This is a genomic window from Variovorax sp. NFACC27 (genome assembly GCF_048301545.1).
Taxonomy (GTDB): domain Bacteria; phylum Pseudomonadota; class Gammaproteobacteria; order Burkholderiales; family Burkholderiaceae_C; genus Variovorax; species Variovorax gossypii.
The window spans coordinates 6626348-6736584 of sequence record NZ_CP157613.1 but is presented as its reverse complement, the minus strand read 5'-3'; the positions used below and the strand labels follow the sequence as shown (position 1 = coordinate 6736584).

Below are 110237 nucleotides of genomic sequence, written 5' to 3'. Positions count from 1 at the left end.
GCCCCCGATCCAGAAAAGCTGAAAGCGAGACGCAGCCGATGACCACCACTTCCATTCCCGCAACCCTGATCCCCGGCGACGGCATCGGCCCCGAAATCGTCGACGCCACGCTGGCCGCGCTCGATGCGCTGCAGGCTCCCTTCGTCTGGGACACGCAGATCGCCGGCCTGGGCGGCGTCAAGGCTTCGGGCGATCCGCTGCCACAGGCCACGCTCGACAGCATCCGCAAGACCCGGCTGGCCCTGAAGGGGCCGCTGGAGACCCCCTCGGGCGGCGGGTACCGCTCGTCGAACGTTCGGCTGCGCGAGGAATTCCAGCTGTACGCCAACCTGCGCCCCGCGCGCACCATCATTCCCGGCGGCCGATTCGACAAGATCGACCTGGTGGTCGTTCGCGAGAACCTCGAGGGCCTCTACATCGGCCACGAGCACTACGTGCCCATCGACGGCGATCCGCACGCCGTGGCCATGGCTACCGGCATCAACACCCGCCAGGGCAGCCGCCGCCTGCTCGAATACGCCTTCGAAACCGCCATCGCCACCGGCCGCAAGAAGGTCACGCTGGTGCACAAGGCCAACATCATGAAGGCGCTCACCGGCATCTTCCTGGAGACCGGCCTGGACCTCTACGAGAAGAAGTACAAGGGCAAGTTCGAGCTCGACACGGTCATCATCGACGCCTGCGCGATGAAGCTGGTGCTCAACCCCTGGCAGTTCGACATGCTGGTCACCACCAACCTGTTCGGCGACATCCTGTCCGACCTCGTGGCCGGCCTGGTCGGCGGCCTGGGCATGGCGCCCGGCGCCAACATCGGCACCGACGCCGCGATCTTCGAGGCCGTGCACGGCTCCGCGCCCGACATCGCCGGCAAGGGCATCGCCAACCCCACCGCGCTGCTGCTGGCCGCCGCGCTCATGCTCGACCACGTGAAGCTGCCCGAACTGGCCACGCGCCTGCGTACCGCCATCGACGAGACGCTGAACATCGACAAGGTGCGCACCGGCGACCTGGGCGGCACGGCGGGCACCGAGGCGTTCACGAAGGCGCTGGTCAGCCGCATCAACGGCGGCTGAACCCGGCGGGGGCTTGCGGGCGCCGCATGAGAAGAAGGCTTGCGCTGCTCCTGGGAGCCCTGCTGTTCGCGGGCCTGGCTGGTCTTGCCGCGGCCGACCAGCGCTTCACCGTGGTGAAGATCGACCTGCGCAAGGAACGGCTCGAGCTGTTCCTGCGCGACGACGCAGGCGTGCCGTTCAAGCGCTTCGACCGGCTCGATGCCTGGCTGAAGGAGCGTGGCCGCCAGCTGGGCTTCGCGATGAACGCCGGCATGTACCACGAGGACTTCTCCCCGGTCGGCCTGCTGGTGCGCGGCGGCCGCGAGGAGTCGCCGCTCAACCTGGCTGACGGCGCGGGCAACTTCTTCCTCAAGCCTAACGGCGTGTTCCTCGTGTCGGACGCCGGGCCGCGCGTGGTCGAGTCGTCGGAGTACCCGGCGCTGGCGAAGGGCGTGCGCCTTGCGACCCAGTCGGGCCCGCTGCTGCTGCGCCGCGGCGTCGTGCATCCTGCCTTCATTCCACATTCCGATTCGCGCAAGATCCGCAACGGCGTCGGCGTGATCGGCCACACCGCGATCTTCGTCATCAGCGACGTACCGGTGAACTTCCACGAGTTCGCGCTCTACTTCCGCGACGTGCTCCACTGCCGCGACGCGCTCTACCTCGACGGCACGGTGTCGGCGCTGCATTCGCCGTCGCTGCACAGAAGCGATTTCGTGCGGGAGCTGGGGCCTATCCTCGGCGTTGCGTCGCCCTGAGTTTCATCATCGATTTCGAGCCATGTCTTCCACCACCTCGCTGCCCGTCCTGTCCCTTGTCGAAACCCGTGTGCTCGGCGTGCTCGCCGAAAAGCAGCGCACCGTGCCCGACAGTTATCCGCTCACGCTCAATTCGCTGGTGTCGGGCTGCAACCAGAAGACCAGCCGCAACCCCGTGCTCGAGCTCACCGAGTCGCAGGTGCAGGCGGCCATTGACAGCCTCAGGGGCTACAGCCTCGTGGCCGAGACCAGCGGCGGGCGGGCCTTCCGCTACGAGCACAACGTCGATCGCGTGCTGCGCATTCCGTCGCAGTCGGTGATCCTGCTCACTGTGCTGATGCTGCGCGGCCCGCAGACGGCGGGCGAGCTGCGCATCGCCTGCGACCGCATGCACAACTTCGCCGACATCTCGTCGGTCGAGGGCTTTCTCAACGAGCTCGCGGAACGGCCGGCGGGCGCGCTCGTGGTGAAGCTGGCGCGCCTGCCGGGCGCGCGAGAGAGCCGATGGGCGCACCTGCTGAGCGGCGCGCCGGCCGAAGAGGTGGCTGGGCCTGCAGGCGCCTCGTCCGATGCGGCATACACGGCGAGCGACGTGTCGCTCGGCGAGGTCGCGGCGCTCAAGGCCAACGTGGCGCGGCTGGAAGCCGAGGTGGCATCGCTGAAGGCGCTGCTGGGGCGGGTGTGTTCGGAACTGGGGATTTCCGAGGCAGGCTGACCGCCTGACGGCGCCGATGACGATCCCGCTCTCTTTCTTGTTCAAGGCGGTGGCGGCGCTGCTCGTCTTGGGCTTCGTGCTCACGGTGGTGCCGCTGGTCATCGCGGCGGCGCTCCCGCGCGGCAATCGCGTGGCGGATCGCCTCCGGGTGTTTGCCAGCGGCGTGCCGACCGTCTTGTTGTTCTGCATCGCCCGTTTCGAGATACTTCTTGCCATTGTCATCGTCGTCGCGGGGGTGACCATCGCGATGCTTCACGCATGAAGCACATCTGCCCACGCTGCAAGGAGCCCGGCATCGGCGGTCTCGCCAAGCGCTGGTCCAGCCGTGCCGTGCCGGCCGAATGCTCGGCCTGCGGCGGCCTTTCGCATGTGCTGGCCAGCACCAGCAGCGGCATCTGGGTGGGCGGCATCGTGATCTTCATGGTCTCGCTGATCGGCGGGCTCGGGCTGCATTCGGGGCTTTTCTTCGTGAGCGGGCTGGTGCTTGCGGTGGCCTTCAACGTGTGGGCATGGAGGCGCGCGAAGATGTATCCGATCTCCAGGGAAAGCGCGGGCAATGCGGCAAAGGCCGGGTGGCTGGTCGCCGGCATCTACGCCTTCGTCGCGCTCTTCCAGTAGCGGCAGGGCCCGCGCGCCGGCTTCTTCCGTTCACCGCATTTCACACGGGCTTCACGCAGCCCGCACATCCGGTGCCTAACTTCGGTCTCCATTGCGAAAACCACTGGAGCCCCGAATGGACAACGGACACACCGTCGCGTGGCGCGACCACATGCCCTACGACGACATCACGCGGCGCGCACTCGCCTGGCTTGCCGCGCTGGCCGGCATAGCGAGCCTGTATGCCTTCTTCTGGTGGGCCGCCTCGGCCACCGGCTTCTTTCTCTTCGACGGCTGGCGCCACACCTGGCAGAGCCTGGGCACGGCGATCGTGTTCCGCGACATGGACACGGTCTACTACCTGCTGAGCTGGGTCTTCTCCGTCTTCGGCGGCCTGTATGGCTGGGTCGCACTCGTCGGATTCGCCGCCACGCACCGGCGCGGCTGGGAGGCGGTTCCCCCGTGGATCAAGATCGGCTGCGCCTTCGGCGTGGCCGCCGGCCTGGCCTTCGAACCGGGCCGGCTGCTGGCGCTGGTGCCCATCGTCTGCGCGGTGGCGCTGCTGCTGCGCTCGATGCTGATGTCGCCGGCCGAACGGCTCAGTTCCCGGACACCGGCACGTCCAGACTGAGCTTTACCGGGTCCATGGTGACCAGCGTGCGAAAGCGTTTCACGTTGTTGCTCTGGAAGAAGAGCTGCCGCGTGAGCGCCGTGTACTGCGCCATGTCGCGCACCACGAAGACGAGGATGAAGTCCCATTCGCCGGTCACGTAGTAGCACTGCTGCACCTGCGGGCAGTCCCTGAAGCTCTTCTTCATCGCGTCGAGCAGCTCGATCTGCTCGCTTTCGGTTTCCACCTCGGCCACGATGGTCAGCGGATGGCCCAGCGCGGCCGGAGACAGCACGGCGCCGTAGCGCTGGATCACGCCCTCGTCGCGCATGCGCTTGAGCCTGCGGTTCACAGCCGCGGTCGACAGGTGCACGCGCTCGCCCAGTTCGCTCTGGGGCATGCGGCTGTCGGCCTGGATCAGCTCCAGCAGGCGGAGGTCGAGGGTGTCGAGCGGGGTCATGGATGAACGATGGTGCGCGCAAAAACGTTGCGTCGGAGACCTCGATTTTGCGTACCTGTCTCGCGTCATTGTCAATAGCATCCCGCCATGACCCTCCAAGATGCACCCCTGCGCGACACGCTCACCGGCTGGCGCCGCGCCTTGCACGCCATTCCCGAAACCGGCTTCGAGGAGGCGAAGACATCAGCCTTCGTCACCCGCGTGCTGAAGGCGCTGGGCCTGGAGGTGCACACCGGCATTGGCGGCACCGGCCTCGTGGCCAATCTGAAGGTGGGCAGCGGCAAGGGCACGATCGGCCTGCGCGCCGAGATGGACGCGCTCAACATCACCGAGCTGCCCACCGACCGCGCCTACGCCTCGGGCACGCCCGGCAAGATGCACGCCTGCGGCCACGACGGCCACATGTCGATCATCCTCGGCGCGGCGCAGCTGCTGCGCGAGCGCCGCGACTTCGACGGCACCGTGCGCTTCATCTTCCAGCCCGCCGAGGAGCACGGCCGCGGCGCCAAGGCGATGATGGACGACGGCCTGTTCGAGCGCTTCCCGGTCGACGAGATCTACGGCCTGCACAACATGCCGGGCATGCGCGCCGGCACCTTCGCCACGCGCGAGGGGGGCCTCATGGCCAGCGAGGACAACTTCGTGATCCACGTGAAGGGCCGCGGCACGCACGCCGCCCGGCCGCACATGGGCATCGACCCCATCGTGATCGGCGCGCAGATCGTGCTGGCGCTGCAGACCATCGTGTCGCGCACGCTCGATCCGGGCGCGCAGGCGGTGGTGTCGTGCACGGAGTTCATCACCGACGGCATCCGCAACGCGATCCCGTCGAACGTCGTCATCAAGGGCGACACGCGCAGTTACGACCCGCAGGTGCAGCGCATGCTGGCCACGCGCATGCGCGAGATCAGCGAGGGCATCTGCCGCATGCACGGCGCCGGCTGCGAGTTCAGCTACACGCACGAGTTCGCGCCCACCGTGAACTGGGCCGAGTGCGTGCCGGTGGCGGTGGCCGCCGCCACGGCCGTCGTGGGCGCACAGAACGTGGATGCGAACGTGGCGCCGATGATGATCTCGGAAGACTTCGGCGCCTTTCTGCAGGCGGTGCCTGGCGCCTTCGTGTTCCTCGGCAATGGCGCCGAGGGCGAGGCCGGCGGCACGCCGCTGCACAACGGCAGCTACGACTTCAACGACGAGGTGCTCGCCACGGGCGCCCGTTACTTCGCGGAGATCGTCCGCATGCGCCTGCCCGCGCCGGCCGGCGCCACCAACTGATCGATCGAACGGATCCCATGATTTTCAGGAACCCCCAGGCGCGGCACCGCGCATACGACGAATCCCTGCGCGATGTGATGAGCATCGCGCGCGGCAAGGAAAGCCGGCAATGGCTCTCGACATGGAACCGGCTGCAGCCCACGCCCACACCGGCATGGTCGCTGCCGGGGCTCGCGAGTCGGCTCGGCATCGGCGGGCTGACGGTGAAGGACGAGTCGGCGCGCTCGGCGCTCGGCAGCTTCAAGGTGCTCGGCGCGCCCGTGGCGCTGCTGCGGCTGGTGCTTCGCCGCTGGCCTGAAAGCGGCTGGACGCCTGCGGACCTGCTGGCGGGCAGGCACGCTGAAGCACTGCGCGACTTCGTGGTCGTCAGCGCCACCGACGGCAACCACGGCCGCGCACTGGCTGCCGCCGCGCAGAGCATCGGCTGCCGCTGCGTGATCGTGCTGCATGCGCAGGTCAGCGAGGAGCGCGAGGCTCCCATCGCGGCGCTGGGTGCCGAGATCGTGCGCATCGCCGGCAACTACGACGAATCGGTCGAAGAGGCCGCGCGGCTGGCCCGTGCCAATGGCTGGGAGGTGGTTTCCGACACCTCCTACGAGGGCTACGAGGAGGTGCCGCGCGACGTGATGCAGGGCTACGGCATCCTGGCCGACGAACTGCTCGAAGACATTGCCGCCGATGCGCCGTGTCCCTTCACTCACGTCATCGTGCAGGGCGGCGTGGGCGGGCTGGCCGCGGGCGTCGTGAGCCATTTCTGGGAGCGTTATGGCGCAGCACGTCTGAACTTTATCGTCGTCGAGCCCGAACAGGCCGACTGCCTGCTGCAGAGTGCGCGCAACGGCCGTCCGAGCCGTGCGACGGGCTCGGTCGACTCGGTGATGGCGGGGCTGGCCTGCGGCGAGACATCTCCGCTCGCGTGGCGCTTCCTGCAACCCGCCGTCGACCTGTTCATGACGGTGACCGACGCACAGGCCGAACAGGCGATGCGCGTGCTTGCGAGCGGGGAAGCGGGCGATGTGCCGGTGCTCAGCGGCGAATCGGGCGCCGCCGGCCTCGCGGCATTGCAGGCGCTGGCGGCCGACCCTTCTGCCCGCGACGCGGCACGACTGGGCGCCGATGCCCGCGTGCTGCTCATCAGCACCGAAGGCGCGACGGCGCCGGGCGTGTACCGCGCGATCACCGGGCGTTCCGGCGAAGAGGTCGTCGAGGCGCAGGCGCGGTGGCTGGCCGGCAGGCGCGCGTGACCCGGCCCTAAGCCGCGTTCCAGCCGAAGAAGCGCAGCACCTCGTCGCGCTGCTTCATCGTGTCGGCGCGGCCCAGCGCCATCAGGTCGCGCGTGTAGCTCGACTCGAACAGCAAGTAGCTCGCGAGCGCGCCGCCCTTCACGTCGGCCGCGACCTTCGAGCCGCCCAGCAGGTGCCGCACAGCGCCGGGCAGGGCGTCTACGTGGCGCGCCGCGATCACGTCGAGGCGCTCCGAGGGCGAGATCACCAGCAGGTCGAGCGGGCGCAGCGTGCTCTGCGCGCGCGCTTCCTCGGGAATCAGCCCCAGCGTGTGGTTGATGCGGCGCAGGCGTTCGATGTCCACCGCCAGCGCGTCCAGGAAGATGCTGGAGAGCGCATGGCCCGCGATCTGCGCCATCGTCGGATAGCCGCTGTGGGTGTTGGGCGCGGTGGCGTCGCGCGGTTCGTGCATGCGGCCCGCGCCGATCACCACGATGCGCTGCGCGCCGAGGTGGATGGCCGCCGCGATGGGCGCCGACTGGCGCATCGAGCCGTCGCCGAAGTATTCGGTGTGGCCCTGCATCGGCAACGCCGTGGCCGGGAACACGAAGGGAATGGCCGACGAAGCCAGCAGGTGCGCGTGCGTGATGCGGTCGCGCACCGAAAGGCGCTGCGAGCGCACCCACGGCTCCATCGGCACGGCCGCCTCGAAGAAGGTGACGTGCTCGCCCGAGCTGTAGCTCGACGCGGTCACGGCCAGCGCCTGCAGGTGGCCCTTCTGCATGAGCTGCGGCAGCCGGTCCAGCAGCACCATGCGCTGCAGCAGCTCGGCCAGCGGCGAGTTGTCGAGCAGCGACTTCGGCTTGATGCGCATCCAGTTGGCCGCGAAGCGCCCGAACCCGAGCAGCATGCGCCAGCGCGTGCCGCTGCCGATCACCGAGAGCGAATCGGCGCGGTACACCTGCTCGGCGCGGAACCGGCTCCAGACATCGGCGATGTGGCCCACCACATGGTCGAAGTCGTCGCAGCCGCAGGCCAGCGCCGCCGCGTTGATGGCGCCGGCCGAGGTGCCGGTGATGACCTGGAAGGGGTTGCCGGTGCCTGTGACCGCGGCGCCCGCCGCTCGGCGGATCTCGGCGATGGCTTCCAGCACGCCGACCTGGTAGGCGGCCCGGGCGCCGCCCCCGGTGAGCAGGAGACCTGTGACGGGGCTTGTCTCGGGCATTTTTGTTCGTTGTCGGGCTATTGGAGGACCGTGCGGTGCGGGCCTGTGGAGCACCTTAGACTACCGGCCATTCAGGAGTTTGATCAATGGCACTCACCCCAGAAGGGCTCATGGAGGCACTCAAGGCCGTCCAGGACCCTAACACCGGCAAGGCTTTCGCGGCGACCCGGTCGCTCAAAAACCTCCAGGTCTCGGAGGGCGACGTCTCGTTCGACCTCGAGCTCGGCTACCCGGCGAAGAGCCAGCACGCGGCCATCCGCAAGGAGCTGGTGGCGGCCGCCAAGGCGGTGCCGGGCGTGGAGAACGTGTCGGTCAACATCGTCACCAAGGTCATCAGCCATGCCGTGCAGCGCGGCGTGCAGCTGATGCCCAACGTCAGGAACATCATCGCGGTGGCCTCGGGCAAGGGCGGCGTGGGCAAGAGCACCACGGCGGCCAACCTGGCGCTGGCGCTGGCGTCGGAAGGCGCCACGGTCGGCCTGCTCGACGCCGACATCTACGGCCCGAGCCAGCCCATGATGATGGGCATCGAGGGCCGCCCCGACAGCGCCGACGGCAAGACCATGGAGCCCATGGAGCGCCACGGCGTGCAGGTCATGTCGATCGGCTTCCTGGTCGACCAGGATCAGGCCATGATCTGGCGCGGCCCCATGGCCACGCAGGCGCTCGAGCAACTGCTGCGCCAGACCAACTGGAAAGACCTCGACTACCTCATCGTCGACATGCCCCCCGGCACCGGCGACATCCAGCTCACGCTGAGCCAGCGCGTGCCGATGACGGGCGCGGTGATCGTCACCACGCCGCAGGACATCGCGCTGCTCGACGCGAAGAAGGGCATCAAGATGTTCGAGAAGGTCGGCGTGCCGATCCTCGGCATCGTCGAGAACATGGCGGTGCACGTGTGCTCGAACTGCGGCCATGCCGAGCACATCTTCGGCGCCGACGGCGGCAAGAAGATGGCGGCCGAATACCAGATGGAGTACCTCGGCGCGCTGCCGCTGGACATCAACATCCGGCTGCAGGCCGACAGCGGCGCGCCGACCGTGGTGTCCGACCCCGACGGCGAGGCCGCCGGCATCTACAAGGCCGTGGCGCGCCGCGTGGCGGTCGGCATCGCCGAGAAGGCGAAGGACTTCTCGGCGAAGTTCCCGACGATCTCGATCAGCAAGAACACCTAGGGAACGGCCTTTCGATGAACCTGCTCGCCTCGATGCGCTACCTGGTGGCGCTGAACGAGCACAAGCACTTCGGCCGCGCCGCCCAGGCCTGCCACATCACGCAGCCGGCGCTGTCGAACGCGCTGCGCGCGCTGGAGACGGAGTTCGGCGTCGTCATCGTCAAGCGCGCCCGCGTGTACGTCGGCCTCACGCACGAGGGCGAGCGCGTGCTGGCCACGGCGCAGCGCATGCTGCGCGACAACGAAGTGCTGCTGCAGGAGCTGCGCAGCGACATGAACAACCCGCACGGACGCCTGCGCATGGCGGCCGTGCCCACCGCGATCCCGCTGCTGTCGCGCTTCGCGGCCATGCTGCAGGAGCGCCATCCGGGCATCGTGCCGGCCGTGCTCTCGATGAGCTCGCAGGACCTGGAGACGGGCCTCGAGAACCTGTCGGTCGACCTCGCGCTGGGCTACACCGAGCGCATGCACCTGCCGGGCATCAAGCTCACGGCCTGGCCGCAGAGCGTGGAGCACTACTTCCTGCTGCGCCGCGCGAAGAAGGCGTCGGCCGACCAGCTGCGCATCGGCGAGCCGATGTCGTGGGCCGAGGCGGGCAAGCTGCCGCTGTGCCTGCTCACCTCCGACATGCACAACCGCACCATCGTCGACCAGGCGCTGCGCGAGGTGGGCGTGTCGGTGGCGCCGTCCATCGAGACCAATTCGGTGCTGGCGCTCGCGCTGGCGGTGAGCGCGGGCACGATCAACAGCGTGCTGCCCGGCAGCATGGTCGATGCGGTGCGAAGCCATCGCGAACTCGAGGCGCTGCCGCTGGTGGAGCCCGACGTGCGCACGCCCGTCGGCTTCATGACGCAGGACGGCGTGCGCGCCTCGCGCGCACTCGAGGCGGCGTTGGCCTTCCTGCAGACGCCCGAGTGGCAGGCGCAGCTGCAGCAGCACAGCGGCATGCTCGGCGAATGACGGCCGGCCGGCGGCTGCAAACAAAGAGCCACAAAGAGGCACAAATAGGCCTCTTCATTTAGTTATTGAATCAGGCCATGCCCTGATCGAATTTGACGGCGATTAAAGCGTTCGCACACACTCCGCGGCCCGGATTAGCAATAACTTACACGTCCGGCGAACTAGGAGAAATATGGCAGGCTCATCTGCGGGCGTTCTCGAGGGAGATCGCATTGGCGGAAGCGGGGTGCAGCAGCAACCCGGCTTCCTGGAAAAAGAACGCATCATCGCGGGCCCCGGCTTCAATCGCTGGCTGGTGCCGCCGGCCGCACTGGCCATCCACCTGTGCATCGGCATGGCTTACGGCTTCTCGGTGTTCTGGCTGCCGCTGTCGAAGGCGCTGGGCACCGCCGGCACCGGCGCCCAGGCCTGCGCCAAGGACATGAGCTTCTTCGCCGAGCTCTTCGCCACCACCTGCGACTGGCGCGTGGCAACGCTCGGCTGGATGTACACCCTGTTCTTCGTCTTCCTCGGCTGCTCCGCGGCCCTGTGGGGCGGCTGGCTCGAACGCGCGGGCCCGCGCAAGGCCGGCGTGGTGTCGGCGCTGTGCTGGTGCGGCGGCATGCTGCTGTCGGCACTGGGCATCCACCTGCACCAGTTCTGGCTGATGATCCTCGGCTCGGGCGTGATCGGCGGCATCGGCCTCGGCCTCGGCTACATCTCGCCGGTGAGCACGCTGATCAAGTGGTTCCCCGACCGCCGCGGCATGGCCACCGGCATGGCCATCATGGGCTTCGGCGGCGGCGCGATGATCGGCTCGCCGCTGGCGGTCGATCTGATGAAGCGCTTCTCCACCGCCACCGATGTGGGCGTGATGCAGACCTTCGTCGTCATGGCGCTGGGCTACTTCGTCTTCATGATGGCCGGCGCGCTGGGCTACCGCGTGCCGCCCTCGGGCTGGAAGCCCGAAGGCTGGACTCCGCCTCCGGCGCAGACCAGCAACACCATGATCACGCAGCGCCACGTGCACGTGAAGAAGGTCTGGGGCATTCCGCAGTTCTGGCTCGTGTGGCTGGTGCTGTGCATGAACGTGAGCGCGGGCATCGGCGTGATCGGCATGGCATCGCCCATGCTGCAGGAAGTGTTCGGCGGCTCGCTGATCGACCTGCCGGCCAAGTACGGCGAACTCGACAAGACGCAACTGGCGGCCATCGCCGTTGTGGCGGGCGGCTTCACCGCGCTGCTGTCGCTCTTCAACATCGGCGGTCGCTTCGTGTGGGCGAGCCTGTCGGACAAGCTGGGCCGCAAGCTCACCTACACGGTGTTCTTCGTTCTCGGCGGCATCCTGTACGCGAGCATTCCTTCTTCCGCCGGCGCGGGCAGCAAGCTGCTCTTCGTGGGCGCGTGCTGCGTGATCGTGTCGATGTACGGCGGCGGCTTCGCCACCGTGCCGGCCTACCTGGCCGACCTGTTCGGCACGCAGTTCGTGGGTGCCATCCACGGCCGCCTGCTCACGGCGTGGGCCACGGCCGGCATCCTCGGCCCGGTGGTCGTGAACTACATGCGCGAGTACCAGCTGGGCCTGGGCCTGCCGCGCGAGCAGGTCTACAACCAGACCATGTACATCCTCGTGGGCATGCTGGTGATCGGCTTCATCGCCAACCTGCTGGTGCGCCCGGTGGCCGACAAGCACTTCATGAGCGATGAAGAGCTGGCCATCGAGAAGAAGCTGGCGCACGAGAAGGCCTCGGCCGCCGAAGTGGGCAGCGGCTCGGGCCGTGCCGACACGGTGAGCCCGGCGGTCGTCGCGCTGGCCTGGCTGGCTGTGGGCATTCCGCTGGCCTGGGGCGTCTACAAGACGCTGGTCAGCGCCGCCAAGTTCTTCGGCTGATTTCCTTCTCGCAGGATCAGCGGCCCGAGGGCTGCGCGGCGAACACTTCGATCGCCGCCAGCCGGGCCACCGAACGGCCCGGCTTCACGTCTCCGGCCATCACCAGCCGAGCCACGCCGTTGCGACCCAGCGGCGCGCCGTTCAGGCTGTAGGCAACCAGCGCAACGCGGTTGCCGGATTCGGGTGCGATCTCCGCGAGCGAGACCACCGCGCGGTAGCCGTCGCTGCCCACCGCCACCGCATACATCGAGAGCACCGGGTTGCGCACCGCGGTGTCGGGCCTGAGGCCCACCGTCGCATCGTTCAGCAAGGCCCACAGGCTCACGCCGGTGTAGCTGTTGCTGCCGACCGTCACCGTGACGGCGGGCAGGGCCTGCAGTGCGGCGAGGTCGAAGACTGCGCGCTTGCCCACGGCGCCCGAGACGGTGAAGGAGGGCGACGTACCCTCGCCGGGCACGGCGGCCGCAGTGTGCGGAGCCATGCCGTCCGTGCGCGGCGGGCTGCCGGCGCAACCCGCCAGCATCGCCATCGCCGCGACGGCCGTGGCGGCAGCGGCACCGCGGCGCAGCGAGCGCGCGGACATCAGGAACAGGGTGCGGTCTTTCACTGGAACTCCTTGTTTTCCCATGGCGCATGCGCCGTATTCGTTCTTGCATGACGGCTGTCGGTCGCGCCGGCCCGCCGCGGGCGGACAATGGCGGCCCGCATTGGTTTACGCTTGGCGCCCACATGAAATCCAAAGTCCAGTTCCGTCTGCGCGTCTACCGGGACGACACCATCGCCATCGGCCCAGGCAAGATCGCCGTGCTCGAAGCCGTGGCCGAGACCGGCTCGATCTCGGCGGCAGCCCGGCTGCTGGGCATGTCGTACCGCCGGGCCTGGATGCTGATCGACGAGATGAACCAGTCGCTGGCCTCGCCGGCCGTGAACACCGCCGCCGGCGGCTCGCGCGGCGGCGGCACGGCGCTCACGCCGGTGGGCGAGGAAATCGTCAAGCATTACCGGGCCGTCGAGAACGCCGCGCGCCTTGCGGCCGCGGCCGACATCCGCGCGCTGACACGGCTGCTGGCGCCATGAGTTCCGAAGCCGTTGCCGATGTCGTCTGCCGTCCGGTCGGGCTGGTGCGCAGCCGCTTCACCGAGGCCAGCGGCATGCCGATCCAGACCGCCGGAGCGCCCGATGAAACCGGGCGCGTCGAGGTCTTCGCCGAGTTCGCGCCGGGCCTGCGCGAACTCGAGGGCTTCGACTACCTGATCCTCGTCACGCACCTGCACAGGTGCGCGCACGAGCGGCTGGAGGTGGTGCCCTTCCTGGAGCAAGGCAACGCCTCGCACGGCGTCTTCGCCACCCGCGCGCCGGCACGGCCGAACCGGCTGGGCCTGTCGATCGTGCGGCTCACCTCGGTCGAGGGCACGACGCTGCACTTCAGCGGCAACGACATGATGGACGGCACGCCCGTGCTCGACATCAAGCCCTACGTGCCGAAGTTCGACGTGCGCGAAACCGCGCGCATCGGCTGGTTCGGTGACAGGCTCGATCAACTGCCGCGCACCCGGTCCGACGGCAGGATGGACTGACCGGGCTGCTCGGGTCGGCCAGGCTGGCCGGCTTCCTCCTGCCAGCCCTGCCAGCAAGACCACACGCTCTGCGACAGCACCTCGCGCGCCTGCGGCGGCGCCTCGCCGATGCTGCCCATGCTGATGAAGCCCGCGAGATATTCGCCCGGCAGCACGCCCACCTGCCGCGCCAGCGTCTCGTCGAAGCAGCGCTCGCCGCTCAGCACGATCGCGCCATAGCCCAGTTGATGAGCGGCGCTCAGCAGGTTGCCCAGTGCAGCGCCCGCGCTCAGCCACTGCTCGCGCGTCGGGATCTTGCTGCGCTCTCGCGGCGACACCACGAAGCCCAGCAGCAGCGGTGGCCGGGTGGCGTGCTCGCGGGCGCGCCGCAGGTCGGTGGGGCTGGCCAGCGGATCGCGCCGGAGCTTTTCCTGCTCGAAGCACCAGGCCAGCGCTTCGCGGTTCTGCGGGCGGAACTCGATCACCCGCCACGGATGCAGGCCGCCGTGGTCGGGCGCGTGCAGGCCGGCCCTGATGATCGCGTCGAGCTCGTCGGGATTGGGCCCGGGCTGCTCCAGGCGCCGGGGCGATACCGAGCGCCGCGTCAGCAGGACTTCGAGAATGCGTTCCGCACCTGTCATGTGCCGCCACATGCGTGTCGCCGCTCCTTCATTGCTCCTTCATCGCTCCCTGTGGCCGGTCGACCCACACCGCCTGGCGACGCAGCACCTCGCCGATGTCGTCCGCGTCGGCCGTCGCCACGAAGAAGGACTGGCTCGCGCCGTCGGAGCCGGTGATGGACAGCACGAAGCCGTCGGCATCCATGGTGCGCTCGATGCGCCATTCCCGTACCTGCGTCACGTGATGGCGAAGCTCCGGCTGGCCGGAGATCGAGCGGACGACGGTTTCGTGGGCGGAAGGGCGCATGGGGGTGTCTCCAACGCTGTATTCCCCAGTATATGAAGACTCATTGGTTTGCGCATCCCCGTGTGAACCTTAGGGCTCACCCGTGTAACAATCTCGCCGTATTTTCATGAACACGACGAATTCGCTCATCGCTTCGACCGACTGGTTCCCCCTGGTGCTGTCGCTCAAGGTCGCCGCCGTGGCGACCGTGCTGGCGCTGATCGTCGGCGTGGCGCTGGGCTGGGTGTTCGCGCGCAAGAGGTTCTTCGGCAGCAACGTGCTGGAGGCCGCGTTCATGCTGCCGCTGGTGCTGCCGCCCACGGTGATCGGCTACGCGATCCTGGTGGCGGCCGGGCGACGCAGCCCGCTGGGCGCCTGGCTGCGCGAGCATCTCGACTACACCATCATCTTCAGCTGGCATGGTGCGGTGGTGGCTTCGGCCGTGGTGGCGCTGCCGCTGGTGCTCAAGTCGGCCAGCGCGGCGTTCTCGGGCGTCGACCGTTCGCTCGAAGCCGCCGCCAGCACGCTGCGGCAGTCGCCGTTCTCGGTCTTCCTGCGCGTCACGCTGCCGCTGGCCTGGCCCGGCATCCTGGCCGGCACGCTGCTCGCGTTCGCGCGCGCCATGGGCGAGTTCGGTGCCTCGCTGATGGTGGCCGGCTCCATCCCGAAGCAGACCCAGACGCTGTCGATGGCCATATACGACGCGGTGCAGGCGGGGCACGACGACCTCGCGCTGCTGCTGGTCATCGTGACTTCGCTGCTGTCGATCACCGTGCTGGTGCTGTCGAACCGCTTCTTCTCGCTGAAATGAGCACACCCCCAGTCTTCGCGCACTTCGTGTCGCTACGCCAACCCCCTTGCAGGGGCAATACCTGCGGCCCGGCAAAGCCGGTTCCGCGGTGTTCCCCCGAAGGGGACGTAGGTTCTCTTTAGTTCTCAGCTCTCTATTACTTTCCGGAGATCATCATGCGTCCATTCCGTCTCTTGTCCCTCGTCGTCGCGCTCGCACTGCCGCTGGCCGCAGCGGCGCAGCAGATCACCGTGTCCGCCGCCGCCAGCCTGACCGACGCGTTCAAGGAGATCGGACCCAAGTTCGAGGCGGCCAAGGCGGGTGCCTCGGTGCGCTTCAACTTCGCCGCTTCGGGCGTGCTGCTGCAGCAGATCGGCCAGGGCGCGCCGGTGGACGTGTTCGCCAGCGCCGACCAGGAAACCATGAACCGCGGCGTCGAGCAGAAGGCGATCGATGCCGCCACGCGCAAGGACTTCGTCACCAACAGCCTGGTGCTCATCGAGCCCGCCAAGGAGGGCGTGGGCCTGAAGTCGCTGCAGGACCTGGGCGGCGCTGGCGTCAAGAAGATCGCCGTCGGCAAGGTCGCGACCGTGCCGGTCGGTCGCTACACCAAGCAGGTGCTGGACAACGCCAACCTCTGGACTGCGCTCGAGCCCAAGTTCGTGCAGGCCGACAGCGTGCGCCAGGTGCTCGACTACGTGAGCCGCGGCGAGGCCGAGGCCGGCTTCGTCTACCGCACCGATGCGGCCGTGGCCGGCGACAAGGTGAAGATCGCCTTCACGCCCACCGGCCACACGCCCGTGACCTACCCGATCGCCGTGGTCGCCGAAAGCAAGCAGAAGGCGCTGGCCGGCGACTTCATCGCCTTCCTCTCGACGCCCGCCGCGCAGGAAGTGCTCACGCGCTACGGATTCGGCAAGCCATGATCGATGTCGATCTGGAGCTCACGGTGGCCGACGGCCGCCGGCGCTTCGATCTCGCGGTGCGTTTCGCGACGGACGTACCCTTTGCCGCGCTCTACGGCCCGTCGGGCGCGGGCAAGTCGCTCACCCTGCAGGCCATTGCCGGCCTGCTGCATCCCAGTTCGGGCCACGTGCGGCTCGACGGCCGCACGCTCTACGACTCGGCGCAGGGCATCGACGTGCCGGCACCGCAGCGGCGCATCGGCTACCTGTTCCAGGACTACGCGCTGTTCCCGCACCTGAGCGTGTGCGAGAACGTGGCTTTCGGGCTGACCGCCTGGCACCGCCGCAAGCCCGCCGCGAAGGATGCCGAGCGCGTGCAGGCCCTGCTGGAGAGCTTCGGCCTCGCCACGCTCGCCGACAGCCGCCCGCAGAACCTCTCCGGCGGCCAGAGACAGCGCGTTGCGCTCGCGCGAGCCCTTGCCTGCGAACCGCAGGTGCTGCTGCTCGACGAGCCCTTCGCCGCGCTCAACCCCATGCTGCGCGCCGAGCTGCGCAACGAACTCGCGCAGGTGCGCAAGCAATGGGGCATTCCGGTGCTGATGATCACGCACGACATCGAGGACGTGCTCGCGCTGGCCGACGTGGCCTTCGTCTACAGCGAGGGCAGGGTGGTGCGCGAGATCGACCTGCACAATGCCGAAAGCCGCGACTTCGCGCTGCGCGACGTTGCCGGCGTGCAGCACGTGGAAGACACGCCGTTGAGGCGCAAGCTGCGCGGGCTGCTGATGCAGGACGTGCGCAACTGACGTCTTGCATCGCATAAGCGATACACTTTGGCGATGAAAACCGCCACCATTCCCTCCGTGCGTGTCGAGCCCGAATTCCGGGACGAGGTCGAACGGGTGCTCGGCGAAGGCGAGACCCTGTCCCAGTTCGTCGAAGCGGCCGTCCGCGCCTGCGTCCTGCAGCGAAAGAGCCAGGCCGAGTTCGTCGCTCGCGGCATGAAGTCGTTGGCCAGCGCGCGGCGCAGTGGTGAATACGTCGAGGCGGGCGAAGTGATGCAGCGCCTCAGGGCCAAGCTCGAATCGGCAGCGAAGAAGCGGCAAAGCGCAGCCCGCCGGTGAGCTACTCGGTCCGGTTCACGCGCCAGGCGGCCGAAGACCTGGAGCGGCTGTACGACTTCGTCCTGGAACGGGAACTCGCCAGAGGCGGCGATCTCGAACTGGCTGCGCGGGCCCTCGAAGCGATCGAGCAGGGCATAGCGACCCTCGGCTTTTCGCCCTTCACTTGCCGGAAAGCAGGCGACAGCCCCTTCATCCGCGAGCTCGTGATCCCGTTCGGCGCCAGCGGCTATGTGGCGCTGTTCGAAATAGAGGCAAGCGACTTGATCGTCGTGGCCGCTGTCAGGCATCAGCGCGAAGACGACTATCACTGAGGAAGCGGCGGCCCGTTCATTTCCTTTTTGAATCGCCGCATGTCCCGATTCAATTTGACGCTCCGCAGCCCTGCGGCGAACACTCGCTCGCATGAGCAGCGAGCAGAAGATCGAGTTTTACAAGGGCCCCGCGGGCGGTTGGGGCGCATTGCGCAGCGTGACGAACGCGCTGCTGCGGCAGGACATTCCCATCAAGGGCGCCAAGACGCTGCTCTCGGCCAACCAGCCCGACGGTTTCGACTGCCCCGGCTGCGCCTGGCCCGACCGCAACCACGCCTCCACCTTCGAGTTCTGCGAGAACGGCGTGAAGGCAGTGGCCGCCGAAGCCACCGCGCGCCGTGCCGGACCGGAGCTGTTCGCGAAGCACACGGTGGCCGAGCTGGCCGAGCAGAGCGACTTCTGGCTCGAGGACCAGGGCCGGCTCACCCATCCCATGGCCTACGACGCGGCGAGCGACAAGTACGTGCCGATCGAATGGGACGACGCCTTCGCGCGCATCGCCCGTCACCTGAACGCGCTGCCCGACCCCGACCAGGCCATCTTCTACACATCGGGCCGGGCGAGCAACGAGGCGGCCTTCCTGTACCAGCTCTTCGTGCGCGAGTACGGCACCAACAACTTTCCCGACTGCTCGAACATGTGCCACGAGCCCAGCGGCAGCGGCATGCGTCCGCAGATCGGCGTGGGCAAGGGCACGGTCACGCTCGACGACTTCGAGAAGGCCGACGCGATCTTCATCTTCGGCCAGAACCCCGGCACCAACCACCCGCGCATGCTCGGCGAGCTGCGCGCGGCCTCCAAGCGCGGCGCGCGCATCGTGAGCTTCAACCCGCTGCGCGAGCGCGGCCTGGAGCGTTTTGCCGACCCGCAGGACAAGCTGGAGATGGCGACCCTGGGCTCCACGCCCATCAGCACGCACTACTTCCAGCTGCGCGTGGGCGGCGACTTCGCCGCCATCAAGGGGATGATGAAGCATGTCCTCGAGCGCGAGGACGAGGCAGTCGCGCGCGGCGAGCCCTCGGTGCTCGACCATGAATTCATCGCCGGGCACACCACCGGCTTCGAGGCGCTGGCGGCCGACCTGCGCGCCGAGCCGTGGGACGTGCTGGTGCGCGAATCGGGCCTGAGCGAAGAGCAGATCCGCGCCGCGGCCGACGTGTACCTGGGCGCCAAGAGCGTCATCGCCTGCTGGGGCATGGGCATCACGCAGCACCAGCATTCGGTGGCCACGATCCAGATGATCGGCAACCTGCTCATGATGCGCGGCAACATGGGCCGCGAAGGCGCGGGTGCCTGCCCGGTGCGCGGCCACAGCAACGTGCAGGGCGACCGCACCATGGGCATCTGGGAAAAGCCGCCCGCCGCGCTGCTCGACCGGCTGCAGAAGGTGTTCGGCTTCGAGCCGCCGCGCCGCAACGGCGTCGATACCGTCGAGGCCATCCAGTCGATGCTCGACGGCAAGGGCCGCGTGTTCTTCGCGCTCGGCGGCAATTTCGCGGCCGCCACGCCCGACACCTACCAGACCTGGAAGGCGCTGAAGCAGTGCGAGCTGACGGTGCACGTGACCACCAAGCTCAACCGCAGCCACGTGATCCACGGGCGCGAGGCGCTCATCCTGCCGTGCCTGGGCCGCACCGAGATCGACATGCAGGCCGGCGGCCAGCAGGGCGTGACGGTGGAAGACTCTATGAGCATGGTGCACATCTCGATGGGCATCAACCCGCCCGCGTCGGAGCACCTGCTGTCGGAGCCGGCCATCGTGGCGCGGCTTGCCGCGGCCACCATCGGCGCGCGCAGCAGCACGCCGTGGCTGTGGCTCGTCGAGGACTACGCGCGCATCCGCGACAAGATCGAAGCCGTGTTCGACGACTTCAAGGACTTCAACGCCCGCGTGGCGCACCCCGGCGGCTTCCGCCTGCGCAACACCGCGAGCGAGCGCGTGTGGAACACCGCCTCGAAGAAGGCCGTGTTCTTCACGCACGCCGTGCCGCTGGACACCCCTTCGCACCGCGCCCGCGCTCGCTTCGCGAAGAAGGGCGACACCATCGTCTTCACGCTGCTGACCACGCGTTCGCACGACCAGTACAACACCACCATCTACGGCATGGACGACCGCTACCGCGGCGTGTTCGGCCAGCGCCGCGTGGTCTTCATCAACAAGGAAGACATCCGCGCGCTCGGCATGAAGGACGGCGACTGGGTCGACATCCAGACCGTGTGGAACGACGGCCAGGAGCGCCGCGCCGACCGCTTCAAGCTGGTGGCCTACGACATCCCGCGCGGCAACATCGCTGCCTACTACCCCGAGACCAATCCGCTGGTGCCGCTCTCGGCCGTGGCGGAGAACGCGGGCACGCCGACTTCCAAGTCCATTCCCGTGGTGCTGGTGCCGCACGAGCTGCCGATCCAGAAGCTGTCGGAGGACGAAGCGGACGGCATGGTGGCGGCATGAGTGCCCTGCTGCAGGACAGCCTGTCGGTGGCCATCCTGCGCATGCTCGCGCAGGAGCCCGACGGCACCGGTGTCTCGCTGCCGCGCCTGGGCAAGCGGCTCGGCCAGGGCGCCAGCGTGCTGATGCGCCGGCTCACCATGATGGGCGATGCGGTCATCGGCGGCGTACGCGGCCCCGGCTGGGTGCGCGTGGTGCAGCACGACGACCGCTGGGTCGCGCACCTGCTCGAAGCCGGGCGGGCACAGGTGGGAACCCTGCCTCCCGAAGACGAAAGCCGCGACTGAGCCGACAATGGCTCGCCCAGCCGGAGCCAACATGTCGCAGCCAGATACCGACGACCCCGAAGACACCCTGCCGCCGTTGTCGCGGCACGCCGTGCGCGTGTTCGGCGAGCGCGGCGTCGCGCCCGAAGGCGAGCTGCGCGATGACACCCTGGCGGCCGAGGTGCCGGTGGCCCTGGTGTTCAACGGCGTTTCGCACGCGGTGATGATGGCCACGCCGCAGGACCTGGAAGCTTTCGCGCTCGGCTTCGCGCTGAGCGAGGGCATCCTCGACACCGCCAGCGACTGCCGCGGCATCGACGTGCGCACCGTCGATGCTTCTGATGCCGGCCTGCCGGATGGCATGCCCGGCATCGAGGTGCAGCTCGAAATCTCCACGCGCAGCTTCGAACGCCTGAAGGACCGCCGCCGCAGCCTCGCGGGCCGCACCGGCTGCGGCGTGTGCGGCGTCGAGAGCTTCGCGGGACTGGACCTCTCACCGCAGCCGGTGCCGCCGCGCGACTGGATCGAACGCATCGACCTGCCGACCGTGCTGCGCGCCTTCGCCGCCATGCCGCCGCGCCAGGTGTTCAACGCCGAGGCAGGCGCCATTCACGCAGCCGCATGGGCCACGGTCGACGGCGAACTCACCGACCTGATGGAAGACGTGGGCCGCCACAACGCGCTCGACAAGTTGCTCGGCAGGCTCGCTCAGGCGGGCCGCCTGCAGGAGCCGGGCTTCGTGCTGATGTCCAGCCGCGGCAGCCATGAGCTGGTGCGCAAGTGCGCGCGCCTCGGCATCGCGGCGATGGCCACCATCTCGGCGCCCACCGCCATGGGCGTGCGCATGGCCGAGCTCTGCGGCCTGCGGTTCTGGGGCCTGTGCCGTGCGCCGCGCGGCGTGCTCTATGCCGACGGGCTCGCGGCGCCGCTGTCGAGCGCCAGCACCGCATCGGCCACGGCGTCGATGCCCTGATCCGATAGATCGCCCGCCACAACGCGCTGGCGCTTCGCCCAGCTGCGGAAGTGCAGCTCCTGCGACTTCTGGTAATGCGGGTCGTAGTGCAGCGACATCAGCTCCGCGAACAGATGCGGCAGGTCGGCCTCGTGCGCCCACTGCTGCCAGCGAGAGACGGTTTCCTTGCCCTGCAGCTCCTTCAGCGCGCCAAGCTTGTCGGCCAGCGCGTCGCGGTCGTCGCCCAGGTAGGCGTAGTCGCGAAGCAGGTAGGCCAGCCGGGTCTCGGGCGTGGCCGACACCTCGATGCACGGCGCCGCGCGCATGCGTGCCACCAGCGGCAAGGGCAGCGACAGCCGCCCGATGCGGATGCTCTCGCCCTCCACGTACAGCGGACGCGAGAGGTCGATGCTTTCGAGCACGGCACCGATGCGCGTCTCGAAGTGCTTCTGCGAAGGCTGCGCGACGCCCGGCAGCGAGCCGAGCAGCGAGCCCTTGTGGCGGACGAAGTCCTCCAGGTCGAGCACCTGCGCGCCGCGCGCGGCCAGCGCGTGCAGCACGCGCGTCTTGGCGCTGCCGGTGGCGCCGCAGATCACGCGCAGGTCTAGCTTCGGCGTCAGCGTGTCGATCTGCGAGATCACGTGCCGGCGGAAGCTCTTGTAGCCGCCCGCGAGCTGCTGGGCGTCCCAGCCGACCAAACGTAGCCAGGTAACCATGGAGCCGCTGCGCATGCCGCCGCGCCAGCAGTAGACCAGCGGCTTCCAGTTCTCGGGCCGGTCGGCCAGCGTCTCGCGCAGGTGCCGCGCGATGTTGGCAGCCACCATCGCACCGCCGATGCGGCGGGCCTCGAAGGCGCCGGTCTGCACGTAGACGGTGCCGACGATGTGGCGTTCCTCGTCGTTCAGCACCGGGCAGTTGATGGCGCCGGGAATGTGGTCGAGCGCGAACTCGGCCGGCGAGCGGGCGTCGATCAGCGTGTCGAAGGCGTGGCGGTCGGCCACCCGCACGGGCTGGCGATGACTCATGGCAGAAGGAACCTCATGGCCCCGATTGTCGGCGACCGGGCACAGGGCGGTCAGGCGTAGGCTGGTCCTAGGCCCTTTCGCAAGCGAGCGCTCGCAAAGTCCACCAGCGTGACCAGCACGAACATCGCGATCAGCACCGTCATCGCCTGCTGCTGCTGGAAGATCGACAGGTGGAAGTACAGCAACTGCCCCAGCCCGCCGCCACCCACGAAGCCCAGCACGGCCGCCATGCGGATGTTCATTTCCCAGCGGTAGAGCGTGTAGGCCACCCATTGCGGCAGCACGATGGGCAGGCTGGCGTAGCTGAAGGAGGCGACGGGGCCCGCGCCCGAGAGCGTCAGCGCGTGCTCGGGTTCGCGCGGCGCATTCTCCAGCGCCTCGGCGAACAGCCGGCCCAGCACGCCCGTGGTGTGCAGCGACAGCGCCAGCGCGCCCGCGAACGGCCCGATGCCGGCGGCCAGCACCATCAGCGCGGCCCAGACCAGCTCGGGCACGCTGCGCAGGAAGTTGAGGGCGAAGCGCGCCACATGGCGAGGCATCCACCCGGCGCGGCCGGAGGCGGGCAGGGCCAGCACCGCGCCCGCAAGGGCTGCCAGCACGGTGCCCAGCGCCGACACCGCCAGCGTCTGCAATGCCCCGTGCCCAACCCTGGCGAGAAAGTCCGGCGACACGTCGGGCGGGAAGAACTCGGCGACGAATTTGCCCATGAGCCGCAGCGATTCCGCCGAGCCCAGGGCCCGATAGTCGATGCCCAGGTAGACGAAGCTCGCAACGACGGCCGTGCCGATCAGCAGCAGGGCGATGCGGCATCGCCAGCACGGCGGCGGGCGCGGAGGCAGCGTCTTCGTCGTCATGCCAGCAGCCTCCGCAGCGCGCTGCTCAGCAAGTCGGCCAGCAGCACCAGCGCCAGGAACACCAGCAGGATGCTGCTGGCTTCGCCGCCGTTGAGCATCTTCATCGACTGGTCCATCAGCTGCCCCAGCCCGCCCGCGCCGACGAAGCCCATCACCACCGAGGCGCGCACCGCGCATTCCCAGCGATAGACGGTGTACGAGGCCAGCTCCTGCGCCGTGTTCGGCAGCAGGCCGTAGCACAGCGCCGCGAGCCTGCCGCTGCCGCTTTCGAGCAGGGCGCGGGCGGGGCGGGTGTCGGCCGATTCGAGGATCTCCGCGTAGACCTTCCCCAGCATGCCGCCGTAAGTGATGGCCAGCGCCAGCACGCCCGCGGCCGGGCCGAGCCCGAGCGCGCGCACGAAGAGCAGTGCCCAGACGATCTCCGGGATCGCCCGCAGCACCATCAGCAGCCAGCGCGCGGCCTGCCGCACGATGCCTGCCTGCACGCGGCCCGGCCCCGGGCCGATGCGCGAGATGGAAAGCGCGCGCGTCGTCACGAAGCCCAGCGGCGCGCCGATCAGCAGCGCCAGCGCGGTGCCGGCCGTGGCCATGGCCAGCGTCTCCAGCGTGGCCTTGAGGAGCAGGGCGAGAAAGGCGGGCGAGCCGTCGGGCGGGAAGAAGCCCGCGAGAAAGCCGCCGATGACCGCGAGATTGCCGCCGGTGAAAAGTGCCCACGGCTTGAATTCGGACAGCGCCAGCATCGGCCACGCGATGACGAGCGCGGCGGCGCAGGCGGCCAGCCGCCGCGCGGCGTGCGGATCGCGCAGTGCGGCAGCCCTGGTTGCGGCGTTCAAGGACAGTCCGGCCGGTGGAAGGCCGCCTCCACCATCGCGCCGGCCGGCAGCGGCCGTTGCGTCGCGATGCCGCCTTCGCTGGCGTAGAGTGCATCGAGCATTTCGGGCGTGACCTGCGCGGCCGGCAGATCGAACATCACCGTTCCGCCGCGCATGCCGACGATGCGCGGAAACCAGCGCAGCGCCAGGTCCACCGCGTGCAGCGAGGCCATCAGCGTGGCGCCCGTCGATTCGCTCTGCGCAACGAGCTGGCCGATGGCAGCGTCGGCCAGCGTGGGGTCGAGCGCGGACACCGGCTCGTCGGCCAGCAGCAATGCAGGGCGCTGGTACAGCACTCGCGCGATGCCCACGCGCTGCAGCTGGCCTCCGGAGAGGCGGTCGCAGCGTTCGAACAGCCGGTCTTCCATCGCCAGCCGCGAGAGCGCCTCATGGGCGCCGGCGATGTCCGAGGGATGCAGCAGCGAGCCCAGCGCGCGCAGCATCGACCACTCGCCGAGCCGGCCCGCGAGCACGGCGGTGACCACGCGCAGCCTCGGCGCGATGGGCGGCGACTGGTGCACGGTGCCGATGCGCGCGCGCAGCTTCTTCAGCGCCGTCGCCGTCAGCTGCCACGGCCTGGCGCCCAGCGCCCGCACCTCGCCTTCGGTGGGCCGCAGCGCCGCGCCGAGCACGCGCAGCAGCGTGGTCTTGCCGGCACCCGAGGGCCCGATGACGGCGATGCGTTCACCGTCGCGCGCGGCCAGCGTCACGCCGGCCAGAGCGCGCTGGCCGTTGGGGTGAACGACGCCCGCGCCTTCCAGCGAAAAACTCATCCGCGCAGGCTCACTTGATCAGACCAGCCGACTTGCCCGCCGTCTCGATCCCGTCGTAGTTCGACGACTTGGTCGGAATGAACTTGCTCGCGCGCTGCAGCGCCATGATTTCCTTGTGCGCCGGGTTGGCCGGATCGAGCTTCAGGAAGGCGTCGGTCAGCTTTTTCGTGACGGCGGCATCGAGCCCCGGGCGCACCGTCCAGTTGTAGTCGTAGTAGGTCGGCGTGGTGGCCAGCACGCGCACCTTGGCGGCGTTGGGGTTCCTGGCCTCCACCAGCTTGTCCCACACCGAGGCGTTGAGCACGCCGGCTTCCGCGCGCGATGCGGCCACGAAGGCCACGGTGGCGTCGTGCGCGCCCGAGAACGCGACGGTCTTGAAGTCCTTCTCGGGGTTGATGCCCGCCTGCAGCAAGAAGTAGCGCGGCATCAGGCTGCCCGAGGTGGAGGAGGGCGCGCCGAAGGCGAAGGTCTTGCCCTTCAGGTCGGCCAGCGTCTTCGCGGTGCTGTCCACCGGCACGATGAACTTGCTGGTGAACACCTCGTCCTCCGCCCGCTGCACGATCGGCACCGCGCCGCCGTTGGTGCGGATGCGCGCCTGCACGAAGGTGAAACCGCCGAGCCAGGCCAGGTCGATCTTGTTGGTGGCCAGGCCCTCGACCACGGCGGCGTAGTCGGTCACGGGCGTGAACTGCACGTCCATGCCGGTTTCCTTCTTCAGGTAGTCGCCCAGCGGCGTGAACTTGCGCTGCAGCTCGGTGGGGGCCTCGTCGGGAATCGCCGAGACGCGCAGCACCCCCTGGGCGAAGGCCCCGAGGCTCGCGGCGGAGAAGGTCAGGGCAAGGGCCAGTCGGGTGAGAGTCTTTTTCATGGGTGCGCCTCAGGTGCGTGCGGGATAGGAAGGGACGGGATTGTAGAAAGCGGGGGCGATTCGATAATCGCCCCCATGAACCCAACGCTCATGAACCCGCTCGCGCCTCTGCGCCTCACGAGTTTTTCGCATGGCGGCGGCTGCGGCTGCAAGATCGCGCCGGGCGTGCTGTCGAAGATCCTCAAGAACCAGGCCGGCGGGCTGATCCCGCCCGAGCTCATGGTGGGCATCGAGACCGCCGACGACGCGGCCGTCTACAGGCTCAACGACCAGCAGGCGCTGATCGCGACCACCGACTTCTTCATGCCCATCGTGGACGACCCGTACGAGTTCGGCCGCATCGCCGCGACCAACGCGATCAGCGACGTCTACGCCATGGGCGGGCGCCCGATCATGGCGCTGGCGCTCGTCGCCATGCCGATCAACCAGCTGCCGGTGGAAGTCATCGCCGAGATCGTGCGCGGCGGGCAGGACGTGTGCCGCGCGGCCGGCATCCCGATCGCCGGCGGCCACACCATCGATTCGGTCGAGCCGATCTACGGCCTCGTCGCCATGGGCCTCGTGCACCCCGAGCGCGTGCGCCGCAACGCCGACGCGAAGGCCGGCGACGTGCTCGTGCTGGGCAAGCCGCTCGGCGTGGGCGTGCTCTCGGCCGCGCTCAAGAAGGAGCAGCTCTCCGAGACCGGCTACCGGCAGCTGATCGAGAACACGACGAAGCTCAACACCCCCGGCATCGCGCTGTCGGCCCTCGACGGCGTGCATGCGCTGACCGACGTCACGGGCTTCGGCCTGGCCGGCCACACGCTCGAGCTGGCGCGCGGCGCGAAGCTCAGGGCCGTCATCGAGTGGCCGAAGGTGCCCTTGCTCGAGAACGTGCTGGCCATGGCCGCCGAAGGCTTCGTCACCGGTGCATCCGGCCGCAACTGGGCCGGCTACGGCGCGGAAGTGAGCCTCGCGCCCGGCTTGCACGCCACCACGCAGAACCTGCTGAGCGACCCGCAGACCTCCGGCGGCCTGCTCGTGAGCTGCGCGCCTGAAGCGGTCGATGCGGTGCTGAAGGTCTTCCGCGACGAAGGTTTCGCACGCGCCGCGGTGATCGGCCGTGTCGAAGCAGGAGAGCCCTCGCTGCACGTTGTGCCGTAGTTCTCCGCATTTCTCCCTTCCCCGCTGGGGGAGGGCCGGGGTGGAGGCAGGCGGCGGTCGATGAAGCGCTGTGAGAAAACCAGCGCTGTTTGCCCCCATCCCAGCCTTCCCCCAAAGGGGGAAGGAGCAAGACAAAAATGGCGGAGGAAGGAAGGAGTCGAACCTTCCCGGCGACGGCTGGCGCCACCAACCGGGTTTGAAGCCCGGCCGCCCCACCAGGGGCGATCTCCCTCCATGATTCGATTCGTCGTTCACGGCCTCGCCCCGAACAACGACGTATCCGGCCGCAGCAGGTGGGTGTCCTTCACCCGCCGCGTGTAGCCGACACGATCGAAAAACTCCAGCAACTGGATCGCGCGCTTGCGCCCCAACCCGGTCGCATCGCGAAAACTCGCGGCCTGCAGCCCTTCGGGGCCATCGAGGCAATCCCGCGCAATGGCTGCCAGCCTCTCGATGGTCGCCAGCGGATAGTACAAGTCCTTCACCACTTGGAAGGCCTCGCCGCGCCGCGCGAGGCTCGCGAGCGTCTGCCGCACCATCGGCTCGCTCGCCGCGCAGTCCTTGGCCAGGTCGCGCACCCACGGCGGATCGAAGCCGCCGTCGGCCAGTTTCGGCAGCAGCTTCTGCGCGAGCTTCTGCTCGGCCTCGTTGAGGCGCGCCGCGTGGTCGGGCAGATGCAGCCACGTGCCGCTTCGCACCAGCGCGCCGCGCGCGACGAGGTCGTCGAGCGCGTGGCGCCAGAGCGAGTCGTCCGCGCGCGGGCCTGCAAGCCGCTTGAGCCTGCGCGCATCGGGGCCGACCTCGTCCGGCGCGGTGCGATGGAAGTCCGCGAGGCGGCCTGCGATCTGTTCTTCGAGTGCGTCCAGGTGAGATTGCGCGATGGCCGTGTGTTCGATGCGCACCGCATCGCCGGGCAGCGGCACCGCAGCCTCGTCGGACAGCGAGAGCGCCTGCGCCGTCCGCGCGGTGTCCATGCCGAGCGGTGCGTTGTGAAGCAGCGCGGCCACGCGTGCCGTGCGGTCCTCGATGGCCCAGGCCGCGAGCGTGCGCAGGCGCTCGGGCGTGCGTCGGTAGCGCACCGGCGCGAACGGATCGAGCACGCGCACGCCGGCCACGGTGCGCGTGGCCGAGGCATCGCGCAGCACGCCGTGGTCGCCATGCCAGGCGCCTACCGCCTCCTTGAGCACCAGCTGGGCAAGCGCCGTTTCGCCGGGCGCGAGCGCATCGCGATCGAGCAGCGCGAGCGACGCCATCACGTCGCTCGCGCCGAGGTGCGCGTGCACCGTCGTGCCCGAGCGCAGGGGCCTGGCCTCGTCGGGCCACAGCGTGAGCAGCACGTCGATGCGGTCGGTGGAAAGCGCGATGCCCGGCGTGCAGACCCAGTCGCCGCGATGCATTTCGTCCTTGGCGACACCGGCCAGCGCCAGCGCGCAGCGCTGGCCCGCATGCGCCGACTCGGCCTGCTGGTTCTGCGCATGGATGCCGCGCACGCGCACCGTGCGGTTGCCGGGCACCACGCGCAGCTCGTCGCCGATGCGCACCGTGCCGCTGAAGACCGTGCCGGTGACGACGGTGCCCACGCCCGACAGGCTGAACGACCGGTCCACCGCGAGGCGGAAGGCCAGGCCTTCCTCGCGCGCGTGTTCCTGCCGGGCCACCTCCAGCAGCCGCTCGCGCAGTGCGTCGATGCCTTTGCCCGTCGTGGCGGACACCGCCAGCATCGGCGCCCCGGCCAGCGGCGTGGGCGCGAGCAGGGCCGCGATGCCGGCGCGCACCTCGGCCAGCCGCGCCTCGCGCAGGGCCTCGTCGATGCGGTCGATCTTGGTGATGGCTACCGTCGCCTCGCGCACGCCCAGCAGCGCCACCACCGCCAGGTGCTCGCGCGTCTGCGGCATCACGCCGTCGTCGGCGGCCACCACCAGCAGCGCATGGTCGATGCCGGTCGCGCCGGCCAGCATGGTGTGCAGCAGCCGCTCGTGGCCCGGCACGTCGACGAAGCCCAGCGACACCCCATCCGGTGCGTGCAGGTAGGCATAGCCCAGCTCGATGGAAATGCCGCGCCGCTTCTCCTCGGGCAGCCGGTCGGTGTCGACGCCGGTGAGCGCGTGCACCAGCGTGGTCTTGCCGTGGTCGATGTGGCCTGCGGTGCCGATGATCATCGTGGGTACGTCGTCACATGAAGTTGCGGGTGTGCAGTTCGGACAGCCGCTGCGCCTCGTCGCGGTCGAAGCCCAGCCGCGCGAGGCGCGCGCGGCGGCCGGCCGCCATGTCGCGCTGCAACTGCTGGACGGCCGCATGGCCGCGCGCGACGGCCGAAGGCGAGAGCTCGCCGGCCGCCAGCAGCACCAGCGAGTCGAACACTTCCTCGTTGAGGCCCGCAGTGCCGGCCAGCGTGTCGTAGCGAAGCTCGATGGCGTTGCGCAGCCGCACCTGGTAGTCGGGCTGCACCGAGAGCCGGTATTCGAGATGCGCCATGCCGAAGGCGACGTGGCGCGCCTCGTCGCGCGCGGCGAGCCGTGCGATCTGCCGGGTCACCGGGTCGGGTGCGTGCGCGTGCAGGAAGTTGAGCAGGTTCACGAAGCTGCCCTCGCCGAGCACGGCCAGCAGGAAGGTTGCGATGGAGAAATCGGGCGCGTCGAACAGCGTGCGCAGCGAGGCCTGCCCGCCGGCCGTCGACAGCGCGGGCTGGTGGCCGCGCAGCGTGGCGCGGCGCGTGAACACCTCCACGTGTCGCGCCTCGTCGGCGCACTGCAGCGCCAGCAGCTGCAGCACTTCGCGGAAGTGCGGGTGGATCTGGCCCAGGTGGCGCGCCGGCACCAGCAGCGCGGCGTTCTCGTTCTCGATCAGGTAGGTCATCACCTGCACCACGGCCACTTCCACGGCGCTCGGCAGCTCGAAGGGCGCGTCCCAGTCGATGGCGGTCGCCGGATCCCATTGGGCTGCCGCCGCCTGCCGGTAGAGCTCGCCAGCCGTCTCGGCCCAGAGCTCGTCGCGGCGGTGCAGCGCGAAGAAGAAGGGCGGGCTGCCGGCTTCCACCGTGGCGCCGCGGGCGGCGAGGCCCCAGCCGGGCGCGGCATCCTCGGCCGGCGCACCGTCGGCGTCGCCCTGCGCGAAGCCCGTGGATTGCGCACCGAGCCAGCGGCCTTCGGCATGCGGGCCGCGCGTGACGAGTGCTTCTTCCTGCGCCGCGTCGAAGTGCAGCACGTGCCCCTGGCTGCGACACCATGCCTCCAGGTGCATGCGCCAGTCGGGCGAGTTCCCGCGCACGCGCAACTCGCCGCCCACCGGCCGCTCGGCCAGCGCGCGGCGGATGAGCAGCAGGGCGCCCTGGTCGAGGCCCAGCGACTCAATATCGATAGTCGGGATTGGTGATGCGGCCATCGCCGTCGTAGAAGAGCTCGTCGTCCACCGCGCGTTCGAGCAGGGCGTAGCCGCTGGTGCGGCCGGTGCGCCATTCGCGCAGGCCCTCGAGTTCGAGCAGCGGGCGCACCTGCGGGTCGTCCCAGCGCATCGCCATCAGCAGCGAGACGAAGCGATCGACCAGCGCTGCAGGTGCGCCGGGGCTGGTGGTGAAGTTGCAGTGGTCGTACGCGCCGGTGCGCGCCAGCACGCGCGTGCTGCCCGAAGGCAGCGTGCCGTCGAGGCCGAAGGCCAGATGGTTGCCGTCGATCAGGCAGCAGGCGTCGACCTCGCCGGCCATCAGCGCGACGGCCGCGTCGCGCTCGCCGCCGATGTGGTCGCCGTGCTTGCCTCCGAGCACGTCGAAGTAGCGAGCCTGAAAGTCGCGCGGCTTCAGCAGGCCTTCGGTGCGCAGATGGTCTAGAGGAATCAGCGTGGCCTGCGGCGAATCGAGCGCGCCGAACCCGATGCTCCTGCCGCGCAGATCGGCCAGCGATTGCATCGGGCTGTCGGCGCGCACCACGATGGCGGAGCGCAGGTCGCAGTCGGTATCGCGCATGGCCACGGCCTGCACCTGCAGCCCCCGGTTGCGCGCGATGCGCTCGGCACGTATCCAAGCTAGAGGCGAGTTCCACGCCAGGTGCAGCGTGCCGTCGAACTGCGCCTCGACCTGGCTTTCGTAGTTCGAATACAGCACGTAGTCGAAGGGCAGGCCGTTCTTCACGAAGAAGGCCTTGAAGCCTTCCCAGATGGTGACGACCTTGGGCGCGTAGGCCACGGCGCCCATGATCAGCGTCTGCTGCGGCATCTCGCGGCTCCTTTCTCAGAACAGCGGCAGGCCGGTGATGGCCTTGCCGATGAAGTCGTAGAGCACGTCGGAGGTCGGCGCCATCACGCTCGATGCACGCGCATCGCGGAAGAGGCGTTCGATGCCCGCTTCCTTGCGGAAGGCCGCGCCGCCGCACACGCGCATCGCGATGTCGGTCACTTCGAGAGCGGATTCGGCTGCTGCCGCCTTTACCTCGAGCACGCGCAGCATGGTGTCTGCGCGGCCCGCGCCGATGGCGGCGATGGTGTCGTCGAGCAGCGCCTGCGTCATGTCGGCCTTGATGCGTGCCTTTGCCAGATAGGCTCGGACGGTGGGCAGGTCGGCCAGCGACGAATCGAGATGCAGGTGCCGCGTCTGGCTCACATGGCCGATGGCGCGGCTCAGGGCGCCTTCCATCAGGCCGGTCGAGCATGCGGCGCTGAGCACCGAGAACCACGGCAGCACCACGCCCATCATGGTGTCGAAGCCCTTGCCGTCCTCGCCGAGCCGCGCACCGGCCGCGATGCGCACGTCCTTTGCAGTGATCGGCGTCGAGGCGTTGCCGCGCAGGCCCAGCCCGTCGAAGCGGCCAGGCTGGCTCAGGCCGTCGGACTTGGCGTCGACCAGCCACAGCGTGCTTGCGCCTTCGGCCGCGAGAGGTTTGCTCGACCACACGTAGCTGTCGGCCTCGAAGGCCGAGGTGACCCAGCTCTTGCGGGCGTCGAGCACCACGTTCGAACCGTCCGCGCGGGCGGTGCTGGTGGGGGCCCAGAAGTGGCTGCGCGAATCGGCTTCGGAGAAGGCGAGCGTGCTCAGGTGCTTGCCGTTGGCGATCGCGCGGCGCGTGGCTTCGGGGCCGAATTGTTCGAGCACGGCAGTGGCGCAGTAGTGCATGCACACCACCATCGCGGTGGACGGACAGGTCTGCGCGATGCGCGACACCACCTGCGCGGCTTCCTTCAGGCCCAGCCCCTGGCCCCCGACCGACGCGGCCGAGACCAGCCCCAGCAGGCCGGCCTCGCCCAGCGCCGAGATCGTCTCTCGTGGAAAGCGTCCCTCTGCGTCGGTGCGCTGTGCCAGGGGCTGCAGCGTTTGCGTTTCGATACCGGCGAGCACTTCGAGGGGGTTCATCGCTTTCTCCAGACAGGTGGTTGAGGGAATCGGGGTCTGCTACATCAGCCGCTCGCGCAGGGTGTCGAGCTGGCCTGTGAAGGTGGCGCTGTCTTCGAGGCAGCGCAGGTCGAGAAGCAGGCGGTCTTCGGCGATGCGGCCGATCACGGGCAGCGGCAGGCCGCGCAGCGCGGTGGCGAGGGCATCGAGCGTGGTGCCGATGCCTTTCTTCGAGGTGCCGGCCGGTGCCAGCGCGAGGCCCGCCGAGGGCAGGCGCTCGACGGGCAGCGAGCCGGAGCCGATCTGCCCGAGCAGCGGCACCACCTCGACGGTGAAGCGCGGCGACACGGCGGCCTGTACCGGCGCCTTCAGCGCCTCGGCCATCTCGCGGATCGCATCGGCGGGCCGCGTGAGCAGCCGCAGCGTCGGCAGGTCCTGCGCGAGGCGTTCGGGCCGCAGGTACAGCGAGAGCGTGGCTTCGAGCGCGGCCAGCGGCAGCTTGCTCATGCGCAGTGCGCGCTTCATCGGGAACTTGCGGATGCGGCCCACGGCCTCCTTGCTGCCCACGATGAGCCCGGCCTGCGGTCCGCCCAGCAGCTTGTCGCCCGAGAAGGTGACCACGTCGCAGCCGGCCGCGAGCATCTCCTGCGGCAGCGGCTCGCGCGGCAGCCCGTAGTGCGCGAGGTCGATCAGCGAGCCGCTGCCCAGGTCGGTGGCCAGCGGCACGCCGCGCGCGTGCGCGATGCCGGCGAGCGTGGCTTCGTCGACCGCGGCGGTGAAGCCCTGCACCGCGTAGTTGCTGGTGTGCACCTTCATCACGAGCGCGGTGCGCTCGTTGATGGCGCGTTCATAGTCCTGCGGATGCGTGCGGTTGGTGGTGCCGACCTCGACCATGCGCGCGCCCGCGCTGGCCATCACGTCGGGCATGCGGAAGGCGCCGCCGATCTCCACCAGCTCGCCGCGCGAGACGATCACCTCGCGCTCGCGCGCCAGCGCCGCGATGGTGAGCAGCACGGCAGCCGCGTTGTTGTTGACCACCGTGGCCGCCTCGGCGCCGGTGATGGTGCACAGCAGCTCTTCCACCAGCGAGTCGCGGTCGCCGCGGCTGCCGGTGGCGAGGTCGTACTCGAGGTTGTTGGGCGATGTCATCACCGCGAGCAGCCGCTGCAGCGCCGCGTCGGCCAGCAGCGCGCGACCGAGGTTGGTGTGGATGACGGTGCCCGTGAGGTTCAGCACCGCCTTCATGCGCGGCGCGAGGCGGGCCTGGATGCGCGATGCGAGCGCATCGCCCAGCGCGTCGGGCTGCACGTCGGCAGCGGCGAGCTTGCCCGCCACGGCCCGCGCGCGAAGCCCTTCGAGCAGCGCACGCGCTTCCTTCACCACCAGCGTATGGCCGTGCTCGGCCAGCAATGCGCCCGGCACGGCGAGGCGCAGCAGTTGATCGACAGAAGGCAGATCCTGGGGCCTTGCCGTCGAGCCGTGGACCACGGACTCTTCGGGCATCGCCATCAGCCGCCTCCGCCGTCGTCGGGTATTTCGGGGTCGCCGAAGAGCAGCATCAGGTTGTGGCCGCTGCGCTGGTGGCCGGCTTCGGAGACGAGCAGGTCGAGCGTGACGCTCGCCAGATCGTCGGCGACAGGTTCGACTTCGGGGTCTTTCTCCATCGCGATCTGCTTGAGGTAATGGCCGCAGCTGTCGCAGCACTCGGCCTTGACGGCGCCGTCACGCGCGCCTGTCGCAGGCAGCTCTACGCCGGGCTGCGGCGAGAGCGACTCGAAGTGAATGCCCTTGGTGCTCTCGCAGTGCGTGCACTTGATGCGCACGTAATGCCACTCGGTGCCGCACAGCGAGCAGTGCAGGTAGCGGAAGCCCGCTTCGTCGGCGCCGATGCGCGTGATGCTCACTGTCGGCGCGCTGCCGCAGCAGGGACATTCGTTGCCGGGATCGGTACGTCCGTAGATGTTCTCGCCCTCGCGCTCGGCGACCTGCAGCACCAGTTGCGTCCAGTAGGCCTGCAGCCCGGCGGCGATCAGCGGCGCGGCCGCGAGGTCGAGCCCGAACATGATGCGGCGCGAGAGACGATCGGCCTGCTCGTTGACCCATGCATCGTCAGCGGCCACCACGCGGTCGAGCGTGTCGCGCGCGGGGCCCTCGGGCAAGCGGGCGCGGAAGAGGCCGAGCAGGCGGCGCAGTTCCTTCAGCCACACGGGATCGCGCGTCCAGCCGAAGGCGGGCATCGGCGGCTTGAGCACCTTCGCGGCGGCTTCGAGCGCTTCGGATTCGGGCAGCTCGACCGGCGCGTAGTCCTGCAGCACCTGGTGCTGCGCCTGCGCGAGGTCGGCGATGAAGATCAGGTACTCGCGCATCGGATGCGATGCTGCAAGCTGGCGCAGCCGCAATTGCCGGTCGGAGAACACGAGGGAGCGCACCGGCAGGCGCAGGAACGGCATCTGCCGCCCGGCCTGCATGGCTATCTGCTCAGGCTCGAGGATGCGTGTGGTCCGGATCGGCGGTGGGTTGCCGGGGGAGCTCGTCATCGGCGCAGTATCACTCACCTCGCGTCATTTTGCGATGCCAGAGAGGGTGATTGAGCTTGGCCCATCCCTCGGTGACCGTGCCGCGCGTCATCGCGCGCAGCGTGCCCTTGACCCAGATCGCCGCGTAGATGTGCGTGATGACCGAAAGGATCAGCACCACGGCCGAGGCCGCGTGCACCACCACCGCGATGCGCCGCACGAGGATCGGGAAGAAGCCTACGAACCACGGGCTCCAGAACATGAAGCCCGTCACCAGCAGCAGGAGCAGGCTGATGCCGAAGGCCCAGAACACCAGCTTCTGCCCGGCGTTGTACTTGCCCACCGGCGGCATGCCCGACTTGTCGCCCTTGAGCATCTTCGGCGCGTTGGCGATCCACTCGCGGTCGCCCTTGTCGAGGATGTTCTCGCGCCACATCGTGAAGAACAGGAACACGAAGCCCAGCACCATCAGCAGGCCCATGAAGGGATGCAGGATGCGCGTCCACGGCCCGCCGCCGAAGAGGTTGGTCAGGAAGAACAGGCTGGGGTGGAAGAAGGCCAGGCCCGAGAGCGCGGCGGCGAAGAACATGATCGCGACGAACCAGTGGTTCATGCGCGTGGCGTCGCGGTAGCGGCGAAGGTAGTAGCGTGTCATCGCGTTCTTCTCCTCATGCGCGGGGTGCGTTGGATGAAGGCGAGGCCGGCGGCTCCTCGATCACCACCACGTCGTCGGGCTTGCCGTCGCGGTCGGCGTCGGGGTGGTCGTCCTTGGGCTCGATGGGGCCGGTCTTCATGTAGTGGAAGAAGCTGCCCACCACGGCGCCGATCATGGCAACCATCGCGAGCGGCTTGGCCACGCCCTTCCACAGCGAGACCAGCGGGCTGATCTGCGGGTCCTTCGGCAGGTCGGCGTAGAGCTGCGGCCGGTCGGCATGCTGCAGCACGTACATCACGTGCGTGCCGCCCACGCCCGCCGGGTCGTACACGCCGGCGTTGGAAAAGCCGCGCTCCTTCAGGTCGACGATGCGCTCCGAGGCGTACTCGTGCATGTCTTCCTTGGTGCCGAAGTGCAGCGCGCCGGTGGGGCAGGCTTTCACGCAGGCCGGCTCCAGGCCCACGCCCACGCGGTCGGAGCACAGCGAGCACTTGTAGGCCTTGTTGTCGACCTTGCTGATGCGCGGCACGTCGAAGGGGCAGCCGGTGACGCAGTTGCCGCAGCCCACGCAATGCTCGCTGATGAAGTCGACGATGCCGTTGGCGTACTTGACGATCGCGCCCGGCGAGGGGCACGACTTCAGGCAGCCGGGGTCGTCGCAGTGCATGCAGCCGTCCTTGCGGATCAGCCACTCGAGCTTGCCGGCCTCGGGCTCGACCTCGGAGAACTTCATCACCGTCCAGGAGGCCGGCGTGAGGTCGACCGGGTTGTCGTAGGTGCCGTGCGTGGTGCCGACTTCGTCGCGCAAGTCGTTCCACTGCATGCACGCGACCTGGCAGGCCTTGCAGCCGATGCAGGCCGACACGTCGATCAGCTTCGCGAGCGGCTGCACCTGCGGGCGATGGCGGATCTCGGGCGACGGCGTGGTCGTGGCCGAGCGGGCGGCGATGTCGAGGGTTTGAAGAGAGGACATCGTTCAGGCCTTCTCGATGTTCACGGTGAACGACTTGTACTCGGGCGTCTGCGTGTTCGCATCGCCCACGAAGGGTGTCAGCGTGTTCACCAGGTAGCCCGGCTTCGCGATGCCGACGAAGCCCCAGTGGTTCGGCAGGCCCACGGTGTGGACCGTGCGCCCGTCCACCTGCAGACCGACGATGCGCTTGGTGACCACAGCCACGGCCTTGATGAAGCCGCGCTTGCTCGACACCTTCACCATGTCGCCGTGGCCGATGCCCTTCTCCTTGGCAAGCTCCTCGCCGATCTCGACGAACTGCTGCGGCTGGATGATGGCCGACGTGCGCACGTTCTTGGTCCAGTAGTGGAAGTGCTCGGTGAGCCGGTAGCTGGTTGCCACGTACGGGAAGTCCTTCGGCACGCCGAGCCTCTCGAGGTCGCCCTTGAAGATGCGTGCCGCGGGGTTGGCGCGCGCCTTCTCGTTGTTCGGGTGCATCAGGTTGTTGACCAGCGGCGACTCGAAGGGCTCGTAGTGCTCGGGCAGCGGGCCCTCGGCCATGCCGGTGGGGGCGAAGAGTCGTGCCACGCCCTCGGCGGTCATGATGAAGGGACGCACCGCGTCGGCGTCGGTCGGGCTCGCGTCGGGGCGGATGTCGGGTACGTCGGCGCCGCCCCATTGCTTGCCGTTCCACGCGACGAGGCCGCGCTTCGCGATCCACGGCTTGCCGGTGGTCGGGTCGGTCGAGGCGCCGTTGTAGAGGATGCGCCGGTTAGCGGGCCAGGCCCACGCCCAGTTCTGCACCATGCCGATGCCGTACGGGTCGGCGTTGTCGCGCCGTGCCATCTGGTTGCCGGCCTGCGTCCAGGCGCCGGCGTAGATCCAGCAGCCGCTGGCGGTGCTGCCGTCGTCGCGCAGCAGGCCGAAGCCCGATAGCTGCTCGCCGGCCTTGGCCAGCGGCGGCTTGGTCGGGTCCTTCGGGTCGGTCAGGTCGGCCAGCGCGCGGCCGTTGTATTCCATCGCCAGCTCCTGCGCGGAGGGCGAGTGCGGAATCTTGTAGGGCCAGGTGAGCTTGACGATCGGGTCGGGGAAGGCGCCGCCGTCCTTCGCGTAGGCCGCGCGGATGCGGTTGAAGATGCCCGCGACGATCTCGATGTCGCCCTTGGCCTCGCCCGGCGGCTCCGCGCCCTTCCAGTGCCACTGCAGCCAGCGGCTGGAGTTGGTGAGCGAGCCGTCTTCCTCCGCGAAGCAGGTGGAAGGCAGGCGGAACACCGTGGTCTGGATGTCGGCGGTCTTGACGTCGTTGAACTCGCCGAAGTTGCGCCAGAACTCGCTGGTCTCGGTCTGCAGCGGATCGATGGTGACCAGGAACTTGAGCTTCGAGAGCCCGTCGACGATCTTCTTCTTGTCGGGGAACGAGCCCACCGGGTTGAAGCCCTGGCAGATGTAGCCGTTGAGCTTGCCCTGGTTCATGAGCTCGAAGGCCTGAAGCACGTCGTAGAGCCTGTCGATCTTCGGCAGGTAGTGGAAGGCCCAGTCGTTCTCGGCCGTGGCCGCGTTGCCCCACCAGGCCTTCTGCATGCTGACGAAGAACTTCGGGTAGTTCTGCCAGTAGCTCATCTGGTTGGGACGCAGGGGCTTGAGCGCGCGGGTCTTGTAGTAGTCCTCCAGCGTCTGCTCGTTGTCACGCGCCAGCGACATGTAGCCCGTCAGCGAGTTCGACAGCAGTCCCAGGTCGGTGAGGCCCTGGATGTTGCTGTGGCCGCGCAGCGCGTTCATGCCGCCGCCGGGCACGCCGATGTTGCCCAGCAGAAGCTGCACGATGGCGCCGGTGCGGATCATCTGCGAGCCCTGGCTGTGCTGCGTCCAGCCCAGGGCGTACATGATGGTCATGGTGCGCTGGGAGGTGCTGGTGCTCGCGATGTACTCGCAGACCTTCAGGAACTTGTCCTTCGGCGTGCCGGTGATGCGGCTCACCATCTCGGGCGTGTAGCGCGAGTAGTGCCGCTTCATCACCTGCAGCACGCAGTTCGGGTCCTGCATGGTCATGTCGACCTTGGCCATGCCCTGCTCGTCGAGCGCGTAGCCCCACGACTTGGGGTCGTAGTTGCGCTTCTCGGCGTTGTAGCCGCTGAACAGGCCGTCCTCGAACTTGTAGTCGGGGCCGACGATGAAGGTCGCGTTGGTGTAGTTGCGGACGTACTCGGTCTGGATCTTGTCGTTGCCAAGCAGGTAGTTGATGACCCCCGCGAGGAACGCGATGTCCGAACCGGCGCGTATCGGCGCGTAGTAGTCCGCCATGGCTGCCGAGCGCGTGAAGCGCGGGTCGACCACGACCAGCCTTGCCTTGTTCCGTTTCTTGGCCTCGATGACCCACTTGAAGCCGCACGGATGCGCCTCCGCGGCATTGCCGCCCATGATCAGCACGACATCCGCGTTCTGGATGTCCTGCCAGTGGTTGGTCATCGCGCCTCTGCCGAACGTCGGGGCCAGACTGGCCACCGTGGGTCCGTGTCAGACGCGTGCCTGGTTGTCGAACACCAGCATTCCGGTCGAGCGGAATGCCTTGTGCGTGATGTATCCGGTTTCGTTGGACGAGGCCGAGGCGCAGAGCATGCCGGAGCTGGTCCAGCGGTTCACGGTCTTGCCGTCGGCGTTGGTGGTCTGGAAGTTGGCGTCGCGGTCGGCCTTCAGCAGCTTCGCGATGCGGTCGAGCGCCTCGTCCCAGCCGATGCGCTTCCACTCGGTGCCGCCGGGCTCGCGCACCTCGGGGTACTTCAGGCGCATGGGGCTGTGCACGAAGTCGAGCAGGCCGGCGCCCTTGGGGCACAGCGTGCCGCGGTTCACCGGGTGGTCGGCATCGCCCTCGATGTGGAGGATGTCGGACACCACGTTCTTCGCCTTGTCGCCCAGGCTGTACATGATGAGCCCGCAGCCCACCGAGCAGTACGGGCAGGTGTTGCGCGTCTCGGTGGTGCGCGCGAGCTTGAAGTTGCGGGCCTCGGCCAGCGCAGCGGTCGGCGAGAAGCCGAGCGCCACGATGCTGGAGCCGACCAGCCCCGCGCTGCTGACGCGGAAGAATTGCCGGCGGTTCATGTCCATGACGGAACCTCCTGCAGCGGTGAAGTGATGGGGTGTTTCATCGTGGTCTTCTTTTCTTCTTGCGGGTAACTCGAATGAACCTGGCGGGCCGCGCCGGCTACTTCGGCGCGGTGCCGTCGCCTCCGCTGGGCGCGGGCGCCGCACCGCCGGAAGAGCCGGTGCCGCCCGGGCCGCTCATGCCGCCCACGGCCGCGCCGCCTTCGGACGGGCCCTGGTGTGAGGTGGAAGATTCGACCTTGTCGCCGGAGGCGGCGGGGGCGATGCCCGTCGGGCTCGCGCCGGTCGAGGCCTTCGGCATCGGCGGCGAGGAGGGCTTGGGGTCGCAGGCGCTCGCCAGCAGGCCCGCGGCCAGGCACAGGCCGATGATCTGCAAGCGCTGCTGCTGACATCGTGGCATCGACACTCCTTGTGGGAAGGACGGGTCCGGCAACGGGCTGTTTTTATGGCCTCGTATTCCGCTTGCCGGGCGTGCCCGGTTTGCGACAAACGGGATGCGTTTGTCGCATCATGCGACAGCATCCTGCCAGGATCAAGGGCAAAAGGAGCGCAATAACCCTCGAAACCCGCCATGCCGCCGGGCGTCGGCTATCGTTCGCGCCATGAATGCCTCCCTCCGCCTGGGTTGGCGCACGCTCTGGCGCGACCTGCGTGCCGGCGAGTTGCGCCTGTTGATCGTCGCCGTGCTGCTGGCCGTGGCCGCGCTCACGGCCGTCGGCTTCTTCGCCGACAGGTTGCAGGGCGGCCTCAAGCGCGACGCGCGACAGCTCCTGGGCGGCGACGCGGTGATCGTCAGCGACAACCCGACGCCCGAGGCCTTCGTGGCGCAGGCGAAGTCGCTGGGGCTGCAGGGCACGCCCACCTACGGCTTTCCGACCATGGCGCGGGCCGAGGACGCGCAGGGCGGCGCCAGCAAGCTGGTGGCGCTGAAGGCCGTGACGGCTGGCTATCCGCTGCGCGGCAGCCTGCAGACTTCCACCACCATCGACGGCGCCGGCGCCGTCACGCGCGACATCCCGCCGCCTGGCGAGGCCTGGGTCGACGCATCGCTGCTCGACTCGCTGGCGCTCAAGGTCGGCGACACGCTGCTGCTGGGCGACACCGGCCTGCGCGTGGGGCGCGTCATCACGCTGGAGCCCGACCGCGGCGCCGGCTTCATGAGCTTCTCTCCGCGCGTGATGCTCAACCAGGCCGACGTGGCCCGCACCGGGCTCGTGCAGCCTGCCAGCCGCGTGGGCTACCGCTATGCCGTGGCGGGCAGCGACGCCGCGGTCAAGCGTTTCACCGACTGGGCCGACGCCACCATCAAGAAGGGCGAGCTGCGCGGCGTGCGCCTCGACTCCTTCGAAAGCGGCCGGCCCGAGATGCGCCAGACGCTCGACCGCGCCGAGAAATTCCTGAGCCTGGTCGCGCTGCTCGCGGCGCTGCTGTCGGCGGTGGCAGTGGCGCTGGCCGCTCGCGGCTTCGCTGCCAGCCACCTCGACGACTGCGCGATGCTGCGCGTGCTCGGACAGAGCCAGCGCACCATCGCCATCGCCTATGCCTTCGAGTTCGCGGTGATCGGCATCGTCGCCAGCGCGCTGGGCGTGGCCATCGGCTTCGCGGTGCACTACGTGTTCGTGCTGCTGCTGGCGGGCCTGGTCGAGACCGCGCTGCCCGCGGCCACGCTGTGGCCCGTGGCCTTCGGGCTGGGCATGGGGCTCACGCTGCTATTCGCCTTCGGCCTGCCGCCGGTGCTGCAGCTGGCGCGCGTGCCGCCGCTGCGCGTGATCCGGCGTGACGTGGGCGGGCTCAAGCCTGCGTCGCTCGCGGTGCTGGGCGTCGGCGTTGCGGGCTTCGCGGCCTTGCTGATGGCTGCGAGCAGCGACATCAAGCTGGGCCTGATCGCCGTCGGCGGCTTCGCGGGCGCGGTGGCGGTGTTCGCACTGCTGAGCTGGCTGGCGGTGAAGGTGCTGCGCCGCAGCGTCAACGAGGCGACCGCGCCGCGCTGGCTGGTGCTGGCCACGCGGCAGATCTCGGCGCGGCCGGCCTACGCGGTGGTGCAGGTCAGCGCGCTCTCGGTGGGCCTGCTCGCGCTGGTGCTGCTGGTGCTGCTGCGCACCGACCTCGTGGCGAGCTGGCGCCAGGCCACGCCGCCCGATGCGCCGAACCGCTTCGTCATCAACGTCATGCCCGACCAGAGCGAGGCTTTCCAGAAGTCGCTGCGCGACGCGGGCGTGAGCAAGTTCGACTGGTATCCGATGATCCGCGGCCGCCTCGTGGCCATCAACGACAAGCCGGTGTCTCCCGACGACTACACCGAAGACCGCGCCAAGCGCCTGGTGGACCGCGAGTTCAACCTCAGCAACAGCGTGGACGCGCCTGCGCACAACAGCATCACTACCGGCAAGTGGACGCCGGGTGCGGCTGGTGAGGTGAGCGTGGAAGAGGGCCTGGCCGAGACGCTGGGCCTCAAGATGGGCGACATGCTGCGCTTCGACATCGGCGGCATGCAGAACGACGCGCGCATCACCTCGCTGCGCAAGGTCGACTGGGGCTCGATGCACGCCAACTTCTTCGTGATGTACACGGTGGCCTCGCTGGCCGACGTGCCCACCACCTACATGGGCGCCTTCCGCGCGCCCGAGACGCGCGGCTTCGACAACGCGCTGGTGCGCAGCTACCCGAACGTGACCAACGTCGACATGAGCGCCACCATCAACCAGGTGCAGCGCGTGCTCGACCAGGTGATCCGCGCGGTCGAGTTCCTGTTCGGCTTCACGCTCGCGGCTGGGCTCGTGGTGCTGTTCGCCGCGGTGACGGCCACCCGCGAGGAGCGCGCGCGCGAGTTCGCGGTGATGCGCGCGGTGGGCGCTCGCGCGAGCCTGCTGCGGCAGGTGCAGCGCGCCGAACTCGCGGGCGTGGGCCTGCTGGCGGGCTTCCTCGCGAGCATCGTGGCCGCGCTGATCGGCTGGGGGCTGGCGCGCTACGTGTTCGAGTTCACCTGGACCGCTTCGCCGCTGGTGCCGGTGGCCGGTGCGCTGGCCGGCGCGGTGCTGGCGCTCGGCGCCGGGTGGTGGGGCCTGCGCGAGGTGCTTCGCCGGCCTGTGGTCGACACATTGCGACGCGCGGCCGAGTAATTTTTCTTCTCTTCGGGGCGAGACGGGGCCGGGGATGCAATACATTCCCCGGCCCCGTACTCATTTCAGAAGAGAGAAATCCTCGCATGCGCCTGGCGTCATTCCAGATCACCAACTTTCGCTCGATCAACGACAGCGGCCTCATCGATTCCACGCAGATCACCGCGATCCTCGGCCGGAATGACAGCGGCAAGTCGAACCTGCTGCGTGCGCTCCACAGCCTGAACCCCGCTGAAGGCATTGCCGAACTCAGCCCCATCAAGGACTTCCCGCGCCACCGCCGCCTGGAAGAGTGCACGGGCGACACCCCGGTCGTGTTCACGCGCTGGAGCCTCGACGAAGGCGAGCAGGCCGAGCTGGCCGCGATCCTGCCGCGCGCGGCGGGCGTGCGCCACGTCACCGCGAGCCGGGGCTATGCCGCCGCCCGCTCGGCCGGGTTCGAAGGGCTCGGCGCCCTGTCGCTCGACGTGAGCGACACCAAGGCCAAGGTCCGCAAGATCGTGCCGGCCGTGAAGGCGGCCGCCGAGAAGGTCGCCGACGAAGCCGCGAAGGCCGCTCTCGAGCAGGAAACCGACGTCTTCGACGCCGCGATGATCATGAGCCCCGACTACATCAAGTGGTCGGCGGGCGCCATCAAGGCGGCCCAGGCCCTGCGCAAGGCGCTGGCCGTGTCGGGCGCCGAGCTCAGCGACAAGCAGGACCAGATGCTCGCCGAGCTGGAGGAAACCGCGCTTTCCATCGCCAACGACGCCCCCGCGCTGGAGCGCGCGCAGGAATGGGTGATCGGCAAGCTGCCGCGTTTTGTCTACGTCGACGAATACCCGGCGCTGCCCGGCCGCCAGAACATCGCCGAATACCTGGGGCGCGAGGGCTGGGGCCAGCTCACGCCCGAGCAGCGGAGCTTCGGCAAGCTGTGCAAGGTCGCGGGACTCGACCTGCGACAGCTGCAGGCCCTGCTCGACAGGAATGACCAGGCCACGCGCAACCAGCTCGTCAACCGCGCCGGCTCGGTGGTGACGGCCGAGATCCGCCGCATCTGGAAGGACCGCGCGCTGAAGGTTCGCTTCAACCTCGACGGCCAGTACCTCGACACGCTGGTGTCCGACCCGAACGCCGCCTACGAGGTCGAGGTGAACCTGGAAGAGCGCAGCCGCGGCTTCCAGTGGTTCTTCTCGTTCTACGTCGCCTTCTTCGCCGACACTCGTGGCGGCAACGCGGAAGACGCCGTGCTGCTGCTCGACGAGCCCGGCCTGCACCTGCACCCCCATTCGCAGGCCGACCTGCTGGCGCACCTGGAGAAGGATTTCGGCAACCAGATCGTCTACACCACGCATTCGCCGTTCATGGTGCCCGCGCACCGGCTCGACGCGGTGCGCACCGCCAGCCTGAGCGAGACCGCGGGCACCACGGTGAGCAATGCCGCGGAGGGCGACGAGCGCACGCTGTTCCCGCTGAAGGCTGCGCTGGCGCTGAGCCGGATGGCGAGCGAGCCGGTGAAGCAGGAAGTCTCGAAGCCCGTGGTGGCGACGCCGGAACCGGTGAAGCCCGCGCCCGCGAAGCCTGCGAAGTCGGCCAAGTCCGCCGAGGCGGCGGCCGTGATTCCTGCTCCCGCGAAGACCGAGGCCGCGAAGCCTGAACCCGTCAAGGCCGAGCCTGCAAAGTCCGAGCTTGCCAAGCCCCTTGCCGCGGAAAGCGCCAAGCCGATGGAGGCAGCACCTGTCGCAGTGGCCGCGCCAGCACCCGCGATTCCTGTGCCCGAGCCGGCGAAGGTCGTCGCTCCTGCAAAGGCCGAAGCAGCGAAGCCTGAGACGGTAGAGCCAGCCGTCGTGGAAAGCGCAAAGCCTGCAGAAGCAGCGCCTGTTGCAGTCGCTGCACCGGCCGTCGCGCCTGCGGAAGTGCCGGCACCTGCGACTCCCGAACCGGCAAAGCCGGTGGTCGCCGAGAGCGCCAAGCCCGTCGAGCCTGTAGCTGTAGTGCCTGTGGAGGCTCCAGCGGCGCAGCGCGTCGAAGAGCAGGCCGTCGCTGTAAGCCAGCAGGTGGAGCAGCCGGCAGAGGTCGCCTGACGGGCGCGGCCCTCAACTCATGCGGCGCCGACCATGCGTCGCATGAGCAGGCCCTTCAGGTCTCTTCGCGTGTCGCAGACGACGTGGATGTAAGCCGTGTCCGCTCTCACCTCATAGATGACGCGATTCATGCCCGATATGACCTGCCGGTACTGGGCGGCGTTCAGGTTTTCGAGCTCTTCGGGAACCCGGCCGGCTTCCGGATGGGCCTCGATCATCGCGACGGACTTCCTGATCTTTCCGTAGCAGTCTGTCCAGGCCTGCGCACCGAAATTCCTGATGAGATAGCGCCTCAGGTCCTTCAGGTCGGCTTCCGCAGAGCGCAGGAACACGACCTTCATTTCGTGTCTTTGTCGTCTTCCGCGTCTTGCCGGTCCAGGTCCGCAAATACATCTTCCGCCGAGCGGAACTGGCCCTGCTCGATCTCGCGGTTGCCGAGCGCCAACACCTTGAGAAGCGCGAGCGTGGCTTCGTGCTCCTCGTAGGAGCGAACATCCATCACCACGAGCTTGGCTTCGCCGTTCTGGGTGATGAGCATCGGTTCACGAGTGTCGGACAGCGTCTTCACGATGTCCGCGGCATGGCTCTTGAGGTAGCTGATGGGTTTGACTTGGGTCGAGAAATTCATGGTGCTCATCCCTGATTCCTGGTCGGACTCATTATGGTCTGAATTCAGTCTGGAGCGGCTGGCGTCCGGTCATGGCGCCATGGCTTCCTCCCTGAACATGCGCTCCCCCGCGAAATCCACGAACGCCCGCACCTTGGGCGACAGCTGCCGGCTCGACGGCCAAAGCGCCGAGAACTGGCCCTGCCGCACGAGGTGCGTAGCCAGCACGCGCTGCAGCTCGCCGCGGCACAGCGAATCGCGCGCGAGGAAGTCGGGCATGTAGGCCACGCCGAGGCCGGCGACGGCCGCGCCCAGCATGGCTTCCATGTTGTTGCACAGCAGGCCGGGCGGCAGTTGCGTGGGCAGGCCGGGCAGGTCCCAGTCCTCGATCTTTCCGCCGGTGACGAACTTGTAGCGCAGGCAGGTGTGCCGAGCGAGGTCGGCGGGGATCTGCGGCACGCCGTGGCGTTCCAGGTAGGCAGGCGAAGCCACCAGCACGAAGCGGAACGGGCCGAGCCGGCGCGCCACCAGTTGCGAGTCGACCAGGTCGCCGCTGCGGATCGCCACGTCGACGCCCTCGGCGATCACGTCGACCAGCCTGTCGTTGAAGTCGAGGTCGAGCTCGATCTCGGGGTAGCGCTCCCTGAAGGCCGGCAGGATCGGCAGCAGGAAGCGATAGCCGATGGTCGGCAGGCTCACCCGCAGGCGTCCGCGCGGGGCGGCCACGGCGTCCTGCATCATGGCCCGCGCGTCGTCCAGCTCGTCGAGGATGCGGCGGCAGCGCTCGTGGAAGAGGGCACCTTCCTGCGTCAGCCGCATGTGCCGCGTGGTGCGGTTGAAGAGGCGCACGCCGAGCTGCTGCTCGAGCCGCGCGACGTTCTTGCCCACCGCCGAGGCCGAGATGCCGAGCTCCCGGCCGGCCTTGGCGAAGCTCGCGTGGTCGGCCGCTCGCACGAAGGATTCGAGTCCGCTGAAGCTGTCCATGGATTGGCAACCTTTGGTTGGGAGTGTGAGGAGCAATGGGGCAATTCTCATTGCATTGATTCCTTTCTATCTTCGTGCCTTCCTTTTCCACCTTCCGCGAAAGCACGCTCCCGATGTCCCCGTCCTCCTCCAGAAACTGGCTCCTGGCCGCTGTTTGCCTCGCGGCGCTGGGCATGCCGCTGAGCTTCACCGGCCCGGCGGTGGTGCTGCCCGCCGTCCGCGATGCCCTGGGCGGCAGCCCGGTGCAGCTCAACTGGGTGACCAACGCCTTCATGCTGAGCTTCGGCGCCACGCTGATGGCCGCCGGCGCGCTGGCCGATGCATACGGGCGCAAGCGCGTCTTCCTGCTGGGGCTCGCGGTGGTGGCGCTCAGCGCCTCGCTGCTGACCCTGGCGCCGGGCATCGTGTCCTTCGACCTGGCGCGTGCGCTGCAGGGGCTGGGCTCGGCGGCGGCCTTCGCGGCGGGCACGGCCGCGTTGGCGCAGGTGTTCGACGGCGCGGCCCGTACGCGGGCATTCAGCCTGATCGGCACCTCGTTCGGCGTGGGGCTGTCCTGCGGCTCCATCCTCTCGGGCTGGCTCGCGGAGAGCTTCGGCTGGCAGGCGGTGATGCTGAGCCCCGGCGCGGTCAGCCTCGCGGCGCTGTGCATCGCCGCGCTGTCGATGCATGAATCGCGCAACCCGCAGGCCATGAGGCTCGACGTGCCGGGCACCCTGAGCTTCACCGCCGCGCTGAGCTTGCTGACGCTGGGCGTGCTGCAGGCGCCCGACAGTGGCTGGGGCAGCCCGTGGGTGCTCGGCGCGCTGGCGGGCGCGGCGGCGATGGGCGCCGTCTTCGTCGCCATCGAGAGGCGCGTGGCGCATCCGATGCTCGACCTGTCGCTGTTCCGCTTTCCGCGCTTCGTGGGCGTGCAACTGCTGGCCGCCGCGCCGGCCTACGGTTTCGTCGTGCTGCTGGTGCTGCTGCCGATCCGCTTCGTGGGGCTAGAAGGGCGCAGCGCGATCGAGGCGGGCGCCTTCATGTTCGCGCTCTCGGGGCCGATCCTCGTCGTGCCGACGCTGGCGGCATCGCTGGCGCACCGGTTCTCGGCGGGCGCGATCTCGGCCGTGGGGCTGCTGGTGTGCGCCGCCGGCTTGTTCTGGCTCAGCCGCTGTGCGCCGGGCACGCCGCTCGCCGGAATGGTGTGGCCGCTGCTGCTGATCGGCGCCGGCATCGGACTGCCCTGGGGCCTGATGGACGGGCTGGCCGTGAGCGTGGTGCCGCGCGAGCGCGCGGGCATGGCCTCGGGCATCTTCAACACGGTGCGGGTGGCGGGGGAGGGCATTGCGCTGGCGCTGGTCGGCGCCGGGCTGACTGCGCTGGTGACGGCGCAGCTGGGCCATGCCGCTGCCGGATCGCAGGCGGCGCAGCGCGTGACCACCGGAAACCTCGCGCAAGCGCTGGCGCTGCTGCCCGGAATTGACCGCGCGGGGCTGCTGCATGCCTATGGCGCGGCGTTCGGCACGCTGCTGTACGTGCTGGCTGGCGTGACGGTGCTGACGGCAATCGTCGTGTTCGCCTTCCTGCGCGGCGAGACGCATGCCGAGGCCGGCGCCGTGGCGCTGGAGTCGACGGCCTGCTGATGATTCAGGCCGCTTCGGCGGCCTCGAAGATGTCGCGCAGCCACTGCGTGAACACGCGCACGCGCGACGACAGCTGCCGGTTCTGCGCATAGAGCACGGAGACCGGCATCGGCGGCGGCGCGAACTCCGGCAGCAGAATCTTCAGCCGTCCGTCCGCCAGTTCGCCGGCCACGCGGTAGCGCGGCACCTGCACCAGCCCCAGTCCCGCGACGGCCGAGCCGGTGTACAGGTCGGCCCCGGTCACCGAGACGATGCCGCCGAGCTGCACGCTCGTCACCCGCCCGTCGACCGTGAATTCGAGCGGCACCGCCTTGCCCGTGGCGCTGGAGATGTAGTGGATGGCGCGGTGCGAGGCCAATTCCTCCGGACTCCGCGGCTCGCCGTGCGCCGCCAGGTAGGCCGGGCTCGCCACCGTGACCTGCGGCAGCAGCGCCACGCGCCGCCCGACCATCGACGAGTCCTGCAGCGTGCCCGCGCGCAGCACGCAGTCGACGCCCTCGCGCACCAGGTCGACGAGGCGGTCGTCCTCGCCGATGTGCAGCTCCAGCTCCGGGTAGCGCGCCAGGAAGCCCGGCAGCGCCGGCACCACGAAATGACGCGCCAGCGTGCCCTGCAGGTTCACTCGCAGCAGGCCCTTGGGCGCGGCGTCGCGGAACAGGCCCTCGGCCTCTTCCACGTCGGCCAGCAGCCGCACGCAGCGGCGGTAGTAGGCCTCGCCGTCCTGCGTGAGGCGCACGGTGCGGGTGGTGCGCTCCAGCAGCCGGGTGCCTATGCGCTGTTCGACGCGCTTGATCAGGTTGGTGACTGTCGCACGGGGAATCTGCAGGTCTTCGGATGCCTGCGTGAAGCTCTGGCGCTCGGCGATGCGCACGAAGGCCTGCATTTCCTGGAAGCGGTCCATGGGTGGCGCCGGTTCTATTGTTGAAGTAAATGGAATGGTAATGGCAAATGAAGCCTGATTATCTTTTGGATGGAACGATCGAAGATTCGCTTCACCAACCACCCACCACTGCAAAGGAACAGCCATGACCCACTCATCCCGATCCAAGGTCGCCATCGTCACCGGCGCATCGCGCGGCATCGGCGCCGCCGTCGCGCAGCGCCTCGCCAGGGACGGCTTCGCGGTCGCCGTCAACTATGCGTCGAGCCCGGCGCAGGCCGAGGCCCTCGTGGCCGAACTCCAGGCCGCCGGCGGCAGGGCCATCGCCGTCAAGGCCGACGTGGCCAGCGCCGGCGAAGTGCGTGCCATGTTCGACGCCGTCGAGGCGCAGCTCGGCAAGGTCGACGTGCTGGTCAACAACGCCGGCGTGCTCAAGACCCTGCCGCTGGCCGAGCACACCGACGCGCTCTACGACCAGACCTTCGACATCAACGTGCGCGGCACCTTCAACACGCTGCGCGAGGCCGCCGCGCGCCTCAACGAGGGCGGGCGCATCGTCAACTTCTCGAGCACGGTGCTCGCGCTGAACATGCCGGGCTATGCGATCTACAACGCCACCAAGGCGGCGGTCGAGTCCTTCACGCACGTGTTCGCCAAGGAACTGCGTGGCCGCAACATCACGGTGAATGCCGTGGCGCCGGGGCCGATCGCCACGGCGCTCTTCCTCGAGGGCAAGACCGAGGAGCAGATCCAGAACTTCGCGAAGGCGCCGCCGTTGCAGCGCCTGGGCCAGCCCGAGGACATCGCCTCGGTGGTTTCGTTCCTGGCCGGCCCCGACGCAGGCTGGGTCAACGGCCAGATCCTGCGCGCCAACGGCGGCCTGGCTTGAAGCACGCCGGCCCGTTCCCAGGAGAAATCGTCATGAGCCGACCAAATCCGTCCGCTGCCGCCCCGCGCTTCTTCAGCCTGGCCTATTCGGCCTTCACGCTGGCTGCCGCGGTGGTTGCCGCCGCCGCCTCGGCGCTGGCCCTCGTCCTCGAACTGCCCGTGTGGGCGATGTTCGTCGGCTGGGTGGCCTTCTACACCCGCGGCGTCACGGCGCGCGACGGCGTGTTCAACCTCGTGTGCGTGGGGCTCGGCGTGCTGATCGGCAAGGCGGCGGCCCTGGCCATCGGGGCACTGGGCCCCGTCGTGGGTGCCATGGCACTGCCGCTGGTGGTGCTGGTCGTTGCGCTCGTCGTGGTGTCGCTGCGCGGCGTGCCGCGCCTGAACAACCTGCTGTGCTACTTCCTCGGGCTGATCGCCTTCTTCGCGATCCACCAACCGCCGTCACTCTCGCTGTTCGGAACGCTGGCCGGCGCCGCCGCGCTGGGCTCGGTAGCCGCGTGGACCGCCCATGCGCTGCAGCGGCGCGTGCATTGAAGAAGACGCGCTCGTCGACCCCTCGCATTTCATTCATTCGTTCATTGATTCCAGGAGTTTCATCATGCAATCCGTCATCCTCGTCACCGGCGCCGGTACCGGCATCGGCAAGCTCACCGCCCAGTCGCTCGCCGAGGCGGGCCACATCGTCTACGCCTCGATGCGCGACATCGCCGGGCGCAACAACGGCCGCGCCGCCGAACTGCGCGCGCTGGCCGCGGCGAAGAACATCCAGCTGCATCCGCTCGAACTCGACGTGCTCTCGCAGGAATCGGCCGACGCGGCCGCCGCGACCATCGTGCGGGAGCAGGGCCATCTCGACGTCGTGATGCAGAACGCCGGCCATCTGGTGGTCGGGCCCACGGAGGCCTTCACGCCCGAGGAGATCGTGAAGGTGTTCGACACCAACGTGCTCGGCGCGCAGCGCGTGAACCGCGCGGTGCTGCCGTACCTGCGGGCCCAGGAGTCGGGGCTGATGCTGTGGATCAGCAGCACCACCACCAAGGGCGGCTTCCCGCCGTTCATGGGCCCCTACGGCGCGGCCAAGGCGGCAATGGATTCGCTGGCGGTCACGCTGGCCTACGAGATCGCGCGCTTCGGCATCGAAACCTCGATCGTCGTGCCGGGCGCCTTCACCAAAGGCACCGACCACTTCCCAAGCGCAGGCAAGCCGGCCGATGCTGCGACCGCAGCTGCCTACGGCCGCTACGACGGCCTGATGGACCAGATCGGCGCGCGCCTCTCGGCGCTGACGCCCGACAACGCCGACCCGCAGGCCGTGGCCGACGAGATCGTGCGCATCGTGGGCCTGCCGGCCGGCACCCGGCCGATGCGTTCGCTGATCGACTTCGTGGGCGATGGCGCGGCAGAGGTGTTCGAGGTATCGGAACGCGTGCGCATCGAGTTCGCGAAGCGCATCGGCATGGCCGACCTGCTCGATGCGAAAGTGCGTCGCTAAGCAAGGCGTCACAAAGAGCGGGGCGGTCTTCCTGTCCAATAGCGGCATGGAAAACCCGCCCCACGACCTCATTGCCGAACGCGTGACCGAGCTCGAGATCAAGTCGAGCTATGCCGAAGACCTGCTCGACCAGCTCAACATGACGATCTATCGCCAGCAGCAGCAGATCGACAGGCTGATCCTGCAGGTCACGCAGCTGAAGGAGCAGATGCAGAGCTCAGGCCAGGATGGCGCCGCGCGCAACCCACGCGACGAACTCCCTCCGCACTATTGATCGGAGATTTTTCGAGGAGCACCGCGGAACCGGCTTTGCCGGGCCGCCGGTGCTGCCCCCGGTGAGGGGGTTGGCGAAGCGACAGGAAGTGCGCGAAGCCTGGGGGAGTTACCCATGTGCGTGCCAGAGCACGGCGAAGAAGTGGCAGGTGCTTCCCGCGAGCACGAACAGGTGCCACACCGAATGAGCGAAGCGCACCTTGTTGTCGAACAGGAACACCACCGCGCCGGCTGTGTAGAAGAGCCCGCCGGCCACCAGCCAGCCAAGTCCCGCCGCCGACATGCGCTCGTACAGCGGCACCGCGGCCATCAGCGCCATCCAGCCCATCGCCACGTAAAGGCCGGTGGACCACAGCGGATGCTTCAGTCGGTTGAACAGCTTGGCGCTCACGCCCAGCGCCGCCGCCGCGCAGATGGCACCGAACAGCGTCCAGCCCAGCGGGCCGCGCAGCACGCCGAACAGGAAGGGCATGTAGCTGCCCGCGATGAAGAGGTAGATGGCGGCGTGGTCCAGCCGGTTGAACCAGGCCTTGGCGCGGCCGATCGGCAGCGCGTGGTAGAGCGTCGAGATCAGGTACAGCACGATGGCGGTGCCCGCGAACAGGCTGGCGCCGACCACGCCCGCGGCCTGGCCCTTCTGCGCCGCGCTGTAGACCAGGATGGGCAGCGAGGCGATGGCCAGCGCAAGGCCCAGGCCGTGGCTCAGGGCGTTGAAGAGCTCTTCCATCGCCGTCTGGTCGCGTGCCGCGAGGACGGAGGCTTTGCTGCGTTGAGAGGCGCGTGTCTGCGAGGGAAGGGAGGAGGTCATCGTCGATCCGTGCGCAAGAGTGGTTTGTTCGATGAAAGCCGGTCGGCTACTTGACCTGCTGCTTGCCCAGCTTGCGCGCCAGCGTGCGCCGGTGCATGCCGAGCCTGCGCGCGGTCTCCGAGATGTTGAAGCCGGTCTCGGCCAGCGTCTCGTGGATGCGCTCCCATTCGAGCGTCTTGATCGAGGTGGAGCGGTTGGTCAGCTCGACCTCGGTGGTGCCGGTGGCGCGGCCGAAGGCGGCCTCGATGTCGTCGGTGTTCGAGGGCTTGGCCAGGTAGTGGCAGGCGCCGAGCTTGATGGCTTCCACCGCGGTGGCGATGCTGGCGAAGCCCGTGAGCACCACGATCAGCATCTTCGGGTTGTGCCGGTGCAGCATCTGCACGCAGGCCAGGCCCGAGGCCTCGCCGTTGAGCTTGAGGTCGACCACGGCATAGCCGGGCGTGGAGGTGGCCAGCAGGGATTCCACTTCCGCGAGGTTGCTCGCGTGCGCCACTGCATAGCCGCGGCGCTCGAAGGAACGGCCGAGCGCGCGCGCGAAGGCGCCGTCGTCCTCGACGATCAGCAACTGGCGCTGCTCTTCAGCTTCCGTTTCGCTCATTGCCTTCCATTCCGATGGTCCTGCTGGCTGGCGGCGAGGGCTTCCTCGTCGTCCGCGTCGTCGTCCACTTCCGTCTCTTCTTCCTCGAGCACGATGGCCGCGAGCGGCAGCGTGATCTTCACGATGGCGCCGCCCTCCGGCCGGTTGGCCGCCGCGACGCGGCCGCCCACGGTACGCGCCACGTTCACCACCAGGAACAGCCCCAGCCCGCCGCCAGCGCGGCCCTTGCTCGACTGGTAGGGTTTGCCGAACTCCTTGAGGATGGCCGGCAGGAAGCCGGGGCCCGCGTCGGTGACGGTGATCGTCAGCGCGTCGGCGTCGTGCGCCGCCTCGAGGCGCAGCCAGTGCGGCGACGCCTCCAGCGCATTGTCGAGCACGTTGCAGATCATCTGCTTGAGGGCCGAGTCGGAAACCATGGGCAGGTCGCGGCCGAAGCGGTTGTCGTACTCGAAGTCTTCCACCGGGCGGGTGGTGCGCCATTCCTCGACCAGGTCGTCGAGGAAGGTGCTGACGGTGGTTTCCTCCGACGATTCGCCGCGCGCCTCGCCGGCCGACAGCAGGATGCCGCTCACGATGCTCTTGCAGCGCTGGATCTGCAGCTCCATCTCGGCCACCTCGGTCAGCAGTTCGGGGTCGGAGCTGAAATGCGGCAGCCGGCGCCAGTCGCCCAGGATCACCGCCAGCGTGGCCAGCGGCGTGCCGAGCTCGTGCGCCGCGCCCGAGGCCAGCAGGCCCATGCGCACGATGTGCTCTTCTTCCGAGGCGCGCTGGCGCAGGTCGGCCAGCCGCGCGTCGCGGGCGCGCAGGTTGCGGCTGATGCGGGTGATGAAGATCACCAGCAGGGCAGCGTTCAGCGCGAAGCACACCAGCATGCCCTGGATGTAGGGGCTCCACAGGCCGCGGTCGTGGTCAAGCGGCAGTGCGAGCGGGCGCGAGAACAGCGCCAGCCCGGCAAAGCAGATGCTGGTGATGACGACCATGGTCCAGGTCGACCAGGCCTTCAGCAGCACCGCGCCCAGCGTCACCTGCAGCAGGAAGAGAAACACGAAAGGGTTGGTCGCGCCGCCGCTGAGGTAGAGCTGCGCCGTGAGCGTGGCCACGTCGACCAGCAGCGCGAGGAACAGTTCGCCGTTGGTCACGCGCCGGTGGCTGCGCGAGCGCAGCAGGCTCACCATGTTGAAGAGGGCGAGGCAGGCCAGCACCTGCAGCATGTGGTCCAGCGGCAGCCGGATCTCGAAGCCGTAGTGCACCACCAGGATGGTGGCGACCTGCCCGACCACGGCGAACCAGCGCAGCTGTATCAGCTGCTGCATGTTCTGGTGGCCGATGGCGTTGTCCAGGCTCGCGACGCCGGCGCGGGGCGGGTGCAGCTCGCCCGCGACCGCGGCGGACTCAGCCGTCGCGGCGGGCATCTTGGTCGGCGGGGCGGGCGTCGGCATGGGCCGCATTTTCGCTGCGCCGCACGAACCAGGCCGCGATCAGCACCATCAGGGCAAGGCCATACCAGGTCAGGGCGTAGACGAGGTGGCTGTTGGGAAAGGAAATGACAGTCAGGCCGCCGGCGGGCCAGGCGGGGGTGTTGGTGGCATTCGCAGGGGGCGGCGCGGCCTCCGCATCGACGAAGTAGGGCGCCACGTCGGCCAGGCCGCGCGCTGCGGCGATGGCCTGCACGTCGCGCGAGAACCAGCGGTCGCCGGCCGGATCGTTCTTGCGCAGGAAGCCGCCCTTGGGCTCGGTCAGGCGCAGCAGGCCGGCCACGGTGGTCTCGCCCTGCGGTTCGGTCGCGGTACGCGTCGCGCGCTTCTGCGCTTCAGGCGGCACGAAGCCGCGGTTGACGAGCACCACGGTGCCGTCGGCGCTGCTGCGCAGCGGGGTCAGCACCCAGAAGCCGGCGCCCAGCCTGGTGCTGGCCTGCACCAGCGTCTCTTTGTCGTGGAGGAAGGTGCCGGCAAGGCGGACATGCCGGTATTCGTCGTTGGCCGCGTTGACCGTGGGCCATTCAGTTCGCCCGGGGGCCGTGGCGGCCGGGGCATGCACGCGCTGGTCGACGCGTGCGATGAGATCGAGCTTCCAGGCCCTGCGCTCGACCTGCCAGGTGCCGAGCGCGAAGAAGCCGGCGAAGGCGAGGACTGCGCAGACCGCCAGCGCCACCCGTGCGGCGGTGGAGCGCCGGCGGACGGCCTGCTGCGCCATCAGGGCATGTTCTTCATGTCGTGCATCGAGTGCGGCATCATGTTGGTGTTCATGTGGTACATGACCCACAGCGAACCGGCCAGCGTGATGACCACGAGCACGAGCGTGAAGATGAGCGCCAGCATGTTCCAGCCGCCCTCGGACTTGGCGTCCATGTGCAGGAAGTACACCATGTGCACCACGATCTGCACCACGGCGAAGGCCAGGATGACGAGCGCGGTGGTGTTGGGCTTGTCGAAGACCTTGGCCATCACGAGCCAGAACGGAATGGCGGTGAGGATCACGGCCAGCACGAAGCCGGTCATGTAGCCCTTGAAGGTGCTGTGGCTCACCGGGCCGTCATCGTGCCCGTGGTCGTCGTGGCCATGTGCGCCGTGGCCGGCGGTTTCGGTGTGCGCGCTCATTGCAGCGATCCCATCAGATACACGAAGGTGAAGACGCCGATCCAGACCACGTCCAGGAAGTGCCAGAACATCGACAGGCACATCAGGCGGCGGCGGTTGGCGGCGGTGAAGCCGTGCTTGGGCAGCTGGATCATCAGCACGATGAGCCAGACGATGCCGAAGGTCACGTGCAGGCCGTGGGTGCCCACCAGCGCGAAGAACGACGACAGGAAGGCGCTGCGCTGCGGGCCCGCGCCTTCATGGATCAGGTGCGCGAACTCGTACAGCTCCAGGCCGATGAAGCCTGCGCCCAGCAGGCCGGTGATGGCCAGCCAGATCAGCATGCCGCGCATGCGGCGCTTCTGCATCTCGAGCACGGCGAAGCCGTAGGTGATGGACGACAGCAGCAGCAGCGAGGTGTTGATCGCCACCAGCGGCAGGTCGAACAGGTCGGCGCCCGAGGGGCCGGCCGCGTAGCTGCGGCCCAGCACGCCGTACACCGCGAACAGGCAGGCGAAGATGAGGCAGTCGCTCATCAGGTAGAGCCAGAAGCCCAGCAGCGTGCCGTTCTCGGGGTGGTGGTCTTCGTTGCGGACGTTGAAGACCTCGAACGCGGGCGCGCTCGCGGCCACGTTGCCGGGGGAAGAGATAGCGGTGGTATTAGACATTGGCAGCCAGCAGGCGCGTGCGCGCGTCTTCGGTGCGGACGACATCTTCCGCGGGGATGTAGTAGTCGCGCTTGTAGTTGAAGGTGTGGATGATCGTGGCGGCGAGCATGGCGACGAAGCCGATGCCGGCCACCAGCCACATCTGCCAGATCAGGGCGAAGCCGCAAACCGCTGCCAGCGCCGCGATGATGAAGCCGGCGGCCGTGTTCTTGGGCATGTGGATCGGGCTGAAGCCTTCCAGCGGGCGCTGGTAGCCGCGGGCCTTCATGTCGGACCAGGCGTCGTTGTCATGCACGCGCGGCGTGAACGCGAAGTTGTAGGCCGGCGGCGGCGACGAGGTCGCCCATTCCAGCGTACGGCCGTTCCACGGGTCGCCCGTGGTGTCGCGCAGCTTGTCGCGGCGGATGAAGCTCACCACCAGCTGGATCAGGAACGAGGCGATGCCCAGCGCGATCAGCACGGCGCCGAAGGCGGCGACCTGGAACCAGATCTGCAGCGACATGTCCTGGAAGTGGCTCATGCGGCGGGTGACGCCCATCAGGCCCAGGATGTACAGCGGCATGAAGGCGAACCAGAAGCCGACGATCCAGAACCAGAACGAGCACTTGCCCCAGAACGGGTCGAGCTTGTAGCCGAAGGCCTTCGGGAACCAGTAGGTGATGCCCGCCAGCATGCCGAACAGCACGCCGCCGATGATCACGTTGTGGAAGTGGGCGATCAGGAACAGGCTGTTGTGCAGCACGAAGTCGGCCGGGGGAACGGCCAGCAGCACGCCGGTCATGCCGCCGATCACGAAGGTGATCATGAAGCCGATGGTCCACATCATGGGCAGCTCGAAACGGATGCGGCCGCGGTACATGGTGAAGAGCCAGTTGAAGATCTTCGCGCCCGTCGGGATCGAGATGATCATCGTCGTGATGCCGAAGAACGAGTTCACGCTGGCGCCGGAGCCCATGGTGAAGAAGTGGTGCAGCCAGACCAGGTACGACAGGATGGTGATCACGACCGTGGCGTACACCATGGAGGCGTAGCCGAAGAGGCGCTTGCCGGAGAACGTGGAGACCACTTCCGAGAAGATGCCGAAGGCCGGCAGGATCAGGATGTACACCTCGGGGTGGCCCCAGATCCAGATCAGGTTCACGTACATCATGGCGTTGCCGCCGAGGTCGTTCGTGAAGAAGTTGGTGCCTGCGTAGCGGTCGAGCGACAGCAGGGCCAGCACGGCGGTCAGCACCGGGAAGGCGGCGACGATCAGCACGTTGGTGCACAGGGCGGTCCACGTGAAGACGGGCATCTTCATCATGGTCATGCCGGGTGCGCGCATCTTCACGATGGTGGCCAGCAGGTTCACGCCGGAAAGCAACGTGCCCACCCCCGCTATCTGCAACGACCATATGTAGTAGTCGACCCCCACGTCGGGGCTGAAGAGGATGCCCGACAGCGGCGGGTAGGCCAGCCAGCCGGTCTTGGCGAACTCGCCGACGAACAGCGACGCCATCACCAGGCCTGCGCCGAAGGTGGTCATCCAGAAGCTGAAGTTGTTCAGGAACGGGAAGGCCACGTCGCGCGCGCCGATCTGCAGCGGCACCACGAAGTTCATGAGGCCCGTGACCAGCGGCATCGCCACGAAGAAGATCATGATCACGCCGTGGGCGGTGAAGATCTGGTCGTAGTGGTGCGGCGGCAGGAAGCCCGCGTTGTCGCCGAAGGCGATGGCCTGCTGGGCGCGCATCATGAGCGCGTCGGCGAAGCCGCGAAGCAGCATCACCAGGCCCAGGATGATGTACATGATGCCGATCTTCTTGTGGTCGATGCTGGTGATCCAGTCGCGCCACAGGGTGCCCCACAGCTTGAAGTAGGTCAGTGCGCCCAGGACGGCCAGGCCGCCCAGGATCACGCCGGCAAAGGTCACGAGCAGGATCGGCTCGTGCAGGGGAATCGCCTCCCAGGAGAGGCGGCCGAAGACGAGCTTCGTCAGGTCAAGGTTCTGCAACATCTTATTCTTCGGTGGTGCACATCGCGGTGACGTACTTGCGCTTGGGCGTATCGAGGGAGTCGACGTCCCATGCCTGCTTGGTGGCGACGTTGAAGGCGCCGGGCTTGCCCATGCCGCCGCTGGCGTCGATGGCCATCATTTCCTTCATGCACATCTTGTTGCGGTCCACGCACTGGTTGAGGATCGCGTCGTACAGGTCGGAGGCAACGGTGGGGTAGTGGCGCACGGGCTCGCGCTCGCTCGGCACTTCGAGCTTCTTGTAGAGGTCGCGAGAGAGTTCGCCGTCCTTGCCGGTCTTGACCTTCTGCACCCACTGGTCGAAGCCTTCGTTGCTCAGGCCGTGGAACTTGAAGCGCATGCCCGAGAAGCCGGCGCCGCTGTAGTTGGCGGAGAAGCCTTCGAACTCGCCCGGCTTGTTGATGACGGCGTGCAGCTTGGTTTCCATGCCGGGCATGGCGTAGATCTGGCCGGCCAGCGCGGGGATGAAGAAGGAGTTCATCACCGAGGAGGCCGTGATCTTGAAGGTGATCGGACGGTCGACCGGGGCGGCCAGCTCGTTCACCGTGGCGATGCCCTGCTCGGGGTAGATGAAGAGCCACTTCCAGTCGAGGGCCACCACTTCGACCGTCAGCGGCTTGGTTTCCGCCGGAATCGGACGCTGGGCGTCGAGGCGGCGCAGCGGCTGGTAGGGGTCGAGCACGTGGGTGCTGATCCAGGTGATGGCGCCCAGCGCGATGATGATGAGCAGCGGCGCCGCCCAGATCGCCAGCTCGAGCTGGGTGGAGTGGTCCCAGTCGGGGCTGTAGGTGGCTTCCTTGTTGGACTGGCGATAGCGCCAGGCAAAGAAGATGGTCAGGCCGATCACCGGAATGATGATGATCAGCATCAGCACGGTGGAGACGACGATGAGGCGTCCCTGCTGATGGGCGATGTCGCCGGAGGGGTTCATCAGCACCGTGTTGCAGCCCGCCAGGAGCATGGCGGAGAGCAGCAGGAGTGCTCGGCGAAGGTTCTTGAGGATGTGCATGCCGGGGGAAAAGAGGTGCAGGGGCGACGCAAAAAGACCCCACAATCTACGCCCGATGACGGGTTTCGCCTATTGGACGTTTTGTCCTATGGCGGTAAATGTGATTCGGTGCGACGCTCTGGGGTCTCCCATGGTCTTATGGTGTCGCGCCGCGGCGTTACACCTGAATTACAGCAAGCAATGACGACGTCCAGCATCATTTCGCAAGGCGCACAGCCGCTGCCGAATCCGGCCGATCACGGCGGCGCCCGGCAGGGCGACGACCACTCGCACATCGCCCCCGGCGAGATCGCGGTCGGTGTGGTCATCGGTCGCGCCTCCGAATATTTCGACTTCTTCGTCTACGGCATCGCCTCGGTGCTGGTGTTCCCGGCGGTCTTCTTCCCGTTCGAGCAGCACCTCGAGGGCGTTCTCTATTCGTTCCTGATCTTCTCGTTCGCCTTCATCGCGCGTCCGTTCGGAACTGTCATCTCGATGATGATCCAGCGACGTTTCGGGCGGGAAGCCAAGCTCACACTGGCGCTCTTCGTGCTTGGCACCTCCACCGCCGGTATCGCCTTCCTGCCGGGCTATTCGAGCCTGGGCTTCACGGCCATCGTGCTGCTGTCTGTGTTCCGTTTCGGCCAGGGCCTGGCGCTGGGCGGCTCGTGGGACGGCCTGCCGTCGCTGCTGGCGCTGAACGCGCCGGCCAACCGCCGCGGCTGGTACGCCATGCTGGGCCAGCTGGGCGCTCCCATCGGCTTCTTCATTGCCAGCGCGCTGTTCGCCTACCTGTATTCCAGCCTGCCGTCGGAAGACTTCCTCGACTGGGGCTGGCGCTATTCCTTCTACGTGGCCTTCGCGATCAACGTGGTGGCGCTCTTCGCCCGCCTGCGCCTCGTGGCCACCGACGAGTACTCGCGCCTGCTCGAAGAGCGCGAACTGGAACCCACCAGCGTCACCGAGCTGGTCAGCTCCCAGGGCAGCAACATCCTGATCGGTGCGTTCGCCGCGCTGGCCAGCTACGCGCTGTTCCACCTGATCACGGTGTTCCCGCTGTCGTGGATCACGCTGTACTCCGACCAGTCGGTCACCGAGTTCCTGGTGATCCAGATGATCGGCGCGGCCTTCGGCGCCGCCGGCATCGTGGCCTCGGGCCTGCTGGCCGACCGCATCGGCCGCCGCTTCACGCTGGGCGGCCTGGCCGCGGTGATCGCTGCCTTCAGCGGCTTCGCTCCCACGCTGCTCGACGGCGGCCGCGTCGGCCAGGACATCTTCATCCTGCTGGGCTTCGTGATCCTGGGCCTCTCGTACGGCCAGGCAGCCGGCGCGGTGACCTCCAACTTCGCGCCCAAGTACCGCTACGTCGGTGCGGCGCTCACGGCCGACGTGGCCTGGCTGATCGGCGCGGCCTTCGCTCCGCTGGTCGCGCTCGGCCTCTCGGCCCACTTCGGCCTGGCCTACGTGAGCGTGTACCTGTTGTCGGGTGCGATCGCCACGCTGGCGGCGCTGGGGCTCAACCGGGCGCTGGCGCGGGACTGAGGTCTCTTCGCACAGGAAAGAAAAAAGGGGCCGCTCAGGCCCCTTTTTCGTTTTTCATTAGGATGCCCCGATGTTCGCCGCCGCAATCTTCGACATGGACGGGCTGCTGATCGACTCGGAGCGCCCCATCATGGCTGCCTGGATCGATGTCGCCCGCACGCTCGGCATCGAGCTTTCGCACAGCCAGTACATGCAGGTGGTGGGGCTGGCCACCGCCGAGTCCGAGCAGATCCTCGCCTCGCTGCTGGGTGGGCCCGACGCGTACAGCCACGCAGTAGACCTCGTGCGCCAGCGCCTGCAGCTGGAGCGCTCAGACGGCACGCCGCTGTTCCCGATCAAGCCCGGCGCCGCCGAGATCCTGGCGGCGCTGCGCGAGCGCGGCACGCGCTGCGCCGTGGCTTCGTCGTCGACCAGCGTGCAGATCCAGTCCTGCCTCGGCAGCCTCGGCGTGCTGGACCACTTCTCGGCCTTCGCGGGCGGCGACGAGGTTGTGCGCGCCAAGCCCGATCCGGCGCTCTACCTGCTCGCGGCCGAGCGTCTCGGCGTGGACCCGGCCGAATGCATCGCCTTCGAGGACAGCGAGAACGGCGCCAAGGCAGCGCTGGCGGCGGGCTTGCGGGTGGTGGTCGTGCCCGATCTCAAGCATCCGCCCGAATCCATCGTCGAGCGGGCGTTCCACGTGCTCGATTCGCTGCACGACGCGCTGGCGCACCTGCCGCGCTGGTTTCCGCAGCCGGCGCGCAACGCGCAATCCGCATGATCAAGATCGGCACGCTCTGCCACGTGGTCGACAGCTGCCTGGCGTCGCCCTTCACGGAGCGTGCCGTGGGCCGGATCGTGGAGGTGGTCTCCGCGCCCTACGAAGCGCCCAGCGAGCGCTACCTGCCCGGCACCTATTACGACGTGCTGTTCGAGGGCTGGACCTTCTACTGCCGCAGCGACAAGCTCGTGCCCATCTCCGATCCCGACGCCGAAGTCGAGCGCTGGGAAGACGCCTTCCTCGACGAGCCGGTGCCCACCGTTCAGAGCACCTCGTCGCGCAACTGCGGAAACACCTTCGACACCTTCGCGAGCAGGTAGTCGCCGTAGCGCCCGCTGAAGGCGTGCACGTTGGCGCGGTCCCAGCGCTCGGCGCTGTCGTCGCGCGCTTCCGCCCCTGCCAGACCTTCGATGCGCTGCACGCGCGCCTCGAAGTTCGGATCGAAGAAGAGGGGAAACGACAGCCGGTCGTGCCCCGAGGTGTTGCGCTTCACGCGGTGCGGCGTCGACTTGTAGAGCCCGCCGGTCATGCGGTCGAGCATGTCGCCGATGTTGCAGACGAAGGAGCCCGCCACCGGCGGCGCGTCGATCCATCCATCGGGCGTGTGCACCGCGAGGCCGCCGATGTGGTCCTGGTGCAGGATCGTCAGCAGCCCGTAGTCGGTGTGCTCGCCCACGCCCCACTGCACGTCGAGGCCTTCGGGCACCGGTTGCGACGGGTAGTTGAAGAGGCGGAACAGGATCAGCGGGTCGGCCGTGTAGCGCTCGGCGAAGTAGCCGGCCTCCAGGCCGAGGCTCAGCGCAATGCCTTCCATCAGCCGGTGGCCCAACTGCGTGACGGCTTCCATGTAGTCGAGGATGGTCTCGCGAAAGCCCGGCACGTCGGGGAACAGGTTCGGCCCGTGCACCGGCGTCTTCGCCTGCACCAGCGGATGCGTGGCGGGCAGCTCGGTGCCGAGATACAGGCCTTCCTTCCAGTCGGGCCGGCCCGAGGTCAGCTCGCCGCCGAGCGGGAAGAAGCCGCGCCAGGCGCGACCGCCGAGGGCCATGCGCCACCGCATCTTGGTTTCTTCGGGCAGATCGAAGAAGCGGTGGCTCAGGTCTTCGAGCCGCTTCACCAGCGTGGCGTCGACGCCGTGGCCGGTCACGTAGAAGAAGCCGTGCGCGCGGCAGGCGGCGCCGATCTGCGCGGCGACGGCATCGCGCCCGGCGGTGCCTGCGACGAGCGCGGAAACGTCGATGAGGGGGAGGGATGAGTCGGTCATGCGTCTCTCGCGAAGGGGGAGCGGATGTCGGCCAGGAACTGCTGCGCGCGCGGATGCTGCGGCCGGTTGAAGAAGTCGTCGGGCGTGGCGCGCTCCAGCACCTTGCCTTCGTCCATGAAGAGCACGCGGTCGGCCACCTCGCGCGCGAAGCCCATCTCGTGCGTTACGCAGACCATGGTCATGCCGTCGCGCGTGAGGTCGCGCATCACCAGCAGCACCTCTCCGACCATCTCGGGGTCGAGCGCGCTGGTGGGTTCGTCGAACAGCATCAGCGGCGGCTGCATGGCCAGCGCGCGGGCGATTGCCACGCGCTGCTGCTGGCCGCCCGACAGTTCGCCCGGCCAGGCGTTGGCCTTGTTCGACAGGCCGACGCGGTTCAGCAGCGCCATCGCGCGTTCGTCGGCCTGCTTGCGCGTGAGGCCGCGCAGCTGCATCGGCGCCATCGTGCAGTTCTGCAGCACCGTGAGATGCGGGAACAGGTTGAACTGCTGGAACACGAAGCCGATGCGCGAGCGGAATTCGTTCACGTCCAGGCCCGGCGCGTGGATGTCCTGCCCGTCAACGACGATGCGGCCCGACTGGATCGGCTCCAGCCGGTTGAAGGTGCGGATCAGCGTCGACTTGCCCGAGCCCGAGGGCCCGCACACCACGACGACCTCGCCCTTGTGGATGGTCTCGGTCACGTCGACCAGCGCGTGGTAGCTGCCGTACCACTTGTTGACTTTTTCGAGTTCGATCATGCGGACACCTTGGTGGCGGCGGTGGAGATGCCGCGGCGAGCGAGCCGGCGTTCCAGCCAGTAGGCGAAGCGCGAGAGGCCGAAGCACAGGATGAAATACGTGCCGCCCAGGATCAGGTAGATCTGCGCGGGCTTGGTGAACACCTGCGTGTTGATCTGCGTCGCGATGAACGACACCTCGGCCAGCCCGATGATGTAGCCCAGCGAGGTCTCCTTGATGGTCGAGACGAACTGGTTCACCAGCGAGGGCAGCATGCTGCGCAGCGCCTGCGGCAGCACCACGAGGCGCATCGCGGCGCCGTAGCCCAGGCCCAGTGCGCGGGCGGTTTCCATCTGCCCGCGCGGCAGGCCCTGGATGCCGGCGCGCACGATCTCGGCGAGGTAGGCGGCATCGAAGATCACCAGCGCGATCAGCATGGTGGTGAACTGGTCGGTCTTCACGCCGGTGACGCTGGGCAGGAAGAAATAGGCCCAGAAGATCACCATCAGCAGCGGCAGCCCGCGCACCACGAACACGAAGCCCGTGACCGGCCAGCGCAGCCAGCGCCACGGGCTCACGCGCGCCAGCCCGAGCACGATGCCCAGCGGCAATGCCAGCACCAGCCCGCAGGAGGCCAGCAGCAGCGTGAGCACCAGCCCGCCAAGCGGGCCGTTCGGGTACTGCCCGATGAGAAAGTAGACCCAGTAGTCGTTGATGATCTGAAGCATCGCGCCGTCGCCTTCCTCAGATCGTCCGCACCGGATACCGGTGGTGATACCAACTCGCCAGCCCCGTGATCGCCAGCGACACCGTGAGGTAGGCCGCGCTCGCGAACGCGAAGGACTCGAAGCTGCGGAAGGTCGCGCTCTCGACCTGGCCGGCCTGGTACATCAGCTCGGCCACGCCGATCACGGTGGCGATGGAGGTGTTCTTCCACAGGCTCAGCGTCTGCGAGATGAGCGGCGGGATGGTCACGCGCAGTGCCTGTGGTAGCACCACGCGGCGCATGGTGGCCAGGTAGCTGAAGCCCATCGCGCGGCCGGCCTCGAACTGCACGGTGGGAATCGCGCGGATGCCGCTTCGGATGTCCTCCGCCATGAAGGCCGCCGTGTACAGCGCGAGCGCGATGATGGCGCTGTAGGCCTCGATGTGCCCCGCGTAGAGCCACTGCTTGATGTCCTCAGGCAGCAGCTCGGGTGCTCCGAAATACCAGAAGAGCATGTGCGCGAGCAGCGGGATGTTGCGGATCGACTCCACGTACGCAAAGCCGAGCCAGCGCAGCGGGGCGAAGGGCGACAGCCGCAGCAGCGCCACCACCAGCGCGATGGGCAGCGCCAGCACCAGCGAGGCCGCGAGCAGCTGCAGCGACAGCAGCAGGCCCGCGACAAGCATGTCGTGGTACTTGCCGGTCAGCAGCAAGGAATAGTCGAACAGGGGCATGGGGGGCGACAGTATCACCGCCGCAAGAGGGCTTGGCTCCCTCCCCCGCTGGGGGAGGGTTGGGGTAGGGGCACGGCGGCGCCTGGAAAGACGCGGCGCTCATGCGAAGGCCGCTTGCCCCCATCCCGGCCTTCCCCCAGCGGGGGAAGGAGAAAGGCTCGAGACCTGGCTCAGTCGATCTTGTCGCTCTCGAGCTTGAAGTCGCGCGACTGGAAGCCCGATGCCGTGTCGGGGCCGTACCACTTGATGAAGATCTTCTGCGCTTCGCCCGACTTCTCGAGATCGCGCAGCGTGTCGTCCACCACGGCCTTCAGGCCGCTCTCGCCCTTCTTGATGCCGATGGCCAGTGCCTCGGTGCTCAGGTTCTGCTTGAGCACCACGTACTGCGCCTTCTGCGGGCCCAGCTTGGCGTAGCTGCGCAGCAGCGCCGCCTCGTCGTCCACGTAGCCCACGCCCTTGCCTTGCTGCAGGGCCTGGAAGGCCTGCTGGCTCGTGTCGAAGGTCACGACCTCGACGTTGGGCACGGCCTTGCGGATGTTCGGCTCCTGCGTGCCGCCGCGGATGGTCAGCACCTTCTTGCCGGCGAGCTGCGGCACTTCGGAGATGCCGCTGTCCTTCTTCACGATGGCCTTCTGGCCCGTGACGAAGGTGGTGAGCGAGAAATCGATCTGCGCCTCGCGCTCCTTGTTGTGCGTGAGGCCGGCGGCCACCAGGTCCACGTGGCCCTGCTGCAGCTCGGGAATGCGCGCGGCCACGGCGATCTGCTTGAGCACCGGCTTCACGCCGATCTTCTTCGCGATGGCGTTCACCAGGTCCACCTCGTAGCCGACGATCTGGCGGGTCTTGGGGTCGACGAAGGTCGCGGGCTCGTCCGTGCCGAGCACGCCGACGACCAGTTCGCCCTTCTTCTTGATGTCGGCCAGCTGGTCCGCGTGTGCGGCGGTGCCGAGCAGGAAAGTGGAGGCGGCGAGGGCCGCGGCTGCAATCAGGTTCATGCGCATGTTCTTCTCCTTGGTGGAAAGCAGAGGGGCGAGACCATATCAATAAAACCCCTGATTATTAAATCGTCAATCGACATATGCATATGGTTAAGCTGAAGGCCGCTTTTTCGGGCTGGGTTAAATTCGCGGCGCAAAAAACGCGCTTCGGGCGCCTTTCTCCCGGTCCTTCCCGCCTCCCTCCAGCATCTCTTCGAGCGAGATCCTCATGATCATCAAACCCCGCGTGCGCGGCTTCATCTGCGTCACCACCCATCCCGCCGGCTGCGAGGCCAACGTCCGCCAGCAGATCGAATACGTCAAGGCAAAGCCTGCCATCGAAGGCGGCCCGAAGAAGGTGCTGGTGATCGGCGCATCGACCGGCTACGGCCTCGCGGCGCGCATCACGGCCGCCTTCGGCTGCGGCGCCGACACGCTGGGCGTGTTCATGGAGCGCGCCAGCACCGAGACCAAGCCCGGCTCGCCCGGCTGGTACAACACCGCCGCCTTCGAGCGCGCAGCACACGCCGAAGGCCGCTATGCGAAGAGCATCAACGGCGACGGTTTCTCCGACGCGATGAAGCAGCAGGTCATCGACACCATCCGCGCCGACCTGGGGCAGGTCGACCTCGTCGTCTACAGCCTGGCCGCGCCGCGGCGCACGCATCCGAAGACCGGCCAGGTCTTCAATTCGGTGCTCAAGCCCGTGGGCAAGGCGGTGACCTTGCGCGGCCTCGACACCGACAGCGGGACCGTGAAGGAATCGGTGCTCGAGTCCGCCACGCAGGAGGAAATCGACAACACCGTGGCCGTGATGGGCGGCGAAGACTGGCAGATGTGGATCGACGCGCTGCAGCAGGCCGGCGTGCTGGCCGATGGCGCCAAGACCACGGCCTTCACCTACCTGGGCGAGAAGATCACGCACGACATCTACTGGAACGGCTCCATCGGCGAGGCCAAGAAGGACCTCGACCAGAAGGTGCTGGGCATCCGCGCGCAGCTCGCGCCCAAGGGCGGCGACGCGCGCGTGTCGGTGCTCAAGGCGGTGGTCACGCAGGCCAGCTCGGCCATTCCGATGATGCCTCTGTACCTGTCGCTGCTCTTCAGGGTGATGAAGGAAGAGGGCACGCACGAGGGCTGCATCGAGCAGGTGCACGGGCTCTACGCTGAGAGCCTCTACGGCGGCACGCCGCACATCGACGAGGAAGGCCGCCTGCGCGCCGACTACAAGGAGTTGGCGCCGCAGGTGCAGTCGCGCGTGCTGGAACTCTGGCCGCAGGTGACCGACGCCAATCTCGGCGAGCTCACCGATTTCGCCGGCTACAAGACCGAGTTCCTGCGGCTCTTCGGCTTCGCCGTGGAGGGCGTGGACTACGAGGCCGACGTGAACCCCGATGTGGGCATTCCCGGCCTCGTGCAGCTCTAGCAGGCGCCTGAGGGGATACTCCCGCCCATGCAGATTCAAGAAAAGCCGCCTGCCGGCACGCCCTTCGACTGGATCGGCGGCGAGCCGAAAGTGGAGGCGCTGGTCGAGCGCTTCTACGACCTGATGGACCTCGAGCCCGCCTACGCGCAACTGCGCGCGGTGCACGGCACCAGCCTCGACAACGCACGCCAGCGCCTGTTCTGGTTCCTCTGCGGCTGGCTGGGCGGGCCGCAGCACTACACCGATCGCTTCGGCCACCCGATGCTGCGCGCGCGCCACCTGCCGCAGAGCATTGGCGGCCACACCATCGGCATCAAGGAACGCGACCAGTGGCTGGCCTGCATGGACCAGGCGATGGGCGAGACGGGCGTGCCGGAAGACCTGCGCGCACGCCTTCGCGACTCCTTCTTCAAGACCGCCGACTGGATGCGCAACCGCGGTGAATAAGGCTCGCCCCCAGGCTGCGCGCACTTCGTGTCGCTGCGCCAACCCCCTGCCGGGGGGCAACACCTGCGGCCCGGCAAAGCCGGTTCCGCGGTGTTCCGCGAACAGGGCGGGACCGTCAGCGAACTGAATAGACATTGACTCGAAGGACCTTTCCATGAATTCCATCGTCATCATCGGCGGCGGCCACGCCGCGGCCCAGCTTTGCGCCGGCCTCGCTGAAGCCGGGCAGGGCGCGCGCGTGCACCTGGTCTGCGAGGAGGCCTGCGAGCCGTATCACCGCCCGCCGCTGTCCAAGGCCTTCCTGAAGAGCGCCGAGGAAACGACGCAGCCGCACAAGGCCGCCGACTGGTATCGCGAGGCGGGCATCACGCTGCACCTGGGCGACGCGGCCGTGGCCATCGACCGCGAGGCGCACACCGTCACGCTGCGTTCCGGCGCGATCCTGCCGTGGGAGCAGTTGGTGCTGGCCACCGGCACGCGCGCGCGCCAGATGCCCGACCTGAAGCCCGGCCTGGAGAACGTCGCCAGCCTGCGTGCGGCCGACGAGGCGCATCGCCTGCGCACGCGGCTCGCGGCGGCGGAGAAGGTCACGGTGCTCGGCGGCGGCTTCATCGGGCTCGAAGTGGCGGCCACCGCCAAGGCGCTCGGCAAGACGGTGCAGGTCATCGAGAGCGCGCCGCGCCTGCTGGGGCGCGCCGTGTCGCCCGAGCTGTCGGCGCACGTGCTGGCCACGCATCGCGCGGCGGGCATCGACATCGTGCTCGGCGCGCAGACCGGCGCGTTCGAGGTCGAAGGCGACCGGCTGGTGTCGCTGCAGGTCAACGGCGAGAAGCAGCCGGTCGACCTGCTGCTGCTGGGCATTGGCGCAGTACCGGAGACCGCGCTCGCGCAGGCGGCTGGCATCGAGTGCGCGGATGGCATCGTGGTCGATGGCCACATGCAGACCAGCGCGGCCGGCGTGCTTGCGGTGGGCGACTGCACGCGCTTCCCCGATCGCCGCGCGGGCCGCGCGCTGCGGCTCGAATCGGTGCAGAACGCCAACGACCAGGCGCGCACGGCGGTCGCCACGCTGACCGGCGAGGCACGCGCGCACGACGCGGTCGCGTGGTTCTGGTCCGACCAGGGCAGCATGCGCCTGCAGATGGTGGGCCTGATGCCCGCGGAAGGCACGCCGGGCCTGAGCAGCGTGCGACGCGCGGGTCCGAAGCCCGAAGCGTTCTCGCTGTTCCACTACGTCGACGGCCAGCTCGTATGCGTCGAGTCGGTGAACGCACCGGTCGACCACATGATGAGCCGCAAGCTGCTCGAAGCGGGCCGCAGCCCCGATGCGGCGGCGGTGGCGGATGCGTCCGTTCCGCTGAAGAACCTGCTGGCCTGAGCTGACGAAGCTGCTCAGCGCCGCGCGGGCGCCAGCAGCACCACCAGCGCCCCGGCCCCGCCTTCGGCCGGCTTGGCCTGCACGAAGGCGATCACCTCGTTCTTCTGGATCAGCCAGCGCTGGGTCTTGGTCTTCAGCACCGGCTGCTTGCCGGGCGAGCCCAGTCCCTTGCCGTGCACCACGCGCACGCAGCGCAGGCCCTGCTTGTAGGCATTGCGAATGAAGCCGCCCAGGGTTTCGCGCGCCTCGTCGCTGCGCAGCCCGTGCAGGTCGACCTGTGCCTGGATGGCCCAGTCGCCCTTGCGCAGCCGCGCGGTGACGTCGGTTCCGATGCCGGGGCGGCGGAAGCTCATGGCGTCGTCCACGTCGAGCAGCGTGGTCACGTCGAACTCGTCGGAAAGCGATTCGCGCAGCACGCGCTGCTCGTCGAGCTGGTGCTGCACCGGGATGGGCGCGGGCGGCTCCGGCGCGAGTGGCACCACGGCCTTGCGGCGCAGCGGCTCGGTGGCACCGATGGCGCGGGCGAACAGGTCTTTCTCGGCCGCGCGCTTGCGTTCGGCCTGCGCCTTGGCCGCCGCCTCCGCGGCCTCGCGCTCGCGGGTTTCGGCGAGCACGCGCTGCACCTGCTTGAGGTCGGCGAGATTCTTGATGGAGGGAGCGCGCGCGGCCATCAGAGCAGCCCCCTCTCGGCCATCGAGAAGCTCTGCCCGGTGCTCACGATGATGTGGTCGAGCACGCGCACGTCCACCAGGGCCAGCGCGGCGCGCAGCGTCTGCGTGAGCGACTCGTCGGCGCGCGAGGGCTCGATGCTGCCGCTCGGGTGGTTGTGCGCCAGCACCACGGCCGCAGCCTGGTGGTGGATGGCGCGCGTGACCACTTCCCGCGGATAGACGCTGGTCTGCGTGAGCGTGCCGCGGAACATTTCCTCCAGCGCGATCATGCGGTGCCGCACGTCGAGGAACACCACCGCGAACACCTCGTAGGGGCGCGTGCCGATGTGCAGCTGAAGGTATTGCTTGACCGCGTCGGGCGAATCGAACACCGCGCGCTCGCGCAGCTTCTCGCCCATGGCGCGGCGCGCCAGCTCGAGCACCGCGATGAGTTCGGAGCGCTTGGCGCTGCCGCCCATGCCCTTGACCGACTTGAGGTCTTCGGCGCCGGTGTGCAGCAGCCCCGAGAGGCCGCCGAAGCGCTCGAGCAGCTGCTGCGCCAGCTGCAGCACGTTCTTGCCCGCCACGCCGGTGCGCAGCAGCAGGGCCAGCAGCTCGGCGTCTGCCAGCGCGGAGGCGCCGCGCGAGATGAGTTTTTCGCGCGGGCGGGCGTCGAGAGGGAGATCCTTGAAAGACATGAAACCCCGGGGTGAAACCTTGGCGGAGCCGGGTGGAAGCCCCGGTCCTTAAAATGAGGCTCAGTTTATCGGGACACCTCCCTGTCTTTGCCCACCTCCGCTGCTCCATGTCCCAAGTCGTGAATTCCGGCTCCTTTCTCACCCTGCACTACCGGCTGGCCGGGCCGGCGGGCGACATCATCAACACTTTCGCCGACAAGCCTGCGACCCTGTCGCTGGGCACCGGCGAGCTTTCTCCCGCCATGGAGCAGCGCCTGATGGGCCTGGAGGAGGGCACGCACGCCACCTTCGAGCTGCCCGCCGGCGAGGCCTTCGGCGAGCGCAATCCCGACATGCAGCAGTGGGTGGCCAGGAAGCTGCTCGCGCAGATGGGCGACCCCGACGAGCAGTACGCCGTGGGCGACGTGGTGCAGTTCCCCACGCCCGACGGCACGGGCAGCTACGCGGGCGCGGTCATCGAGTCGAACGACACCGCGGTGCGCTTCGACTTCAACCATCCGCTCGCAGGCCAGCCCGTGACCTTCGAAGTGAAGCTCATCGGCGTGCTATGAACCCCGGAATCTCCGAAGTCATCCTGGCCGAGCCGCGCGGCTTCTGCGCGGGCGTGGACCGCGCCATCGAGATCGTCGAGCGCGCCATCGCCAAGTTCGGCGCACCCATCTACGTGCGCCACGAGATCGTGCACAACACCTACGTGGTGAACGAGCTCAAGGCCAAGGGCGCGATCTTCATCGAGGAACTCTCCGACGTGCCGCCCGGCGCCACGCTGGTGTTCAGCGCGCACGGCGTGAGCAAGGCGGTGGAACAGGAGGCGCGCGACCGCGGCTTCTCGATCTTCGACGCCACCTGCCCGCTGGTGACCAAGGTGCACGTCGAGGTCGCCAAGCTCGCGAAGGAAGGCTACGAGTTCATCATGATCGGCCACAAGGGGCACCCCGAGGTCGAGGGCACGATGGGCCAGCTCTCCAGCGGCATCCACCTGGTGGAAGACGTGGAAGACGTTGCAAAGGTCGCCCCGGCGCAGACCGACAAGCTCGCCGTGGTCACGCAGACCACGCTGAGCGTGGACGACGCCGCCGACATCGCCGCAGCCGTGCGCATGCGCTTTCCCAAGGTGCGCGAGCCCAAGCAGCAGGACATCTGCTACGCCACCCAGAACCGCCAGGACGCGGTGAAGATCATGAGCCCGCAGGTCGACCTCGTGATCGTGGTCGGCAGCCCCACCAGCTCCAACAGCAACCGGCTGCGCGAACTGGCGCAGCGCTTGGGCACCGAGAGCTACATGGTCGATTCGGCCGCCGAACTCCAGCCCGCGTGGTTCGAGGGCAAGACGCGCATCGGCATCACCGCGGGCGCCTCGGCGCCCGAGGTGCTGGTGCGCGACGTGATCGACCAGGTGCGCGCATTCGGTGCCGTGTCGGTCCGCAAGATGGACGGCATCGAGGAAACCATCAAGTTCCCGCTGCCCAAGGGCCTCAAACTCGACGACATTCCGCCTCCTGGACACATCTCTTGAGCAATACGCAAACCGCCCCCGCCGTCGATTGGCGCTCCGAAATAGATAGCGCATCGCAAAGGCTGAGCGAGCGCGCCCGCCACTTCCTGCGCGAAACCCCGCTGTGGAAGCTGCCGGCGGCGGCCTTCGGCGTCGATGCGCCGGGTGCCGAGATCTGGCTCAAGCTCGAGCACATGCAGGTCAGCGGCAGCTTCAAGGCGCGCGGCATGATGAACCGCCTGCTGGCCAACGAGATCCCGCAAAGCGGCGTGGTCGTGGCCTCGGGCGGCAATGCGGGCATCGCCACGGCCGCCGCGGCGCAGGCGCTGGGCGTGCCCTGCCAGGTGTTCCTGCCGGGCGTGTCCCCCGAAGCCAAGCGCGCACGGCTGCGTGCACTGGGCGCCGAGGTGGTCGTGGTCGGCGAGCTTTACCCCGATGCGCTGGCAGCCTGCCTTGCGCGCCAGAAGGAATCGGGCGCCTTGCTCACCCACGCCTACGACCAGCCCGAAGTGGTGGCCGGCGCCGGCACGCTGGGCCGCGAGATCGAAAAGCAGGGCGGCCTGCCCGATGCCGTGCTGGTGAGCGTGGGTGGCGGCGGCCTGATCGGCGGCCTGGCTGGCTGGTTCGAGAAGCGCGCTCGCGTCGTGGCGCTGGAGCCCGAGAAGGCGCCCACGCTGTTCCGCGCCCGCGAGGCCGGCGAGCCGGTCGATGTGGAAGTGGGCGGCATCGCCGCCGATTCGCTCGGCGCGCGCCGCATCGGCGCCATCGCCTGGGAGATCACGCAGCAGCAGGTGCAGGATGCGCTGCTGCTGTCCGACGACGCCATCCGCGCAGCCCGGCAGTGGCTCTGGAAGGAACTGAAGCTGGCGGTGGAGCCGGCCGCCGCGCTGCCGCTGGCGGCGCTGCAGACCGGCGCCTACGTGCCGCGCGCGGGCGAGAAGGTGTGCCTGATCGTCTGCGGGGCGAACGTCGATCCCGCGACGGTCGCCTGAAAACCCCTTACTTCTCGCAGTTCACCATCCACGCGACGCCGAACTTGTCGGTGAGCATGCCGAAGCCCGTGGCCCAGAACTGTGGGCCGTAGGGCATCGTCACCTTGCCGCCTTCGGTCAGCGCGTCGAACAGCTTCCGGCCTTCGTCCACGTTGTCGGCCTGCACCGAGAGGGAAAAGCCCTTGTAGCCCTCGAAGGGCCACTCGGGCGGTGCATCGGAGGCCATCAGCTTGTGGCCGCGGGCCTCGAGCGTGGCGTGCATGATCTTGTCCTTGTAGGCGGGCGGCGTCTGGGCGCCGGCGGGGCTTTCGCCGAAGGTCATGCTGAAGGCGATCCTGCCTCCCAGCGCCTTGGCGTAGAAGGCGAGCGCTTCGGCGGCATTGCCGTTGAATGTCAGATAGGCTTCCATCGTTTTCCCTTCGAGGTGGGTTGGCGGGGCGACGATGCTACGCCCACCTAAAATCCCCCCATGCTTGACATCACCCTGCTCCGCAAAGACCTGGCCTCCGCAGTGGCCGGCCTCGAAAAACGCAAGAAGAACCAGCCGTATCTCGACGTTTCGGCATTCACCTCGCTCGAAGCTGAACGCAAGACGCTGCAGACCCGCACCGAGGAAATCCAGGCGCGCCGCAACTCGCTGAACAAGCAGATCGGCCCGCTCAAGGCCAAGGGCGAATCGACCGACGCGCTGATGGCCGAGGTCAACGCGCTGAAGGCCGAGCAGGAATCGCAATCGAAGCGGCTCGAGGAGATCCAGCCCGAGCTGCACGCGCTGCTGCTCGCCGTGCCCAACCTGCCGCACGCCAGCGTGCCGGTCGGCGAGGACGAGACCGGCAACGTCGAGATGCGCCGCTGGGCTCCCAAGGGCGGTGCAGGCGCCAGCGCCACGCCGCTGGGCTTCGCGCCCAAGGACCACGTCGACCTCGGCGCGCCGCTGGGCCTCGATTTCGAGACGGGCGCCAAGCTCGCGGGCTCGCGCTTCACCGTCATGAAGGGCCCCATCGCCCGCCTGCACCGCGCGCTCGCGCAGTTCATGCTCGACATCCAGACCGAGAAGCACGGCTACAGCGAGTGCTACGTGCCCTACATCGTCAACGCCGCCACCCTGAGCGGCACCGGCCAGCTGCCCAAGTTCGAAGGCGACCTGTTCGCTGCGAAGAAGGGCGGCCAGGACGGCGAGCCCGCGCCCGATCATTCGGCGCTGTACCTCATCCCGACCAGCGAAGTGCCGCTGACGAATTTCGTGCGCGACGAGGTGGTGCCCGAGGCGCAGTTGCCGATCAGGCTCACCGCTCACACGCCGTGCTTCCGCTCCGAAGCCGGCAGCGCGGGCCGCGACACGCGAGGCATGATCCGCCAGCACCAGTTCGACAAGGTCGAGATGGTGCAGATCGTGCATCCCGAGAAGAGCTACGACGCGCTCGAGCAGATGACCGGCCACGCCGAGGTCGTGCTGCAGGCGCTGGAGCTGCCGTACCGCGTCGTGCTGCTGTGCACCGGCGACATGGGTTTCGGCTCCACCAAGACCTACGACCTCGAAGTCTGGCTGCCGGCGCAGGACACCTACCGCGAGATCAGCTCGGTCTCGAACTGCGAAGCCTTCCAGGCGCGTCGCCTGCAGGCCCGTTTCAAGAACGCGCAGGGCAAGAACGAACTCGTGCACACCCTCAACGGCTCCGGCCTGGCGGTGGGCCGTACGCTCGTGGCCGTGCTCGAGAACCACCAGAACGAAGACGGCTCGATCAACGTGCCCGCCGCGTTGCGTCCGTACCTCGGCGGCCTCGAAGTTTTGAAGGCCTGATCGGTCGGGGCTTCAAAACCCGGCTTTTTGTCTGCTAGAATCGGAGGCTCGACAGCACCGGAGAGGTGGCAGAGTGGTCGAATGTACCTGACTCGAAATCAGGCGTACTAGCGATAGTACCGAGGGTTCGAATCCCTCCCTCTCCTCCAAGAATGGCCCCGCAAGGGGCTATTTTTTTGCCCGCAGCTCACCCACGGCAGCCTCCCGGAGGCCGCCAGCCGGCCTCCTAGAATGCACCGCGCCTCGCCCGATCGAGGGCGGGCGTGCAGAAAAAAGGGGAGTTCCAGTTGGCCAACCGTTCCTACCTCTACAGCCTCGGCAACAGGCCTGTTTCCTATGCCGACCGCCCGGAAACCATCTCGGGCCTGTCCGAATGGCCGTACGACGTGCCGTTCATGTTCCGGCTGCTCATGTCGGGCGATCCGCAGCTGTGTGCCTCGCTGGTGTCGGACGGCTTCGACAGCGACGAGCCGGGGAGCAAGACCAGGCTGCACGCGATCAGCAGTTCCTTCGATCCCGGCTTCGAGCGTGTGCGGCGCCTCATCGACATCGTTCGGCCGCTGCTTCTGGAGGCCCCGGAGACCGGCAGGCAGCCGCAGTCCCTCCTGGGCCGCCTCAAGGAACTGATCTCGCCCGGCAAGAAGGCAGCCACACCGGCCGCGCCGCCGGCGGCCCCGGTCCAACTCCCGGTCTGGCTGGACGAGACGATCGCGTTCCTCGAAGCCCACCGCGACCGCTACCTGCTCCTGGAGACCGTCGAGCTCGACACCATGTTCGAGGAGACGGAAGACGCGTTGCTCGCCTGCGTGGAGGCGGAGATCGCGCGGTGCCGCCATGTGGGCGCCGCCCTCGACGCCCTGCCGGCCGACATTGCCGAAGCGGGCCGGCAGCTGAAAAAGGCGATCGCGCAGAAGTGCCCGGCTCCGCTCGACGCCTTCTTCGGACTTCGCCTCGACGACGACTGCGACAGCACCCGCAACGGCGCCACGAAACACCCGCTCGGCCTTCAGTGGTCGGATGTGCTGTATTTCGACTTGTGGAATCGCGCCGAATTCGAGGCGCATCGCGACGAGCGCTGAGCCGCAGGCGCTCGTCAGCTGCCCGGTGACTGCCGCGTCACCGTACCTTCGAATTCCTCGACCGACGCGAGCAGCGGCGTCGCCCTGAAGCACACGAACCGCACGTCTTCGACCGCCGTTCGTTCGAGGCACAGGGCCACGGCATGCGCCTCGTCCGGTTGCATGCGCCAGAACCGCCAGCGCCCCGGGGAATCGTCAGCCAGGTCGTGCCTGAAGGCGATGGCGGTGCCGTCGCTCTCGTCGAGGCCGAAGGAGAAACGGTCCAGCGGAATCGACAGGCCCATGCCGCGCGCCTTGATGTAGCTTTCCTTGAGCGTCCACAGATCCCAGAAGCGCGCCGGCTGCAGCCCGGCGGGAAGCTGCCTCAGGGCTTCCGCTTCCTTGGCGGAGAAGAAATGCTCGGCGATCTCCAGCGGCGCGTTTCTCCCCGTGTGCTCGACATCCACGCCCACCTCGCGCTCCACCGTCAGCGCCGCCACCACCAGCGAGGCGCTGTGCGAGATGTTGAAACGCAGGCGCCGCGCCTGCGGCAGCGCATTGGCGATGGCCGGCCGGCCGTAGGCGTTGTTCTCGAATTCCCAGTCCCGGGGCGCAATGGGCGCGTAGCGCGAGAGAAGCGTGCGGATCAGCCCTCGCGTCATCAGGTATCTGCGCCGGTCCCGGGCGAAGTGAAAGCGTCCGTGCTTCCCGCGTTCCTCGGGCGTCAGCAGGGCCATGGTGGCCTCCTCGCAGGCGGCGTTGTCCTGTTCCGGAACGTACAGGTGCCAGAGGTGCACCTGGTGCGGGTCGATCTGCAGTTGCATGCACCGGATTCTGGCCTGCCCCGGCGATATTCAGCCCGGCTTAAGTTTGGCCGCCGATACTGGAGGGGACGGTCCGCCGGCGTTGGTAGAGGTGGCCTGACCCAGGCACCCGCCCCTTCGATGTTGGCGGTTCCTCGAGGCCGGCGATCGTCACGTTTTCTCCTGCCCCGCATCGAACCAAGTCATGCGCGGGCAGCTTCCCCCAGCCAGAGCGGCTCGTTCGACGTGTCCGGAAAACCGGAGTCGTCCACCGGCCCAGCCAGCGCCGCTGCCGTCACGTGGCGAAGCTCGTAGCCGCGCCCGTACACCGAGTGCAGGACGAATTCATTCCCCTTGTGCAGCGACAGCTTGCGGCGCACGTTCGCCACGCAGCAGTCGAGCACGCGGCTCTTGCGCTCGATGCGCGAATCCGTCCACAGCGAGCCCAGCAGCCATTCGCGCTCCAGCAGCCGGTCGGCATTGCGGAACAGCAGCAGCGCCAGCTCGAACTCGCGCGGCTTCAAGCGCACTTCCTCGCCCTTGCGCGCCACCACCTTGCGGCTGCCGATGAAGCGGTAGTCGCCGAACATCGCGCTCACCGCCTGCGTGTTCAGCACGGTCTCGTTGCGCCGCAGCGCCTCGCGCACGCGAAGCCCCACCTCGAAATCGTCGACCGGCAGTACCGCGAAGTCGATGCCGGCGCCCCGCGACTCGGGGTCGGTGGTCGACAGCACCTCGGCCAGCAGGTCGCGCTGCATGGCGTTGGCGACCAGGAAGATCGGCAGGCGCAGCGCCTTGCACATGGCCGTGAGCACCGGCCACGCGCCTTCGTCCTTCAGCACGACCAGCAGCAGGTCGAAGTGGTGGCCCCGCGTCGCGGCGCGCAGGAAGTCGGCGCTGCTGTCGAACGGAACCGGCGTGCAGCCCATCAGCCGCAGCTTCTGGCCCCATGCCCGGCCCTGGGCGTCGTCGCAGCCCACCATGGCCACCTGTCGCGAGTCGCCGTGAGCATCGTTGTCCATGTCGGGAGCTTCCATGTGTGGGTGATCGTGATGGTGTTTGCGATTCCGGCGGGCTGCCTCAGCGCTCGTCCCGGGAGCGGGGGAGCTTCCAGCCGATGCCGGCGTTGAAGCCCCAGTCCCGCCCCGCATTGGCGACGGTCATGCCCCAGGCCATCTGCCCGTCGTCCGACATGGTCCTGAAGCCCAGGCTCGCCGCGGCGTAGCCCTTGTAGCTGCCGACGGCCAGGCCGATGGCCTTTTCGCCCGGCTGCAGCGCAGGCACATACGCAGCCGTCATGGCTGCGGCCATTGCGGTGCCCGAGTACGCGACGCGCTCCACGTCGCGCAGCGCGGCCCTGGTCTGGTCGAGTTGTCCGAGGTTGATCGCGTCGCCCGGCAGCGCGCCCGGCGCCACGTTCGCGACCAGCACGCCGTCGGCCGCGCCCGCCACGCCATGCAGGGCGGTGGCGCACAGCCACAGCGCGACCAGCAGCCCGGCCCGCACGCGATCAGCCCGCTGCGAGGCGGTTGCCTGAGCCCGCCTGTGTCTTGCGCACGCCGTCCGGTCCGTAGAACAGCTGTGCGCTGGCCTGCAGGAAATGCAGCGCCTGCTGGGTGAAATCGAGGTGCGCGTAGACCATCGAGCCGTTGCGCAGGTTGTGCTCCCTTGCCTGTCCGGCGACCTGCAGCAGCGTCTGCCAGACCCGCTCCACTTCCGCGCCGCCGGCCGCGGCGGCCGCATCGGCACCCGCGCGGCCGGGGCCGAAGCCCAACGTCGCCTGCAGGGCCTCGCGCTGCGCGTCCAGCTCGGCCATGCGTTCCAGCAGCACGGTCTTCCGGGTGGCAATGGACGCCAGGTCGGTGAATGCGCGGTCGGACATCGCCAGCGCCTCCTGGTCCAGCACCGACAGGAATTCCTCGATGCAGGCGGTTTCGGTGCGCAGATGGCCCAGCAGGCTCGGCTTCATTCGGTGCCGCCCTCGCGGTTCGGGCCGAGCAGGTCGCGCACGCTCGCCAGCAGGCCGTCGGCGATGCGCTCGGGGCGGACCTGGTAGCGCCCGGCACGGATGTCCTCGCGGATCGCCGCCACGCGGGCCGCGTCGAAGTCCGCGGCGGCGGCACCGGTGGCGCCGGGCAGCGAGTGAACCTGCGCGGAGGCCGGCGCAGCTTCCTTGGTGCGCTGGGCGGCGTCGGCGCCGCTCACCTGGGCCGAGTTGGCCGCTGGCGCTCGGGTAATGGGCTTGGCCGAAGGGGAGGGGGGATCGATTTTCAAGGTGATTCCTCAGGGGCTGACCCGTATATCGGCAGCCGGCGCAAGAACTTTAGGAATGAATGGCGGGCATGTACGGGTGCCTGGCTTCACTGCGCCAGCTGGATCTGTCCCTCTTCGTCCGCCACGCCGCTGACCAGCCGCCCGTCGCGGGTCTTGGCCTGCACGACGGCCCCCACGGTCGCCCCGGTCATGGCCTTGGCCTCGGTGCTCACGACGAAGCCCTGGCCCTGGGCCACGACCTTCACCGCCTGCCCCTGCTGGATCACGGTGACGCCGCGCACCAGCTCCTTGCGCAGCGGCGCCCCGGGTGCCACGCGGTTGACCGTGACCACGCCGGCCAGCTCGGCCGCGCTGGTGATGACCGAGCGCGGCAGCCGCGTGAGGTCGCCGGTGCGCTCGGCGACATCGCCCGCGCCCAGCGGCCGGCCCGCGTCGATCGCGCGCGCGGCCACGAAATAGCTGCCTTCCACCGCCACGTGCGCCTGCACGAAGCGCGTCCAAGGCCGTTCCGACTGGCAGCGAACGCCCACCGACACCCGTCCCCAGGGCTTCGCGCCGGACGGCAGGAAGGCTTCGGGCGCTTCGCATCCGGGCAGCGCGGAGGTGCCGCGTCCCTCGAGGCTGATCGTCACCTTGCCCGGCAGTCCGTTCGTCTGCTGCTGCAGGTATTTCTCGATGACCGCGCCTGCGTTGTCGGCGCTGTCGGCTCCATGGGCGGTGCCGGCGGCGAACGCCGACGCGGATGCCGCGCACGCCATGGCCGCAAGCACCGGCAGCACGGTGCGCAGGGCGTGATCGCGAAGCTCGCAAGAGGTCATCGGGTCGTCGGATATGTGTGGAAGAGAGGGCCTGGATCGCGGTGCGCCACGCAGGAGGAAGGCACGGCGCCGCACGGAAATTCTAGGAATCCATCGGCCGGGCGAAGGTGCGAGCAGCAGGCGAAAACCCCCTTTGTTCGGACGATTGCAAACGCGCCCCGTGCATAGACTCGCTTTCCATCTGTCGCCGCGCCTTCGTGCGCCGGCGACGCCTCAACGGATGGAAAAGACATGATCGACAAGCTGGATGCGGCGCTTCGCTTCAACCGCGAAGCCCTCAATCTCCGCGCGGAGCGCCAGGAGGTGCTGGCGGCCAACATCGCCCATGCGGACACGCCCAACTACAAGGCGCGCGACTTCGATTTCAGCGCACGCCTGAGCGAAGCCGTGGAGCGCGGCCGCGCGTCGTCGCAGTCGGTGTCGCTCGCCACCACCTCGTCGCGCCACCTGGCGGGGCAGGCCAGCTCGCAGGCCGTGTCCGACAAGGACCTGCTCTACCGCATGCCCAACCAGTCCAGCCTCGACGGCAACACCGTCGAGATGGACGTCGAGCGCATCGCCTTCGCGGACAACGCGCTGCGCTACGAGTCCAACCTCACCGTCATCAACTCGAAGATCAAGTCGATGCTCTCTGCGATCCAGCAGTAAGCAGGCCGGCGAGCGCCCATCACCATGCCCTTCAACAGCACTTCCATGAACATCTTCAACGTGGCGGGTTCGGCCATGACTGCGCAATCGCAGCGCATGAACGTGACCGCGAGCAACATGGCCAACGCCGAGAGCGTGGCCGGTCCCGACGGCATGCCCTACCGCGCGAAGCAGGTGGTGTTCCAGGTCGCGCCTTCCGCATACGGCGCCGGGGACATCGGCGGCGTCGCGGTTGCGGGCGTGGTCGAGGACCCCTCTCCGCCGCGCCTCGTGTTCGACCCGAAGAGCCCGCACGCCAACGCCGAAGGCTACGTGGCGATGCCCAACGTCAACGTGGTCGAGGAGATGACAAACATGATCTCCGCCTCGCGCAGCTACCAGGCCAACGTCGAGGTGCTCAACACGGCCAAGACGCTGATGGTCAAGACGCTGACCCTCGGCCAGTAACCCCCAAGAGAAACAACAGAGAGAACAGGCACGCACGCGCCATGGCCATTTCCGACACCTCGTCCATCACCGGACAGAACGCCACCTCCGCGGTGAGCAGCAACAGCAGCACTTCCAACGTCGACAGCGAGCAGCGCTTCCTGAAGCTGCTGGTCACGCAGCTGAACAACCAGGACCCGCTCAACCCGATGCAGAACGCCGAGCTCACCTCGCAGCTCGCGCAGATGAGCACCGTCAGCGGCATCGAGAAGCTCAACAGCACGCTCTCGGGCCTGGTCAACCAGACCAGCTCCAACCAGCTGCTGCAGGCCACATCGCTCATCGGCTACAACGTGCTGTCGCCTGGCAGCACGCTCACCACCAAGGACCCCGAGGCCGGCAAGGAGCCAGCGGCGCAGGCCTTCGCCGTGGAACTTCCGGGCACCGCCTCCGACGTCGAGATCAAGATCGTCGACGCCACTGGCAAGGTCGTTCGCACCATCGATGCCGGCTCCATGACCGAAGGCGTCAACGCCGTCACCTGGGACGGCAAGGACGACACGGGCAACGTGGTGCCCGCGGGCGCCTACAGCTTCAGCGTGAACGCGACCAACAACGGCACGACCGTGAAGGCCACCGCGCTCACCTTCTCGCAGGTGGCGGCGGTCAAGCAGGGCGCCAACGGCGTCACGCTCGAGCTGATGACGGGCAACAACATCGGCCTGTCCGACGTGCGCCTGTTCCTCTGAGCCGCAGGGCTTCTTCCCCCATCGCATCCAACGCATCCATCGCACCGAAACCAACAAGCAAGGAACCATAGATCATGGCTTTTTCCCAGGGCATCAGCGGGCTCGGCGTGGCCGCCGCCAACCTCGACGTCATCGGCAACAACATCGCCAACTCGGGCACCGTCGGCTTCAAGTCGGCCGCCGCCACCTTCCAGGACGTGTACGCGGGTTCGCGCGTCGGCCTGGGCGCCTCGGTCTCTGGCGTGACGCAGAACTTCTCGCAGGGCGTGACCCAGTCGAGCAGCCGTCCGCTGGACGTGGCCATCCTCAACGGCGACGGCTTCTTCCGCCTGACCAGCGCCACCGGCGAAGTCATGTACTCGCGCAACGGCCAGTTCACGCGCGACAAGGACGGCTACATCGTCAACGCCTCTGGCCTGCGCCTCACCGGCTTCGGCGCGAACGCGAACGGCGGCATCAGCGGCGGCACGCCGGCGGCCATCCAGATCCCGACCACGCCCATGACGCCCAAGGCCACGACCGGCATCGACGCCGAGTTCAACCTCGATGCGCGCAAGACCACGCCGACCAAGGTGCCCTTCAACGCGACCGATTCCGACACCTTCAACTACTCGAACGCCGTCGGCCCCATCTACGACTCGCTGGGCAACCCGCATGACGTATCCGTCTACTTCGTGAAGAGCGCGACGCCCGCCAACACCTGGAGCGTGTACGGCACGGCCGACGGTGCGGCACTCAACGCCGGCGCCGCGCTCGGCACCCTGACCTTCGACTCCGCCGGCAAGATGACCGCGCCTGCCAGCGGCCAGCTGAGCCTTGGCACGCTCACCCTCACCAACGGCGCCGCGGCACTCACTCCCACGCTCGACATCTCGGGCACCACGCAGTTCGGCGCCGCCAACGCCATGAGCAAGCTCGCGCAGGACGGCTACCGCTCGGGCGAACTCACCTCGTTCTCGATCAACGCCGACGGCACCATCACCGGCAAGTTCTCCAACGAACAGACCAAGCTGCTGGGCCAGGTCGTGCTGTCTTCGTTCGCCAACCCGAACGGCCTGGAGCCCAAGGGCAACAACGTGTGGGCCGAGACGCAGGCCTCTGGCAACCCGCTCACCGGCACGCCGGGCGAAGGCACCAAGCTCGGCTCGCTGCAGTCGGGCGCGCTGGAGGCATCCAACGTCGACCTCACCTCCGAGCTGGTCAACCTCATCGTCGCGCAGCGCAACTACCAGGCCAACGCGCAGACCGTGAAGACGCAGGACCAGGTCATGCAGACGCTGATGAACATCCGCTGACGCGGCGCTACCGACAGACCGACAGAAGCAGGAGCACCCAGTGGATCGCATGTTGTACGTCGCCATGAGCGGCGCCAAGCAGGTCATGGAACAGCAGGCCGCCGTCGCCAACAACATGGCGAACGTCTCGACGCCGGGCTTCCGCGCGCAGATCGCCAACTTCCGCGCCGTGCCCGTGGTCGGCCAGGAAGCGCCAACGCGCGCCTTCGTGGCCGCCACCACGCCGGGCGCCGACTTCACCCACGGCCCGCTCACCGAAACCGGCCGCGCGCTCGACGTGGCCGTGAGCGGCTCGGGCTGGCTGGTGGTGCAGACGCCCGACGGCGGCGAGGCCTACACCCGCGTGGGCAATCTCCAGATCGGCGCGGACGGCCAGCTCACCACCATGGGCGGCCGCCCGCTGATGGGCGACAACGGCGCGCTCACGGTGCCTCCGGGCTCCACGGTCAGCATCGCTTCCAACGGCCTGGTGAGCGCGCGCGACGCGGCTTCCAACGTGCTCACGGGCATTGCGGAAGTCGGCCGCCTCAAGCTGGTCAACCCGCAGGCCACCGAGCTCGAGCGCGGCGACGACGGCCTGTTCCGCATGCGCGCCGGCCAGCCGCCGGCCGAGGCCGACGAGGCCGTCACGCTGGTCAGCGGCGTGGTCGAAGGCAGCAACGTGAACCCGGTCGAGACCATGGTGGCAATGATCGCCAACGCACGCAGCTTCGAGATGCAGATGAAGTCGCTGCAGACGGCCGACACCAACGCGCAGTCCGCCAACAAGCTGCTGGCTTACGGCTGACGCGATCCGCAACCTCTTCCGCAGGACTCCCAGAAAAATGATCCGCTCCCTCTACATCGCCAAGACCGGCCTCGACGCGCAGCAGACGCAGCTCGACGTGGTCTCCAACAACCTCGCCAACGTCGGCACCACCGGCTTCAAGCGCAGCCGCGCCGTGTTCGAGGATCTGGTCTACCAGAACCTGCGCCAGGTCGGCGGCCAGTCGTCGGACCAGACGCGCCTGCCCTCGGGCCTGCAGGTCGGCACCGGCGTGCACGTGGTCGCCACCGAGCGCATCCACTCGCAGGGCAACCTCACCAAGACCGACAAGCCGACCGACGTGGCCATCAGCGGCGGCGGCTTCTTCCAGGTGCTGATGCCCGACGGCACCACCTCGTACACGCGCGACGGCTCGTTCCAGACCGACCGCGACGGCCAGCTGGTCACGGCCAGCGGCTTCCCCGTGCAGCCCGCCATCACGGTGCCGGCCAACGCCACCAGCATCACCGTGGGCCGCGACGGCATCGTCTCGGTGGTGCAGGCAGGCAGCACGAACACCGTGCAGATCGGCCAGCTGCAGCTCGCCACCTTCGTCAACCCGACCGGCCTGCAGAGCCTGGGCGAGAACCTGTACGCCGAGACCGACGCGTCGGGCGCGCCCAACCAGGTGAACCCCGGCGTCGACGGCGCCGGCACGCTGAGCCAGGGATACGTCGAGGCCTCGAACGTGAACGTGGTGGAAGAGCTGGTCAACATGATCGCCACCCAGCGCTCGTACGAGATCAACAGCAAGGCGGTCCAGACCTCGGACCAGATGCTTCAGCGACTGGCCCAGCTGTGATGCTTCAGGCGTTGCGTCTTCTGTTGCGTCTTCTTCCTCGCCGCGGCGCGGCCGATGGGAGGGCACGGCTGCTGTCGCTGCTCGCGGTCACGGTGGCGGTGCTGGCCACCGGCTGCGCGCAGGTTCCGCGCGAGCCGCTGGTGCACCAGCCGATGACCGCGCGCGCCGACAGCTACGCGGCGGTGCAGAGCCGGCGCTCGCCCGGCGCGATCTTCCAGGACGGCCCCGGCGCCAATGCGCTCTTCGAGGACCGCAGGCCGCGCAACGTCGGCGACATCCTGACCATCGTCATCAGCGAGAAGGTCAACGCCACCAAGAATTCGGGTGCGAATGCCAGCCGCACCGGCAGCACGGCCAGCGTGTTCGCCGCCATTCCCAAGCTCATCGGCGGGCTGCTCGACGGGCAGGACGCCAAGCTCTCGGGCACCAACACGCTCAACGCCAAGGGCGGGGCCAACGCCAACAACACCTTCAACGGCGTGATCACGGTCACGGTCACGGACGTGATGCCCAACGGCAATCTGCTGGTGAGCGGCGAGAAGCAGATGGGCATCAACCAGGGCACGGAATACATCCGCTTCTCGGGCGTGGTGAATCCGCGCACCGTCTCGGGCAACAACACGGTGCCCTCCACATTGGTGGCCGATGCACGCATCGAGTACTCGGCCAAGGGCTATATCGACGAGGCGCAGCACATGGGCTGGATGCAGCGCTTCTTCCTGAACGTCATGCCGTTTTAAATGAAACACCCCCAGGCTTCGCGCACTTCGTGTCGCTACTCCCACCCCCTTGCAGGGGGCGATGCCAACGGCCCGGCAAAGCCGGTTCCGCGGCATCCCACGAAATTTTCTGCTCGCTTGCGCATCGCGGCGCTGGCGTTGCTGGCGTCTTTTCCCTTCGCGCCCGTACACGCGGAGCGGTTGAAGGAGCTGGCGAGCATCCAGGGCGTGCGCGACAACCCGCTGATCGGCTACGGGCTGATGGTGGGGCTCGACGGCACGGGCGATCAGACGATGCAGACGCCGTTCACCACGCAGAGCCTGAACAACATGCTGCAGCAGCTGGGCATCACGATTCCGCAGGGCGTGAACATGCAGCTGAAGAACGTGGCGGCGGTGATGGTGACGGCCACGCTGCCTTCGTTCGCGCGGCCGGGGCAGAACATCGACGTGACGGTGTCCTCGATGGGCAATGCGAAGAGCCTGCGCGGCGGCACGCTGCTGATGACGCCGCTCAAGGGCGTGGACGGACAGACGTACGCGGTGGCGCAGGGGAACATGGTGGTCGGCGGCGCGGGCGCCTCGGCCAACGGGAGCAAGGTGCAGGTCAACCAGCTCAGCTCGGGGCGCATTCCGGGCGGGGCGCTGGTGGAGCGCACGGTGGAGTCGCCTGTGGGTGCCGAGGGCACTTTCTCGATCGAGCTCAACCGCTCCGATTTCGGCACCACGCAGCGCGCGGTGGATGCGATCAACCGGCAGTTCGGTTCGGGCACGGCCGAGGCCATCGATGCGCGTTCGATCCGCGTGCGCGCACCCGAACCGCAGCAGCGCGTGGGCTTTCTCGCGCGGCTCGAGGATCTTGAAGTGACGCCCACGCAGGCAGGCGCCCGCGTGGTGGTGAATGCGCGCACGGGCTCCGTGGTGATGAACCAGGCCGTTCGCGTGAAGGACTGCGCCATCGCGCACGGCAACCTGTCGGTGGTCATCAACACCGAGCCGGTCATCAGCCAGCCGGGCGCGTTCTCGGGCGGCAGCACTGTGGCGGCGCAGACTTCGCAGATCTCGGTGAATCAGGGCGGCGGCGCGATCCAGATGGTGCGCGGCGGTGCCTCGCTGTCGGACGTGGTCAAGGGGCTCAACAGCCTGGGCGCGAATCCGCAGGACCTGGTGTCCATCCTCCAGGCCATGAAGTCGGCCGGCGCGCTGAGCGCCGAGCTGGAAATCATCTGAGGCCGATGCGATGACCGTATCCGTCACCGACCGCAGCGGCGCGCTCGACCAGCGCTTCGCGCTCGACGTGCAGGGCGTGGACGCCCTGCGGCGCACCGTGCGCAGCTCGCCGGAAGAAGGCCTGCAGCAGGTCTCGCGGCAGTTCGAGGCGCTGTTCATGAACATGGTGCTCAAGAGCATGCGCGAGGCGACGCCTTCGAGCGGACTCTTCGACAACCAGGACCAGAAGGTCTATCTCTCGATGTTCGACCAGCAGCTCACGCAGAACCTCTCGGGGCGCGGCGTGGGGCTGGCCGAAGCGATGCTCGCGCAGCTGCGCCGCAGCATGCCCTCGGGTCCGCCCGACGCGGAAGCCGATGCGGAGATCGGAACGAAGCCCATGTCGCTCGAACCGCGCGGCGGCCTGCCGTACGGGCCGCGCGCCGGCATTCCCATCGGCTCGGCGCCGACGGCCCGCACGGGTGCCGACCTCGGCATCTATCAATTCAACAGCGAGCGGCGCGCACCCGGCGCCGGCGCGAATTCCTCGCTGCAGGCGCAGGCCGACGAGTTCGTCGGCCGCATGGGCGCATCCGCGCAGGCGGCGAGCACCGCGAGCGGCGTGCCCGCGCCGCTGATCCTCGCGCAGGCCGCGCTCGAGTCCGGCTGGGGCAAGCGCGAGATCCGCGCCGACGACGGCACGCAGAGCTTCAACCTGTTCGGCATCAAGGCCGACCGCAGCTGGAAGGGCGCGACGGTCGAGACGACCACTACCGAGTACATCGACGGCGAACCGCAGAAGGTTCGCGCGAAGTTCCGCGCCTACGGCTCGTACGAAGAAGCCTTCACCGACTACGCGCGCTTCATCACCCGCAACCCGCGCTACGCGAACGTGCTGGCCACCGACGACCCGACCGAGGCCGCCCACGGCCTGCAGCGCGCCGGCTACGCGACCGATCCGCGCTACGGCGAGAAGCTGGTTCGCATCATGCAGAAATTCGGTTGAGCCGCTAGCGCGCTCACCGCATCAAGGAAGACCCATGGCAGAGATCGCAGCAGGAACCGCACGCGCGCAGGCGCCCCAGCACCAGGGCGCAGGCGCCCGCCTGGAGGTCGTGACCTTCAAGCTGGGCGAGGAAGAGTACGGCATAGACATCCAGAAGGTGCAGGAGCTGCGCGGGTACGACGCGGTGACGCGCATCGCGAACGCGCCGGAGTACATCAAGGGGGTGGTGAACCTGCGCGGGATCATCGTTCCGATCATCGACATGCGCATCAAGTTCAGGCTGGGCGAGCCGACGTACGACCAGTTCACGGTGGTGATCGTGCTGAACATCGGGGGGCGCGTGGTGGGGATGGTGGTGGACAGCGTGTCGGACGTGATCACGCTGACGGCGGAGCAGATCAAGCCTGCGCCGGAGATGGGTTCCGTGCTGGACGCGGACTACCTGATCGGGCTGGGCACGCTGGAGGAGCGGATGCTGATCCTGGTGGACATCGACCGGCTCATGTCCAGCGAGGAAATGGGCCTGGTCGAGAAGATCGCCGCCTGAGCGCCCGAACCCGTACAACGAAGAGACAAGAAGAGGTTCCGCATGATGAAGAACTGGACAGTGGGACGGCGCATGAGCGCCGTATTCGCATGCATGCTGGCGCTGCTGGTGCTCATTGCCGGCATCGGCGTGCTGCGCCTGCAGGCCGTGGGCGACGCGACCGAGGGCATGGCCGGTGATTCGCTCGCCAAGGAGCGGCTGGCGGCCGCCTGGCAGCTGGGCACCAACACCAACAGCATCCGCACCTTCTCGCTGCTCAAGAGCGACGACCCGGCCGTGCAGGAATACCTGCAGAAGAACATCTCGGCCACCAGCGCCCTCATCACAGAGACGCAGAAGAAGCTCGAGGCCATGCTGGCCTCGCCCGAAGAACTGGCGCTGAGCGCGGACATCAAGAAGAAGCGCGGCGACTACGTCGAGCTGCGCAACCAGATCCTCAAGCTCAAGGCCGACGGCAGCAAGGACGAGGCGGCGAAGCTGACCGACACGCGCCTGCTGCCCGCGCTCGACGCCTACGACGCGAGCATCCGCGCCATGGTGAGCCACCAGCAGCAGGAAATCGACAAGTCCGCCGCCGGCATCGGCGCCCAGTACCGCTCGGGCCGCAGATGGATCGTCGGGCTGGCCGCGCTCGCGATCGTGGCGGGTTCCGCCATCGCATGGCTGCTGACGCGCAGCATCGTGCAGCCCATCGGCGAGGCGCTGCTCATCGCGGAGACCGTGGCCGCTGGCGACCTGAGCAAGGAATTCGAAACCGAGCGCGGCGGCGACTTCGGCCGGCTGCTGCGCGGCATGGGCGAGATGGAAGACACGCTCACCGATCTCGTGACACGCATCAAGGCATCCACCGATTCGATCGCGGTGGCTTCGCGGCAGATCGCGGCGGGCAACCAGGATCTCTCGTCGCGTACGGAAGAGCAGGCGAGCTCGCTGGAGCAGACCGCGGCCTCGATGGAAGAGCTGACCTCGACGGTCAAGCAGAACGCGGACAACGCACGGCAGGCGAACCAGCTGGCGGTGTCCGCTTCGGAAGTGGCTGTGAAGGGCGGCAGTGTCGTCTCGCAAGTGGTCGGCACGATGGGCTCGATCAACGCGTCCTCCAAGAAGATCGTGGACATCATCGGCGTGATCGATGGCATCGCTTTCCAGACAAACATCCTTGCGTTGAATGCGGCCGTCGAAGCGGCCCGCGCCGGCGAGCAAGGCAAGGGCTTCGCCGTCGTCGCATCCGAGGTGCGAAGCCTCGCCCAGCGTTCGGCTGCTGCAGCCAAGGAAATCAAGACGCTGATCGGCGACTCGGTCGAGAAGGTCGAGGAAGGCAGCAAGCAGGTGGAAGAAGCTGGTCGCACGATGGAAGAGATCGTGGGCAGCGTGAGGCGCGTGACCGACATCATGGGCGAGATCACGGCAGCCAGCCAGGAACAGACCTCCGGCATCGAGCAGATCAACCAGGCCATCACGCAGATGGATCAGGTCACGCAGCAGAACGCAGCATTGGTCGAAGAAGCCTCGGCAGCAGCCCAGTCGCTGCAGGAGCAGGCCGAGAACCTCGTGCGCGCAGTCAGCACCTTCAAGCTCGACGCCGACGTCGAAGAAGCAGAGGCGGTCTGAAGCACCCATGCGCACACGTCTCAGTCCCAGGCGCGCCCTGCGCATCGGCGCGAGCTTCGCCGTTCTCCTGATCATGCTGGCCGTGGCCCTGAGCCTCGGCTTCAAGGCCGGCGCCGGCTACGAATGGGCGCGCCTGACGGTCTGCGCGCTGTCCGTGGCCGCATTGCTCACCGCCGTCGCCATCGTGTGGATCGTCATGCGCTCGGTCACCCGTTCGACCCACGACGCCGCGAAGGTATCGGACCGGCTTGACCGGGTCCTGCAGCACGTCAACGCCCCGGATTCCAGAAAAGAAGAACCAGCTACCCCATGAAATCGTTTCTCAATCTCAAGATCGGCACCCGCCTCGGATCGGGCTTCGCCATCGTTCTCCTGCTGCTGATCGGTATCGCGGGCCTCGGGCTCCGTGCGATGTCCGACATCCAGACGCGCCTCAACAGCATCGTCACCGACAACAACACCAAGGTGGCCCTGGTCAACAAGATGGTGGACGCGATCCGCGACATCGCCATCCTCGACGGCAACCTGATCCTCCTGTCCGACGACGCCGCCATGAAGGAAGAGTCGAAGAAGATCGCCGCCGCGCGCGAGCGCTTCACCGAGAGCCGCGCCGCGCTTGCCAAGATAGTCATCACGCCGGAAGGCAAGGCGCTGCTCGGGCGCATCGACGAGAAGGTGGCCGTGCTCGTGCCGCTGAACACCCAGCTCAGCGAACTCGCCCTGCAGAACAGGAACGAGGAGGCCACCGCGATCTTCATCTCGAAGTTCCAGCCGGCCGTGCGGGCCGCGCTCACCGAACTCGACGCGATGGGCGGGCACGAGGAACGGCGCTCGCTGAAGGCCAACGAGGAGGCCGGCGCCGGCTACATGTGGTCGCGCAACCTGATGCTGGCATTGGGCAGCCTGGCCGTCCTGCTCGGTGTGGCCATCGCATGGGGCATCACCCGCTCGATCACCAGGCCGATCGGCGCGGCGGTGCAGGTGGCTGAGAAGGTCGCCGGCGGCGACATCAGCGCGCGCATCGAGGTGCGCTCGAAGGACGAGACCGGCCGGCTGATGCTCGCGCTCAAGGAGATGAACGAAAGTCTCGTGAAGATCGTCGGCGAGGTGCGTACGGGCACCGACACGATTGCCACGGCGTCTGCACAGATTGCTTCGGGGAATCAGGATCTTTCGTCGCGTACGGAAGAGCAGGCCAGTTCGCTGGAGCAGACCGCCGCGTCGATGGAAGAGCTGACCTCGACGGTCAAGCAGAACGCGGACAACGCGCGGCAAGCCAATCAGCTGGCTGTGTCTGCCTCGGAAGTCGCAGTGAAGGGCGGCAGTGTGGTCTCGCAAGTGGTCGACACGATGGGCGCGATCAACACCTCGTCCAAGAAGATCGTCGACATCATCGGCGTGATCGATGGCATCGCCTTCCAGACCAACATCCTGGCCCTGAATGCAGCGGTCGAAGCCGCACGCGCAGGCGAGCAAGGTCGCGGCTTTGCGGTGGTGGCCTCGGAAGTCCGCAGCCTTGCGCAACGCTCCGCTGCAGCAGCCAAGGAAATCAAGACGCTGATCGGCGACTCGGTGGAGAAGGTCGAAGAGGGCAGCAAGCAGGTGGAAGAAGCCGGCCGCACGATGGAAGAGATCGTGGGCAGCGTCAAGCGCGTGACCGACATCATGGGCGAGATCACTGCTGCGAGCCAGGAGCAGACCTCGGGCATCGAGCAGATCAACCAGGCCATCACGCAGATGGACCAGGTCACGCAGCAGAACGCGGCCCTCGTGGAAGAAGCCTCGGCCGCAGCCCAGTCTCTGCAGGAGCAGGCCGGCAGCCTCGTGCGCGCAGTCAGCATCTTCAAGCTCGACGCCAACGCCGTGGCCGCCACGCGCCCCAGCTTCACACGCATCACCCCGATCCCGAAGCCCGCCAGGCCCGTGCCCAAGCGTCCGGCCAAGGCCTTGCCCGTGCGCAGGGAGCCCGCAGCCGCCCCCCGGCTCGCCATGGCCGGCGACGCAAAGGGCGACTGGACCGAGTTTTGAGAAAAAAGGACTCAAGTCCTGCGCTCCGATGCCGATAACAGGATGAACCAGTCCCCTGTTGTTGAAGAAAGAGAGCAATGAGTCTGAAGGATCTGAAAATCGGCACCCGCCTGGGTCTCGGCTTCGCGGTGATGCTGCTGCTGATGGCGCTCATTGCAGGCACGGGCGTGTTGCGGCTCACGAACGTGGGCAACGCGACCGACGAGATGGTGTCGCAGGCGATGGTCAAGGAGCGGCTCGCGAGCGAATGGCTCAGCAACCTGCGCTCCAACACCGTGGCCAATTTCGCCATGGTCAAGACCACGGATCCGGAAATCGCCGCCTACTTCTCGAAGATCCAGACGGCGGGCTCGGCCCGCATCAGCCCGGCGCAGAAGAAGCTCGAGTCGATGCTGAGCACGCCGGAAGAGAAGGAGCTCTACGCCCGGATCTCGTCCTCCCGCGCGGTGGTGCTGGAGACCGTGGGCGTTCTCAACAAGCTGAAGGACTCGGGCCAGCTCGCGGAGGCCAACAAGCTCGTGGATACAAGATTCTCCGAGGCCCTGGCCGTGTACGGCGGTGCCGTCGAGGCGCTGGCCAACCACCAGCGGGAGAAGATCGACGAAGCCGCCAAGGGCATCGGCACCGACTTCACCGCGGGCCGCACCACGCTGCTGGTGCTGTCCGCCGTTGCGCTGGTGCTGGGCGCATTGTTCTCCTGGCGTCTGACGCTGGGCATCGTGCGCCCGCTGGGGCACGCGGTGGAGGTCGCCGAGACGGTGGCCGCCGGCGACCTGAGCGCGCGCATCGATGTGGAAAGCCGCGACGAGGCAGGGCAGCTCCTGCAGGCGCTGAAGAACATGAACCAGAGCCTGGCCAAGGTGGTAGGCGAGGTGCGCGAGGGAACGGACACCATCGCCACGGCCTCGAGCCAGATCGCCTCGGGGAACCAGGACCTGTCTTCGCGCACCGAGCAGCAGGCGAGTTCGTTGCAGCAGACGGCGGCTTCGATGGAAGAGCTCACTTCGACGGTCAAGCAGAACGCGGACAACGCGCGGCAGGCCAACCAGCTCGCGGTCTCGGCTTCCGAGGTGGCTGTGAAGGGGGGCAACGTCGTCTCGCAGGTGGTCGACACGATGGGGTCGATCAATGCCTCGTCCAGGAAGATCGTCGACATCATCGGCGTGATCGACGGCATCGCCTTCCAGACAAACATTCTGGCGCTGAACGCGGCTGTCGAAGCTGCGCGTGCTGGTGAGCAAGGCCGTGGCTTCGCTGTGGTGGCTTCGGAAGTCCGCAGCCTGGCTCAGCGCTCCGCTGCAGCAGCCAAGGAAATCAAGACGCTGATCGGCGACTCGGTCGAAAAGGTCGAAGAGGGCAGCAAGCAGGTGGAAGAAGCCGGCCGCACGATGGAAGAGATCGTGGGCAGCGTCAAGCGCGTGACCGACATCATGGGCGAGATCACTGCTGCGAGCCAGGAGCAGACCTCGGGCATCGAGCAGATCAACCAGGCCATCACGCAGATGGACCAGGTCACGCAGCAGAACGCGGCCCTCGTGGAAGAAGCCTCGGCCGCAGCCCAGTCGCTGCGCGAACAGGCCAGCAGCCTTTCCAGCGTCGTAGGCGTGTTCCGTCTCGGCGGCAGCCAATTGGCCCTGGCCTGAAGAAGGAGGCAAGACCATGCGCGTCAACCTCCCCGTCACGGGCATCGAATACGAACTGTCGCCCGACGCCGCCCTCGTGTCCCGCACGGACCTGAAGGGCCGCATCACCTACGCCAATCCGGCCTTCATCGAGGCCAGCGGCTTCTCGATGGCCGAGCTCATGGGCAAGGCGCACAACATCGTGCGCCACCCCGACGTGCCGCCCGAGGCTTTCGCCGACCTGTGGCAGACGCTGGCCCAGGGCCTGCCCTGGACCGGACTCATCAAGAACCGTCGCAAGAACGGCGACTTCTACTGGGTGCTGGCCAACGTCACGCCCATTCGCCGCAACGGCCGCACGCAGGGCTACATGTCCGTGCGCAGCAAGCCCGGCCGCATCGAGGTCGCAGAGGCCGAGGCGCTGTACGCCCGCATCCGCGAAGGGCAGGCCAAGGACATCGAACTGCAGCAGGGCGAGGTGGTCTCGCGCGGCTGGACCAGCCCGCTGGCCCGGCTGCGCCGCATTCCTGTGCGCCGCCGTGTGTTCGCTGTGACCTCCGCGGCGGCACTGCTGTCGCTGGGGCTGGGCATCGCTGGCTGGATGGAGGCGTCGCGGCTGGTCGCATCCGCGGGCGCACACAGCTGGCTGCCGGGTGCCGTGGCCGTCGGCGGCGCGGGCTTCGCCCTCGCATGGCTGGGGCTGGGCCAGTTCCTGGCTCGCACGGTGTTCCGCCCGCTGGACGAGGCGGTGCATGTCGCGCGCGCCATCGCCGGCGGCGACCTCGCGCGCTTCGAGGTGCGGCGCGGCGACGAGATCACCGGCCTGCTGCGCGCCCTGAACCAGATGAGCGCGAACCTGTTCGCGATCGTCGCGGACGTCGGGGCCAACGTGGCGGGCGTGATGTCGGCCTCCAGCCAGATCGCTTCGGGCAATCAGGATCTTTCGTCGCGCACTGAGCAGCAGGCGAGCTCGCTGGAGCAGACGGCCGCTTCGATGGAAGAGCTGACCTCGACGGTCAAGCAGAACGCGGACAACGCCCTGCAGGCAAACCAGCTGGCCGTATCCGCCTCGGAAGTCGCGGTGAAGGGCGGCAGCGTGGTCTCGCAGGTGGTCGACACGATGGGCTCCATCAATGCCTCGTCGAAAAAGGTCGTCGACATCATCGGCGTGATCGACGGCATCGCCTTCCAGACCAACATCCTGGCGCTCAACGCGGCAGTCGAGGCCGCACGTGCTGGTGAGCAAGGCAAGGGCTTCGCCGTCGTCGCATCCGAGGTGCGAAGCCTCGCCCAGCGTTCGGCTGCAGCAGCCAAAGAGATCAAGACGCTGATCGGCGACTCGGTCGAGAAGGTCGAAGAAGGCAGCAAGCAGGTGGAAGAAGCCGGCCGCACGATGGAAGAGATCGTCGGCAGCGTCAAGCGTGTGACCGACATCATGGGCGAGATCACTGCTGCGAGCCAGGAGCAGACCTCGGGCATCGAGCAGATCAACCAGGCGATCACGCAGATGGACCAGGTCACCCAGCAGAACGCGGCGCTGGTCGAGGAAGCCTCGGCCACCGCCCAGCTGCTGCAGGAGCAGGCCGACGGCCTCGTGAAGGCCGTGCGCGTGTTCAGGGCCGAGACCGCCGAGGCCGTCGCCGAGGCTGCCTGAGTGCGCTTGAAGCCACGCGAACACACCAACCCCATTCAACCCGGAGAAGAAAAGATGCTGAACAAGGCAAAAGATCCCCTGCAACAAGCCGCATCCACGTCGGCAGCGGCCGCTGGCGCGACCCGCCTGGAGGTCGTGACCTTCAAGCTGGGCGAAGAGGAATACGGCATAGACATCCAGAAGGTGCAGGAGCTGCGCGGGTACGACGCGGTGACGCGGATCGCGAACGCGCCGGAGTACATCAAGGGGGTGGTGAACCTGCGCGGGATCATCGTTCCGATCATCGACATGCGCATCAAGTTCAGGCTGGGCGAGCCGACGTACGACCAGTTCACGGTGGTGATCGTGCTGAACATCGGGGGGCGCGTGGTGGGGATGGTGGTGGACAGCGTGTCGGACGTGATCACGCTGACGGCGGAGCAGATCAAGCCTGCGCCGGAGATGGGTTCCGTGCTGGACGCGGACTACCTGATCGGGCTGGGCACGCTGGAGGAGCGGATGCTGATCCTGGTGGACATCGACCGGCTCATGTCCAGCGAGGAGATGGGCCTGGTCGAAGCCGCCGCCACCGCCTGAGACCGGTACCACGGCCGAGAGGCCTGGCCCGGCTCCCAACCTTCCACCCCTGAACGCCTGCATCATGAACTTCCTCTCCAACCTTCGCATCGGCAACCGGCTGGCGCTGGCCTTCGCCATCGTCCTGGGCCTCACCGTGGTCTCGACCGCCATCGCGCTGGTCTCCGCGCGCAGCAACGCGGAAGCCACGCGGGTCATGATGCGCAGCCCGCTCGCGAAGGAGCGGCTGATCTCCGACTGGTACGTGCTGACCTACTCGGCCATCGCCCGCACGTCGATGATCGCCCGCACCACCGACGAGAGCCTGCCGGTGGTCTTCGCCGACGTCATCTCCGACAGCGTGAAGAAGGGCAGCGAGACCATCGCCAAGGTCGAGAAGCTGCTGGTGACCGACGAGGAGAAGGCGATCCTCAAGTCCATCATCGAGCTGCGCGCGAAGTACCAGGCCGCGAAGGACGACGTGGGAAAGGCCAAGGCGGGTGGCGACACGGTGGCTACCGCGCGGGTCTTCAAGGAAGTCTTCCAGCCGGCCGCCAAGGCCTATGAAACCCGCGTGCTGGACCTGCTGTCGCTGGAGCGCAAGGCCATCGACGACATGAGCGAGGCCATCGACGCGGCCAATACGCGCAGCTTCAACCTGCAGCTGCTGCTGACCGTGCTGGTCGTTGTCAGCGGCGGCGTCTTCGCGTTCTTCATCTCGCGCAGCATCGTGCGCCCGCTGGCACAGGCCGTGCAGGTGGCGGAGACGGTTGCGGCGGGCGACCTGAGCGCGAACATCGAGGTGCGCAGCCGTGACGAGGCAGGCCAGCTGATGCAGGCGCTGAAGAACATGAACACGAATCTGGCGAAAGTGGTTGGCGAGGTGCGCACGGGCACCGAGACCATCGCGACGGCTTCGGGGCAGATCGCCTCGGGCAATCAGGACCTGTCTTCGCGTACGGAGCAGCAGGCGAGTTCTCTGGAGCAGACGGCTGCTTCGATGGAGGAGCTGACCTCGACGGTGAAGCAGAACGCCGACAACGCACGGCAGGCCAACCAGCTCGCGGTCTCGGCTTCCGAGGTGGCCGTGAAGGGCGGCAACGTCGTGTCCCAGGTGGTCGACACCATGGGGGCGATCAACACTTCGTCCAGGAAGATCGTGGACATCATCGGCGTGATCGATGGCATCGCTTTCCAGACCAACATCCTCGCGCTGAACGCTGCTGTCGAAGCCGCACGTGCAGGTGAACAAGGTCGCGGCTTTGCGGTGGTGGCTTCGGAAGTCCGCAGCCTGGCTCAACGCTCCGCTGCAGCAGCCAAAGAGATCAAGACGCTGATCGGCGACTCGGTCGAAAAGGTCGAGGAGGGCAGCAAGCAGGTGGAAGAAGCCGGCCGCACGATGGAAGAGATCGTGGGCAGCGTCAAGCGCGTGACCGACATCATGGGCGAGATCACTGCTGCGAGCCAGGAGCAGACCTCGGGCATCGAGCAGATCAACCAGGCCATCACGCAGATGGACCAGGTCACGCAGCAGAACGCTGCCCTCGTGGAAGAAGCCTCGGCTGCAGCCCAGTCGCTGCGTGAGCAGGCCGGAAGCCTCTCGCAGGTGGTCGGCGTGTTCCGCCTCGGAATCGGCCATGCCGAAGATCAGTCGCATCGACTGACCTTCGCAGCGTCGGCGGCATGAGCGAAGAAACGGAAGGCAACACAATGCAGTGGTTCCAGAATCTTCGCGTCACCGTCCGGCTGATCATCAGCTTTCTCGTGGTCGCGGCCATCGGTGCCGCCGTGAGCGCGCTCGGCATCTTCCACATGGGGCGCATCAGCGCATCGACCGAGGCGCTCTATGCCAACGAGCTTCGTGCCCTGCAGGCCGTACAGGACGCCAACATCCGCCTGCTGTACGCCAGCCGCGCGCAGATGACGCTGCTGTCGGCCGGCACGCGCGGCGAACGCAACGCGGGCGCGAACGAGGTCAAGGCATCCATCGAGAGCCTTTCGGCGCGCGCCGCCGAGGTCAAGTCCTTCTTCGGCGAGACCGAGGACGGCACGAAGCTGTTCGGACAGTTCGAAGGGCTGATCGGGCCGCTGACGGCGCACATGAACGACTTCGTGGCCCTGCTGAACAAGCAGCCGCTGGACAGCTCCCAGTTCGACAACCAGGTGACCGAGGACAGCGCGCGCCTTCTGAAGGAATCGCGCGGGCTGGAGGAAGTGCTCCAGCGCATGGTCGCCTACAGCAAGGACCTTGCACGCGAACGCGCCGCGCAGGCCGACGGAACCTACAAGACCTCCAGGCTGACGATGCTCGGGCTGGCGCTGGCCGGCATCGTGGTCAGCGTCGGGCTGGGCGTGCTGGTGGCGCGCCTGATGGGGCGGCAGCTCGGAGGCGAGCCTCAGTACGCCGCCGACGTGGTCGGCCGCATCGCCGGCGGCGACCTGTCGCTGGCTGTCGAGGCCGACGCCGCGCACGACGGCAGCCTGCTGCGCTCCATCCAGAAGATGCAGTCGCAGCTGACGTCGATCGTCGTGGAGATCAAGGATTCGAGCGAAACCATCGCCACGGCGTCGAGCCAGATTGCCTCGGGGAATCAGGACCTGTCTTCCAGAACCGAAGAGCAGGCGAGTTCGCTGGAGCAGACCGCTGCTTCGATGGAAGAGTTGACCTCGACGGTCAAGCAGAACGCGGACAACGCGCGGCAGGCGAACCAGCTGGCGGTCTCGGCTTCCGAAGTGGCCGTGAAGGGCGGCAACGTCGTGTCCCAGGTGGTGGACACGATGGGCTCCATCAATGCTTCGTCCAAGAAGATCGTCGACATCATCGGCGTGATCGATGGCATCGCCTTCCAGACCAACATCCTTGCACTGAACGCGGCAGTTGAAGCCGCGCGTGCAGGTGAACAAGGTCGCGGCTTTGCCGTGGTGGCCTCGGAAGTCCGCAGCCTGGCTCAGCGTTCCGCAGCTGCAGCCAAGGAAATCAAGACCCTCATCGGCGACTCGGTCGAAAAGGTCGAGGAGGGCAGCAAGCAGGTCGAAGAAGCCGGCCGCACGATGGAGGAGATCGTGGGAAGCGTCAAGCGCGTGACGGACATCATGGGCGAGATCACGGCGGCAAGCCAGGAACAGACCTCGGGCATCGAGCAGATCAACCAGGCCATCACGCAGATGGACCAGGTGACGCAGCAGAACGCCGCTCTCGTGGAAGAAGCCTCGGCAGCAGCCCAGTCGCTGCAGGAGCAGGCCGGCATCCTCGTGCGCGCAGTCAGCATCTTCAGGCTGGGCGAAGACCAGCAAGCCGCGTCCCGTGCGCAGGTCGAGGCGCCAGCCCTCCCGCGCGCCACTCCATCGCTGCCCGCGACGCCGCAACTGGCGGTCGCCGGTGCAGGTGCCGGCGACTGGCGCGAGTTCTGAGTCGGGAGCCTTCTTCATGAATACCGCGAACCCCGCGAAGCGCGAACACGCCTTCGTTCCGCTGGCCCGCACCATGACCCTGGCCGCGGCCGGCGGCATGCTGCTGGTGGCGACACTGGTGCTGGCGGTCTTCTACGCAATGGCTTCCGCGCAGCAGAAGCGCAGCGCCGCCCAGTACGCCAATGCGAAGGCCGAGGCCATCGCCCGTTCGCTGGACATCTTCGACCAGACCATGCGCCTCACGGCGGAGAACGCCTTCGGCGTCTTCCGGCGCCAGTTCGCGTCCAGCTTCGTGCTCGACAGCGCGGGGCAGGGAACCTTGAGCAGCGACGGCACGCCCATCGACGCAGCGCGCATCGCCGAGGTGGATGCCTTCGCGCGCGACTTCCCCGGCGCCAATGCGACCGTGTTCGTCGCGCAGGGCGACGATTTCCGCCGCGCCACCACCTCGGTGAAGAAGGAGAACGGCGAGCGCGCCGTCGGCACGCTGCTGGACCGCAAGAGCGGGGCCTACCCCGTGCTGCGGGAGGGCAAGCGCTTCGTGGGGCGCATCACGCTCTTCGGGCGCCCCTACATGACCGTCTACGAGCCGGTACGCGATGCGGCGGGCCGCGTCGTGGCGGTGCTCTACATCGGCCTGGACATTTCCCGGCAGCAGGCCTCCTTCGGCGAAGCCGTGAGCGGAACGCGGATCTTCGAAACCGGCGGGCTCTACATCGTCGATCCCGCAGGCGCAGCCGGCGCGGCAACGCTGGTCTTCCATCCGACGGCGGCCGGCAGGAAGCTGGCCGAGTTCATGCCCGAAGGCGCATCGGCCGCCTGGCTGTCGCGGATCTCGGCCGCCGACGCGACATGGATCGACGACGCGCACCCGGTGCTCGCCCCGGCCGACGGCAACCGGCGCTATGCCTCGGTGGCCAGGAGCGAGGCGGCGGGCTGGCTGGCGGTGGCGGAGTTTCCCGCTTCGGAAGTGCTGGCCGTGCTCTATCGCCAGATGGCCTGGATCGGCGCCTGCATCGTGCTGGCGGCCCTGGTGCTGGGCGTCGCGCTGATCGTCTTCATCCGCCGCACGGTGCGGCCGCTCGGCCTGCTGAGCGAGCACGTGCAGGCCCTCGGCCGCGGCGACCTGTCGCGGCAGCTGGCCTCCGACCGCCGCGACGAGATGGGCGTGATCACCCGCGCCGTGGAAAGCATGCGCCGGAGCCTGGCCGGCGTGGTGAGCGGCGTGCGCGCCGGCACCGATGCCATCGCCACCGCCTCGGGCCAGATCTCGGCCGGCAACCAGGACCTCTCGGTGCGCACGGAAGAGCAGGCCAGTTCGCTGCAGCAGACCGCGGCATCGATGGAAGAGCTCACCGGCACGGTGAAGCAGAACGCCGACAACGCGCGGCAGGCCAACCAGCTGGCGCTGTCGGCCTCCGGGGTGGCGCTCAGGGGCGGCGAAGTGGTCGGCCAGGTGGTGGACACCATGGCCTCGATCCATGCTTCGTCGAAGAAGATCGTGGACATCACCGGCGTGATCGACGGCATCGCCTTCCAGACCAACATCCTCGCGCTGAACGCGGCGGTCGAGGCCGCGCGTGCCGGCGAGCAGGGCAAGGGCTTCGCTGTGGTCGCATCCGAGGTGCGAAGCCTCGCCCAGCGCTCGGCCGCCGCTGCCAGGGAAATCAAGGGCCTGATCGACGACTCCGTCGGCAAGGTCGACGCGGGCACCGCCCTGGTGGGCGAGGCCGGACGGACCATGGAAGAGATCGTGGGCAGCGTCCGGCGCGTGACCGACATCATCGGAGAGATCAGCGCCGCGAGCCAGGAGCAGACCTCCGGCATCGAACAGATCAACCAGGCCATCGCGCAGATGGACGAGGCGACGCAGCAGAACGCTTCGCTCGTCGAGGAGGCCTCGGCGGCCGCCCAGTCGCTGCGCGAACAGGCCGGCGGCCTCGTGCAGGCCGTCAGCATTTTCAAGCTGGACGAAGAACCGCGGAGACCAGCGCGCGCCGAGCCGTCGCTTGCCGCGGCACCGCGGCTGGCCGTCTCCAGTGCAAGTGCCAGTGCTGGCGACTGGCGCGAGTTCTGAACCCGGCAAGGACCCGAACAACACACGCTATCGGGCTGCGGCCCCCCAAGGAAAGATCATCAAAACCTTCTACAACCTCAAGATCGCGACCAAGCTTCTTGTGTCGTTCGTCGCGGTCCTCGTGCTCACGGCCTGCCTGGGCGTGATTTCCGTGATGCAGCTGGGCAAGGTCCACGAGATGTCCACCGACCTCTCGACCAACTGGCTGCCGGCCACGCGCTCGCTGCTCGAGCTCAAGGGCATGGTGTCGGGCTTCCGCACGCAGGAGATGGCGCACGCGCTGGCGGGCTCGTTCAACGAGATGGCCGAGTACGAGAAGGCGATGGACGCCTCGTGGGCGGCGCTGCAGAAGAAGCGCGCCGAATACGAGGCGCTCATCTCGGAGCCCGAGGAGCGCGAGGTCTACCCGGTGTTCGCGAAGCTGCTGTCGCAGTACGAGCTGGAGCACAAGAAGATCGTTGCCGTTTCCCACACGCAGGACACGGACCAGGTGAGCAACATGATCCGCGGCAAGTCGCTGCAGCTCAGCCGCGAGATGAACGCCGCGCTGGACAAGCTCACGCAGGTGAACCTGGCGGGCGCCGTCCGCGCGGGCCAGACAGCCGACGCCGTGCATGCGCAGGCCAGGCTGTGGGTGATCGGCCTGCTGCTGGGCGCCGTGGCGCTCGGCCTCGGACTGGCGCTGTGGATCGCGCGCATCGTCGCCCGGCCGTTGGAAGAAGCCGTGAAGGTGGCCCAGTCCGTCGCTTCGGGCGACCTGACCAGCCGCATCGAGGCGCACACGACGGACGAGACCGGGCAGCTGCTCGATGCCTTGAAGGGCATGAACGACAGCCTCGTGAAGATCGTCGGCGAGGTACGCACGGGGACCGACACGATTGCCACGGCATCGGCGCAGATTGCCTCGGGGAATCAGGATCTTTCGTCGCGTACGGAAGAGCAGGCCAGTTCGCTGGAGCAGACCGCCGCGTCGATGGAAGAGCTGACCTCGACGGTCAAGCAGAACGCGGACAACGCGCGGCAAGCCAATCAGCTGGCTGTGTCTGCCTCGGAAGTCGCAGTGAAGGGCGGCAGTGTGGTCTCGCAAGTGGTCGACACGATGGGCGCGATCAACACCTCGTCCAAGAAGATCGTCGACATCATCGGCGTGATCGATGGCATCGCCTTCCAGACCAACATCCTGGCCCTGAATGCAGCGGTCGAAGCCGCACGCGCAGGCGAGCAAGGTCGCGGCTTTGCGGTGGTGGCCTCGGAAGTCCGCAGTCTGGCTCAACGCTCCGCTGCTGCAGCCAAGGAAATCAAGACGCTGATCGGCGACTCGGTCGAAAAGGTCGAAGAGGGCAGCAAGCAGGTCGAAGAAGCCGGCCGCACGATGGAAGAGATCGTGGGCAGCGTCAAGCGCGTGACGGACATCATGGGCGAGATCACAGCTGCAAGCCAGGAGCAGACCTCGGGCATCGAGCAGATCAACCAGGCCATCACGCAGATGGACCAGGTCACGCAGCAGAACGCGGCCCTCGTGGAAGAAGCCTCGGCCGCAGCCCAATCCATGCAGGAACAGGCCAGCACCCTCGTCCAGTCCGTGAGCATCTTCAAGCTCGATGCCAACGCCATGGCGACCACGCGTCCGGGCTTCACGCGCATCACGCCGATCCCCAAGGCTGCAAAGCCCACCCCGAAACGCGCGGCCAAGGCCTTGCCGAAGCGCCAGGAGCCGAAAGCTGCACCGCAGCTCGCCATGGCTGGAGACGCCAAGGGCGACTGGACGGAATTCTGAAAACCGGAGAAGGAAGTCAAATGAACTTGAGCAACCTGAAAATCGGCACCCGACTGGGCCTCGGCTTCGCGCTGGTGCTGCTCCTGATGGCGGTCATCGCCGCCACCGGCGTGCTGCGCCTGGCGAGCGTGGGCAAGGCCACCGAAGAAGTGATGCAGCACGCCCTGGTCAAGGAGCGGCTGGCGAACCAGTGGTCCGTGCTGCTCGGACCGGCGATCTCCAACTCCTTCGCGATGGTCAAGGCCACCGACCCCAAGGTCGTCGCCTACTTCGAGAAGGCCCGGGCCGACAAGTCGGCGCTGATCAACCCGGTGCAGAAGAAGCTCGAGGAACTGCTGAGCTCACCGGAAGAGAAGAAGCTGTATGCCGGCGTGGCCGAGCCGCGCGGACTCGTGCTGTCCATCATCGGCAAGATCAACAAGCTCAAGGCCGAAGGGAAGAACGAAGAGGCCATGGAGTTGGCCGACACCCAGTTCGCGGCCGCGCTCGCCGTCTACGAGGAGGCCGTCGCCAAGATCGCGTCGTACCAGCGCGACCGCATCGACGAACTTGCACGGGACATCGAGGCCGAGCACTCCAACGGCGAGACCACGCTGCTGGTGCTGTCGGCCATCGCGCTGGTGCTGGGCACCCTGTTCGCGTGGCGCCTGACGCGGGGCATCGTGCGCCCGCTGGGGCATGCGGTGGAGGTGGCCGAGACGGTGGCCGCCGGTGACCTGAGCGCGAACATCGTGGTGCAGAGCCGCGACGAGACAGGGCAGCTGATGCATGCGCTGCGTGAGATGAATGCCAGCCTGGCGAAGGTGGTGGGCGAGGTGCGCATGGGCACCGACACGATCGCCACCGCCTCGGGGCAGATTGCGGCGGGGAATCAGGATCTTTCGTCGCGTACGGAAGAGCAGGCGAGCTCGCTGGAGCAGACGGCTGCCTCGATGGAAGAGCTGACCTCGACGGTGAAGCAGAACGCGGACAACGCACGGCAGGCAAACCAGCTCGCGGTCTCGGCTTCCGAAGTGGCCGTGAAAGGCGGCAACGTCGTGTCCCAGGTGGTGGACACGATGGGCTCCATCAATGCTTCGTCCAAGAAGATCGTCGACATCATCGGCGTGATCGACGGCATCGCTTTCCAGACCAACATCCTCGCACTGAACGCGGCAGTTGAAGCTGCACGTGCAGGTGAGCAAGGTCGCGGCTTTGCGGTGGTGGCTTCGGAAGTCCGCAGCCTTGCCCAACGCTCCGCTGCAGCAGCCAAGGAAATCAAGACGCTGATCGGCGACTCAGTCGAAAAGGTCGAAGAAGGCAGCAAGCAGGTCGAAGAAGCCGGCCGCACGATGGAAGAGATCGTGGGCAGCGTGAAGCGCGTGACGGACATCATGGGCGAGATCACGGCAGCGAGCCAGGAGCAGACCTCGGGCATCGAGCAGATCAATCAGGCCATCACGCAGATGGATCAGGTCACGCAACAGAACGCTGCCCTCGTGGAAGAAGCCTCGGCAGCAGCCCAGTCGCTGCAGGAACAGGCCAGCAGCCTCGTGCGCGCGGTCAGCGTCTTCAAGCTCGACGCCAACGCCGTTGCCACCACGCGCCCCGGCTTCACGCGCATCACCCCGATCCCGAAGCCCGCCAAGCCTGCGCCCAAGCGCCCCGCCAAGGCCCTGCCCACGCGGCAGCAGTCCAAGGCAGCGCCGCAACTCGCCATGGCCGGAGACGCAAAGGGCGACTGGACCGAGTTCTGACACTCAACTTTCGGCGGCACCTGCCGATATAGACATTAAGGCATCGCATCGGATCGATGTGATCGAGATGATCGAGCGATCGATGCCACTGCAACTCACACACCTCATCGACAGGTAAAGCCATATGTCCGGAAGTTTGTTCTACACGGGTCTGAGCGGCCTCGGCGTCGCGCGCACGGCGCTGATGACCACCGCCCACAACACCGCCAACGCCTACACCACCGGCTACAGCCGCCAGGTGGCCGAGATCGCCACCGGCGGCGCCATCTCGAGCGGTTCGGGCTTCATCGGCTCGGGCGCCAACGTCACGACCGTCTCGCGCAGCTATGACCGCTACCTGACGGCGCAGCTGTCCATGGCGCAGTCGGCCTCGGCCGCGCTCGCCACCAACGGCACGCAGGTCAGCCGCATCGACACGCTGCTGGCCGACAAGACCTCGGGCATCGCCCCGCTGATGCAGAGCTTCTTCACCAGCATCCAGGGCGTGGCCAACACGCCTGCCGACCCGGCCGCGCGCCAGCAGATGATCAGCTCGGCGCAGGCGCTGGCCGGCAAGTTCCGCTCGACCGACCAGTACCTGTCCGACCTGAACTCCTCGATCAACGACCAGATCGTCGGCAGCGTGGACCAGATCAACACCTACGCCGGCAAGATCGCCAGCCTCAACCAGCAGATCAGCCAGATCAGCGCCATGGCCGGCGGCCAGCCGCCCAACGACCTGCTCGACCAGCGTGACCAGCTCGTGAGCGACCTGAGCCAGATCGTCGACGTGAAGGTGCTGCAGCAGGACAACGGCAAGTACAACGTGTTCATCGCTTCCGGCCAGTCGCTGGTGGTGGGCGACTACGCGTCCACCATGGCGGCCGTGAGTTCCGCTGCCGATCCGTCGCGCAAGGTCGTGGCGCTGCAGGGCTTCGCGGGCAGCACCGCAGAGCTGGGTGACGGCGTCATCACCGGCGGCGTGCTGGGCGGCCTGCTGTCCTTCCGTCGCGACACGCTCATCCCCACGCAGAACGCCATCGGCCGGCTCGCCATGTCGGTGGCCGACGCGGTGAACGCCCAGCACAAGCTGGGCGTGGACCTGAGCGGCGCGCTGGGCAAGGACTTCTTCACGCAGGCCACGCCGGCGGCGCTCTCGAACGCGAAGAACACGGGCAACCTCGAGATCGGCGCCTCGATCTCCAACGCCTCGCAGCTCACGACCAGCGACTACAGCGTGGAAGTCACCAACGTGGCCGGCACGCTCACCTACAACGTCACCCGCCTGTCGGACAAGCAGTCGATGGGCGCGTTCACCACCTTCCCGATCACCTTCGACGGCGTGAGCCTCGTGGCCGCCAGCGGCACCGCGCAGGCCGGCGATTCGTTCCTGATCCAGCCCACGCGCACCGGCGCGCGCGACCTCGACGTGGTCACGCTCGACCCCTCCAAGGTGGCGGCGGCATCGCCCATCGTCACCGGCAACACCGCGGGCAACAAGGGAACCGGCGCGCTGGGCGCGGCCACCGTGGACGCGAGCTACCCCGCCACGCCGCTGGCCGCGAACCTCACGCTGAGCTACGACGCCGCCACCGGCAGCCTGACGGGCTTTCCCGCGACCTCGGCCGTGACCGTCACGCTGGCCAACGGCACCAGCACCACCTATGCGGCCGGCGCGCCCGTGCCCTACACCGCCGGCGCGAAGATGAGCTTCGACGGCGTCAGCGTCACCATGACCGGCGCGCCCTCGAATGGCGACACCTTCACCATCGGCAAGAACACCTCCGGCGTGTCGGACGGCAGCAACGCGCTGCTGCTGGGCGCGCTGCAGCGCAAGACCCTCATGGCCAACGGCACGGCCACCTTCAACGGCGCCTACTCGCAGATCGTCAGCGAAGTCGGCAACCGCTCCATGGCCATCAAGGTGGCCGCCACCACGCAGGACAGCGTCACCAGCCAGATCAAGGCCAGCCGCGACTCCATCTCGGGCGTGGTGCAGGACGAGGAAACCGCCAACCTGCTGATGTTCCAGCAGATGTACCAGGCCAACGCGAAGGTGATCCAGACCGCCTCGACCATCTTCGACACCATCCTCGGCATCGGCCGCTGAGCCCGGAGCTCGTCCGGAAGATCCACAAAGTCAAGGCAAAGCGATGCGCATCAGCACCCAATCCTTCTACGATCAGAACGTGCTGGCCATGGGCCAGCAGCAGCAGAAGCTGTTCAAGGTCCAGCAGCAGCTGGCCACCAACTCCAAGTTCCTCTCGGCCGGCGACGACCCGGTGGGCGCGGCCCGCGCGCTCGGCGTGAGCCAGACGCTCTCGGAGATCTCGCAGTACGCCACCAGCCGCCAGCGCGCCTCGCTGTCGCTGTCCAACGAGGAGAACGCCCTCGACTCGGTGACCTCGATCCTGCAGAACATCAAGACCCTGACCGTGCAGGCCGGCGGCGCCGCGCTGTCGGATGCCGACCGCGCGTCGATCGCCACCGCCATCCAGAGCAGCTACGACCAGCTCGTGGGCATCGCCAACTCCACCGACAGCAACGGCCAGTACCTGTTCGCGGGCTTCAAGAGCGGCACGCCGCCCTTCGTGGCCGCGGCCGGCGGCAGCCTGCAGTACGTGGGCGACCAGGGCCAGCGGCTGATGCAGGTCGACGTGGCGCGGCAGATGCCCACCTCGGACGACGGCCGCACCGTCTTCCAGTCGGTGCAGGGCAGCGCGGGCTACGTGGCGTCCGGCGCGCCCGCCAACACCGGCACCGGCGTGTTCGGCTCCGTCAGCGTGACCGACGCCACCGCGCCGAACTACGGCAAGGACTTCACCATCTCCTTCACCGCCACCGACTACACGGTGATGACCAAGGACACCCCTCCGGTGGTCGCGGCCACGGGCACCTTCTCGCCCGACACGCCCATCAGCTTCGGCGGCGTGCAGGTCAAGATCACGGGCAAGCCGGCGGCGGGCGACAGCTTCGACGTGTCGACCGCGAAGAACGCGGGCACCGACGTGTTCGCGGCCATCGGCGAACTGGTGAGCGCGCTGCGCACGCCGCTGACCGGCGGCGGCGCGGCCGCCCAGGCGAAGCTGCAGAACGCGCTGAGCACGGCCAACGTGAAGGTGACGAACGCGCACGACAACGTGCTGACGGTGCTGTCGTCAGTCGGATCGCGGCAGGCCGAGATCGATTCGCTGGATTCGGGCGGAGCGGACCGCAAGCTGCAGGAAGAGTCGTACCTGTCTTCCATCGAAGACCTCGACCCGTACACCGCGATCTCGGAGTTCTATCAGCGCCAGTCCTCGCTGCAGGCCACGCAGATGACCTTTGCTCGGCTCAACAGCATTTCGTTGTTCAACTACCTCTAGAGGAAGGACGCGGCGGCCCGAGGGGCCGCCGGTTTCCGCGGCGGGCGGAATCCACCTCTGATCGCCCAGGGCTTCCCGATGGACCGTGAATCTCCTTTCCGATTCCGGACACGGCATTCGCGCAGGGCCGGCGGTTCCAGGGGCGACGAGACAACTACTACTCCCAGATCGTCGATGCCGCTTGCAGGCCGCTGCGCGATGCCCTGCCGCCGGATGCCGGATGAAAGGAAGTCGGGCGAGATTCGCCACGACAGCCTGAAAGCCTGTAGATGTTCGCGTAGGTGCCGGCAGCGCGACGCGAGAACCTGGGAGTACGAGCGTGTGGGAATTCGTTCTTTCCGTGTGGAAGGTGGAGGTGGCCAACTACCCCATCCTCCTGATGCAGGCCGCAGCGCTGCTGGGTGTCTTCAGTCTGGTGCTCATGGTGTCGAAGTCGTCCGAAGCAATGCTGCATTCCCGGGCAACCTTCTACGGTTGGACGGTGGGGTTGACCGGGTTCGTCCTGCTGGGGATGGCGTTCCAGCTGATGAACCTGCCGTCGAAGCCGTACCTCGGGTCCGACCTGCTCTTCCTGTCCGGAATGCTGGGCGGCCTGCGCGGCGGGGCCATCGGCTGGACGCTGATCGTGGGCGCCAGGCTCCTGTTCGGCGGAACCCACCAGGCAGCCGCGTTCCTGCTGGACATGACGCTGATGGTCGGCGGGGGCATCTTCATGCACTACCGCCTGGGCCGCAGGCCGATCACGTCCTTCGGCTGGCGTGACATCGGCAGCGCCTGGCTCGTACGTGTCGCGTTCACCATGCTCTCGATAAGCCTCATCTATGCATTCCAGCTTGTTCCTCCCATGGTCAACGCCAGGGTGCTGGTGCTGCATGCCTTGAGCAGCGGGCTGTCGCTGATGATCATCGCCTGCGTGCTCGCCCTGCTGCGCAGCGATGCCAGGGAACGGGAGTCCCGCGCCCGCGCATTCGCGGCGTCGCACACGAACCTGCTGACCGGGCTTCCCAACCGGCGCGCGCTCGGGGAGCTCCTCGAAAGGCTGCTGGCCGCCGACGGCAGGCAGCACGTGCTGATGACCTTCCAGGTCGCGAACCTCGCCGAGATGGCCCGTGCGCTCGGACATGACTGGACGGACCACCTCTGGGCGCAGCTTTCCGTTGCCCTGACCCAGGGGCAGGCGAGCCAGCTGGTCGAGGCATTCCACCCCCTGTGCTTTCAACTCAACGACCTGTCGCTGACCGTCGTGCTGCAGGACACCTCACTGGAATGGATGGAGCAGCAGCAGCTGGCGTCGAAGGTGCAGGCGGAAGCGGTGGCCGCGCTGCGGGCCACTCATGCGGCCTATGTGTCGCTGCAGCTGCGCATCGGTGTTTCCAACGTGCGGATGAATTCGCAGGCGAACGCCGCCTCGATCCTGCGCGACCTGAACTTCGCCTTGCAGAGCAACGAGCAGATGGTGCGCTACTTTCACGAGTCGTTCGCCGAGCAGGCGGACAAGGACGAGGATGTGCGGCGCCTGCTGATCGACTGGATCCGCACCGCGAGCCCGCCGATGCAGTACCAGCCCAAGTTCCATCTCCTGACGCGCCATGTCTGCGGGGCGGAGGCCCTGCTGCGGGCGCATCCGGTGAACGGGAACCTGCTGCCTCCCCCCTATGTGATCGAGATCGCGACCCGCCATCAGCTCCTGTCGCAGTTCGAGTGGTGCACCCTGGAGGTCGTCGGGCGCGACATCCAGAGGTGCCTGGCCGCCGGCTGCCCCATACCTCTTTCCGTCAACATCTCCGCCACCACGCTGACGCTTCCTCTCTTCGGCGACCGCGTGCTGTCGTTCCTCGAACTGCTGCACGTGCCGCCGCGGCTGCTGTACGTCGAGATCACCGAAAGCGGCCACGTGCCGGACGTGGAAACGGTGCGCACCAACATCGCCGTGCTGCAAGGCGCCGGCGTCGGCCTTTCGCTCGACGACTTCGGCACCGGCTACTCGGCGCTGACGACCCTGGCGACCATCCCGTTCACCGAGGTGAAGATCGACCACAGCATGATCTCCAGGATCGACCAGCCGCGCATGCGCGAAGCCGTGTCGCTCGCGCTCGAGAGCGCCACGCGCTACAACGCCACGCTGGTGGCCGAGGGCGTGGAGACCGAAGACCAGTCGACGCTTCTGCTGGAGATGGGCGTGCTCTTCGGCCAGGGGTATCTTTTCTCGAGAGCGGTGCCGATGGACGACCTGATCCGGATGGCTCGTCGCAGAGCTGCGTTCCGCGTGGACGGCGCACTGAAGAGCCCGAGGTCGGATCGGATCTGAGAAGAAAAGGCTGTCACCACTCCATGCCCCACCGGAGCGCCCATGCGCGTAGCACCAGGTTGCAGGTTTCGGATCATGATCGCTTTTTCTCCATCCATCGACGAGCAGGCACGGCTGCGAGACTTCTTCCGGCTCATCAAGCCGATCTCCGTGGCTACCCAGGCGATCGGATTCATGTTCTGGGGCGCTGCGTGGTGGCTCGCGGACCCGGGTTACCAGTACGTGACCTGGCACCTGGTGTTGCTCGCATGCTGCATCGCGTTGTCCATCGCCGGAAGCTGCGCGACCAGGTTCCTTTCGTTCTTCTCGATCATCACCGTATGGCTGCTGTGCCTGGGGTTCTCCATTCTCATGTCGCAGAGCCCCGATCGCGAAGTGTGGGCGGTGTCCATGAGCGTGATCGTCTCCATCATGGGCGCGCCGCTCTTCTCCCGGTTGAGTGTCTCGGCGCTGGCGAGTTCGGGTGCATGGCTCATCTTGGGAGGCGGCGAGTGGCTGGGCACTCCCCATGGCCTGGATGCCGGCTGGAGC

Annotated in this window: 111 protein-coding genes and 2 tRNA genes (1 of these 113 cut by a window edge); 66 read left to right on the top strand and 47 right to left on the bottom strand. The window is 67.9% G+C overall.

Annotated features, from left to right (window positions below; all coding sequences use genetic code 11):
- The first annotated feature begins 38 nt into the window (after positions 1–38).
- The 6 genes from ABL840_RS31475 (at position 39) to ABL840_RS31450 (ending at position 3753) form a co-directional block, all read left to right on the top strand.
- Complete coding sequence (locus ABL840_RS31475; protein WP_093302275.1) at positions 39–1073, top strand: isocitrate/isopropylmalate dehydrogenase family protein; 1035 nt, start codon at positions 39–41, stop codon at positions 1071–1073.
- A gap of 26 nt (positions 1074–1099) precedes the next feature.
- The gene (locus ABL840_RS31470) at positions 1100–1810 is read left to right on the top strand and encodes a phosphodiester glycosidase family protein (RefSeq protein ID WP_093302273.1); all 711 of its coding nucleotides are present in this window, start codon (positions 1100–1102) and stop codon (positions 1808–1810) included.
- 22 nt (positions 1811–1832) lie between these two features.
- Positions 1833–2525 carry a YceH family protein gene (locus ABL840_RS31465; RefSeq protein WP_093302271.1) on the top strand — a complete coding sequence of 231 codons (693 nt, stop codon included), beginning with the start codon at positions 1833–1835 and terminating at the stop codon, positions 2523–2525.
- A gap of 16 nt (positions 2526–2541) precedes the next feature.
- The gene (locus tag ABL840_RS31460; protein WP_093302268.1) at positions 2542–2787 is read left to right on the top strand and encodes a hypothetical protein; all 246 of its coding nucleotides are present in this window, start codon (positions 2542–2544) and stop codon (positions 2785–2787) included.
- Positions 2784–3143: a hypothetical protein gene (locus ABL840_RS31455; protein ID WP_093302266.1), complete on the top strand. Its 360-nt coding sequence runs from the start codon at positions 2784–2786 to the stop codon at positions 3141–3143. Before ABL840_RS31460 ends, ABL840_RS31455 begins: the two co-directional genes overlap by 4 nt.
- Positions 3144–3258: 115 nt before the next feature.
- Positions 3259–3753, top strand: a complete 495-nt coding sequence (locus ABL840_RS31450) for a hypothetical protein (protein WP_093198132.1) — start codon at positions 3259–3261, stop codon at positions 3751–3753.
- On the opposite strand, the gene ABL840_RS31445 is transcribed toward ABL840_RS31450, so the two are convergent.
- Complete coding sequence (locus ABL840_RS31445) at positions 3722–4192, bottom strand: Lrp/AsnC family transcriptional regulator (RefSeq protein ID WP_093302263.1); 471 nt, start codon at positions 4190–4192, stop codon at positions 3722–3724. The genes ABL840_RS31450 and ABL840_RS31445 overlap by 32 nt on opposite strands.
- A gap of 87 nt (positions 4193–4279) precedes the next feature.
- On the opposite strand from ABL840_RS31445, the gene ABL840_RS31440 reads away from it, so the two are divergent.
- Both ABL840_RS31440 and ABL840_RS31435 read left to right on the top strand, forming a co-directional pair.
- Positions 4280–5467 carry a M20 aminoacylase family protein gene (locus ABL840_RS31440; RefSeq protein WP_093302260.1) on the top strand — a complete coding sequence of 396 codons (1188 nt, stop codon included), beginning with the start codon at positions 4280–4282 and terminating at the stop codon, positions 5465–5467.
- Between the two features lie 17 nt (positions 5468–5484).
- Positions 5485–6711, top strand: a complete 1227-nt coding sequence (locus ABL840_RS31435) for a diaminopropionate ammonia-lyase (RefSeq protein ID WP_093302258.1) — start codon at positions 5485–5487, stop codon at positions 6709–6711.
- A 7-nt stretch (positions 6712–6718) separates the two neighbouring features.
- Here ABL840_RS31435 and ABL840_RS31430 read toward each other — a convergent pair whose 3' ends face one another.
- A complete protein-coding gene (locus ABL840_RS31430) occupies positions 6719–7915 on the bottom strand; it encodes a patatin-like phospholipase family protein (RefSeq protein WP_093302255.1) in 1197 nt (398 codons plus the stop codon).
- Positions 7916–8001: 86 nt separating this feature from the next.
- Between ABL840_RS31430 and apbC the strand changes: the two genes are divergently transcribed.
- From apbC to ABL840_RS31415, 3 genes are all read left to right on the top strand, one after another.
- Positions 8002–9093 (top strand): iron-sulfur cluster carrier protein ApbC, encoded by a 1092-nt coding sequence (gene apbC, locus ABL840_RS31425; RefSeq protein ID WP_093198119.1) that lies wholly within the window; start codon positions 8002–8004, stop codon positions 9091–9093.
- Between the two features lie 14 nt (positions 9094–9107).
- Positions 9108–10052 carry a LysR family transcriptional regulator gene (locus ABL840_RS31420; RefSeq protein WP_093302253.1) on the top strand — a complete coding sequence of 315 codons (945 nt, stop codon included), beginning with the start codon at positions 9108–9110 and terminating at the stop codon, positions 10050–10052.
- Between the two features lie 172 nt (positions 10053–10224).
- Positions 10225–11922, top strand: a complete 1698-nt coding sequence (locus ABL840_RS31415; protein ID WP_093302252.1) for an OFA family MFS transporter — start codon at positions 10225–10227, stop codon at positions 11920–11922.
- 16 nt (positions 11923–11938) lie between these two features.
- On the opposite strand, the gene ABL840_RS31410 is transcribed toward ABL840_RS31415, so the two are convergent.
- Positions 11939–12529: a hypothetical protein gene (locus ABL840_RS31410; protein ID WP_093302249.1), complete on the bottom strand. Its 591-nt coding sequence runs from the start codon at positions 12527–12529 to the stop codon at positions 11939–11941.
- A 122-nt stretch (positions 12530–12651) separates the two neighbouring features.
- Between ABL840_RS31410 and ABL840_RS31405 the strand changes: the two genes are divergently transcribed.
- Together ABL840_RS31405 and tsaA are read left to right on the top strand one after the other, a co-directional pair.
- A complete protein-coding gene (locus ABL840_RS31405) occupies positions 12652–12999 on the top strand; it encodes a winged helix-turn-helix domain-containing protein (RefSeq protein WP_093302247.1) in 348 nt (115 codons plus the stop codon).
- The gene (tsaA, locus tag ABL840_RS31400) at positions 12996–13499 is read left to right on the top strand and encodes a tRNA (N6-threonylcarbamoyladenosine(37)-N6)-methyltransferase TrmO (RefSeq protein ID WP_093302245.1); all 504 of its coding nucleotides are present in this window, start codon (positions 12996–12998) and stop codon (positions 13497–13499) included. The genes ABL840_RS31405 and tsaA overlap by 4 nt, the downstream gene beginning before the upstream one ends.
- Here tsaA and ABL840_RS31395 read toward each other — a convergent pair.
- Positions 13460–14131, bottom strand: a complete 672-nt coding sequence (locus ABL840_RS31395) for a nitroreductase family protein (protein WP_093302243.1) — start codon at positions 14129–14131, stop codon at positions 13460–13462. The genes tsaA and ABL840_RS31395 overlap by 40 nt on opposite strands.
- A 16-nt stretch (positions 14132–14147) precedes the next feature.
- Positions 14148–14405 carry a hypothetical protein gene (locus ABL840_RS31390; protein ID WP_093198102.1) on the bottom strand — a complete coding sequence of 86 codons (258 nt, stop codon included), beginning with the start codon at positions 14403–14405 and terminating at the stop codon, positions 14148–14150.
- Positions 14406–14511: 106 nt separating this feature from the next.
- On the opposite strand from ABL840_RS31390, the gene modB reads away from it, so the two are divergent.
- The 8 genes from modB (at position 14512) to fdhD (ending at position 21202) form a co-directional block, all read left to right on the top strand.
- On the top strand, positions 14512–15195 hold the full coding sequence (gene modB, locus ABL840_RS31385) for a molybdate ABC transporter permease subunit (RefSeq protein ID WP_093198099.1): 684 nt from the start codon (positions 14512–14514) through the stop codon (positions 15193–15195).
- A 155-nt stretch (positions 15196–15350) separates the two neighbouring features.
- Positions 15351–16100: a molybdate ABC transporter substrate-binding protein gene (gene modA, locus ABL840_RS31380; RefSeq protein ID WP_093302240.1), complete on the top strand. Its 750-nt coding sequence runs from the start codon at positions 15351–15353 to the stop codon at positions 16098–16100.
- A complete protein-coding gene (locus ABL840_RS31375) occupies positions 16097–16885 on the top strand; it encodes an ABC transporter ATP-binding protein (RefSeq protein WP_093302238.1) in 789 nt (262 codons plus the stop codon). Before modA ends, ABL840_RS31375 begins: the two co-directional genes overlap by 4 nt.
- 33 nt (positions 16886–16918) lie before the next feature.
- Complete coding sequence (locus tag ABL840_RS31370; RefSeq protein WP_093302236.1) at positions 16919–17203, top strand: YlcI/YnfO family protein; 285 nt, start codon at positions 16919–16921, stop codon at positions 17201–17203.
- Positions 17200–17514 (top strand): type II toxin-antitoxin system RelE/ParE family toxin, encoded by a 315-nt coding sequence (locus ABL840_RS31365; protein ID WP_093302234.1) that lies wholly within the window; start codon positions 17200–17202, stop codon positions 17512–17514. Before ABL840_RS31370 ends, ABL840_RS31365 begins: the two co-directional genes overlap by 4 nt.
- Positions 17515–17605: 91 nt before the next feature.
- On the top strand, positions 17606–19966 hold the full coding sequence (locus ABL840_RS31360) for an FdhF/YdeP family oxidoreductase (protein ID WP_093302232.1): 2361 nt from the start codon (positions 17606–17608) through the stop codon (positions 19964–19966).
- Positions 19963–20250 (top strand): hypothetical protein, encoded by a 288-nt coding sequence (locus ABL840_RS31355; protein ID WP_093302230.1) that lies wholly within the window; start codon positions 19963–19965, stop codon positions 20248–20250. The genes ABL840_RS31360 and ABL840_RS31355 overlap by 4 nt, the downstream gene beginning before the upstream one ends.
- A 31-nt stretch (positions 20251–20281) precedes the next feature.
- Entirely contained in the window at positions 20282–21202 is a 921-nt protein-coding gene (gene fdhD, locus ABL840_RS31350) for a formate dehydrogenase accessory sulfurtransferase FdhD (RefSeq protein ID WP_093302228.1), read from the top strand.
- Here fdhD and mnmH read toward each other — a convergent pair.
- From mnmH to ABL840_RS31325, 5 genes are read right to left on the bottom strand one after another with little or no spacing between them, the layout of a single operon-like run.
- A complete protein-coding gene (gene mnmH / locus ABL840_RS31345) occupies positions 21133–22206 on the bottom strand; it encodes a tRNA 2-selenouridine(34) synthase MnmH (protein ID WP_093302226.1) in 1074 nt (357 codons plus the stop codon). The genes fdhD and mnmH overlap by 70 nt on opposite strands.
- 50 nt (positions 22207–22256) lie before the next feature.
- Positions 22257–23060 carry a phosphonate ABC transporter, permease protein PhnE gene (phnE, locus tag ABL840_RS31340; RefSeq protein WP_093302225.1) on the bottom strand — a complete coding sequence of 268 codons (804 nt, stop codon included), beginning with the start codon at positions 23058–23060 and terminating at the stop codon, positions 22257–22259.
- Positions 23057–23899, bottom strand: coding sequence for a PhnE/PtxC family ABC transporter permease (locus tag ABL840_RS31335; RefSeq protein WP_418116383.1), 843 nt, complete (start codon positions 23897–23899; stop codon positions 23057–23059). The genes phnE and ABL840_RS31335 overlap by 4 nt, the downstream gene beginning before the upstream one ends.
- Positions 23890–24705, bottom strand: coding sequence for a phosphonate ABC transporter ATP-binding protein (locus tag ABL840_RS31330; protein ID WP_093302220.1), 816 nt, complete (start codon positions 24703–24705; stop codon positions 23890–23892). Before ABL840_RS31330 ends, ABL840_RS31335 begins: the two co-directional genes overlap by 10 nt.
- A 10-nt stretch (positions 24706–24715) precedes the next feature.
- Positions 24716–25573: a putative selenate ABC transporter substrate-binding protein gene (locus ABL840_RS31325; RefSeq protein ID WP_093198071.1), complete on the bottom strand. Its 858-nt coding sequence runs from the start codon at positions 25571–25573 to the stop codon at positions 24716–24718.
- A 75-nt stretch (positions 25574–25648) separates the two neighbouring features.
- Between ABL840_RS31325 and selD the strand changes: the two genes are divergently transcribed.
- Entirely contained in the window at positions 25649–26716 is a 1068-nt protein-coding gene (selD, locus tag ABL840_RS31320; RefSeq protein ID WP_418116074.1) for a selenide, water dikinase SelD, read from the top strand.
- 138 nt (positions 26717–26854) lie between these two features.
- Here selD and ABL840_RS31315 read toward each other — a convergent pair.
- The 11 genes from ABL840_RS31315 to ABL840_RS31265 form a co-directional block, all read right to left on the bottom strand.
- Positions 26855–26950 (bottom strand) — tRNA-Sec (locus ABL840_RS31315).
- Positions 26951–26967: 17 nt separating this feature from the next.
- Positions 26968–28875, bottom strand: a complete 1908-nt coding sequence (gene selB, locus ABL840_RS31310) for a selenocysteine-specific translation elongation factor (RefSeq protein WP_093302215.1) — start codon at positions 28873–28875, stop codon at positions 26968–26970.
- A 13-nt stretch (positions 28876–28888) separates the two neighbouring features.
- Positions 28889–30097 (bottom strand): diiron oxygenase, encoded by a 1209-nt coding sequence (locus ABL840_RS31305; protein WP_093302212.1) that lies wholly within the window; start codon positions 30095–30097, stop codon positions 28889–28891.
- Positions 30063–30923: a phosphate/phosphite/phosphonate ABC transporter substrate-binding protein gene (locus ABL840_RS31300; protein ID WP_093302209.1), complete on the bottom strand. Its 861-nt coding sequence runs from the start codon at positions 30921–30923 to the stop codon at positions 30063–30065. The genes ABL840_RS31305 and ABL840_RS31300 overlap by 35 nt, the downstream gene beginning before the upstream one ends.
- Before the next feature lie 15 nt (positions 30924–30938).
- Complete coding sequence (locus tag ABL840_RS31295; RefSeq protein WP_093302206.1) at positions 30939–32054, bottom strand: acyl-CoA dehydrogenase family protein; 1116 nt, start codon at positions 32052–32054, stop codon at positions 30939–30941.
- A 39-nt stretch (positions 32055–32093) separates the two neighbouring features.
- Entirely contained in the window at positions 32094–33542 is a 1449-nt protein-coding gene (gene selA / locus ABL840_RS31290; protein WP_093302204.1) for an L-seryl-tRNA(Sec) selenium transferase, read from the bottom strand.
- On the bottom strand, positions 33542–34570 hold the full coding sequence (gene fdhE / locus ABL840_RS31285) for a formate dehydrogenase accessory protein FdhE (RefSeq protein WP_093302202.1): 1029 nt from the start codon (positions 34568–34570) through the stop codon (positions 33542–33544). Before fdhE ends, selA begins: the two co-directional genes overlap by 1 nt.
- 10 nt (positions 34571–34580) lie before the next feature.
- Entirely contained in the window at positions 34581–35204 is a 624-nt protein-coding gene (locus ABL840_RS31280; RefSeq protein WP_093302200.1) for a formate dehydrogenase subunit gamma, read from the bottom strand.
- 13 nt (positions 35205–35217) lie between these two features.
- A complete protein-coding gene (fdxH, locus tag ABL840_RS31275) occupies positions 35218–36177 on the bottom strand; it encodes a formate dehydrogenase subunit beta (protein WP_093198046.1) in 960 nt (319 codons plus the stop codon).
- Positions 36178–36180: 3 nt separating this feature from the next.
- Entirely contained in the window at positions 36181–39258 is a 3078-nt protein-coding gene (gene fdnG / locus ABL840_RS31270) for a formate dehydrogenase-N subunit alpha (RefSeq protein ID WP_143042935.1), read from the bottom strand.
- Between the two features lie 97 nt (positions 39259–39355).
- Positions 39356–39655 (bottom strand): hypothetical protein, encoded by a 300-nt coding sequence (locus ABL840_RS31265; protein WP_093302195.1) that lies wholly within the window; start codon positions 39653–39655, stop codon positions 39356–39358.
- Positions 39656–39857: 202 nt separating this feature from the next.
- Between ABL840_RS31265 and ABL840_RS31260 the strand changes: the two genes are divergently transcribed.
- Together ABL840_RS31260 and ABL840_RS31255 are read left to right on the top strand one after the other, a co-directional pair.
- Positions 39858–42374, top strand: a complete 2517-nt coding sequence (locus tag ABL840_RS31260) for an ABC transporter permease (protein WP_093302193.1) — start codon at positions 39858–39860, stop codon at positions 42372–42374.
- 86 nt (positions 42375–42460) lie between these two features.
- On the top strand, positions 42461–44437 hold the full coding sequence (locus ABL840_RS31255) for an AAA family ATPase (RefSeq protein ID WP_418116073.1): 1977 nt from the start codon (positions 42461–42463) through the stop codon (positions 44435–44437).
- A gap of 17 nt (positions 44438–44454) precedes the next feature.
- On the opposite strand, the gene ABL840_RS31250 is transcribed toward ABL840_RS31255, so the two are convergent.
- From ABL840_RS31250 to ABL840_RS31240, 3 genes are all read right to left on the bottom strand, one after another.
- On the bottom strand, positions 44455–44778 hold the full coding sequence (locus ABL840_RS31250; RefSeq protein WP_093302191.1) for a type II toxin-antitoxin system RelE/ParE family toxin: 324 nt from the start codon (positions 44776–44778) through the stop codon (positions 44455–44457).
- The gene (locus tag ABL840_RS31245; protein WP_093198480.1) at positions 44775–45065 is read right to left on the bottom strand and encodes a type II toxin-antitoxin system Phd/YefM family antitoxin; all 291 of its coding nucleotides are present in this window, start codon (positions 45063–45065) and stop codon (positions 44775–44777) included. Before ABL840_RS31245 ends, ABL840_RS31250 begins: the two co-directional genes overlap by 4 nt.
- 69 nt (positions 45066–45134) lie before the next feature.
- The gene (locus ABL840_RS31240) at positions 45135–46028 is read right to left on the bottom strand and encodes a LysR family transcriptional regulator (protein WP_093302189.1); all 894 of its coding nucleotides are present in this window, start codon (positions 46026–46028) and stop codon (positions 45135–45137) included.
- A gap of 113 nt (positions 46029–46141) precedes the next feature.
- Between ABL840_RS31240 and ABL840_RS31235 the strand changes: the two genes are divergently transcribed.
- Positions 46142–47650, top strand: a complete 1509-nt coding sequence (locus ABL840_RS31235; protein WP_093302186.1) for an MFS transporter — start codon at positions 46142–46144, stop codon at positions 47648–47650.
- Positions 47651–47654: 4 nt separating this feature from the next.
- Here the strand turns inward: ABL840_RS31235 and ABL840_RS31230 are convergent, their stop codons facing one another.
- Positions 47655–48551 (bottom strand): LysR family transcriptional regulator, encoded by an 897-nt coding sequence (locus ABL840_RS31230; protein WP_093302183.1) that lies wholly within the window; start codon positions 48549–48551, stop codon positions 47655–47657.
- A 124-nt stretch (positions 48552–48675) separates the two neighbouring features.
- On the opposite strand from ABL840_RS31230, the gene ABL840_RS31225 reads away from it, so the two are divergent.
- From ABL840_RS31225 to ABL840_RS31210, 4 genes are all read left to right on the top strand, one after another.
- Positions 48676–49419 (top strand): SDR family oxidoreductase, encoded by a 744-nt coding sequence (locus tag ABL840_RS31225; RefSeq protein ID WP_093302181.1) that lies wholly within the window; start codon positions 48676–48678, stop codon positions 49417–49419.
- Between the two features lie 32 nt (positions 49420–49451).
- Positions 49452–49952 (top strand): DUF1097 domain-containing protein, encoded by a 501-nt coding sequence (locus ABL840_RS31220; RefSeq protein ID WP_093302177.1) that lies wholly within the window; start codon positions 49452–49454, stop codon positions 49950–49952.
- Positions 49953–50016: 64 nt separating this feature from the next.
- Positions 50017–50910 (top strand): SDR family NAD(P)-dependent oxidoreductase, encoded by an 894-nt coding sequence (locus ABL840_RS31215; protein WP_093302175.1) that lies wholly within the window; start codon positions 50017–50019, stop codon positions 50908–50910.
- 46 nt (positions 50911–50956) lie between these two features.
- Positions 50957–51184 (top strand): SlyX family protein, encoded by a 228-nt coding sequence (locus ABL840_RS31210; RefSeq protein ID WP_093302172.1) that lies wholly within the window; start codon positions 50957–50959, stop codon positions 51182–51184.
- A gap of 108 nt (positions 51185–51292) precedes the next feature.
- Here the strand turns inward: ABL840_RS31210 and trhA are convergent, their stop codons facing one another.
- The 8 genes from trhA to cyoA are packed head-to-tail and all read right to left on the bottom strand — an operon-like array spanning position 51293 to position 58856.
- On the bottom strand, positions 51293–51991 hold the full coding sequence (gene trhA, locus ABL840_RS31205) for a PAQR family membrane homeostasis protein TrhA (RefSeq protein ID WP_176947474.1): 699 nt from the start codon (positions 51989–51991) through the stop codon (positions 51293–51295).
- Positions 51992–52037: 46 nt separating this feature from the next.
- Positions 52038–52589, bottom strand: coding sequence for a response regulator transcription factor (locus tag ABL840_RS31200; protein ID WP_093302167.1), 552 nt, complete (start codon positions 52587–52589; stop codon positions 52038–52040).
- Positions 52586–54001, bottom strand: coding sequence for an ATP-binding protein (locus tag ABL840_RS31195; protein WP_093302487.1), 1416 nt, complete (start codon positions 53999–54001; stop codon positions 52586–52588). Before ABL840_RS31195 ends, ABL840_RS31200 begins: the two co-directional genes overlap by 4 nt.
- The gene (locus tag ABL840_RS31190) at positions 53982–54782 is read right to left on the bottom strand and encodes an SURF1 family protein (RefSeq protein ID WP_093302164.1); all 801 of its coding nucleotides are present in this window, start codon (positions 54780–54782) and stop codon (positions 53982–53984) included. Before ABL840_RS31190 ends, ABL840_RS31195 begins: the two co-directional genes overlap by 20 nt.
- The gene (gene cyoD / locus ABL840_RS31185; protein ID WP_093198007.1) at positions 54782–55186 is read right to left on the bottom strand and encodes a cytochrome o ubiquinol oxidase subunit IV; all 405 of its coding nucleotides are present in this window, start codon (positions 55184–55186) and stop codon (positions 54782–54784) included. The genes ABL840_RS31190 and cyoD overlap by 1 nt, the downstream gene beginning before the upstream one ends.
- Entirely contained in the window at positions 55183–55833 is a 651-nt protein-coding gene (cyoC, locus tag ABL840_RS31180) for a cytochrome o ubiquinol oxidase subunit III (RefSeq protein WP_093198004.1), read from the bottom strand. The genes cyoD and cyoC overlap by 4 nt, the downstream gene beginning before the upstream one ends.
- Positions 55826–57829 (bottom strand): cytochrome o ubiquinol oxidase subunit I, encoded by a 2004-nt coding sequence (gene cyoB, locus ABL840_RS31175; protein WP_093198002.1) that lies wholly within the window; start codon positions 57827–57829, stop codon positions 55826–55828. Before cyoB ends, cyoC begins: the two co-directional genes overlap by 8 nt.
- Position 57830: 1 nt before the next feature.
- Positions 57831–58856 (bottom strand): ubiquinol oxidase subunit II, encoded by a 1026-nt coding sequence (gene cyoA / locus ABL840_RS31170; RefSeq protein WP_093197999.1) that lies wholly within the window; start codon positions 58854–58856, stop codon positions 57831–57833.
- A 180-nt stretch (positions 58857–59036) separates the two neighbouring features.
- Here cyoA and ABL840_RS31165 point away from each other — a divergent pair, with 180 nt between their 5' ends.
- The 3 genes from ABL840_RS31165 (at position 59037) to ABL840_RS31155 (ending at position 61457) form a co-directional block, all read left to right on the top strand.
- Positions 59037–60377 (top strand): MFS transporter, encoded by a 1341-nt coding sequence (locus ABL840_RS31165; protein ID WP_093197997.1) that lies wholly within the window; start codon positions 59037–59039, stop codon positions 60375–60377.
- 70 nt (positions 60378–60447) lie between these two features.
- Positions 60448–61137 carry an HAD family hydrolase gene (locus ABL840_RS31160; RefSeq protein ID WP_093302161.1) on the top strand — a complete coding sequence of 230 codons (690 nt, stop codon included), beginning with the start codon at positions 60448–60450 and terminating at the stop codon, positions 61135–61137.
- On the top strand, positions 61134–61457 hold the full coding sequence (locus ABL840_RS31155) for a hypothetical protein (protein ID WP_093302159.1): 324 nt from the start codon (positions 61134–61136) through the stop codon (positions 61455–61457). Before ABL840_RS31160 ends, ABL840_RS31155 begins: the two co-directional genes overlap by 4 nt.
- Here ABL840_RS31155 and ABL840_RS31150 read toward each other — a convergent pair.
- The 5 genes from ABL840_RS31150 to ABL840_RS31130 form a co-directional block, all read right to left on the bottom strand.
- Positions 61400–62401, bottom strand: coding sequence for an isopenicillin N synthase family dioxygenase (locus ABL840_RS31150; protein ID WP_093302156.1), 1002 nt, complete (start codon positions 62399–62401; stop codon positions 61400–61402). The two genes, ABL840_RS31155 and ABL840_RS31150, sit on opposite strands and share 58 nt — an antisense overlap.
- Positions 62398–63141, bottom strand: a complete 744-nt coding sequence (locus ABL840_RS31145) for an amino acid ABC transporter ATP-binding protein (protein ID WP_093302154.1) — start codon at positions 63139–63141, stop codon at positions 62398–62400. The genes ABL840_RS31150 and ABL840_RS31145 overlap by 4 nt, the downstream gene beginning before the upstream one ends.
- Complete coding sequence (locus tag ABL840_RS31140) at positions 63138–63848, bottom strand: amino acid ABC transporter permease (protein WP_093302151.1); 711 nt, start codon at positions 63846–63848, stop codon at positions 63138–63140. Before ABL840_RS31140 ends, ABL840_RS31145 begins: the two co-directional genes overlap by 4 nt.
- Before the next feature lie 16 nt (positions 63849–63864).
- Positions 63865–64560, bottom strand: coding sequence for an amino acid ABC transporter permease (locus tag ABL840_RS31135; RefSeq protein ID WP_093197981.1), 696 nt, complete (start codon positions 64558–64560; stop codon positions 63865–63867).
- A gap of 170 nt (positions 64561–64730) precedes the next feature.
- Complete coding sequence (locus ABL840_RS31130; RefSeq protein ID WP_093197978.1) at positions 64731–65561, bottom strand: ABC transporter substrate-binding protein; 831 nt, start codon at positions 65559–65561, stop codon at positions 64731–64733.
- Between the two features lie 205 nt (positions 65562–65766).
- On the opposite strand from ABL840_RS31130, the gene fabV reads away from it, so the two are divergent.
- The 3 genes from fabV (at position 65767) to ABL840_RS31115 (ending at position 68788) form a co-directional block, all read left to right on the top strand.
- Positions 65767–66963 carry an enoyl-ACP reductase FabV gene (gene fabV, locus ABL840_RS31125; RefSeq protein WP_093302148.1) on the top strand — a complete coding sequence of 399 codons (1197 nt, stop codon included), beginning with the start codon at positions 65767–65769 and terminating at the stop codon, positions 66961–66963.
- A 27-nt stretch (positions 66964–66990) separates the two neighbouring features.
- A complete protein-coding gene (locus ABL840_RS31120) occupies positions 66991–67410 on the top strand; it encodes a group II truncated hemoglobin (RefSeq protein WP_007839268.1) in 420 nt (139 codons plus the stop codon).
- Between the two features lie 154 nt (positions 67411–67564).
- Positions 67565–68788, top strand: a complete 1224-nt coding sequence (locus ABL840_RS31115; protein WP_093197973.1) for an NAD(P)/FAD-dependent oxidoreductase — start codon at positions 67565–67567, stop codon at positions 68786–68788.
- Positions 68789–68802: 14 nt separating this feature from the next.
- On the opposite strand, the gene ABL840_RS31110 is transcribed toward ABL840_RS31115, so the two are convergent.
- Together ABL840_RS31110 and radC are read right to left on the bottom strand one after the other, a co-directional pair.
- Entirely contained in the window at positions 68803–69459 is a 657-nt protein-coding gene (locus ABL840_RS31110; RefSeq protein WP_093302146.1) for a Smr/MutS family protein, read from the bottom strand.
- Positions 69459–70136 carry a RadC family protein gene (radC, locus tag ABL840_RS31105; RefSeq protein ID WP_093197968.1) on the bottom strand — a complete coding sequence of 226 codons (678 nt, stop codon included), beginning with the start codon at positions 70134–70136 and terminating at the stop codon, positions 69459–69461. The genes ABL840_RS31110 and radC overlap by 1 nt, the downstream gene beginning before the upstream one ends.
- A 107-nt stretch (positions 70137–70243) precedes the next feature.
- Here radC and ABL840_RS31100 point away from each other — a divergent pair, with 107 nt between their 5' ends.
- The 3 genes from ABL840_RS31100 to ABL840_RS31090 are packed head-to-tail and all read left to right on the top strand — an operon-like array spanning position 70244 to position 72623.
- Entirely contained in the window at positions 70244–70687 is a 444-nt protein-coding gene (locus ABL840_RS31100) for an FKBP-type peptidyl-prolyl cis-trans isomerase (RefSeq protein ID WP_019656687.1), read from the top strand.
- A complete protein-coding gene (gene ispH, locus ABL840_RS31095; protein ID WP_093197966.1) occupies positions 70684–71652 on the top strand; it encodes a 4-hydroxy-3-methylbut-2-enyl diphosphate reductase in 969 nt (322 codons plus the stop codon). The genes ABL840_RS31100 and ispH overlap by 4 nt, the downstream gene beginning before the upstream one ends.
- Positions 71649–72623, top strand: coding sequence for a threonine/serine dehydratase (locus tag ABL840_RS31090; protein WP_093302143.1), 975 nt, complete (start codon positions 71649–71651; stop codon positions 72621–72623). Before ispH ends, ABL840_RS31090 begins: the two co-directional genes overlap by 4 nt.
- A gap of 7 nt (positions 72624–72630) precedes the next feature.
- On the opposite strand, the gene ABL840_RS31085 is transcribed toward ABL840_RS31090, so the two are convergent.
- Positions 72631–73032, bottom strand: a complete 402-nt coding sequence (locus tag ABL840_RS31085; RefSeq protein WP_093302141.1) for a VOC family protein — start codon at positions 73030–73032, stop codon at positions 72631–72633.
- Between the two features lie 60 nt (positions 73033–73092).
- Here ABL840_RS31085 and serS point away from each other — a divergent pair, with 60 nt between their 5' ends.
- The 3 genes from serS to ABL840_RS31070 all read left to right on the top strand — a co-directional run bounded on the left by serS (position 73093) and on the right by ABL840_RS31070 (position 75503).
- Positions 73093–74424: a serine--tRNA ligase gene (serS, locus tag ABL840_RS31080; RefSeq protein WP_093302139.1), complete on the top strand. Its 1332-nt coding sequence runs from the start codon at positions 73093–73095 to the stop codon at positions 74422–74424.
- A 59-nt stretch (positions 74425–74483) separates the two neighbouring features.
- A tRNA-Ser gene (locus ABL840_RS31075) sits at positions 74484–74573 on the top strand.
- Between the two features lie 138 nt (positions 74574–74711).
- A complete protein-coding gene (locus tag ABL840_RS31070) occupies positions 74712–75503 on the top strand; it encodes a hypothetical protein (RefSeq protein WP_093302138.1) in 792 nt (263 codons plus the stop codon).
- Positions 75504–75517: 14 nt separating this feature from the next.
- Here ABL840_RS31070 and ABL840_RS31065 read toward each other — a convergent pair whose 3' ends face one another.
- The 6 genes from ABL840_RS31065 to flgA form a co-directional block, all read right to left on the bottom strand.
- Positions 75518–76306: a 4'-phosphopantetheinyl transferase family protein gene (locus ABL840_RS31065; RefSeq protein WP_093302135.1), complete on the bottom strand. Its 789-nt coding sequence runs from the start codon at positions 76304–76306 to the stop codon at positions 75518–75520.
- A 182-nt stretch (positions 76307–76488) separates the two neighbouring features.
- Complete coding sequence (locus tag ABL840_RS31060) at positions 76489–77307, bottom strand: winged helix-turn-helix transcriptional regulator (protein ID WP_176947473.1); 819 nt, start codon at positions 77305–77307, stop codon at positions 76489–76491.
- Positions 77308–77365: 58 nt separating this feature from the next.
- Positions 77366–77791, bottom strand: a complete 426-nt coding sequence (locus ABL840_RS31055; RefSeq protein WP_093197947.1) for a YadA-like family protein — start codon at positions 77789–77791, stop codon at positions 77366–77368.
- Positions 77792–77795: 4 nt separating this feature from the next.
- Complete coding sequence (locus ABL840_RS31050; RefSeq protein WP_176947472.1) at positions 77796–78254, bottom strand: flagella synthesis protein FlgN; 459 nt, start codon at positions 78252–78254, stop codon at positions 77796–77798.
- Positions 78251–78559, bottom strand: a complete 309-nt coding sequence (flgM, locus tag ABL840_RS31045) for a flagellar biosynthesis anti-sigma factor FlgM (RefSeq protein WP_093302130.1) — start codon at positions 78557–78559, stop codon at positions 78251–78253. Before flgM ends, ABL840_RS31050 begins: the two co-directional genes overlap by 4 nt.
- Before the next feature lie 86 nt (positions 78560–78645).
- Complete coding sequence (flgA, locus tag ABL840_RS31040) at positions 78646–79377, bottom strand: flagellar basal body P-ring formation chaperone FlgA (RefSeq protein ID WP_176947471.1); 732 nt, start codon at positions 79375–79377, stop codon at positions 78646–78648.
- A 231-nt stretch (positions 79378–79608) separates the two neighbouring features.
- On the opposite strand from flgA, the gene flgB reads away from it, so the two are divergent.
- From flgB to ABL840_RS30915, 25 genes are all read left to right on the top strand, one after another.
- The gene (gene flgB / locus ABL840_RS31035) at positions 79609–80025 is read left to right on the top strand and encodes a flagellar basal body rod protein FlgB (RefSeq protein WP_093302127.1); all 417 of its coding nucleotides are present in this window, start codon (positions 79609–79611) and stop codon (positions 80023–80025) included.
- Between the two features lie 45 nt (positions 80026–80070).
- The gene (gene flgC, locus ABL840_RS31030) at positions 80071–80472 is read left to right on the top strand and encodes a flagellar basal body rod protein FlgC (protein ID WP_170217164.1); all 402 of its coding nucleotides are present in this window, start codon (positions 80071–80073) and stop codon (positions 80470–80472) included.
- A 41-nt stretch (positions 80473–80513) separates the two neighbouring features.
- A complete protein-coding gene (locus ABL840_RS31025; protein ID WP_093197936.1) occupies positions 80514–81200 on the top strand; it encodes a flagellar hook assembly protein FlgD in 687 nt (228 codons plus the stop codon).
- 74 nt (positions 81201–81274) lie between these two features.
- Positions 81275–82495, top strand: a complete 1221-nt coding sequence (gene flgE / locus ABL840_RS31020) for a flagellar hook protein FlgE (protein WP_093197935.1) — start codon at positions 81275–81277, stop codon at positions 82493–82495.
- A 40-nt stretch (positions 82496–82535) separates the two neighbouring features.
- Entirely contained in the window at positions 82536–83282 is a 747-nt protein-coding gene (gene flgF, locus ABL840_RS31015; RefSeq protein ID WP_093197932.1) for a flagellar basal-body rod protein FlgF, read from the top strand.
- A gap of 37 nt (positions 83283–83319) precedes the next feature.
- Positions 83320–84102: a flagellar basal-body rod protein FlgG gene (flgG, locus tag ABL840_RS31010; RefSeq protein ID WP_093197930.1), complete on the top strand. Its 783-nt coding sequence runs from the start codon at positions 83320–83322 to the stop codon at positions 84100–84102.
- Between the two features lie 20 nt (positions 84103–84122).
- Positions 84123–84842, top strand: a complete 720-nt coding sequence (locus ABL840_RS31005; protein ID WP_418116382.1) for a flagellar basal body L-ring protein FlgH — start codon at positions 84123–84125, stop codon at positions 84840–84842.
- A 117-nt stretch (positions 84843–84959) separates the two neighbouring features.
- A complete protein-coding gene (locus ABL840_RS31000; protein WP_093302125.1) occupies positions 84960–86051 on the top strand; it encodes a flagellar basal body P-ring protein FlgI in 1092 nt (363 codons plus the stop codon).
- Positions 86052–86061: 10 nt separating this feature from the next.
- Positions 86062–87036: a flagellar assembly peptidoglycan hydrolase FlgJ gene (gene flgJ, locus ABL840_RS30995; protein WP_093302122.1), complete on the top strand. Its 975-nt coding sequence runs from the start codon at positions 86062–86064 to the stop codon at positions 87034–87036.
- A gap of 34 nt (positions 87037–87070) precedes the next feature.
- Positions 87071–87583 carry a chemotaxis protein CheW gene (locus ABL840_RS30990; protein ID WP_093197921.1) on the top strand — a complete coding sequence of 171 codons (513 nt, stop codon included), beginning with the start codon at positions 87071–87073 and terminating at the stop codon, positions 87581–87583.
- Between the two features lie 42 nt (positions 87584–87625).
- A complete protein-coding gene (locus tag ABL840_RS30985; RefSeq protein WP_093302120.1) occupies positions 87626–89194 on the top strand; it encodes a methyl-accepting chemotaxis protein in 1569 nt (522 codons plus the stop codon).
- 7 nt (positions 89195–89201) lie between these two features.
- The gene (locus ABL840_RS30980; protein ID WP_093302117.1) at positions 89202–89507 is read left to right on the top strand and encodes a hypothetical protein; all 306 of its coding nucleotides are present in this window, start codon (positions 89202–89204) and stop codon (positions 89505–89507) included.
- A complete protein-coding gene (locus ABL840_RS30975; RefSeq protein ID WP_093302114.1) occupies positions 89504–91222 on the top strand; it encodes a methyl-accepting chemotaxis protein in 1719 nt (572 codons plus the stop codon). The genes ABL840_RS30980 and ABL840_RS30975 overlap by 4 nt, the downstream gene beginning before the upstream one ends.
- 77 nt (positions 91223–91299) lie before the next feature.
- A complete protein-coding gene (locus ABL840_RS30970) occupies positions 91300–92865 on the top strand; it encodes a methyl-accepting chemotaxis protein (protein WP_093302112.1) in 1566 nt (521 codons plus the stop codon).
- A 16-nt stretch (positions 92866–92881) separates the two neighbouring features.
- On the top strand, positions 92882–94498 hold the full coding sequence (locus tag ABL840_RS30965; RefSeq protein ID WP_093302109.1) for a methyl-accepting chemotaxis protein: 1617 nt from the start codon (positions 92882–92884) through the stop codon (positions 94496–94498).
- 54 nt (positions 94499–94552) lie between these two features.
- Complete coding sequence (locus tag ABL840_RS30960) at positions 94553–95074, top strand: chemotaxis protein CheW (RefSeq protein WP_093445745.1); 522 nt, start codon at positions 94553–94555, stop codon at positions 95072–95074.
- A gap of 64 nt (positions 95075–95138) precedes the next feature.
- A complete protein-coding gene (locus tag ABL840_RS30955) occupies positions 95139–96740 on the top strand; it encodes a methyl-accepting chemotaxis protein (protein WP_093197905.1) in 1602 nt (533 codons plus the stop codon).
- Between the two features lie 23 nt (positions 96741–96763).
- Positions 96764–98464 carry a methyl-accepting chemotaxis protein gene (locus ABL840_RS30950; protein WP_093302107.1) on the top strand — a complete coding sequence of 567 codons (1701 nt, stop codon included), beginning with the start codon at positions 96764–96766 and terminating at the stop codon, positions 98462–98464.
- Between the two features lie 16 nt (positions 98465–98480).
- Positions 98481–100541, top strand: a complete 2061-nt coding sequence (locus tag ABL840_RS30945; RefSeq protein ID WP_093302104.1) for a methyl-accepting chemotaxis protein — start codon at positions 98481–98483, stop codon at positions 100539–100541.
- A gap of 58 nt (positions 100542–100599) precedes the next feature.
- Positions 100600–102318, top strand: a complete 1719-nt coding sequence (locus ABL840_RS30940; protein ID WP_093445746.1) for a methyl-accepting chemotaxis protein — start codon at positions 100600–100602, stop codon at positions 102316–102318.
- Positions 102319–102338: 20 nt separating this feature from the next.
- A complete protein-coding gene (locus ABL840_RS30935) occupies positions 102339–104054 on the top strand; it encodes a methyl-accepting chemotaxis protein (RefSeq protein ID WP_093197895.1) in 1716 nt (571 codons plus the stop codon).
- A 124-nt stretch (positions 104055–104178) separates the two neighbouring features.
- The gene (flgK, locus tag ABL840_RS30930) at positions 104179–106143 is read left to right on the top strand and encodes a flagellar hook-associated protein FlgK (protein ID WP_093302102.1); all 1965 of its coding nucleotides are present in this window, start codon (positions 104179–104181) and stop codon (positions 106141–106143) included.
- A gap of 43 nt (positions 106144–106186) precedes the next feature.
- Positions 106187–107398 carry a flagellar hook-associated protein FlgL gene (gene flgL / locus ABL840_RS30925; RefSeq protein WP_093197890.1) on the top strand — a complete coding sequence of 404 codons (1212 nt, stop codon included), beginning with the start codon at positions 106187–106189 and terminating at the stop codon, positions 107396–107398.
- 319 nt (positions 107399–107717) lie between these two features.
- Positions 107718–109706: an EAL domain-containing protein gene (locus ABL840_RS30920; protein ID WP_093302099.1), complete on the top strand. Its 1989-nt coding sequence runs from the start codon at positions 107718–107720 to the stop codon at positions 109704–109706.
- A gap of 75 nt (positions 109707–109781) precedes the next feature.
- On the top strand, positions 109782–110237 hold the 5' end (the start) of the coding sequence (locus ABL840_RS30915) for a diguanylate cyclase (protein ID WP_176947470.1). Its footprint extends 582 nt past the window's final position; the window shows 456 of its 1038 coding nt (coding positions 1–456); it begins with the start codon at positions 109782–109784; its stop codon lies beyond the right edge, outside the window.

What these genes read in the sequence shown, in the direction of transcription:
- ABL840_RS31475 (WP_093302275.1), top strand. Translation starts at nt 39, where the DNA reads ATGACCACCACTTCCATTCCCGCAACCCTGATCCCCGGCGACGGCATC.
- ABL840_RS31470 (WP_093302273.1), top strand. Translation starts at nt 1,100, where the DNA reads ATGAGAAGAAGGCTTGCGCTGCTCCTGGGAGCCCTGCTGTTCGCGGGC.
- ABL840_RS31465 (WP_093302271.1), top strand. Translation starts at nt 1,833, where the DNA reads ATGTCTTCCACCACCTCGCTGCCCGTCCTGTCCCTTGTCGAAACCCGT.
- ABL840_RS31460 (WP_093302268.1), top strand. Translation starts at nt 2,542, where the DNA reads ATGACGATCCCGCTCTCTTTCTTGTTCAAGGCGGTGGCGGCGCTGCTC.
- ABL840_RS31455 (WP_093302266.1), top strand. Translation starts at nt 2,784, where the DNA reads ATGAAGCACATCTGCCCACGCTGCAAGGAGCCCGGCATCGGCGGTCTC.
- ABL840_RS31450 (WP_093198132.1), top strand. Translation starts at nt 3,259, where the DNA reads ATGGACAACGGACACACCGTCGCGTGGCGCGACCACATGCCCTACGAC.
- ABL840_RS31445 (WP_093302263.1), bottom strand. Translation starts at nt 4,192, where the DNA reads ATGACCCCGCTCGACACCCTCGACCTCCGCCTGCTGGAGCTGATCCAG.
- ABL840_RS31440 (WP_093302260.1), top strand. Translation starts at nt 4,280, where the DNA reads ATGACCCTCCAAGATGCACCCCTGCGCGACACGCTCACCGGCTGGCGC.
- ABL840_RS31435 (WP_093302258.1), top strand. Translation starts at nt 5,485, where the DNA reads ATGATTTTCAGGAACCCCCAGGCGCGGCACCGCGCATACGACGAATCC.
- ABL840_RS31430 (WP_093302255.1), bottom strand. Translation starts at nt 7,915, where the DNA reads ATGCCCGAGACAAGCCCCGTCACAGGTCTCCTGCTCACCGGGGGCGGC.
- apbC (WP_093198119.1), top strand. Translation starts at nt 8,002, where the DNA reads ATGGCACTCACCCCAGAAGGGCTCATGGAGGCACTCAAGGCCGTCCAG.
- ABL840_RS31420 (WP_093302253.1), top strand. Translation starts at nt 9,108, where the DNA reads ATGAACCTGCTCGCCTCGATGCGCTACCTGGTGGCGCTGAACGAGCAC.
- ABL840_RS31415 (WP_093302252.1), top strand. Translation starts at nt 10,225, where the DNA reads ATGGCAGGCTCATCTGCGGGCGTTCTCGAGGGAGATCGCATTGGCGGA.
- ABL840_RS31405 (WP_093302247.1), top strand. Translation starts at nt 12,652, where the DNA reads ATGAAATCCAAAGTCCAGTTCCGTCTGCGCGTCTACCGGGACGACACC.
- tsaA (WP_093302245.1), top strand. Translation starts at nt 12,996, where the DNA reads ATGAGTTCCGAAGCCGTTGCCGATGTCGTCTGCCGTCCGGTCGGGCTG.
- ABL840_RS31395 (WP_093302243.1), bottom strand. Translation starts at nt 14,131, where the DNA reads ATGTGGCGGCACATGACAGGTGCGGAACGCATTCTCGAAGTCCTGCTG.
- ABL840_RS31390 (WP_093198102.1), bottom strand. Translation starts at nt 14,405, where the DNA reads ATGCGCCCTTCCGCCCACGAAACCGTCGTCCGCTCGATCTCCGGCCAG.
- modB (WP_093198099.1), top strand. Translation starts at nt 14,512, where the DNA reads ATGAACACGACGAATTCGCTCATCGCTTCGACCGACTGGTTCCCCCTG.
- modA (WP_093302240.1), top strand. Translation starts at nt 15,351, where the DNA reads ATGCGTCCATTCCGTCTCTTGTCCCTCGTCGTCGCGCTCGCACTGCCG.
- ABL840_RS31375 (WP_093302238.1), top strand. Translation starts at nt 16,097, where the DNA reads ATGATCGATGTCGATCTGGAGCTCACGGTGGCCGACGGCCGCCGGCGC.
- ABL840_RS31370 (WP_093302236.1), top strand. Translation starts at nt 16,919, where the DNA reads ATGAAAACCGCCACCATTCCCTCCGTGCGTGTCGAGCCCGAATTCCGG.
- ABL840_RS31360 (WP_093302232.1), top strand. Translation starts at nt 17,606, where the DNA reads ATGAGCAGCGAGCAGAAGATCGAGTTTTACAAGGGCCCCGCGGGCGGT.
- ABL840_RS31355 (WP_093302230.1), top strand. Translation starts at nt 19,963, where the DNA reads ATGAGTGCCCTGCTGCAGGACAGCCTGTCGGTGGCCATCCTGCGCATG.
- fdhD (WP_093302228.1), top strand. Translation starts at nt 20,282, where the DNA reads ATGTCGCAGCCAGATACCGACGACCCCGAAGACACCCTGCCGCCGTTG.
- mnmH (WP_093302226.1), bottom strand. Translation starts at nt 22,206, where the DNA reads ATGAGTCATCGCCAGCCCGTGCGGGTGGCCGACCGCCACGCCTTCGAC.
- phnE (WP_093302225.1), bottom strand. Translation starts at nt 23,060, where the DNA reads ATGACGACGAAGACGCTGCCTCCGCGCCCGCCGCCGTGCTGGCGATGC.
- ABL840_RS31330 (WP_093302220.1), bottom strand. Translation starts at nt 24,705, where the DNA reads ATGAGTTTTTCGCTGGAAGGCGCGGGCGTCGTTCACCCCAACGGCCAG.
- ABL840_RS31325 (WP_093198071.1), bottom strand. Translation starts at nt 25,573, where the DNA reads ATGAAAAAGACTCTCACCCGACTGGCCCTTGCCCTGACCTTCTCCGCC.
- selD (WP_418116074.1), top strand. Translation starts at nt 25,649, where the DNA reads ATGAACCCAACGCTCATGAACCCGCTCGCGCCTCTGCGCCTCACGAGT.
- selB (WP_093302215.1), bottom strand. Translation starts at nt 28,875, where the DNA reads ATGATCATCGGCACCGCAGGCCACATCGACCACGGCAAGACCACGCTG.
- ABL840_RS31305 (WP_093302212.1), bottom strand. Translation starts at nt 30,097, where the DNA reads ATGGCCGCATCACCAATCCCGACTATCGATATTGAGTCGCTGGGCCTC.
- ABL840_RS31300 (WP_093302209.1), bottom strand. Translation starts at nt 30,923, where the DNA reads ATGCCGCAGCAGACGCTGATCATGGGCGCCGTGGCCTACGCGCCCAAG.
- ABL840_RS31295 (WP_093302206.1), bottom strand. Translation starts at nt 32,054, where the DNA reads ATGAACCCCCTCGAAGTGCTCGCCGGTATCGAAACGCAAACGCTGCAG.
- selA (WP_093302204.1), bottom strand. Translation starts at nt 33,542, where the DNA reads ATGGCGATGCCCGAAGAGTCCGTGGTCCACGGCTCGACGGCAAGGCCC.
- fdhE (WP_093302202.1), bottom strand. Translation starts at nt 34,570, where the DNA reads ATGACGAGCTCCCCCGGCAACCCACCGCCGATCCGGACCACACGCATC.
- ABL840_RS31280 (WP_093302200.1), bottom strand. Translation starts at nt 35,204, where the DNA reads ATGACACGCTACTACCTTCGCCGCTACCGCGACGCCACGCGCATGAAC.
- fdxH (WP_093198046.1), bottom strand. Translation starts at nt 36,177, where the DNA reads ATGTCCTCTCTTCAAACCCTCGACATCGCCGCCCGCTCGGCCACGACC.
- ABL840_RS31265 (WP_093302195.1), bottom strand. Translation starts at nt 39,655, where the DNA reads ATGCCACGATGTCAGCAGCAGCGCTTGCAGATCATCGGCCTGTGCCTG.
- ABL840_RS31260 (WP_093302193.1), top strand. Translation starts at nt 39,858, where the DNA reads ATGAATGCCTCCCTCCGCCTGGGTTGGCGCACGCTCTGGCGCGACCTG.
- ABL840_RS31255 (WP_418116073.1), top strand. Translation starts at nt 42,461, where the DNA reads ATGCGCCTGGCGTCATTCCAGATCACCAACTTTCGCTCGATCAACGAC.
- ABL840_RS31250 (WP_093302191.1), bottom strand. Translation starts at nt 44,778, where the DNA reads ATGAAGGTCGTGTTCCTGCGCTCTGCGGAAGCCGACCTGAAGGACCTG.
- ABL840_RS31245 (WP_093198480.1), bottom strand. Translation starts at nt 45,065, where the DNA reads ATGAATTTCTCGACCCAAGTCAAACCCATCAGCTACCTCAAGAGCCAT.
- ABL840_RS31240 (WP_093302189.1), bottom strand. Translation starts at nt 46,028, where the DNA reads ATGGACAGCTTCAGCGGACTCGAATCCTTCGTGCGAGCGGCCGACCAC.
- ABL840_RS31235 (WP_093302186.1), top strand. Translation starts at nt 46,142, where the DNA reads ATGTCCCCGTCCTCCTCCAGAAACTGGCTCCTGGCCGCTGTTTGCCTC.
- ABL840_RS31230 (WP_093302183.1), bottom strand. Translation starts at nt 48,551, where the DNA reads ATGGACCGCTTCCAGGAAATGCAGGCCTTCGTGCGCATCGCCGAGCGC.
- ABL840_RS31225 (WP_093302181.1), top strand. Translation starts at nt 48,676, where the DNA reads ATGACCCACTCATCCCGATCCAAGGTCGCCATCGTCACCGGCGCATCG.
- ABL840_RS31220 (WP_093302177.1), top strand. Translation starts at nt 49,452, where the DNA reads ATGAGCCGACCAAATCCGTCCGCTGCCGCCCCGCGCTTCTTCAGCCTG.
- ABL840_RS31215 (WP_093302175.1), top strand. Translation starts at nt 50,017, where the DNA reads ATGCAATCCGTCATCCTCGTCACCGGCGCCGGTACCGGCATCGGCAAG.
- ABL840_RS31210 (WP_093302172.1), top strand. Translation starts at nt 50,957, where the DNA reads ATGGAAAACCCGCCCCACGACCTCATTGCCGAACGCGTGACCGAGCTC.
- trhA (WP_176947474.1), bottom strand. Translation starts at nt 51,991, where the DNA reads ATGACCTCCTCCCTTCCCTCGCAGACACGCGCCTCTCAACGCAGCAAA.
- ABL840_RS31200 (WP_093302167.1), bottom strand. Translation starts at nt 52,589, where the DNA reads ATGAGCGAAACGGAAGCTGAAGAGCAGCGCCAGTTGCTGATCGTCGAG.
- ABL840_RS31195 (WP_093302487.1), bottom strand. Translation starts at nt 54,001, where the DNA reads ATGCCCGCCGCGACGGCTGAGTCCGCCGCGGTCGCGGGCGAGCTGCAC.
- ABL840_RS31190 (WP_093302164.1), bottom strand. Translation starts at nt 54,782, where the DNA reads ATGGCGCAGCAGGCCGTCCGCCGGCGCTCCACCGCCGCACGGGTGGCG.
- cyoD (WP_093198007.1), bottom strand. Translation starts at nt 55,186, where the DNA reads ATGAGCGCGCACACCGAAACCGCCGGCCACGGCGCACATGGCCACGAC.
- cyoC (WP_093198004.1), bottom strand. Translation starts at nt 55,833, where the DNA reads ATGTCTAATACCACCGCTATCTCTTCCCCCGGCAACGTGGCCGCGAGC.
- cyoB (WP_093198002.1), bottom strand. Translation starts at nt 57,829, where the DNA reads ATGTTGCAGAACCTTGACCTGACGAAGCTCGTCTTCGGCCGCCTCTCC.
- cyoA (WP_093197999.1), bottom strand. Translation starts at nt 58,856, where the DNA reads ATGCACATCCTCAAGAACCTTCGCCGAGCACTCCTGCTGCTCTCCGCC.
- ABL840_RS31165 (WP_093197997.1), top strand. Translation starts at nt 59,037, where the DNA reads ATGACGACGTCCAGCATCATTTCGCAAGGCGCACAGCCGCTGCCGAAT.
- ABL840_RS31160 (WP_093302161.1), top strand. Translation starts at nt 60,448, where the DNA reads ATGTTCGCCGCCGCAATCTTCGACATGGACGGGCTGCTGATCGACTCG.
- ABL840_RS31155 (WP_093302159.1), top strand. Translation starts at nt 61,134, where the DNA reads ATGATCAAGATCGGCACGCTCTGCCACGTGGTCGACAGCTGCCTGGCG.
- ABL840_RS31150 (WP_093302156.1), bottom strand. Translation starts at nt 62,401, where the DNA reads ATGACCGACTCATCCCTCCCCCTCATCGACGTTTCCGCGCTCGTCGCA.
- ABL840_RS31145 (WP_093302154.1), bottom strand. Translation starts at nt 63,141, where the DNA reads ATGATCGAACTCGAAAAAGTCAACAAGTGGTACGGCAGCTACCACGCG.
- ABL840_RS31140 (WP_093302151.1), bottom strand. Translation starts at nt 63,848, where the DNA reads ATGCTTCAGATCATCAACGACTACTGGGTCTACTTTCTCATCGGGCAG.
- ABL840_RS31135 (WP_093197981.1), bottom strand. Translation starts at nt 64,560, where the DNA reads ATGCCCCTGTTCGACTATTCCTTGCTGCTGACCGGCAAGTACCACGAC.
- ABL840_RS31130 (WP_093197978.1), bottom strand. Translation starts at nt 65,561, where the DNA reads ATGCGCATGAACCTGATTGCAGCCGCGGCCCTCGCCGCCTCCACTTTC.
- fabV (WP_093302148.1), top strand. Translation starts at nt 65,767, where the DNA reads ATGATCATCAAACCCCGCGTGCGCGGCTTCATCTGCGTCACCACCCAT.
- ABL840_RS31120 (WP_007839268.1), top strand. Translation starts at nt 66,991, where the DNA reads ATGCAGATTCAAGAAAAGCCGCCTGCCGGCACGCCCTTCGACTGGATC.
- ABL840_RS31115 (WP_093197973.1), top strand. Translation starts at nt 67,565, where the DNA reads ATGAATTCCATCGTCATCATCGGCGGCGGCCACGCCGCGGCCCAGCTT.
- ABL840_RS31110 (WP_093302146.1), bottom strand. Translation starts at nt 69,459, where the DNA reads ATGGCCGCGCGCGCTCCCTCCATCAAGAATCTCGCCGACCTCAAGCAG.
- radC (WP_093197968.1), bottom strand. Translation starts at nt 70,136, where the DNA reads ATGTCTTTCAAGGATCTCCCTCTCGACGCCCGCCCGCGCGAAAAACTC.
- ABL840_RS31100 (WP_019656687.1), top strand. Translation starts at nt 70,244, where the DNA reads ATGTCCCAAGTCGTGAATTCCGGCTCCTTTCTCACCCTGCACTACCGG.
- ispH (WP_093197966.1), top strand. Translation starts at nt 70,684, where the DNA reads ATGAACCCCGGAATCTCCGAAGTCATCCTGGCCGAGCCGCGCGGCTTC.
- ABL840_RS31085 (WP_093302141.1), bottom strand. Translation starts at nt 73,032, where the DNA reads ATGGAAGCCTATCTGACATTCAACGGCAATGCCGCCGAAGCGCTCGCC.
- serS (WP_093302139.1), top strand. Translation starts at nt 73,093, where the DNA reads ATGCTTGACATCACCCTGCTCCGCAAAGACCTGGCCTCCGCAGTGGCC.
- ABL840_RS31065 (WP_093302135.1), bottom strand. Translation starts at nt 76,306, where the DNA reads ATGCAACTGCAGATCGACCCGCACCAGGTGCACCTCTGGCACCTGTAC.
- ABL840_RS31060 (WP_176947473.1), bottom strand. Translation starts at nt 77,307, where the DNA reads ATGGACAACGATGCTCACGGCGACTCGCGACAGGTGGCCATGGTGGGC.
- ABL840_RS31050 (WP_176947472.1), bottom strand. Translation starts at nt 78,254, where the DNA reads ATGAAGCCGAGCCTGCTGGGCCATCTGCGCACCGAAACCGCCTGCATC.
- flgA (WP_176947471.1), bottom strand. Translation starts at nt 79,377, where the DNA reads ATGACCTCTTGCGAGCTTCGCGATCACGCCCTGCGCACCGTGCTGCCG.
- flgB (WP_093302127.1), top strand. Translation starts at nt 79,609, where the DNA reads ATGATCGACAAGCTGGATGCGGCGCTTCGCTTCAACCGCGAAGCCCTC.
- flgC (WP_170217164.1), top strand. Translation starts at nt 80,071, where the DNA reads ATGAACATCTTCAACGTGGCGGGTTCGGCCATGACTGCGCAATCGCAG.
- ABL840_RS31025 (WP_093197936.1), top strand. Translation starts at nt 80,514, where the DNA reads ATGGCCATTTCCGACACCTCGTCCATCACCGGACAGAACGCCACCTCC.
- flgE (WP_093197935.1), top strand. Translation starts at nt 81,275, where the DNA reads ATGGCTTTTTCCCAGGGCATCAGCGGGCTCGGCGTGGCCGCCGCCAAC.
- flgG (WP_093197930.1), top strand. Translation starts at nt 83,320, where the DNA reads ATGATCCGCTCCCTCTACATCGCCAAGACCGGCCTCGACGCGCAGCAG.
- flgJ (WP_093302122.1), top strand. Translation starts at nt 86,062, where the DNA reads ATGACCGTATCCGTCACCGACCGCAGCGGCGCGCTCGACCAGCGCTTC.
- ABL840_RS30990 (WP_093197921.1), top strand. Translation starts at nt 87,071, where the DNA reads ATGGCAGAGATCGCAGCAGGAACCGCACGCGCGCAGGCGCCCCAGCAC.
- ABL840_RS30985 (WP_093302120.1), top strand. Translation starts at nt 87,626, where the DNA reads ATGATGAAGAACTGGACAGTGGGACGGCGCATGAGCGCCGTATTCGCA.
- ABL840_RS30980 (WP_093302117.1), top strand. Translation starts at nt 89,202, where the DNA reads ATGCGCACACGTCTCAGTCCCAGGCGCGCCCTGCGCATCGGCGCGAGC.
- ABL840_RS30975 (WP_093302114.1), top strand. Translation starts at nt 89,504, where the DNA reads ATGAAATCGTTTCTCAATCTCAAGATCGGCACCCGCCTCGGATCGGGC.
- ABL840_RS30970 (WP_093302112.1), top strand. Translation starts at nt 91,300, where the DNA reads ATGAGTCTGAAGGATCTGAAAATCGGCACCCGCCTGGGTCTCGGCTTC.
- ABL840_RS30965 (WP_093302109.1), top strand. Translation starts at nt 92,882, where the DNA reads ATGCGCGTCAACCTCCCCGTCACGGGCATCGAATACGAACTGTCGCCC.
- ABL840_RS30960 (WP_093445745.1), top strand. Translation starts at nt 94,553, where the DNA reads ATGCTGAACAAGGCAAAAGATCCCCTGCAACAAGCCGCATCCACGTCG.
- ABL840_RS30955 (WP_093197905.1), top strand. Translation starts at nt 95,139, where the DNA reads ATGAACTTCCTCTCCAACCTTCGCATCGGCAACCGGCTGGCGCTGGCC.
- ABL840_RS30950 (WP_093302107.1), top strand. Translation starts at nt 96,764, where the DNA reads ATGCAGTGGTTCCAGAATCTTCGCGTCACCGTCCGGCTGATCATCAGC.
- ABL840_RS30945 (WP_093302104.1), top strand. Translation starts at nt 98,481, where the DNA reads ATGAATACCGCGAACCCCGCGAAGCGCGAACACGCCTTCGTTCCGCTG.
- ABL840_RS30935 (WP_093197895.1), top strand. Translation starts at nt 102,339, where the DNA reads ATGAACTTGAGCAACCTGAAAATCGGCACCCGACTGGGCCTCGGCTTC.
- flgK (WP_093302102.1), top strand. Translation starts at nt 104,179, where the DNA reads ATGTCCGGAAGTTTGTTCTACACGGGTCTGAGCGGCCTCGGCGTCGCG.
- flgL (WP_093197890.1), top strand. Translation starts at nt 106,187, where the DNA reads ATGCGCATCAGCACCCAATCCTTCTACGATCAGAACGTGCTGGCCATG.